107 protein-coding genes, 3 tRNA genes and 1 riboswitch (2 of these 111 only partly in view) are annotated in these 114921 nt (G+C 71.8%); of the genes, 55 read left to right on the top strand and 55 right to left on the bottom strand.

Going from position 1 to position 114921, the window contains the following annotated elements; all coding sequences use genetic code 11:
• Positions 1-37 carry the 5' end (the start) of a serine hydroxymethyltransferase gene (gene glyA / locus F0L68_RS13540; RefSeq protein WP_149849878.1) on the bottom strand. It extends 1226 nt beyond the left edge of the window, so 37 of the gene's 1263 nt are visible here — the first part of the coding sequence; the start codon lies at positions 35-37; the stop codon falls past the left edge of the window.
• Between the two features lie 33 nt (positions 38-70).
• A riboswitch (ZMP/ZTP riboswitch) is annotated at positions 71-157 on the bottom strand.
• Between the two features lie 93 nt (positions 158-250).
• On the opposite strand from glyA, the gene F0L68_RS13535 reads away from it, so the two are divergent.
• Together F0L68_RS13535 and F0L68_RS13530 are read left to right on the top strand one after the other, a co-directional pair.
• On the top strand, positions 251-700 hold the full coding sequence (locus F0L68_RS13535; RefSeq protein ID WP_188316554.1) for a DUF4442 domain-containing protein: 450 nt from the start codon (positions 251-253) through the stop codon (positions 698-700).
• A 60-nt stretch (positions 701-760) separates the two neighbouring features.
• Entirely contained in the window at positions 761-1525 is a 765-nt protein-coding gene (locus tag F0L68_RS13530; RefSeq protein WP_223198758.1) for an excalibur calcium-binding domain-containing protein, read from the top strand.
• Between the two features lie 22 nt (positions 1526-1547).
• Here the strand turns inward: F0L68_RS13530 and F0L68_RS13525 are convergent, their stop codons facing one another.
• Complete coding sequence (locus F0L68_RS13525; protein ID WP_149849877.1) at positions 1548-1832, bottom strand: hypothetical protein; 285 nt, start codon at positions 1830-1832, stop codon at positions 1548-1550.
• Between the two features lie 167 nt (positions 1833-1999).
• Between F0L68_RS13525 and F0L68_RS13520 the strand changes: the two genes are divergently transcribed.
• Both F0L68_RS13520 and F0L68_RS13515 read left to right on the top strand, forming a co-directional pair.
• Positions 2000-2701, top strand: a complete 702-nt coding sequence (locus F0L68_RS13520; protein ID WP_149849876.1) for a TetR/AcrR family transcriptional regulator — start codon at positions 2000-2002, stop codon at positions 2699-2701.
• Positions 2702-2717: 16 nt separating this feature from the next.
• Complete coding sequence (locus F0L68_RS13515) at positions 2718-3902, top strand: cytochrome P450 (RefSeq protein ID WP_149849875.1); 1185 nt, start codon at positions 2718-2720, stop codon at positions 3900-3902.
• 46 nt (positions 3903-3948) lie between these two features.
• Here F0L68_RS13515 and F0L68_RS13510 read toward each other — a convergent pair whose 3' ends face one another.
• Positions 3949-5118, bottom strand: a complete 1170-nt coding sequence (locus tag F0L68_RS13510; protein WP_188316553.1) for a serine hydrolase domain-containing protein — start codon at positions 5116-5118, stop codon at positions 3949-3951.
• 219 nt (positions 5119-5337) lie between these two features.
• A tRNA-Thr gene (locus F0L68_RS13505) sits at positions 5338-5411 on the bottom strand.
• Positions 5412-5531: 120 nt separating this feature from the next.
• Here F0L68_RS13505 and F0L68_RS13500 point away from each other — a divergent pair.
• A complete protein-coding gene (locus tag F0L68_RS13500; RefSeq protein WP_223198757.1) occupies positions 5532-7457 on the top strand; it encodes a prolipoprotein diacylglyceryl transferase in 1926 nt (641 codons plus the stop codon).
• A 56-nt stretch (positions 7458-7513) separates the two neighbouring features.
• Here F0L68_RS13500 and F0L68_RS13495 read toward each other — a convergent pair whose 3' ends face one another.
• Positions 7514-9091, bottom strand: a complete 1578-nt coding sequence (locus tag F0L68_RS13495) for an L-lactate permease (protein ID WP_223198756.1) — start codon at positions 9089-9091, stop codon at positions 7514-7516.
• 205 nt (positions 9092-9296) lie between these two features.
• Here F0L68_RS13495 and kduI point away from each other — a divergent pair, with 205 nt between their 5' ends.
• From kduI to F0L68_RS13480, 3 genes are read left to right on the top strand one after another with little or no spacing between them, the layout of a single operon-like run.
• The gene (gene kduI / locus F0L68_RS13490) at positions 9297-10124 is read left to right on the top strand and encodes a 5-dehydro-4-deoxy-D-glucuronate isomerase (protein WP_149849872.1); all 828 of its coding nucleotides are present in this window, start codon (positions 9297-9299) and stop codon (positions 10122-10124) included.
• Positions 10121-10894 (top strand): SDR family oxidoreductase, encoded by a 774-nt coding sequence (locus F0L68_RS13485; RefSeq protein WP_149849871.1) that lies wholly within the window; start codon positions 10121-10123, stop codon positions 10892-10894. The genes kduI and F0L68_RS13485 overlap by 4 nt, the downstream gene beginning before the upstream one ends.
• Positions 10891-11661, top strand: a complete 771-nt coding sequence (locus F0L68_RS13480) for an IclR family transcriptional regulator (protein WP_149849870.1) — start codon at positions 10891-10893, stop codon at positions 11659-11661. Before F0L68_RS13485 ends, F0L68_RS13480 begins: the two co-directional genes overlap by 4 nt.
• 22 nt (positions 11662-11683) lie before the next feature.
• On the opposite strand, the gene F0L68_RS13475 is transcribed toward F0L68_RS13480, so the two are convergent.
• The 8 genes from F0L68_RS13475 to F0L68_RS13440 form a co-directional block, all read right to left on the bottom strand.
• Positions 11684-12463, bottom strand: coding sequence for a hypothetical protein (locus F0L68_RS13475; RefSeq protein ID WP_149849869.1), 780 nt, complete (start codon positions 12461-12463; stop codon positions 11684-11686).
• Between the two features lie 60 nt (positions 12464-12523).
• Positions 12524-13753, bottom strand: coding sequence for a DNA polymerase III subunit delta' (locus tag F0L68_RS13470; protein WP_149849868.1), 1230 nt, complete (start codon positions 13751-13753; stop codon positions 12524-12526).
• Entirely contained in the window at positions 13750-15864 is a 2115-nt protein-coding gene (locus tag F0L68_RS13465; protein ID WP_438672281.1) for a bifunctional MFS transporter/dTMP kinase, read from the bottom strand. The genes F0L68_RS13470 and F0L68_RS13465 overlap by 4 nt, the downstream gene beginning before the upstream one ends.
• Before the next feature lie 253 nt (positions 15865-16117).
• The gene (locus F0L68_RS13460; RefSeq protein WP_149849867.1) at positions 16118-16708 is read right to left on the bottom strand and encodes a hypothetical protein; all 591 of its coding nucleotides are present in this window, start codon (positions 16706-16708) and stop codon (positions 16118-16120) included.
• 174 nt (positions 16709-16882) lie between these two features.
• The gene (gene topA, locus F0L68_RS13455; protein WP_149849866.1) at positions 16883-19651 is read right to left on the bottom strand and encodes a type I DNA topoisomerase; all 2769 of its coding nucleotides are present in this window, start codon (positions 19649-19651) and stop codon (positions 16883-16885) included.
• 126 nt (positions 19652-19777) lie between these two features.
• Complete coding sequence (locus F0L68_RS13450; RefSeq protein ID WP_149849865.1) at positions 19778-20359, bottom strand: hypothetical protein; 582 nt, start codon at positions 20357-20359, stop codon at positions 19778-19780.
• 152 nt (positions 20360-20511) lie between these two features.
• Positions 20512-21171 (bottom strand): hypothetical protein, encoded by a 660-nt coding sequence (locus tag F0L68_RS13445; protein WP_149849864.1) that lies wholly within the window; start codon positions 21169-21171, stop codon positions 20512-20514.
• Between the two features lie 190 nt (positions 21172-21361).
• Entirely contained in the window at positions 21362-23674 is a 2313-nt protein-coding gene (locus F0L68_RS13440) for a sodium-translocating pyrophosphatase (RefSeq protein ID WP_149849863.1), read from the bottom strand.
• Positions 23675-24090: 416 nt separating this feature from the next.
• Between F0L68_RS13440 and F0L68_RS13435 the strand changes: the two genes are divergently transcribed.
• Positions 24091-26487, top strand: a complete 2397-nt coding sequence (locus F0L68_RS13435) for a DEAD/DEAH box helicase (protein WP_149849862.1) — start codon at positions 24091-24093, stop codon at positions 26485-26487.
• Between the two features lie 78 nt (positions 26488-26565).
• Here the strand turns inward: F0L68_RS13435 and F0L68_RS13430 are convergent, their stop codons facing one another.
• From F0L68_RS13430 to ssd, 8 genes are all read right to left on the bottom strand, one after another.
• On the bottom strand, positions 26566-27198 hold the full coding sequence (locus tag F0L68_RS13430; RefSeq protein WP_149849861.1) for a bifunctional DNA primase/polymerase: 633 nt from the start codon (positions 27196-27198) through the stop codon (positions 26566-26568).
• Between the two features lie 238 nt (positions 27199-27436).
• A complete protein-coding gene (locus F0L68_RS13425) occupies positions 27437-27946 on the bottom strand; it encodes an Rv3654c family TadE-like protein (protein ID WP_149849860.1) in 510 nt (169 codons plus the stop codon).
• Positions 27943-28398 (bottom strand): TadE family type IV pilus minor pilin, encoded by a 456-nt coding sequence (locus tag F0L68_RS13420; protein WP_306463150.1) that lies wholly within the window; start codon positions 28396-28398, stop codon positions 27943-27945. The genes F0L68_RS13425 and F0L68_RS13420 overlap by 4 nt, the downstream gene beginning before the upstream one ends.
• A gap of 17 nt (positions 28399-28415) precedes the next feature.
• Entirely contained in the window at positions 28416-28607 is a 192-nt protein-coding gene (locus tag F0L68_RS13415; RefSeq protein ID WP_149849859.1) for a DUF4244 domain-containing protein, read from the bottom strand.
• A 51-nt stretch (positions 28608-28658) separates the two neighbouring features.
• Positions 28659-29411, bottom strand: coding sequence for a type II secretion system F family protein (locus F0L68_RS13410; protein WP_149849858.1), 753 nt, complete (start codon positions 29409-29411; stop codon positions 28659-28661).
• 196 nt (positions 29412-29607) lie between these two features.
• Positions 29608-30420 carry a type II secretion system F family protein gene (locus F0L68_RS13405; protein WP_149849857.1) on the bottom strand — a complete coding sequence of 271 codons (813 nt, stop codon included), beginning with the start codon at positions 30418-30420 and terminating at the stop codon, positions 29608-29610.
• Positions 30421-30730: 310 nt separating this feature from the next.
• Positions 30731-31912 carry a TadA family conjugal transfer-associated ATPase gene (locus F0L68_RS13400; RefSeq protein ID WP_149849856.1) on the bottom strand — a complete coding sequence of 394 codons (1182 nt, stop codon included), beginning with the start codon at positions 31910-31912 and terminating at the stop codon, positions 30731-30733.
• Positions 31909-32994 carry a septum site-determining protein Ssd gene (gene ssd, locus F0L68_RS13395; protein ID WP_149849855.1) on the bottom strand — a complete coding sequence of 362 codons (1086 nt, stop codon included), beginning with the start codon at positions 32992-32994 and terminating at the stop codon, positions 31909-31911. Before ssd ends, F0L68_RS13400 begins: the two co-directional genes overlap by 4 nt.
• Before the next feature lie 563 nt (positions 32995-33557).
• Here ssd and F0L68_RS13390 point away from each other — a divergent pair.
• From F0L68_RS13390 to F0L68_RS13360, 7 genes are all read left to right on the top strand, one after another.
• On the top strand, positions 33558-34385 hold the full coding sequence (locus F0L68_RS13390) for an HAD-IB family hydrolase (protein WP_188316552.1): 828 nt from the start codon (positions 33558-33560) through the stop codon (positions 34383-34385).
• A gap of 731 nt (positions 34386-35116) precedes the next feature.
• On the top strand, positions 35117-36856 hold the full coding sequence (locus F0L68_RS13385; protein WP_149850046.1) for a glycoside hydrolase family 3 protein: 1740 nt from the start codon (positions 35117-35119) through the stop codon (positions 36854-36856).
• Positions 36857-36858: 2 nt separating this feature from the next.
• Positions 36859-38139: an exo-beta-N-acetylmuramidase NamZ family protein gene (locus F0L68_RS13380; protein WP_149849853.1), complete on the top strand. Its 1281-nt coding sequence runs from the start codon at positions 36859-36861 to the stop codon at positions 38137-38139.
• A 49-nt stretch (positions 38140-38188) separates the two neighbouring features.
• Positions 38189-39904: a serine hydrolase domain-containing protein gene (locus F0L68_RS13375; RefSeq protein WP_223198755.1), complete on the top strand. Its 1716-nt coding sequence runs from the start codon at positions 38189-38191 to the stop codon at positions 39902-39904.
• A 220-nt stretch (positions 39905-40124) separates the two neighbouring features.
• Positions 40125-41057 (top strand): MurR/RpiR family transcriptional regulator, encoded by a 933-nt coding sequence (locus F0L68_RS13370; protein WP_223198754.1) that lies wholly within the window; start codon positions 40125-40127, stop codon positions 41055-41057.
• A complete protein-coding gene (gene murQ / locus F0L68_RS13365; RefSeq protein WP_149849851.1) occupies positions 41054-41980 on the top strand; it encodes an N-acetylmuramic acid 6-phosphate etherase in 927 nt (308 codons plus the stop codon). Before F0L68_RS13370 ends, murQ begins: the two co-directional genes overlap by 4 nt.
• 130 nt (positions 41981-42110) lie before the next feature.
• On the top strand, positions 42111-43544 hold the full coding sequence (locus F0L68_RS13360; RefSeq protein ID WP_149849850.1) for a beta-propeller fold lactonase family protein: 1434 nt from the start codon (positions 42111-42113) through the stop codon (positions 43542-43544).
• A gap of 5 nt (positions 43545-43549) precedes the next feature.
• Here F0L68_RS13360 and F0L68_RS13355 read toward each other — a convergent pair whose 3' ends face one another.
• On the bottom strand, positions 43550-44293 hold the full coding sequence (locus F0L68_RS13355) for a Fic family protein (RefSeq protein ID WP_149849849.1): 744 nt from the start codon (positions 44291-44293) through the stop codon (positions 43550-43552).
• A gap of 94 nt (positions 44294-44387) precedes the next feature.
• Between F0L68_RS13355 and F0L68_RS13350 the strand changes: the two genes are divergently transcribed.
• The 6 genes from F0L68_RS13350 to F0L68_RS13325 all read left to right on the top strand — a co-directional run bounded on the left by F0L68_RS13350 (position 44388) and on the right by F0L68_RS13325 (position 51256).
• Positions 44388-44984, top strand: coding sequence for a GNAT family N-acetyltransferase (locus F0L68_RS13350; protein WP_149849848.1), 597 nt, complete (start codon positions 44388-44390; stop codon positions 44982-44984).
• A gap of 110 nt (positions 44985-45094) precedes the next feature.
• The gene (gene acs, locus F0L68_RS13345) at positions 45095-47083 is read left to right on the top strand and encodes an acetate--CoA ligase (RefSeq protein ID WP_149849847.1); all 1989 of its coding nucleotides are present in this window, start codon (positions 45095-45097) and stop codon (positions 47081-47083) included.
• A gap of 190 nt (positions 47084-47273) precedes the next feature.
• Positions 47274-48041 carry a GAF and ANTAR domain-containing protein gene (locus tag F0L68_RS13340; RefSeq protein ID WP_223198753.1) on the top strand — a complete coding sequence of 256 codons (768 nt, stop codon included), beginning with the start codon at positions 47274-47276 and terminating at the stop codon, positions 48039-48041.
• Between the two features lie 412 nt (positions 48042-48453).
• On the top strand, positions 48454-49668 hold the full coding sequence (gene nhaA, locus F0L68_RS13335; RefSeq protein WP_149849846.1) for a Na+/H+ antiporter NhaA: 1215 nt from the start codon (positions 48454-48456) through the stop codon (positions 49666-49668).
• Between the two features lie 78 nt (positions 49669-49746).
• On the top strand, positions 49747-50250 hold the full coding sequence (locus F0L68_RS13330) for a phage holin family protein (protein WP_149849845.1): 504 nt from the start codon (positions 49747-49749) through the stop codon (positions 50248-50250).
• Between the two features lie 58 nt (positions 50251-50308).
• Positions 50309-51256 carry an alpha/beta fold hydrolase gene (locus F0L68_RS13325; RefSeq protein WP_149850043.1) on the top strand — a complete coding sequence of 316 codons (948 nt, stop codon included), beginning with the start codon at positions 50309-50311 and terminating at the stop codon, positions 51254-51256.
• Positions 51257-51271: 15 nt separating this feature from the next.
• On the opposite strand, the gene F0L68_RS13320 is transcribed toward F0L68_RS13325, so the two are convergent.
• The 4 genes from F0L68_RS13320 to nth are packed head-to-tail and all read right to left on the bottom strand — an operon-like array spanning position 51272 to position 54522.
• Entirely contained in the window at positions 51272-52468 is a 1197-nt protein-coding gene (locus F0L68_RS13320; protein WP_149849844.1) for a MarP family serine protease, read from the bottom strand.
• Positions 52469-52493: 25 nt separating this feature from the next.
• Positions 52494-53168, bottom strand: a complete 675-nt coding sequence (locus F0L68_RS13315) for an NUDIX hydrolase (protein ID WP_223198752.1) — start codon at positions 53166-53168, stop codon at positions 52494-52496.
• Between the two features lie 29 nt (positions 53169-53197).
• On the bottom strand, positions 53198-53818 hold the full coding sequence (locus tag F0L68_RS13310) for a TlpA family protein disulfide reductase (protein ID WP_149849842.1): 621 nt from the start codon (positions 53816-53818) through the stop codon (positions 53198-53200).
• Complete coding sequence (nth, locus tag F0L68_RS13305) at positions 53815-54522, bottom strand: endonuclease III (protein ID WP_149849841.1); 708 nt, start codon at positions 54520-54522, stop codon at positions 53815-53817. The genes F0L68_RS13310 and nth overlap by 4 nt, the downstream gene beginning before the upstream one ends.
• Positions 54523-54709: 187 nt before the next feature.
• On the opposite strand from nth, the gene F0L68_RS13300 reads away from it, so the two are divergent.
• The 5 genes from F0L68_RS13300 (at position 54710) to F0L68_RS13280 (ending at position 59812) form a co-directional block, all read left to right on the top strand.
• A complete protein-coding gene (locus tag F0L68_RS13300; protein WP_149849840.1) occupies positions 54710-54958 on the top strand; it encodes a hypothetical protein in 249 nt (82 codons plus the stop codon).
• Between the two features lie 270 nt (positions 54959-55228).
• Entirely contained in the window at positions 55229-55903 is a 675-nt protein-coding gene (locus F0L68_RS13295) for a Crp/Fnr family transcriptional regulator (RefSeq protein WP_149849839.1), read from the top strand.
• 448 nt (positions 55904-56351) lie between these two features.
• Complete coding sequence (locus tag F0L68_RS13290) at positions 56352-57605, top strand: MFS transporter (protein WP_438672279.1); 1254 nt, start codon at positions 56352-56354, stop codon at positions 57603-57605.
• 285 nt (positions 57606-57890) lie between these two features.
• A complete protein-coding gene (locus F0L68_RS13285) occupies positions 57891-59138 on the top strand; it encodes a sensor histidine kinase (RefSeq protein ID WP_149849838.1) in 1248 nt (415 codons plus the stop codon).
• Entirely contained in the window at positions 59135-59812 is a 678-nt protein-coding gene (locus F0L68_RS13280) for a response regulator (RefSeq protein WP_149849837.1), read from the top strand. The genes F0L68_RS13285 and F0L68_RS13280 overlap by 4 nt, the downstream gene beginning before the upstream one ends.
• A gap of 498 nt (positions 59813-60310) precedes the next feature.
• Here F0L68_RS13280 and F0L68_RS13275 read toward each other — a convergent pair whose 3' ends face one another.
• Positions 60311-61849: a CehA/McbA family metallohydrolase gene (locus F0L68_RS13275; protein WP_149849836.1), complete on the bottom strand. Its 1539-nt coding sequence runs from the start codon at positions 61847-61849 to the stop codon at positions 60311-60313.
• 261 nt (positions 61850-62110) lie between these two features.
• Between F0L68_RS13275 and dnaN the strand changes: the two genes are divergently transcribed.
• Positions 62111-63226 (top strand): DNA polymerase III subunit beta, encoded by a 1116-nt coding sequence (gene dnaN, locus F0L68_RS13270; protein WP_149849835.1) that lies wholly within the window; start codon positions 62111-62113, stop codon positions 63224-63226.
• Positions 63227-63309: 83 nt separating this feature from the next.
• On the opposite strand, the gene F0L68_RS13265 is transcribed toward dnaN, so the two are convergent.
• From F0L68_RS13265 to F0L68_RS13255, 3 genes are all read right to left on the bottom strand, one after another.
• Positions 63310-63381 (bottom strand) — tRNA-Gln (locus tag F0L68_RS13265).
• 565 nt (positions 63382-63946) lie between these two features.
• On the bottom strand, positions 63947-64765 hold the full coding sequence (locus tag F0L68_RS13260) for an MBL fold metallo-hydrolase (protein WP_149849834.1): 819 nt from the start codon (positions 64763-64765) through the stop codon (positions 63947-63949).
• Positions 64762-65595 carry an NUDIX hydrolase gene (locus F0L68_RS13255; protein WP_223198779.1) on the bottom strand — a complete coding sequence of 278 codons (834 nt, stop codon included), beginning with the start codon at positions 65593-65595 and terminating at the stop codon, positions 64762-64764. The genes F0L68_RS13260 and F0L68_RS13255 overlap by 4 nt, the downstream gene beginning before the upstream one ends.
• Positions 65596-65714: 119 nt before the next feature.
• Here F0L68_RS13255 and F0L68_RS13250 point away from each other — a divergent pair, with 119 nt between their 5' ends.
• Together F0L68_RS13250 and F0L68_RS13245 are read left to right on the top strand one after the other, a co-directional pair.
• Complete coding sequence (locus tag F0L68_RS13250) at positions 65715-66611, top strand: Gfo/Idh/MocA family protein (protein WP_149849832.1); 897 nt, start codon at positions 65715-65717, stop codon at positions 66609-66611.
• Positions 66608-68098, top strand: coding sequence for a hypothetical protein (locus F0L68_RS13245; protein WP_149849831.1), 1491 nt, complete (start codon positions 66608-66610; stop codon positions 68096-68098). The genes F0L68_RS13250 and F0L68_RS13245 overlap by 4 nt, the downstream gene beginning before the upstream one ends.
• A 9-nt stretch (positions 68099-68107) precedes the next feature.
• Here F0L68_RS13245 and F0L68_RS13240 read toward each other — a convergent pair whose 3' ends face one another.
• From F0L68_RS13240 to sp36, 4 genes are read right to left on the bottom strand one after another with little or no spacing between them, the layout of a single operon-like run.
• On the bottom strand, positions 68108-69409 hold the full coding sequence (locus tag F0L68_RS13240) for a hypothetical protein (protein ID WP_149849830.1): 1302 nt from the start codon (positions 69407-69409) through the stop codon (positions 68108-68110).
• Positions 69410-69448: 39 nt separating this feature from the next.
• Positions 69449-70081, bottom strand: a complete 633-nt coding sequence (locus F0L68_RS13235; protein WP_149849829.1) for a hypothetical protein — start codon at positions 70079-70081, stop codon at positions 69449-69451.
• Position 70082: 1 nt separating this feature from the next.
• Positions 70083-70544, bottom strand: coding sequence for a RidA family protein (locus F0L68_RS13230; protein ID WP_149849828.1), 462 nt, complete (start codon positions 70542-70544; stop codon positions 70083-70085).
• On the bottom strand, positions 70541-70696 hold the full coding sequence (gene sp36, locus F0L68_RS13225; protein WP_149849827.1) for a Sp36 family protein: 156 nt from the start codon (positions 70694-70696) through the stop codon (positions 70541-70543). Before sp36 ends, F0L68_RS13230 begins: the two co-directional genes overlap by 4 nt.
• A gap of 89 nt (positions 70697-70785) precedes the next feature.
• Between sp36 and F0L68_RS13220 the strand changes: the two genes are divergently transcribed.
• The 3 genes from F0L68_RS13220 to bagB are packed head-to-tail and all read left to right on the top strand — an operon-like array spanning position 70786 to position 73238.
• Positions 70786-71037, top strand: a complete 252-nt coding sequence (locus F0L68_RS13220) for a hypothetical protein (RefSeq protein ID WP_149849826.1) — start codon at positions 70786-70788, stop codon at positions 71035-71037.
• Positions 71038-71079: 42 nt separating this feature from the next.
• A complete protein-coding gene (gene bagA, locus F0L68_RS13215; RefSeq protein WP_149849825.1) occupies positions 71080-72084 on the top strand; it encodes an ATPase BagA in 1005 nt (334 codons plus the stop codon).
• Entirely contained in the window at positions 72081-73238 is a 1158-nt protein-coding gene (gene bagB / locus F0L68_RS13210) for an ATPase BagB (protein WP_149849824.1), read from the top strand. Before bagA ends, bagB begins: the two co-directional genes overlap by 4 nt.
• A gap of 7 nt (positions 73239-73245) precedes the next feature.
• On the opposite strand, the gene F0L68_RS13205 is transcribed toward bagB, so the two are convergent.
• Entirely contained in the window at positions 73246-73545 is a 300-nt protein-coding gene (locus F0L68_RS13205; protein WP_149849823.1) for a WhiB family transcriptional regulator, read from the bottom strand.
• Between the two features lie 251 nt (positions 73546-73796).
• Between F0L68_RS13205 and F0L68_RS13200 the strand changes: the two genes are divergently transcribed.
• Positions 73797-76139 (top strand): penicillin-binding protein, encoded by a 2343-nt coding sequence (locus tag F0L68_RS13200; RefSeq protein ID WP_149849822.1) that lies wholly within the window; start codon positions 73797-73799, stop codon positions 76137-76139.
• A 179-nt stretch (positions 76140-76318) separates the two neighbouring features.
• Here the strand turns inward: F0L68_RS13200 and F0L68_RS13195 are convergent, their stop codons facing one another.
• Positions 76319-76789: a GatB/YqeY domain-containing protein gene (locus tag F0L68_RS13195; RefSeq protein WP_149849821.1), complete on the bottom strand. Its 471-nt coding sequence runs from the start codon at positions 76787-76789 to the stop codon at positions 76319-76321.
• 113 nt (positions 76790-76902) lie between these two features.
• Between F0L68_RS13195 and F0L68_RS13190 the strand changes: the two genes are divergently transcribed.
• On the top strand, positions 76903-77865 hold the full coding sequence (locus tag F0L68_RS13190; protein WP_149849820.1) for a metallophosphoesterase: 963 nt from the start codon (positions 76903-76905) through the stop codon (positions 77863-77865).
• Positions 77866-77902: 37 nt separating this feature from the next.
• Positions 77903-77979: transfer RNA gene (locus F0L68_RS13185), tRNA-Pro, on the top strand.
• A 66-nt stretch (positions 77980-78045) separates the two neighbouring features.
• Here F0L68_RS13185 and F0L68_RS13180 read toward each other — a convergent pair.
• Positions 78046-78243, bottom strand: coding sequence for a LapA family protein (locus F0L68_RS13180; RefSeq protein ID WP_149849819.1), 198 nt, complete (start codon positions 78241-78243; stop codon positions 78046-78048).
• 372 nt (positions 78244-78615) lie between these two features.
• Between F0L68_RS13180 and F0L68_RS13175 the strand changes: the two genes are divergently transcribed.
• From F0L68_RS13175 to F0L68_RS13160, 4 genes are all read left to right on the top strand, one after another.
• Complete coding sequence (locus tag F0L68_RS13175; RefSeq protein WP_188316551.1) at positions 78616-79380, top strand: hypothetical protein; 765 nt, start codon at positions 78616-78618, stop codon at positions 79378-79380.
• Positions 79381-79524: 144 nt separating this feature from the next.
• Entirely contained in the window at positions 79525-79821 is a 297-nt protein-coding gene (locus tag F0L68_RS13170; protein ID WP_149849817.1) for a hypothetical protein, read from the top strand.
• Positions 79822-79845: 24 nt separating this feature from the next.
• Positions 79846-80553, top strand: a complete 708-nt coding sequence (locus F0L68_RS13165; protein ID WP_149849816.1) for a hypothetical protein — start codon at positions 79846-79848, stop codon at positions 80551-80553.
• A gap of 36 nt (positions 80554-80589) precedes the next feature.
• Positions 80590-82431: a S9 family peptidase gene (locus tag F0L68_RS13160; protein WP_149849815.1), complete on the top strand. Its 1842-nt coding sequence runs from the start codon at positions 80590-80592 to the stop codon at positions 82429-82431.
• 54 nt (positions 82432-82485) lie between these two features.
• On the opposite strand, the gene F0L68_RS13155 is transcribed toward F0L68_RS13160, so the two are convergent.
• Positions 82486-82962 (bottom strand): Dps family protein, encoded by a 477-nt coding sequence (locus F0L68_RS13155; protein WP_149849814.1) that lies wholly within the window; start codon positions 82960-82962, stop codon positions 82486-82488.
• A 110-nt stretch (positions 82963-83072) separates the two neighbouring features.
• Positions 83073-83633: an NADPH-dependent FMN reductase gene (locus tag F0L68_RS13150; protein WP_149849813.1), complete on the bottom strand. Its 561-nt coding sequence runs from the start codon at positions 83631-83633 to the stop codon at positions 83073-83075.
• 62 nt (positions 83634-83695) lie between these two features.
• On the opposite strand from F0L68_RS13150, the gene F0L68_RS13145 reads away from it, so the two are divergent.
• The 3 genes from F0L68_RS13145 (at position 83696) to F0L68_RS13135 (ending at position 86628) form a co-directional block, all read left to right on the top strand.
• Entirely contained in the window at positions 83696-84082 is a 387-nt protein-coding gene (locus F0L68_RS13145) for a thiol-disulfide oxidoreductase DCC family protein (RefSeq protein ID WP_149849812.1), read from the top strand.
• Positions 84083-84227: 145 nt separating this feature from the next.
• Positions 84228-85289 (top strand): alpha/beta hydrolase, encoded by a 1062-nt coding sequence (locus tag F0L68_RS13140; protein WP_149849811.1) that lies wholly within the window; start codon positions 84228-84230, stop codon positions 85287-85289.
• A 70-nt stretch (positions 85290-85359) separates the two neighbouring features.
• On the top strand, positions 85360-86628 hold the full coding sequence (locus F0L68_RS13135) for an MFS transporter (RefSeq protein WP_149849810.1): 1269 nt from the start codon (positions 85360-85362) through the stop codon (positions 86626-86628).
• Here F0L68_RS13135 and F0L68_RS13130 read toward each other — a convergent pair.
• Together F0L68_RS13130 and F0L68_RS13125 are read right to left on the bottom strand one after the other, a co-directional pair.
• Positions 86540-87316: an rRNA methyltransferase gene (locus F0L68_RS13130; RefSeq protein ID WP_149849809.1), complete on the bottom strand. Its 777-nt coding sequence runs from the start codon at positions 87314-87316 to the stop codon at positions 86540-86542. The genes F0L68_RS13135 and F0L68_RS13130 overlap by 89 nt on opposite strands.
• A gap of 60 nt (positions 87317-87376) precedes the next feature.
• The gene (locus F0L68_RS13125; protein WP_149849808.1) at positions 87377-88855 is read right to left on the bottom strand and encodes a gluconokinase; all 1479 of its coding nucleotides are present in this window, start codon (positions 88853-88855) and stop codon (positions 87377-87379) included.
• Positions 88856-88996: 141 nt separating this feature from the next.
• Here F0L68_RS13125 and F0L68_RS13120 point away from each other — a divergent pair, with 141 nt between their 5' ends.
• Positions 88997-89614: a hypothetical protein gene (locus tag F0L68_RS13120; RefSeq protein WP_149849807.1), complete on the top strand. Its 618-nt coding sequence runs from the start codon at positions 88997-88999 to the stop codon at positions 89612-89614.
• Positions 89615-89706: 92 nt separating this feature from the next.
• On the opposite strand, the gene F0L68_RS13115 is transcribed toward F0L68_RS13120, so the two are convergent.
• Positions 89707-90783, bottom strand: a complete 1077-nt coding sequence (locus tag F0L68_RS13115; RefSeq protein ID WP_149849806.1) for an aspartate-semialdehyde dehydrogenase — start codon at positions 90781-90783, stop codon at positions 89707-89709.
• Positions 90780-92045: an aspartate kinase gene (locus F0L68_RS13110; protein WP_149849805.1), complete on the bottom strand. Its 1266-nt coding sequence runs from the start codon at positions 92043-92045 to the stop codon at positions 90780-90782. Before F0L68_RS13110 ends, F0L68_RS13115 begins: the two co-directional genes overlap by 4 nt.
• Positions 92046-92199: 154 nt before the next feature.
• Between F0L68_RS13110 and F0L68_RS13105 the strand changes: the two genes are divergently transcribed.
• From F0L68_RS13105 to F0L68_RS13080, 6 genes are all read left to right on the top strand, one after another.
• Positions 92200-93453: a hypothetical protein gene (locus tag F0L68_RS13105; protein ID WP_223198751.1), complete on the top strand. Its 1254-nt coding sequence runs from the start codon at positions 92200-92202 to the stop codon at positions 93451-93453.
• A gap of 57 nt (positions 93454-93510) precedes the next feature.
• Positions 93511-94125 carry a nitroreductase family protein gene (locus F0L68_RS13100; RefSeq protein WP_223198750.1) on the top strand — a complete coding sequence of 205 codons (615 nt, stop codon included), beginning with the start codon at positions 93511-93513 and terminating at the stop codon, positions 94123-94125.
• A gap of 113 nt (positions 94126-94238) precedes the next feature.
• Positions 94239-94517: a hypothetical protein gene (locus F0L68_RS13095; protein WP_149849804.1), complete on the top strand. Its 279-nt coding sequence runs from the start codon at positions 94239-94241 to the stop codon at positions 94515-94517.
• Positions 94514-94918 carry a hypothetical protein gene (locus F0L68_RS13090; RefSeq protein ID WP_149849803.1) on the top strand — a complete coding sequence of 135 codons (405 nt, stop codon included), beginning with the start codon at positions 94514-94516 and terminating at the stop codon, positions 94916-94918. Before F0L68_RS13095 ends, F0L68_RS13090 begins: the two co-directional genes overlap by 4 nt.
• A gap of 57 nt (positions 94919-94975) precedes the next feature.
• Positions 94976-96202, top strand: coding sequence for a kynureninase (gene kynU, locus F0L68_RS13085; protein ID WP_149849802.1), 1227 nt, complete (start codon positions 94976-94978; stop codon positions 96200-96202).
• Between the two features lie 54 nt (positions 96203-96256).
• Positions 96257-96613: a hypothetical protein gene (locus F0L68_RS13080; protein WP_149849801.1), complete on the top strand. Its 357-nt coding sequence runs from the start codon at positions 96257-96259 to the stop codon at positions 96611-96613.
• Here the strand turns inward: F0L68_RS13080 and F0L68_RS13075 are convergent.
• Entirely contained in the window at positions 96573-96902 is a 330-nt protein-coding gene (locus F0L68_RS13075) for a hypothetical protein (RefSeq protein WP_149849800.1), read from the bottom strand. The genes F0L68_RS13080 and F0L68_RS13075 overlap by 41 nt on opposite strands.
• A gap of 88 nt (positions 96903-96990) precedes the next feature.
• Complete coding sequence (locus tag F0L68_RS13070) at positions 96991-97290, bottom strand: hypothetical protein (protein ID WP_149849799.1); 300 nt, start codon at positions 97288-97290, stop codon at positions 96991-96993.
• A 243-nt stretch (positions 97291-97533) separates the two neighbouring features.
• Between F0L68_RS13070 and leuA the strand changes: the two genes are divergently transcribed.
• Complete coding sequence (leuA, locus tag F0L68_RS13065; protein WP_149849798.1) at positions 97534-99327, top strand: 2-isopropylmalate synthase; 1794 nt, start codon at positions 97534-97536, stop codon at positions 99325-99327.
• A gap of 82 nt (positions 99328-99409) precedes the next feature.
• On the opposite strand, the gene F0L68_RS13060 is transcribed toward leuA, so the two are convergent.
• Positions 99410-100042 (bottom strand): DedA family protein, encoded by a 633-nt coding sequence (locus F0L68_RS13060; protein ID WP_149849797.1) that lies wholly within the window; start codon positions 100040-100042, stop codon positions 99410-99412.
• 130 nt (positions 100043-100172) lie between these two features.
• Positions 100173-100793 (bottom strand): TetR/AcrR family transcriptional regulator, encoded by a 621-nt coding sequence (locus F0L68_RS13055; protein ID WP_223198749.1) that lies wholly within the window; start codon positions 100791-100793, stop codon positions 100173-100175.
• 77 nt (positions 100794-100870) lie between these two features.
• Here F0L68_RS13055 and F0L68_RS13050 point away from each other — a divergent pair, with 77 nt between their 5' ends.
• Positions 100871-101455 (top strand): TIGR03086 family metal-binding protein, encoded by a 585-nt coding sequence (locus F0L68_RS13050; protein ID WP_149849796.1) that lies wholly within the window; start codon positions 100871-100873, stop codon positions 101453-101455.
• A gap of 59 nt (positions 101456-101514) precedes the next feature.
• Here the strand turns inward: F0L68_RS13050 and F0L68_RS13045 are convergent, their stop codons facing one another.
• Genes F0L68_RS13045 through F0L68_RS13025 form a run of 5 tightly spaced genes read right to left on the bottom strand, consistent with a single transcriptional unit; the run spans position 101515 to position 107315 of the window.
• Complete coding sequence (locus F0L68_RS13045; RefSeq protein ID WP_149849795.1) at positions 101515-102648, bottom strand: ABC transporter ATP-binding protein; 1134 nt, start codon at positions 102646-102648, stop codon at positions 101515-101517.
• Entirely contained in the window at positions 102645-103643 is a 999-nt protein-coding gene (locus tag F0L68_RS13040; protein ID WP_149849794.1) for an ABC transporter ATP-binding protein, read from the bottom strand. Before F0L68_RS13040 ends, F0L68_RS13045 begins: the two co-directional genes overlap by 4 nt.
• Positions 103644-103649: 6 nt before the next feature.
• A complete protein-coding gene (locus F0L68_RS13035) occupies positions 103650-104585 on the bottom strand; it encodes an ABC transporter permease (RefSeq protein ID WP_149849793.1) in 936 nt (311 codons plus the stop codon).
• Between the two features lie 13 nt (positions 104586-104598).
• The gene (locus F0L68_RS13030) at positions 104599-105606 is read right to left on the bottom strand and encodes an ABC transporter permease (protein WP_149849792.1); all 1008 of its coding nucleotides are present in this window, start codon (positions 105604-105606) and stop codon (positions 104599-104601) included.
• A 23-nt stretch (positions 105607-105629) separates the two neighbouring features.
• A complete protein-coding gene (locus F0L68_RS13025) occupies positions 105630-107315 on the bottom strand; it encodes an ABC transporter substrate-binding protein (protein ID WP_149849791.1) in 1686 nt (561 codons plus the stop codon).
• Between the two features lie 241 nt (positions 107316-107556).
• On the opposite strand from F0L68_RS13025, the gene F0L68_RS13020 reads away from it, so the two are divergent.
• Entirely contained in the window at positions 107557-110757 is a 3201-nt protein-coding gene (locus F0L68_RS13020; RefSeq protein ID WP_149849790.1) for an AfsR/SARP family transcriptional regulator, read from the top strand.
• Between the two features lie 20 nt (positions 110758-110777).
• Here the strand turns inward: F0L68_RS13020 and F0L68_RS13015 are convergent, their stop codons facing one another.
• The 3 genes from F0L68_RS13015 to F0L68_RS13005 all read right to left on the bottom strand — a co-directional run bounded on the left by F0L68_RS13015 (position 110778) and on the right by F0L68_RS13005 (position 112357).
• The gene (locus tag F0L68_RS13015) at positions 110778-111317 is read right to left on the bottom strand and encodes a uridine kinase family protein (RefSeq protein WP_188316549.1); all 540 of its coding nucleotides are present in this window, start codon (positions 111315-111317) and stop codon (positions 110778-110780) included.
• 74 nt (positions 111318-111391) lie between these two features.
• Positions 111392-112000 carry a recombination mediator RecR gene (gene recR, locus F0L68_RS13010; protein ID WP_149849789.1) on the bottom strand — a complete coding sequence of 203 codons (609 nt, stop codon included), beginning with the start codon at positions 111998-112000 and terminating at the stop codon, positions 111392-111394.
• A 15-nt stretch (positions 112001-112015) separates the two neighbouring features.
• Positions 112016-112357 (bottom strand): YbaB/EbfC family nucleoid-associated protein, encoded by a 342-nt coding sequence (locus tag F0L68_RS13005; RefSeq protein ID WP_223198778.1) that lies wholly within the window; start codon positions 112355-112357, stop codon positions 112016-112018.
• A gap of 80 nt (positions 112358-112437) precedes the next feature.
• On the opposite strand from F0L68_RS13005, the gene F0L68_RS13000 reads away from it, so the two are divergent.
• A complete protein-coding gene (locus F0L68_RS13000; RefSeq protein ID WP_223198748.1) occupies positions 112438-113337 on the top strand; it encodes an N-acetylmuramoyl-L-alanine amidase in 900 nt (299 codons plus the stop codon).
• Positions 113338-113345: 8 nt separating this feature from the next.
• Positions 113346-114921 carry the 5' portion of a S9 family peptidase gene (locus tag F0L68_RS12995; RefSeq protein ID WP_149849788.1) on the top strand. Its footprint extends 221 nt past the window's final position, so the window shows 1576 of its 1797 coding nt (coding positions 1-1576); the start codon lies at positions 113346-113348; the stop codon falls past the right edge of the window.

Raw genomic sequence — 114921 nt, 5'->3', positions numbered from 1 at the left:
CGGTGGCGGCGAGGTGCGGGACGGCTGGCTGGTGCATGAGCGGGCCTCCTGGGGACACGTGTCGTCCTGGCGGAGGCACCCAGGCGCACGGCACGGTTCCGGTCGGTCGCTCCCCGGTGGTTGTCTCCACCCGAACACGCCAGTCACGACAGGAGCCAGAGTCTAGAGCTCGCGGGCCGAGGCGCAGGAGCATCCACCATGGTTACCAATCAGTAGATCCGATGGGTTACCGGCGGGTAGCATCGGCGTCATGAGCGAGTATGGCTGGGTCAACGACGCCATGAAGCAGAGCGTGCCGTGGGTGCGCAGCAACGAGGTGGAACTGCTTGAGGTCGACGCGGAGCGCGTGGTCGCGTCCCTGCCGGACCACGAGCACCTGCGCAACCACGTCGGCGGCCCGCACGCCGCGATGACCTTCGGCCTCGGCGAGACCGCCTCCGGCGCGATCGTGATGGCCGCGTTCAGCTCGGTGCTCGACCGCGCCACCCCGCTGGTCGCGCGCTCCGAGATCGCCTACCGCAAGCTCGCGCTCGGCGCGGTGCGGGCCGAGGCCGTGCTCGGCAGGCCCGCCGACGAGGTCATCGCCGAGCTGGCCGAGGGCACCCGCCCCGAGTTCCCCGTGCAGGTCACCGTCAGCAACGCCGAGGGCGTCACCACGGCCGAGATGACCGTCGTCTGGACCCTGCGCCCGAACCGTTAGGCGCCGAACCCGGGAGTACGCCTACGCAAACCGGCGTCGGACCCGTAAGGTCCAGGATCCGTGACGAGCGACAGCACCGCATCGCCGGCCTTATGGTGGCGCCGCGCGCCCAGCTGGCTGCGCATCACGGCCGCAGCCATCGCGGCCTTCCTGCTGTTCTTCCTGCTTGGTTCGCTGATGAGTGGGTCGTCGGCGGTGCCGGGCCACCCCGTCGCGGTGAACTCCCCGACGAACGTCGCGCCGAGCACCGCCCCGACCGTCACCCTCACCGTGACCAGCGTCGCCGACGGCAGGACCATCGTGACCTCCGACGGCAAGCAGGTCCGCCTCTCCGGGCTGACCGACCCCGCGCCGTGCTGGGCGACCGTGGCGACCGGGTTCCTGCGCAACGCGGTGCAGGGCAAGACGGTCTGGGTGTCCGTCGAGGCGGAGGGCACCCCGAGGGTGGCCCGCGTGCAGCTGACCGACACCACCGACGTCAGCGTGCTGACCATCAGCAAGGGCTTCGGCCGCGTCGCGTCGTACGCGGCGGGCCGGGCCGAGCTGACCAAGGCGGAGACCACCGCCAAGCAGACGGCCGTCGGCCTGTGGGGCGACCCGTGTCGGGGCTCGGACACCACCCCGAAGCCGACCACGTCCAGCCCGCCCCCGACCTCCGAGCCGAACGACCCCGGCGAGCCGTCGACACCGGCCAAGCCGGGCGAGGTGTACTACAAGACCTGCGCGGACGCCAGGAGGGCAGGCGCGGCGCCGCTGTTCAAGGGCCAGCCGGGCTACCGCGAGGGACTGGACCGGCACCACACGGGCGTCGCCTGCTGGTTCTGAGGTCCCCGCCCCGGCCTTGCGTCTAGGGCCTGGCGAGACCGTGCCGGCCGCGCTGCTCGGGTAGCGCGTGCCGGCCGACCAGGCCGACCTGCCCAACCCTGCCGACCTGCCCGACCCTGTGCAGCTGACCGGCCCGCCGGACCGACGCGTGCCGACCGACCCGCTCGGCGGCCGCCGGATAGAACCAGCTCAGGTCGGTGCGCACCCTGGCGACGGTCCGGCGGCGAATCCACTCGCGCCGCACCGCCGGCAGCCCAAACACCGCCAGCAGCACGCCGAGGACCGCCGCAACGATCATCGTGGTCATGGGTCATCCCCTCCTTCGCCGGTGGGACGGGCCCGCGCGGCCGCCCTGACGCCGCCGCCGCGTCGACCACCCCTTCAGACCACCGCCCTTGCGCCGGGTCACGCTCGACGCTAGCGTGACCCGTGACCAGATTTCGTATCCGGTCACGAGTCAAACCGAGGATGTGGATGAACGAGTTCGAGGCGCGCGCCGCACGGATCCTGGACGCGGCGTCGGCGCTGCTGCTGCGCTGGGGCTACCGCAAGATCACGGTCGAGGACATCGCCAAGGCGGCCGGTGTCGGCAAGGGCACCGTCTACCTGCACTGGAAGACCAAGCAGCAGGTCTTCCACGGGCTGTTCCTGCGGGAAAGCCTCGACGTGCTGCGGGTGCTGCTCGATCGGATGCGCGAGGAACCGGACCTCGCCCTGCCCGGCCCCATGTCGGCCACGGTCTACGTCGAGGTGATGAACCGGCCGATCAGCAAGGCGTTGTTCCTGGGCGACGGCACGGTTCTCGGCGAACTCGTCGAGGGGTCGACATCGCTGCGGAACTACGTCAGCTCGTCGATCGGTTCCTACCACGACTACCTCGACCTGTTGCGGGACAACGGTTTCATCCGCAGCGACCTGGACACCGCCGCGCTGACCTACGTCATCGACGCGGTCAACAGGGGGTTCTATCTCGGCCAGGACGCAGCAGGCCTGCAACCCGACCGCTCGGCGCCCGAGACGGCGGCGCTGCTCGCCGACGCGATCAACAGGGTGGTCGAGCCGGCAGACAGACCGGATCCGCACGGCGTCGTCCGCCTCCAGCAGCAGATCGTCGCGCTGTTCGAACGCTGGAACGACGTCCTCACCGAAGCGATCGCCGCCACGCAGAACCGATGAACCTAAGGAGCTGGCGATGACAGAACAGACGATCCAGGCGCCGCCGTCGACCGCCGACGGCGGCCGGGCATTACTCGACTGGTGCCGCGACCACCGCGAGCACCAGCCCGTCGGACCGGACGCCCAGGGCATCTACCACGTCTTCCGCTACGACGACGTGCAGCGGGTGATGATGAACCCCGCGACCTTCTCCAACGACTTCACCCGGATCATGCCGCAGCTGGAGGACGCGTCGAAGGGGAGCCTGCTCTCGGTGGATCCCCCGCTGCACCGCAAGCTGCGCAGGCTGGTCAGCGAGGCGTTCACGCCGCGAATGGTCGCCTCGCTGGAGCCGAGGATCGCCCAGCTCACCGGGGAACTGCTGGACGAGATCGACGGCGCCGGCTTCGACCTCGTGCAGGGCCTGGCCTACCCGCTGCCGGTGATCGTGATCGCCGAGCTGCTCGGCGTGCCAGCCACCGACCGTGACCTGTTCCAGCGGTGGGCGGACGACATCTTCTCCAGTCAGATCACCGACCTGACCGACCAGGACCAGATCGCGGAGGCGACGAAGCGGACCACGGAGCTGAACGCCTACCTGCTCGACCACACGAGCAGGCGGCGCGCGCGGCCCGGCGACGACCTGATGAGCAGGCTCGTCGAGGCGCGCGTCGACGACGAGGCACTCGACGACGACGAGATCGTCAACTTCTCCCGGCTGCTGCTGTTGGCCGGGCACATCACCACCACCATGCTGCTGGGCAACGCGATGCTGTGCCTGCACGACAACCCCGACGCGGCCGCCGAACTCCGCGCCGACCCCGGCCTCGTCCCGCGCGCCATCGAGGAGATCCTGCGCGTGCGGCCGCCGTTCACCATGACCGCGCGGGTGGTCGCGGAGGACACCGAGATCGCCGGAGTCGCGGTACCGGCCGGCCGCATGATCATGGGCTGGCTGCTGTCCGCGAACCACGACGAACGCCAGTTCCCCGACCCCGACCGGTTCGACCTGCACCGCGACCCCAACCGCCAGGCCGCGTTCGGCCACGGCATCCACTTCTGCCTCGGCGCGCCGCTGGCTCGCCTGGAGGGCCGGATCGCGCTCGGCGCGCTGCTCGACCGGTTCCCCGACATCCAGCTCGCCGAGCCGGACAAGGTGACCTACCGCGAGAACCAGGGCTTCTACGGCGTCGCCGCGCTTCCGCTTATGGTCCGGCGCTGACGATCCGGCGCGGCTGATTCGCCGGCCGAAGGATCCGGAAACCCGGTCAGGGACAGAAGGATGCGAACAGCATCCGCGTCTCCGATCCCGACTGCGGGTTCTTGTTGGTGGTGACGGAGATCGTCGTCTGGCGGCGGCCGTCAGCGGTGGTGAAGGCGGTGGTCGCGTAGCCAGGGATTCCCCCGGTGTGCCCCCAGATGGCCGTCCCGCACGGGGTCGTGATGCGCAGGATGCCCAGGCCGAAGTCGACGCCCTCAGCCACTGGGCGGGTCCTGCGCATCTCGGCGAGCTGGGCAGGGGCGAGCAGCGCGCGGCCCTGGAGGGTCTTCGTGCCGCCGAGGAGGGCACCGAAGAAGCGGTTGACGTCCGCCGTGGTGGAGATCATCGAGCCAGCAGCGCCGGCCATGCTCGGGTTCAGCTCGGTGACATCGACCGCCGCGCCGTCGAGCTGGGCGTAACCACGGACGTTCGGCCAGGGCAGTGTCGGGTCGTCGCCGGGGACGGAGGTGCCATGCAGGCCAAGCGGCCGGATGATCCGGCCGGTCACCTCGGTCCCCCAGGCCCGACCGGTGACGGCCTTGATGAGCAGGCCGGCCACGATGTAGTTGGTGTCCGAATAGGACCACTGGCTGCCCGGCTCGAACAGCAACGGCTTGGCGGTGGCCATCCCGACGAGCTGTTCGGGGTCGAAGTGTCGAAACCGGACGCGCAGGAACTCCGGTTTGATCTGCGTCGCACCCTCCCCGATCGGGAGGTCGTCGGAGTAGCTGTACAGCCCGCTGGTGTGCTGAAGGATCATGCGCACCGTGGTCCGGTCCCCAGCCGGCAGCAGACCGGGCAGGTAGCGGTCCACCGGCGTGTCGAGCCCAACGCGACCCTCTGAAACCAACTGCAACACCACCGTGGCCACAAAGGTCTTGGTGACGCTGCCGATCCGGAACCGCCCATCAGTCGGAGGTCGTCGGTCGCCGCCCAGTTCCCGCACTCCGGCGCTGGCAGCCCAGTCCCCCTGGTCGTCGTGCACTCGCACCTGCACGCCCGCGACCCCGCCGGCGACCATGTCCGACATGGCCTGCCGCAGCGCCGCGTCGTTCCGCCCGCTGTCCGAACGCGCCGCCGACGCGTCGGGCGCAGCGGACGCCGTGGCGACCGCCGGCCCCGCCAACAGCGCGACGCCAAGGGTCGCCGTGATGATCCGTCGCGTGCTCAATCTCATGAGGAGCGCCTCTCCCCCTGAGTCCGGCCGGAATCCCCACTGGAAACCCATATTCGACGAGCCGGACCGCAGGGCCTGAAGCCATCGTCGGCAAGGCGATGATCATCGCGAATCCATCTGCGGGATGACCCCAGGTATGGACCCCAGGTATGACATGACACGGAGCCGCGCAATGAAAAAGCCGCAGGTCACGGGTGGTGACCTGCGGCTTTTTCACAGAGCCGCCTATCGGAATCGAACCGATGACCTGTTCATTACGAGTGAACCGCTCTGGCCGACTGAGCTAAGGCGGCGTTGTGCGTGACCAAGTATAGCGGTAGTCCCGGGCGTCACCGAGCAGGGGGACGGTCGTTAGGTTCACCGTGACCCTCATCTCACCGGGTCGCACACCGTGCCATGAGTAAGGAGCGCCGATGCGCAGACGCCTGCCGCTCGCACTGGCCCTGCCCGCCGCCGTCGCGTTGGTGGCGCTGACCTCGGCACCTGCGGCGTTCGGCGTGCCGACCACGACGCCGGTGCCCAGCCCGGTGAACCCCGGTCAGCCGCCGTTCTCCACGCCGAACGGGCCGCAGCCGCTCGGGCACGCGGTCGGGGACGCCGGCACCGGGCTGACCGTGGTGCGGTTGCTGCCGAACTCGGCGATCACCAACTCCCCAGCGCTGACGCCCGACCAGCAGAAGGAGCTGCCCAAGCAGGCGGGCGCCGAGGTGGGCATCGGGCTGGCCAGCGCGCAGGCCAACTCCGAGGCGTTCCAGTCCTTCGAGCGCTCGGTCGCGCAGTCCTCGCCGCTCGGCTTCGCCATCCAGGGCAAGTCGCCGCAGAGCCCCGGCACCCTGGTGCAGACCGCGCTGCCGGACAACCCGCAGCCGACCACCGGCGGCCTGAACCCGCCGGCCACCCCGCTGGACGCGCTGCTCAAGGTCGGCCTGCTCAACGGCAGCGTGCACGCCCGCTGGGACGACAGGACCGGCCCCTGCGTCGACACCATCGCCGACGCGAGCACCTCGCTGGCCAGCGTCTCGGTGCTCAACGCCATCCCGTCGCTGCCGAACATCCCCGACCTCAGCGGCCTGCTCACCAAGGACACCCCCAAGCTGGACGCGTCGGCGAAGCAGTCGCTGATCGACGGCCTCAAGGGGCTGTCCGCCCCGCTCAGCCAGCTCGGCGGCCTGCTCTCCGGCACGCCGGACACCGGGGCGAAGGGCTCGCTGCTGAGCCTGCCGAACACGCTCAGCGCGCGCTCCGTCGTGAAGCTGGTGGACATTCCCGGCTCGGTGAACAAGGCGGTGCAGTCCATCTCGACGCTCCAGGTCGCCAGCGTCCAACTGCTCGCCGGCACGCCGCTCGAACTGCGGATCGACGTCGTCAGCCAGCCGACGCTGGTGGTCACCTCCACCGGCGACGAGGCCACCTCCTCGATCAGCTACACCGCGCCGATCCTGCGGGTCTCCCAGGGCGGCAAGGAGATCGGCACGATCGACGCGGCCAACCCCAAGCTGGACGTGCCGATCGGCATCCCGCTGCCCGGTGAGCTGCCCGAACTGCCCAAGCTGCCCATCGTCGGCGACCTGCTGTCCTCCGGCCAGACCATCCCGGCCGCGCTGAAGAAGCTGGACATTGGCGTGCTGCGGCTCCAGATCGCCGAGCTGAACGAGAAGAAGGCGGCGCTGACCGACCCCTACAACGGGTTCATGCTCGGCGCGACCGCCCGCCTGCTCGACCTCCAGCTGCTGCCGACGGACGCGCTCGGGCTGCCCAACCTGCCCTCCGCGCTCGCCCAGGTCTCCATCGGCGAGCAGGTCGGCCGCGCCGCGGCCCCGAAGGGCGGCGTGGTGTGCGGGACCGGCACCTCCGTGGTGCCGCCGGGCGGCCAGCAGCCGCCGGCCGCGCAGGGCGCGACCCCGCCGCTGGCCTACACGAACGCGGCCTACCAGACGATTCCGATCTTCTGGACGGGCACCGCGATGCTGCTGTCGGGCGTCGTGCTGGTGGCCGCGCTGCCGTCCAGGCAACGTCGGCCGCTGCTCGCGGCGCCGACCGGGCACGACGTGCCGGATCCAAGGGAGCCGGCAGAGCCGGACGACGTGCCCGAGCCATCGACGGCAGTGGAGTCGATGGCAGCGGAGTCGGCGGCGGATCAGTCCACGGCAGCGGAGTCGACTGCGGACCAGTCCACGGCAGCGGAGTCGACGGCAGCGGAGTCAGTCGCGGACCAGTCCACGGCAGCCGAGTCGACCGCGGACCAGTCGACAGCCGGGGAGTCGGTGGCAGCGGAGTCGGCGGCCGGGGACGACTCTGGGCACGTCGAAGGGCCGAAGGCCGACCAGGACAAGGACTAGCGCCGGGACGGGTTCGACCGGGTGTCCCTCGCCCGGCCGAACCCGTCGCCGTCCGGTCAGGGCACCATCCAGGCGAGCACCGGGGTGGACTGGAGGTAGACGAGCGCGCACATCACCAACAACAGCCCGAGGCTCCACAGGAACACCCGGCGGAACAGCTCGCCCTCCTTGCCGACCAGCCCGACGGCCGCGGTGCCGATCGCGAGGTTCTGCGGCGAGATCATCTTCGCCATCACGCCGCCCGAGCTGTTCGCGGCGCCGAACAGCACCGGCGACGCGCCCAGCTGGTGCGCCGCCGTGGTCTGGAGGCCACCGAACAGGGCGTTGGAGCCCGCGTCCGTGCCGGTGATCGAAACGCCGAACCAGCCGACCACCGGGGCAAGGAACGCGAAGAACCCGCCAGCCCCCGCCAGCCACAGGCCGAGGGCGGTGATCTGGCCGGACAGGTTCATCACGTACGACAGCGCGAACACCGACAGGATCGCCAGGATCGCCCAGCCGAACTGCCGGATGGTCCTGCCGTAGGTCCGCAACGCCACCAGCGGCCCGATGCGCAACACCAGCAGCGACAGCAGACCGGCCACGAGCAGCAGCGTGCCGGTGGCCGAGCCGAGGTTGACCACGTACCCGGTATTGACCGGCTTTCCGTTGGGCGCCAGCAGGTGCAGCCCGGGCCACTGGAACGTCCAGGTCAGCTTCGCCAGCCACGCCTTGACGGCGTCGAACTGCGCGAGCGAGAAGATCGCCACGATGATCGCGTACGGCGCGAACGCGGCGAGGATCCTGGCCGCGCCGTCGCCTGCCGGCCGCGCCGCGCGCTCGCCGGTCGGCCGCCAGAAGCGCACCAGCACGAGCACCGCGCCTGCCGACACGAGCGCGGCGATGATGTCGCACAGCTTGTAGGACAGGAAGCTCGACACCAGGAACTGGGTGACGCCGAAGCTGAGCCCCGCGGTCAGCGCGGCCGGCCACGCCTCGCGCAGCCCCCGCCTGCCGTCCGCGACGATCACCAGCACGAACGGCACCAGCACGGCGAGGATGGACACCTGGCGGCCGGCCATCGCGCCGAGGTGGTCGGCCGGCAGGCCGGTGACGCCGGCCAGCACGGTGATCGGGTTGCCGAGGCCGCCGAACGCCACCGGGGCGGTGTCCGCGACCAGCGCCAGCGCGGCGGCCCTGAGCGGGTGCAGCCCGAGCGCGATCAGCATCACCGAGCAGATCGCCACCGGACCGCCGCCGCCGGCCAGCGCCTCGAGCAGCGCACCGAAGGAGAACGCGATGACGATGGCCTGCACCCGCGAGTCGTCGCTGACCGAGCTGAACGCCCTGCGCAGTACCTCAAAATGTCCACTGTGGACGGTGAGATTGTAGATCCAGATGGCGTTGAAGGTGATCCACAGGACCACCAGCACGCTCTGCGCCGCGCCGTAGGCCGCCGCGTCGAGGGCGAGGCCGACGGGCATCCGGTAGCCGACGACGGCGACGCAGGACGCGAGCGCGAGGGTGGCCAGGCCCGCCCAGTGCGCCTTCCACCTGAAACCGCCCAACAGCACGAGAAGCGCGACGAGCGAGACGAGGGCGAGCAGCGCGGACAGCGCCAACGACCCGGTCGGGTTGGGATCCTGCCGATACACGGCGACCGCCTTTCGGACGTGCGAAGCAGGCCCGGTCGCCGGCGGCGGGAGCGACAGGGCTGGTCGGTGGGACTCGCGACGCGATGGCGAGCCCCGGGGTTGTTCCGCTGCACGGAACGTAGTTCCATGTGGTCTGGCGCACATGCTGTCATCGGCCGGCGTCGACCGGAAGAGGTCGACACACACTCGCGAGGAGTCGCCGCGCATGGAGATCAGGCATTCCACCCATCCAAGCCAGCTCGCCGCCTTCGACACCCCGGCGCTGCGCGCGCACTACCTCGTCGAGGACCTGTTCGCGCCGGGCGAGGTGCGGACCGTGTACACGCACCACGACCGCGTGGTGCTCGGCGGCGCGGCCCCGACGCCGGACCGGCCCCTGACGCTGACCCCGGCACCCGAGCTGCGCGCGGAGTTCTTCTGCCAGCGCAGGGAACTCGCGGTGCTCGCGGTGCGCGGCGCGGGCGCGGTGCTGGTCGACGGCGTCGAACACCGGCTCGGACACGGGGACTGCCTGTACGTGGGCAGGGGCGCGGTGGACGTGCGGTTCCACGCCGGCGGCGAGGACACCCGGTTCTACCTGTTCTCCACCCCGGCACACGGCGACCACCGGACGGCCGTCGCCCGCTACGCGGAGGCGGCCGTCGACCGGCTCGGCGACCCGTCGACCGCGAACGTGCGGGAGATCCGCAAGTACGTGCACCTCAACGGAATCCGGTCCAGCCAGCTCGTGCTCGGCGTCACCACGCTGGCCGACGGCAGCGTCTGGAACACCATGCCGCCGCACACGCACGACCGGCGCACCGAGTGCTACCTGTACTTCGACCTGCCCGACGACCATCGGGTGATGCACCTGCTCGGCGAGCCGGACGCGACCAGGAACCTGGTGGTGCGCAACGAACAGGCCGTGATCTCGCCGAGCTGGTCGGTGCACAGCGGGGCCGGCACGCACGCCTACTCCTTCGTGTGGGCCATGGCGGGCGAGAACCAGGAGTACACCGACATGGACCCCGTCGACATCACGGAGCTGCGATGAACTCCGAACCGTCCACTGTGGACCTGTTCTCGCTGCGCGGGCGGACGGCGCTGGTCACCGGCGCCCGCACCGGCATCGGCAGGGGCGTCGCGCTCGGGCTCGCCGCCGCGGGCGCGAACCTCGTGCTGCTTGGGCGAAACGACGACCTCGACGAGGTCGCCGGGCAGGCCACCGCGCTCGGCGCCGAGGTCACCACCCTCGCCGTCGACCTCGCCGACCCGGCGGCGATCGAGCCTGCCCTCGCCCCGGTGCTCGCCGACCACCGCATCGACGTGCTGGTCAACAACGCCGGCGTGATCCACCGGGGCGACGCGGCCGAGGTCGACCTGGCCGACTGGCGGCGGGTGCTCGCGGTGAACCTCGACTCGGTTTTCGTGCTGTGCCAGCTCGTCGGCAGGCAGATGCTCGACAGGGGCGCGGGCAAGATCGTGACCATCGCGTCGGTGCTGAGCTTCCAGGGCGGCGTGCGGGTGTCCGGCTACACCGCGAGCAAGCACGCCGTCGCCGGGCTGACCAAGGCGCTGACCACCGAGTGGGCGCCGCACGGCATCCAGGTCAACGCGATCGCGCCCGGCTACATCGACACCAACAACACGGCCCCGCTCAAGGGAGATCCCGATCGGGAACCCGGGATCAGGGCGCGCATCCCGGCCGGCCGCTGGGGCGTGCCGGCCGACCTCGTCGGCGCGGCGGTGTTCCTGTGCTCGGCCGCATCGGACTACGTGAACGGGCACGTGCTCGTGGTCGACGGCGGCTGGCTGGCTCGATGACGGACACGGCGGTGGACAAGACCCTTGCGGTGCTTGGGGGTCTGGCCGAACACTCCAGGATCACCGACCTGGCCAGGGTGACCGGACTGCCCAAGTCCACCGTGCACCGGCTGCTGCGGGCCATGGTCGACCGGGGCTTCGCCACCGTCACCGAGGACGGCGACTACCTGGCCGGGCCGAAGGTGCTGCGGTTGGCCGGCAGCGGACTCCGGCCAACGGACACCGTGCGGCGGGCCCGGCCCGCGCTGCGCGCGCTGCACCACGACACCGGCAACACCGTGCACCTGGCGATGCTGGTCGGCGACGAGCTGGTGTACGTGGACAAGGTCGAGGCGGACCTGCCCTACCGGCTGGCGTCGCGGATCGGCATGAGCCTGCCGTGGCACTGCACGGCGATCGGCAAGGCCGTGCTGGCGGCGCTGCCGGCCGAGGAGCTCGCGACGCGGCTGGACCGGACGGAGCTGACCGCCCGCACGCCGGGCAGCATCACCGGACGGCGGCGGCTGCTCGCCCAGCTCGCCAGGATCGGCCGGTCCGGCTTCGCGCTGGACGACGAGGAGAACGAGGTCGGGGTGCGCTGCGTCGGCTCGGCCGTGCGCGACCACACCGGCTCGGTGGTCGGCGGCGTCAGCGTGTCCGCGCTGGCGCTGGAGCGCGGCATCGCGCAGCTGACCGCCGTCGGCCCGCGAGTGCTGCGCGCCGCGGTGGAGATCTCCGGTCAGCTCGGCGCGGCGGAGGCCGCGCTCGGCGGCCGAGGGCGCGCGTGAGCCGGGTCGGCGCCGGTTGAGCTCAGCGCCGGTTCACCATGGCCCGCACGAACATCACCAGTGAGAAGAGGGCGCCGAACCCCACGACCACCAACCCGATGGACAGCACCGTGATGCCCGTCCCGCCGATCCCCGGCACCGTCACCAACTCGGTGTAGTTGCTGTGGGCGATGCGCTGCTCGGTGTCCGGATGGCTGTTTATGTAGTCGACGATCCACAGGCCCGCGCCGACACAGACCGCGGCGATGGCAAGCCACCACCAGCGCAGTTCCTTCCTCGCCGGTCGTAGGCGCACCGGCAGGTCGACGTTGGCCAGGATGGCCTTGCCGAGCTGCACGTGCCGGTCGGTCAGGCCATTGAAGCTGATCCGTCCGCCGCCCTTGAACAGCACGGTGCACCAGTAGTGCACGCCGAGCCCCGAGCCGGTCGAGACAGCCTTGTCGTTGTGGCGGAGCCGTACGTCGGAGACCAGGTCCCAGGACCACAGGGAGATCTTCCTGGTGGCGTGCACCAGGCCGTGCTCGCGCACCTCGATGTACTCGTCGGAGCCCGCGCGCAGCGCACGGAACAGATACCAGCCGCCGATGACCAGGCCGCACAAGGCGAGCCCGGCCGCGAACCCGCTGGCGCGGCCGCTCCCCAAACGCGGGTGGTCGTCGCCGCCGCCGATGGCCACCACCGCGAGGATGCCGAGGACGAGGCCGATGGCGAACGCCCAACCGCCGATGGCCGCCTGCTTCTTGTTGTCGACCCGGTGCCGACTGATCAACTCGCCGAGCTCGGCCGACAGTTCGTCGCTCATCGTGCCCCTCACGCGCAACGGTTGATCAATATAACCATGAGCCGCAAGGGTTCTAGCCGATCAGCCGCGATGCAGCGCGGTGATCATCGCCTCGATGGCGATGCGGGGTTTCACGTTGATTTCCAACGCCTCCCGGCAGGCGAGCACGGCCTCCAGCCTGCGCAGCGCGGACTCGGCCGACCAGGACGCCGCCGCGGTCGCCACGTCCGCCGCCCGGTCCGGGTGGTTCAGGCTGACCTCGCGGGCGCCGGTGGCGGTGATCAGCACGTCCCGATAGAAGCCGGCGAGGTCGACGAGCGCGAGGTCGAGGGAGTCGCGCTGGGTCCTGGTGGAGCGCGATTTCTGCCGCCGCTCCAGGTCCTTCATCGCGCCCTTGGCTCCCCTGGTCGCCGAGGCGGTGCCCTTGCCGGTGCCGCCGGCGCCCATCGCCGTCTCCAGCGCCTGCCGCTCGGCCTCGTTGCGGGTGTCGTTGACCTCGCTTGCCTCGGCCTCCGCGGTCTTCACGAGCTCGTCCGCGCAGGTGAACACGTCGGCGGCGCGGCGAAGCCCAAGCGGGATGCGCAGCACGGCCTCGCGCCGCTGCTCGGCGGCCGGATCGGTGGCCAGCCTGCGGGCCCTGCCGACGTGCCCGCCGCACACCGACGCCGCCCAGGCCGCCTTCGCCTGCGCCACCCCGTCCCTGCGGACGAGCACGTCGGCGATGGCCGACGCCGGCGGCGTGCGCAGCGCGATGACCCGGCACCGCGAGCGGATGGTGACCGACACGTCGTCCGGGTGGTCCGATGGCGCGCACAGCAGGAACACCGTGCGCGGCGGCGGTTCCTCGACGGCCTTGAGCAGCGCGTTCGCCGCGCCCTCGGTGAGCCGGTCGGCGTCCTCGATGATGACGACCTGCCAGCGCCCCGAGGTCGGCCTGCGGGCGGCGGTCTGGACGAGCGCGCGCATCTCGGCGACCGAGATGGACAGCCCCTCCGGCACCACCACGCGCACGTCCGCGTGCGTACCGGCCAGCGCGGTCCGGCAGCCCGCGCACTCGCCGCAGCCCGGCCGGTCGTCGGTCACGGTGCACTGGAGCGCCGCGGCGAACGCCTTGGCGGCCACCGAGCGCCCCGATCCCGGCGGGCCGGTGAACAGCCAGGCGTGCGTCATCGCGCCTGGCGAGGCCTCGCCGCCCGCCACGACCGCGGCGGCGGCCTCAGCGGCCGCGCTGAGCACCTCGACGGCGCCGGGCTGGCCGACCACCACCGACCACACACCGGACGCGGTTGGTGCCACGGTCGCGGAGGTCACGAGGCCTCCACCGTGGCCCGGCCGCCACCGGCCAGCCGCAGGTCCACGTTCCTGGTCGCCAACACCGGCAGCACCGCGGCCGAAACCCGGTCGGCGACATCGTCCTCGGAGCCGTCCGCGTCGACCACCAGGTACCTGTCCGGGTCGGCGGCGGCCATCTCGGTGAGCAGGCGCTGCACACGCCAATGGTGCTCGACGCTGTTGATCCCCGGCCCACCGGGTGGGAGGTCCTCGGCGCACGGCCCGGTCGGCGGCGCGAGCGCCGCGTCGGGCGCGCGGTCCAGCAGCACGGTGAGGTCGGGGCGCAGCCGGCCGGTCGCCCAGTCCACCAGGCCCTCCAGCTCGCTGGCCGCGACGCTGCCCGTCGCGGAGTAGTGCGCGAGCGGGCTGTCCACGTACCGCTCCATCACCACGAGCGTGCCGGCGTCCAGGGCGGGCCGGACCACCCGCTCGACCAGGTCCGCGCGCACGGCGGCGGCCACCAGGGCCCGCGCCCGCGCGCCAGCCACGTCGGCGCCGTCCAGCAGCACGCGCAGCCGCCGCTCGTCCAGCGCGGGATCACTGGCCAGCAGCACGTCGCGGCCGCCGGCCCGCAGCGCGTCGACCAGCCTGCCGGCCTGCGCGCTGGTGTCGGCCTGCGTGTCGCCCTCGACGGTGATCAGCAGCCCGCTGATCCTGGTCGAGGTGCCCCGGATGGCCGCGACGAGCCCGGACAGGATGGGCGCGGTGCTGCGGTCCCCCATCTGCCGGTAGGCGACCACGCCGACGATCGCCGCGAGGATCCCGGCGCCGAGCAGCACCGGCCGGGTGCCGTCGATCATCAGGTGCCGCCCGAAGACGGTGACGGTCCTGATGTCCACCACGCCGACCAGCAGCGGCGCGGCCGTCGTCGCGCCGAACAGGATGATCTTCATCAACGACTGCTGGAGCGCGAGCACCCGCCCGCGCACCGCGTCCTCGACCTGCGAGCCGATGATGGTCATGCCGGTCAGGAAGGCGACCCCGGCACAGCCGCCGACCATGGCGACGGCGACCAGTGCGACGCCGAGGTGCGGGGCGAGCGCCACCAGCACGAGGCTGAGCCCGGCCACCACGATCGAGACGCCAAACAGCCTGCTGTGGGTCAGCCGCCTTGCCAGCTTCGGCGCGGTGGCCATGCCGGTCGCCAGGCCGACGAACACGGCGACGAAGAGCATGCCGAACGCGGCGTCCCCGCCGAGCAGGCTGTTGGCGTAGAGCTTGGCGGTGCCGACCACGGCCCCGGCCGCCGCGAACGCGCCGATCATGCCGATCATCAGCCCACGCACCAGCGGCGTGACGCTGGCGAAGCGGAGCCCGTCGCGGAACATGGCGAAGAAGCCGGGGCGGTCCTCGTCCGGCTTGTTGGTGTGCCCGGAGGAGGGGCGTCCGGACAGCTCCGGGATCCTGGTGGCGATCAGGATCGCCGAGCTGAGGTAGAGCAGCCCGTTGACGACCACGATGACGTTGGCGATGCCGAGCGCGCTGTTGGTGGACACGTGCAGCGCGGGTCCGACGGCCGAGATCACCGAGAACAGGCCGGCGCCGCTGACCACGGAGATGCCGTAGGTCATCACGAGCCCGAGCTGGTTGGCGGTCTCCACCTGGTCGGGCCTGCGCAGCAGGTTGGGCACCGACGAGTCCTTCGCCGGGATCCACAGCAGCGCGCAGCTGCCGACCAGGAAGTTCGCGATGAACAGCCACCACGCCGTGCCGACGATGGCGATGGACAGGAACAGCGTGCAGCGCAGCAGGTCGCAGACGACCATCACCTTGCGGCGGTCGAACCGGTCCGCGAGCACCCCGCCGATGGGCGCGAACAGGATGCCGGGCAGGAGCTGGGTGAGCACCACCAGCGCGAACGAGAAGCTCTGCCACTGGTAGCTGCTGGCGAGCAGCTTGGAGGCGAGGCCGGTCAGCGCGAGCAGGGACAGCCAGTCCCCGATGCTGCACAGGTAGGTGACGCCCCAGAGCCGGCGGAAGGGCCGGATGGCGAGCACGCTGCGGATCCGACGGGCCGTCGACGCGTCGGACACGACCGGTCCGCCCCTGCCGGCCTCGGATACCGCGTCACCGCCGTCGATGTCGTCCACCCCCGTCTGGCGCGCCGTGCCGCAGATGGTCAGGGTAACCGTCCTGACGCAGCGTGGCGGCCAGGTCCGCGAGGTCGGGTCCGGCGGCGGCCCGCGCCGCTCGCACCCAGTGTGACCGGCCACGATGAGCCGGGAGCCGCTCGGTCGGAATCGTTACAGCGCGCCGATCAACCGGTCACCGTACGTTGTCGACAAACCGGCAAATCGGCACACTTCGACCGATACTCCTGGCCGTGAGTGACTCAGCTCACGTTCAGCGGATCTGGTGGATCACCCATTCGATCAGCTGCCGGATCGGGCCGAACAGCGCGAGCCCGAGCACGATCAGCGCGATCAGGCAGCCGGGCAGGCCGGAGGACCGGCGGCGACCCGGCGTTACGGCCTGCGCGAAGGCCGACGGCGACTGCGACACCGGCCATTCCGTCGCCTGCGCGGCGGCCTTCGGCGCCCGCGCCGTCGGCCCCTGCATCGCGGGCGACTGGTGGGACTGCGCGAACGCGGCGGGCGACTGCGACACCGAACGCTGGGACAAGCCCCATTCCCTGGCCGGCGCGACCTCGGCGGGCGCGTACGGCGGATGGGGCGCGGCCGGCGCGGACCGGGCGGTCGGCCGACGGGTCGCGGCCCGCCGGGCGGGCGATCGCTGGGGCGGGCGGATCCCCGACGGGAGCGGGCCAGGCTGGGCCGTGACGGGCGCGCCGAGCGGCCCGGCCAACGCGGACCCGAGGTAGTGCTCCTCGGCTTGGTCGACCGAGGTGAGCATGCCGGCCGTCGGGTCGGGGAACACCGCCAGCGGCGGCAGCCCCTGGGTGCCGTCCGGACCGAACAGCCTGTCGTCTGCCATCGGGCCACCCCGCTTCACCAGCGTCGTGACCCCATCATGCGCCCAGGCCGACCCGGCACCTACCCCCGCGCCGCGATGAACACTGCAACGTCGCAACAACGACCGCGGCGCCGCGGTGATCGATGCGGGGCCCGCACTTTCTTGCGCGGCCCCGCATCGGTCATCGAGCCAGCGTCAGCTCTTCGCCTTCGCCTTGGCCGGGGCCTTCTTGCGGGGAGCCGGCTTCTTCTTCGGCGCCGGCCCCTTCGCCCGCTTCTCGGCCAACAGCTCGGCCGCCCGCTCGTCGGTCAGCGTCTCGACGCTGTCGCTCTTGCGCAGCGAGCCGTTGGTCTCCCCGTCGGTCACGTACGGCCCGAACCGGCCGTCTTTGACCACCATCGGCTTGCCCGACACCGGGTCGTTGCCCATCTCGCGCAGCGGCGGGGCGGCCGTCGCCGCGCGACCGCGCTTCTTGGGCTCCGCGTAGATCTTCAGCGCCTCGTCCAGGGTGACCGTGAACAGCTGGTCCTCCGAGACGAGCGAACGCGAGTCCGTGCCCTTCTTCAGGTACGGCCCGTAGCGGCCGTTCTGCGCGGTGATCTCGTCGCCGCTGGTCGGGTCGTTGCCGACCACCCTCGGCAGCGACAGCAGCTTGAGCGCGTCGTCGAGCGTGACGGTGTCCAGCGACATGCCCTTGAACAGCGAGCCGGTGCGGGGCTTGACGGCCTTCTTGGCCTTCTCCGCCTTCTCCCCATCGGCCTCGGGCAGCAGCTCCGTCACATACGGCCCGAAGCGGCCCTCCTTGGCCACGATCTGGTGCCCGGTCACCGGGTCGGTGCCGAGCGTGCGGCCCTCCTGCGGGGTCGCGAACAGCTTCTCCGCGATCTCCGGGGTCAGCTCGTCCGGCGGCACCTCGTCGGGCAGGTTCGCGCGCTGCGCGGTCTGCTCGCCGTCCTCGCCCTCGACCTCGCGCTCCAGGTACGGCCCGTAGCGCCCGACCCGCACCACAACCGTGCGGCCCTCGGAGTCGGTGAACAGCGGGATCGAGTTCACCTCGCGGGCGTCGATCTCCTCGACGCTGGAGCCGACCAGCTTCTTCAGCCCGCCGGACCGGCCGACCGAGCTCTCCGGGCCGACACTGCCGCCGAAGTAGAAGCCGGACAGCCAGATCGTGCGCTGCTGCCGGCCGGCCGCGATGCCGTCCAGCTCGTCCTCGAGCGCGGCGGTGAAGTCGTAGTCCACCAACCGGCCGAAGTGGTTTTCGAGCAGGCCGACCACCGCGAAGGCCACCCACGAGGGCACCAGCGCGGAGCCCTTCTTCCACACGTAGCCGCGGTCCTGGACGGTGCTGATGATCGACGAGTAGGTGGACGGGCGGCCGATGCCCAGCTCCTCCAGCGTCTTGATCAGGCTCGCCTCGGTGTAGCGGGGCGGCGCGCTGGTGGAGTGGCCGTCCGGCGACAGCTCGTTCGCCGTGAGCCCCTGGCCCTTGACCAGCTGCGGCAGCCGCGACTCCGCGTCGTCCGCCTCGCCGCCCGCCTCCGAGTCGACCGTCTCGACGTAGGCCTTGAGGAAGCCGGCGAAGGTGATCGTGCGGCCGGACGCGGCGAACACGCACTCCTCGCCGCTGGTCGCGGTGCCGGCGATCCGGACGCTGAGCGTGGTGCCCCTCGCGTCGGTCATCTGCGAGGCGATGGTGCGCTGCCAGATCAGCTCGTAGAGCTTGAACCCGTCGGCGTCCAGCTCGGGCGCGACCTGGCCGGGGGTGCGGAACACCTCGCCGGCCGGGCGGATCGCCTCGTGCGCCTCCTGGGCGTTCTTCACCTTCCGGTTGTACTGCCTCGGCTTGTCCGAGACGTACTGCGCGCCGTACAGCTCGGTGGCCTGCGACCTGGCCGCCGAGATCGCCGTCTCCGACAACGTCGTGGAGTCGGTACGCATGTAGGTGATGTAGCCGTTCTCGTACAGCCGCTGCGCGGTGCGCATGGTGCGGTCCGCCGAGAAGCGCAGCTTGCGGCCCGCCTCCTGTTGCAGCGTCGAGGTCATGAACGGCGCGTACGGCTTGCGGCTGTAGGGCTTCTCCTCGGCGCTGGCCACGGCGAGCTTCGCGCCGGCCAACGCCTCGGCGAGCCGGCGCGCCTCGGCCTCGTCCAGCCTGCGCACCTCGGAGCCCGGCTTCAGCTGGCCGTCCGGACCGAAGTCGCGGCCAGTGGCAAGGCGGGCGCTGTCCACCGACACCAGCCGCGCCCCGAAGGTCCTCGGGGTGGCGTCCGCGCCGGCGTCGAGCACCGCGGAGATGTCCCAGTAGGAGGCGGCGACGAAGCGCATCCGCTCGCGCTCGCGCTCCACCACGATCCTGGTCGCCACGGACTGCACCCGGCCCGCCGAGAGCTTCGGCATGACCTTCTTCCACAGGACCGGGCTGACCTCGTAGCCGTAGAGCCGGTCGAGGATGCGGCGGGTCTCCTGGGCGTCGACCAGGTCCTGGTCCAGGTCGCGGGGGTTGGCGGCGGCGGCGAGGATCGCGGGCTCGGTGATCTCGTGGAAGACCATCCTGCGGACCGGGACCTTGGGCTTGAGGGTCTCCATCAGGTGCCAGGCGATCGCCTCGCCCTCGCGGTCACCGTCCGTCGCGAGGTAGAGCTCGTCGACGTCTCGCAACGCCTCCTTGAGCTCGCTGACGGTGGCCTTCTTGTCCGGGGTGACCACGTAGAGGGGTTCGAAGTCGTGGTCGACGTCGACGCCGAGCCGCGCCCACGCCTGGCCCTTGTACTTGGCCGGGACGTCGGCCGCCCCGCGCGGCAGGTCCCGGATGTGCCCCCGGGATGACTCCACGACGAAGTTGCTGCCGAGGTAGGAGGCGATCTTTTTCGCCTTGGTCGGCGACTCCACGATCACCAGCCGGCGACTGGCGGAATCGCCGTCCCCTCCGCCGCTCTTCTTCGTCCGTGCCGTCCCAGCCACGCTGTCCCGCTCTCTTTCAACCTGTGTCCCGACCCGACAGTGTGCACTGTTCGCGGGGTCGGCCAGCTACCCCTGTTACGAAACAGCGTGACATAGGCGTCCCACGTCACCCGGTGGGAGGATGGCCTAGGCAGCCGGCCACATCTGCTGGACGACCCCCCGTGGCGGCCTGCCGACCAGCTCCGCGAGCCGGGCCAGCCGACGCCGACCGGTCACTCGCAGTGCCGGTTCACCACCCCTCGGGGCGAGCACGGTAGCCGGCAGACAGCAGCACGCCAAGGCCTCCCGCAGCGGCTCGTGCGTGTCCGGGGCGTCCGGATCGAGCCCGAGCAGGTAGCTGCCCTCGCTCCAGCGACCCGACGTCAGGGCCCACAGCCGCAGCTCGGCGCCGTGCGGCTCGAACCCGGCCGGCACCGACTTGACCGCCCCGCGCAGCCACTGGGCCGCCAGGGTGGTCAGGTCCGTGCGGAACGCGGTGCGAACCAGTGCGTGCCCCTCCTCGCTGGCGCCCAGCTGGGCCAGCACGCCCCGCTCGGCGCACGCCGACATGAGGGCCCCGGCCCGCCACGGCTCGTCCAGCACGACCGAGACCCTGGCCGCCGTTCCCCTGGCAAAGCTCACCGCCTGGCCGGGGCCGCAGAGCAGCCCGGCCAGGTCGCCGACGTCGGGCTGGCGTGCCTCGGCCGAGAAGAAGGACAGCTGTCCCACGGCGACCAGCGTAGAACACATGTTCGATCGTGTCAGTGGCCGAGGCGAATCAAGGTCCGGATCGAGATCACCCCGATCGTGTCAACGACGCCGGCCGCGTCGTCGCCGGAGGCCGGCGTGTCGGGCCGGCAGTCAGCTCGTCTGGCCGGCAGTCAGCTCGTCGGGGCGGCACTGGTGTCCAGCCCGCGCACCTTCTGGCAGTTGGGCGCCGCGGCCGCGGCCTGTTCGAGCGTCGGGTCGCCGGTGATGCCCTCGGTCGGGTTCTTCATCGAGCCGATCTTGCCGAGGCTCTCGCCGGCCGCCTGGAACGCCCGCTGGAAGCCCGACGGGTCGTTCGGGTCGGCCTGCTGGAGGCTCGCGAGGCCGTCGTCGAAGGACTTCTTCACGTCGCCGAGCGCGGCGGCCATCTTCGTGGCCAGCTCGGCCCCGGTCGGCGTCGGCGCGGCGCCGAGGTTGTGCAGGCCGTCGACGGCCGTGCCGAACAGCGCTGACGCCTTGGTCAGGAAGTCGGTAAGGCTGGCCTTCGCGGTCTGCGGGGTGGTCATGTCCGGGGTGAACGGCACCTTGGCGATGTCGGTCAGCGACAGCACCGTGCCGCAGAACTTGTCCGCCCACGCGACCGCGGCCGCGTTGACCCCCGGCGGGGCCGACGGCGAGGTGGCGGCCGCGCTGCCCGTGCCGGCCACGGTGCCCGCGCTCGATCCCGCACCGGCGACGGACGCGGTGCCGGACACCGCCCGAGCCCCGCAGCCGGCGAGGCCGACGGCCAGGCCGGCGGCGAGAACGGCTATGGCGATACGGCGACGGCCCATGAGAACTCCCGACAGCTCGATCACGCGACGAGGGGTGTGCCGGCCGTCCCCCACGCGACAGACCCGCCGAGTATGCGCCAGGCCGGGTCGCCTCCCCGATCGGGCGAACGGGTCGGCCCGGCGGGCGAGACGGCGCGGCCCGCCAAGGCGAACTGCCTTGACGGGCCGCGTCGTTCTTGCGGGAAACGCCTCAGCCGACGCCGTTGCTCACGGTCTCCGCAGGGGCCTCCGCGATGGCCGTGCCTCGGCGCTTGGACACCACCACGGCGGCGATGATGATCAGGGCGGCGACGCCCGCGATCGTCAGCCGGATGCCGGTCTGTGGGTTCGCGCCGACCGAGAAGGACACGATGGCCGGGGCGATCAGCACGGAGACCAGGTTCATCACCTTGATCAGCGGGTTGATGGCCGGGCCAGCGGTGTCCTTGAACGGGTCGCCGACGGTGTCGCCGATGACCGTGGCGGCGTGGGCGTCGGAGCCCTTGCCGCCGTGGTTGCCGTCCTCGACGAGCTTCTTGGCGTTGTCCCAGGCGCCACCGGAGTTGGCCAGGAAGATCGCCATCAGCGTGCCGGTCGCGATCGCGCCCGCCAGGTAGCCGGCCAGCGGGCCGACGCCGAGGCCGAAGCCGACCGCGATCGGGGCGAGCACCGCGAGCAGACCCGGCGTCGCCAGCTCACGCAGCGAGTCCTTGGTGCAGATGTCCACGACCCTGCCGTACTCCGGCTTGACCGAGCCGTCCATGATCCCGGGGTTGTCGCGGAACTGGCGACGCACCTCGAACACGATCGCGCCGGCCGCGCGGGTCACCGCGTTGACGGCGAGACCCGAGAACATGAACACCACGGCCGCGCCGATCGTGATGCCCACCAACACGTTCGGGCTGAACACGATGAACGAGAACGCGGTCGAGGCGGCCGCGCCGGTCGCGTCGGACGCCTTGGCCAGCGCCTGGCTGATCGCGTCGCTGTAGGAGCCGAACAGCGCGGTCGCCGCGAGCACCGCCGTGGCGATCGCGATGCCCTTGGTGATGGCCTTGGTGGTGTTGCCGACCGCGTCCAGCTCCGTGAGGATCTGCGCGGCGGGGCCCTCGACGTCGCCGGACATCTCCGCGATGCCCTGGGCGTTGTCGCTGACCGGCCCGAAGGTGTCCATGGCGACGATCACGCCGACCGTGGTCAGCAGGCCACAACCGGCAAGGGCGATCGCGAACAGCGAGACGATCACCGAGCCGGACAGCAGGAACGCGCCGTACACGGCCGCGCCGATCACCAGCGCGGTGTACACCGCCGACTCGAAGCCGATCGAGATGCCGGCGAGGATCACCGTGGCAGCACCGGTCAGCGAGGTCTGGCCGACCTCCTTGACCGGCTTGTACTCGGTGCCGGTGAAGTAGCCGGTCAGCCACAGGATGATGCCGGCGAGCGCGATGCCGATGATCACCGCGACGGACGCGATCAGCACAGGGTTGCCGGCGGTCTGCTTGATCTTGTCGGACACCCCGTCCAGCCCGGCGAAGGAGCTCGGCAGGAACGCGAAGGCCGCCACCGTGCACAGCACCGCCGAGATGATCGCGGAGATGTAGAACGACCGCTTGATCGCGGAAAGGCCGTTCTCGCCGGTGCGGGCGTTGGTGATGTACACGCCGATCACGGCCGTGAGCACGCCGATGGCGGGCACGATCAGCGGGAACATCAGGCCCTGCGCGCCGAACGCGACGGTGCCAAGGATCAGCGAGGCGACCAGCGTGACGGCGTAGGACTCGAACAGGTCGGCCGCCATGCCGGCGCAGTCGCCCACGTTGTCGCCCACGTTGTCGGCGATCGTCGCGGCGTTGCGCGGGTCATCCTCGGGGATGCCCTGCTCGACCTTGCCGACCAGGTCCGCGCCGACGTCGGCGGCCTTGGTGAAGATGCCGCCGCCGACGCGCATGAACATGGCGAGCAGGGCCGCGCCGAAACCGAAGCCCTCCAGCACCTTGGGCGCCTGGCCCGCGTAGACGAGCACGACCAGCGACGCGCCGAACAGCCCGAGGCCGACGGTGATCATGCCGACGACACCGCCGGTGCGGAACGCGATCCTGGTGGCCTTCTCGCGGCCACCCTCCTCGTTGGCCGCGGCGGCGACGCGCACGTTCGCGCGGGTCGACAACCACATGCCGAGGTAGCCGATGCTCGCCGAGAACAGCGCGCCGACGATGAAGAACAGCGATCGACCGATCCGCTCGCCGGTGTCGTCGGCTGGCAGCAGGAACAGCAGCACGAACACGATCACGACGAACACGCCGAGCGTGCGGAACTGCCGGTTGAGGTAGGCCGCTGCGCCCTCCTGAACCGCCTTGGCGATGTCCTGCATCTTCGAAGTGCCCTGGCCGGCGGCCAGGACCTCCTTGAGCAGCACGTACCCGACGGCGAGGGCAGCGAGGGCGACCACGGCGACAACGGCGACAACGCCGCGATCACCCCCGGAAAGCTCAAGGCCATCCGCGAGGAACTGCCGGGACATCCGTCCTCCTGGTGAGTTTTGCCTGTCTCAGCGCCAGGAGCCGGCGAACATCCGTCAGCCCCGACGCGACGTCAGCACCCCATGCCGGGTGCGATGCGGCGGGAGTCTATTGGTAAAGGACTTCGATGCAGAGCCCCGTCCCGATACGTGTACACACCGTTATGTTTGATCTGTCGTTCGGGATCGATCAAGCCGGCGCGGATTAGGACATTCGAGTGGATCGGGTCCGGACACCCAGGGTCGCCATCGACCTACCGGCGGCAGCGGATCATCGAGGTGGCCCAGCGCACTTCGGCCCTTCGGGGCCAAAACGACATGATCTTCACCACTCTGTGTCACAGAACACGTGTGGCGGTTCGGTCTCTCGGATCGGTGGCGGCGACTCCGCTGCGCACACCTGTGTCAAGCTGCCTGTCGTGGGCGCGCAGCAGGAAACCGGCGAGGGCAACCGGCTGTTGGCCCGGGTGCTGGCCGGGGTGCCGAGCGGCGAGTCCCCGTTGACGCACGTGAGCGAACTTCCCGAGCGGACGGCCAGGTTCGGCGGCTGGCCGGACTGGGTGCCCGAGGACGTGGTCGCCGCGCTGCGCGCGACCGGAGTGCCCCGGCCGTGGACGCATCAGGTGGAGGCCGCGTCGCTGGCCAGGTCCGGCCGGCACGTGGTGCTCGCGACCGGCACGGCCTCGGGCAAGTCGCTCGCCTACCAGCTGCCGGTGCTCAGCGCGCTGACCGCCGACCCCAAGGCCACCGCGTTGTATCTGGCCCCCACCAAGGCACTCGGCGCCGACCAGCTGCGATCGGTGCGCGCGCTCGACCTGCCCGGCGTGCGGGCGGCGGCGTTCGACGGCGACACCCCGACCGCCGAACGGGACTGGGTGCGCACGCACGGGCGCTGGGTGTTCAGCAATCCGGACATGCTGCACCGGGGTGTGCTGCCGGCGCACGCGCGGTGGTCGACGTTCTTCCGGCGGCTGACGTACGTGGTGGTCGACGAGTGCCACACCTACCGGGGCGTGTTCGGCTCGCACGTCGCGCTGCTGCTGCGCAGGCTGCGGCGGATCGCCCAGCGCTACGGCGCCGACCCGGTGTTCGTGCTCGCCTCGGCGACCGTGGCCGACCCGGCCGCGTCCGCGAGCCGGCTCGTCGGCGTCGACTGCGTCGCGGTGACCGAGGACGCCTCGCCGCGCGGCGCGCGGACCGTCGCGCTGTGGGAACCCCCGCTGCGGGCCGAGCTGTCCGGCGAACACGGCGCGCCGGTCCGGCGGTCGGCGGGCTCGGAGACCGCGCGGATCCTGGCCGACCTGGTGATCGAGGGCGCCAGGACGCTCGCGTTCGTGCGCTCGCGGCGGGGCGCGGAACTGACCGCGCTCGGCGCGCGCCGCATTCTGTCCGAAGTGGACGGTTTGCTGGCGAACCGGGTGGCCGCGTACCGGGCGGGATTCCTGCCGGAGGAGCGGCGCGCCCTTGAGCGATCGCTCGCCAGCGGCGAGCTGCTCGGCGTGGCCACCACCAACGCCCTCGAACTCGGCGTGGACATCGCCGGCCTCGACGCGGTGGTGGTGGCGGGCTATCCCGGCACGCTGGCGTCGTTCTGGCAACAGGCCGGGCGGGCGGGACGGGCCGGCGACAGCGCCCTGGTCGTGTTCGTGGCCAGGGACGATCCGCTGGACACCTATCTCGTGCACAACCCGGCCGCCGTGCTGGACCGGCCGGTCGAGGCGACCGTGCTCGACCCGGCCAACCCCTACGTGTTGGCGCCGCAACTCGCCTGCGCGGCGGCCGAACTGCCGCTCACCCCGGACTGCCTGGAAACCTTCGGCGGCGACGCCGCCCGCGCGGTGGTCGACCAGTTGGTCGCCGACCGGGTGCTGCGGCGGCGGCAGACCGGCTGGTACTGGACCTCGCACCAGCGCCCGCACGGCGACGTGGACATCCGGGGTTCCGGCGGCGACCAGGTCGTCGTGGTCGAGGCGGACTCCGGCCGGATGCTCGGCACGGTGGACCACGGCTCGGCTGGCTGGCAGGTGCACTCCGGGGCGGTGTACCTGCACCAGGGCGAGTCCTACGTCGTCGACGCGCTCGACCTGGACGACGGCCTCGCCATGGTGCACGCGGAGAACCCGGACTGGACCACCTCGCCACGGGACGTCGTGGACATCTCGGTGGTGCGGACCGTGCGGGAGGAGCGGCACGAGGGCGGCGTGACCGTGTGCCTCGGCGAGGTCGAGGTGACCTCGCAGGTCGTCGGCTACCTGCGGCGGCTGCCGTCCGGCGCGGTGCTCGACCAGGTGCCGCTCGACCTGCCCGCGCAGACGCTGCGCACCAGGGCGGTGTGGTACACGGTGAGCGAGGAGCTGTTGCGCGGCAGTGCGCCGGGGGGCGCCGGTCTGGATCCGGCGCGCGTCCCCGGCGCACTACACGCCGCCGAACACGCGGCGATCGGCCTGCTACCACTGTTCGCGACCTGTGACCGGTGGGACATCGGCGGAGTGTCGACCGCTCTGCACGCGGACACCGGGGAGGCGACGGTGTTCGTGCACGACGGTCATCCCGGGGGAGCCGGTTTCGCCGATCGCGGCTTCGCCGCGTTGGTCCCGTGGTTGGCCGCGACAAGGGAGGCGATCGCCTCTTGCGCGTGCCCGGCTGGGTGCCCGTCCTGTGTTCAGTCACCAAAGTGCGGGAATGGCAACGAACCGCTGGACAAGGCGGGTGGGTTGGCCGTGCTGGACGCCGTGCTCGGGGTTGTCGGCGGATACGGCGTCCAGCACGACCAGCTCGAGGGTCAGGCGATACAAGCCGGCCGCCCAACCGTGTGACTGCGTGACTGTGTGAACGGTGTGACCGGGTGATCGGAAATGCGTGACGGCGCGACCGGAGACCGCCGTTTCTGGTGCTCAGTAAGCGAAGTCGAGGCCCGCAGCCGCGCCAACCAGCTCGACGGCGTCCACCGGTTGGAGGATCGCCTCGGCGATCGCGTCCTGCACGATGCTCGCGTCCGGCAGGTCGAAGTCGCAGATCTGCGGCTTGACCCGCCAGTGCACGACACCGTGCGTCGCTGGCGTCGGCGGCAGCGGGATCCAGTCGCCGATGCCGTAGTGCCGGATGTCCTCGCGCTCGGCCAGCTCGGGACGCAGCCGCCGTCCCGACGCGATCAGGAACATCCAGCGACCGTCCGGAGTCGCGGCGATCGGCACCGGGATCCCGATTGCCCGCAGCGCACCGGCGACCCGGCGACCGAGATCGGCGCTCACCTCGATGGCGTCGACGACCAGGCCGGTGGCGACCAGGAGGCTGTAGGAGCGGCCGGTCCACCAGGCGGCCACCTGTTCCGGCTTGGTGCCAATGCGTTCCTGCCAGTCGCGGTGCACGGGAACGGGGCCGTCCTGCTCGACTCCGTTGCGCCCGGCCCAGCCCTCGCTGGTCGGATAGGTGCCTGGCAGCACTGGCCATCCGCGCCACGCGAGGCCGACAGCCTCCGCCCGTAGCTCAATGCGGAAGGCCCCGCGCCAACTATCCGACCAGTCCATCTGTGTCGCCTCCTTGCGCTTGAGGCACTGCGTCGTGCCCTCACCTAGACCTAACGGCACGGGGGCCGGGTGGGGTAACTCCCAGTCGACAACTGGTCGCTACGGCACGGCGAACGATGGCGGCACCATTGGGCGGCTTAATCACCGCCCGGGTGTCGGCCTGGTCATTAACAGCAGGTGAACCCCTAGTGAGCCCGCTCACCGTTGGTATACGACCGTTCGTCGCGTTTTGCCCCCGTCAGACTTCAGCCGGACCTGCACGGGCCTTCGCGTTTGTCGCACCGAACATCGCAAGCACCCCAGGAGGTCGAGCGGTGACCTCCACGGACACATCCCAGCCCTGAACTGTGCAACTGTGCATTTCCGCCCGCATCCGCTCGACCACCCACCGGGCCCGCTCGCATGCCGACGGCTCGCCGACGGGAAGCTGCGCCGCCGCGGCGAGCGCGGCCAGATCCGCCGCACCGGCCGCCCGATGCCGGGTGATGGCAACCGCGCCGAGGTCCGCCCCGACCGTGACGAACATGATCAACACGGCGAGTATCCCCACCGCCCAGACACTGGCCGAACCACGATCGCCGCCGTTCTCCCTGCGCGCCACCGGCCCGCGACCACTGCCGTTCTCCCTGCGCACCACAGGACCGCGACCGCTGCCACTCTCCTTTCGCACCACCGGACCACGATCGCCGTCGTTCTCCTTGCGCACCACCGGCCCACGACCACCGGGAACGCCCTTCGCCCGCCTCATCCGCCACCTCCCTCCTTCGCCACGGCGGGCTCCGCTGCGGCAGGCTCGATCACCGCGTACGCCTCCGCCCGCAGGTGGACTCCCGGCAACAACCCACCGACCGGCTCCGCCCGAACTTCCGCCCGCACCGTGTCGCCGTCCGTCGCCACGGTCAGCTCGGCGCCCTTCGGCCCGATCTGCGCGACGGCCGCCGCAGCCCGGGACTGCTCGCCCCTGGCGACGAGCCGCGCGGCCTCCCGCGCGGCGTCGGTGCAGCGCAACTCGCCGAGAATCGCCTGGAGCCCGAGCAGGCCGAGCACCAGCGCGAAGGCCAACGCACCCAGCGCCACCGCAGCCTCGACCGTGACCGCACCCCGGTCGCCGCCCCTCTCACCGTCCGGCGGATCGACACCGTCCGTCGGATCGAAGCTTCCCATCGCGCCCGCGCTGGCCATCGCGTCGGCAGTGGCCATCGCATCGACGCCAACCATCACGTCGGCAGCGACAGTGCTCGCTGCACCATCCCGGCCAGCGCCGAGGCGACCGCGTCACCGCGCAGCACCATGACCAATAGCAGAGCCAGACCCGCAGCGGCGATCATGCCGATCGCGTACTCGACGGTCGCCATTCCCTCGTCGGCGCGAACCAATCCGGCGAGCCGAACTCGAAAACCGTGCATCATGACTGTTCCTTTCACGCGCCTCTCGGCGTCGATTAAGTCCATTGTGGACATTCATGCGGTCAGCAGACCGCCGATCAACTCGATGACCACAGGCAGCACACCGAGACAAAGAAAGGCCGGCAGGAAGCAGAGGCCGAGCGGCCCGACGATCAGTACCGCCGCCCGCTGAGCGCGGGCCTCCGCGTGGTCGATGGCCGCCGCACGCACCTCGGCGGCGAGGTCAACCGCCGCCCCGGCCAGCGCCGCACCCGATCGAGCGGTGCGACGTGCGCTTCTCGCCAGCGCCGCGGTCTCGGCGTGCCGAAGGGCGGGCGCCCACGCCGCCACCGGATCGGCGCCGAGCATCAGCAATTCCCCCACGTGCCGAAGCACTCCCCCGATCGGGGCTGGCGCGCCATCGGCCACCGCGTGCACCGCTGTCGGCACCGGCAGTCCGGCCAGGAGGCACGCGGCCAACAGGTCCCACCGCGCCGCCACGGCAAGCGGATCGACCGGCCGCCGGCCCGCCCGCGACCGAGCCTGCGGACGCCGCGCCGTGAGCCAGCGGAACGCGGCGAACGAGCCAGCACCGAGCACCGTGCCCAGCACCGCACCGGTCACCCCACCGAGCAGCACCACGGCGACGATCGCGACGACAACCGCCGCCACCACCGAAAGCCACGGCCCCGCACCGCCGCGCGCCTGGGCGGATGCCGTGCCGTCCTGCCCGCAGATCGAGGCGACCCGACCGCTCGCAACAGGAGATCCCGGCACCAACCCGACGGCCACGGCCAGACACAGCGCGGCGAGCGCGGACTGACTCATGGCACGCACCCTCCGGGACACGGCCCAGCATCTGAGGGAACGCGACGGTCGGTGCCGCGGACAGGTGCTCGGGTCGCCGTTGGGCACCTCCTGTTGCGGGCAGTGGCGGATGGGTCGTTGTCGCCCGGTGGAGGCATCCGTGCCTCGGTGCGCACCGGTCGGGTCGGGCTCGGCCGGAGGTCGGTCGGGTCTGTGGTCATGTCGGCACCGCCTGGTTGGTGAGCCTGGCGCTCCAACCAAGGCCGGCGCAGATCAACAGCGCGCCGAGGACCAGGAGCGTCTGGCCGATCGTCGTGCTGCACAACAGATGCAGCGGCCGGGCTCCGGACAGTTCGCCGAGCAGCACGCCGAGCACGGGCAGCGCGGCGAGCACCGCGACGCTGGCCCTCGGGCCCGCGAGACGGGCGTGCACCTGCCTGGTGAAACGCACTCGCTGCACCAGGTCGCGGCGCACCGCGTCGAGCACCTCGGCGAGGGCGACGCCGTGCCGGTCGGCCAACCGCCACGCCGCGCCCACCTGGTCGAGAGCTCCGGCCAGCGCGGGATGATCGGCCGCGACACCCTGCAAGGCGAGCGCGACGTCGCCGCCGAGGGTGGCGGTGGCGGCGACGGCGGTCAGGGCCGCGGCGGCGAGCGCCCCGGCGTCCTCGGCCGCGCCTGCCGCGGCCGACGCGGGATGCGCACCGGCCCGCAACTCCACGACGAACCCGCCAAGTGCCGCGGTGATCGAGGCCGTCGCCGCGAGTCGAGTGCGAGCACCTCGGGACGCTCGCGAACGCCGCCACACCGTGCCGGCGAGCATCGTCGCGGCGATCGCGCCGCCGACTCCGGCCAGCGCGAAGCCGAGCACCGCCGCGGTCAGCAGCACCGCGGCCGTGCCGGGGCGCGGCCACGGTCCGGCCCGCCACCGACGGGCGTTCGGCCGCAGGATCGCCAGGCGTCGAGCGGCCGCTCGGCTGGGCAGCGCGAGGATCGCCAGGGCGAACACCAATGGCGCGAACCCGGTCATGGCGAATTCACCGCCGCACGAGCGGACGGCCTGCGGCGGCCGGGCTGGTCGCGTCGTCGCCAGAACCTGAGGACGAGCGAGATGAGCGGGACGCGATGGGACGGAAGGGTTGGTGGAGTGGGAAGTACAGAAAGGGCGGCTGGAATGCCCGGCGCTGTGGAGCTGGTTGGCCGGAGGCCCAGGCGTTTGAGCGTGTATCGCGGTGGCGCCAGTGCGGCGGAGCTGAGATTGGTCATGAGGGCGGACCTTTCGATGAGTCGGGTGGGACTGACGGGACGGCCTGGCGTTCAGGGCCTTGGGAGGCCTGGCGTCAGGGGCGGACGGCGTTCCGGGATGGTGTTGCGCGGTCGGTCAGCAGGGCGGTGAGGGCGGGGCGGGCTTCGCGCCAGCCCGTGGTGTGGTGCCAGGCGGATCGCACCCGGACGTGGTCGCCCTGTCGGTCCAGGACGCCGATCTCGGCCAGGTGGCGTCTGCCGTCGCGGTCGCGACGCATGTGCAGTACCAGGTGGACGGCCGCCGCCAGTTGGCTGTGCAGCGCCGAACGGCCGAGGCCGCCGGACGCGGCGAGGGCTTCCAGCCTGGCCGGCACCTCCTCGGGTGAGTTGGCGTGGACCGTGCCGGCGCCGCCCTCGTGACCGGTGTTCAGCGCGGCCAACAGCTCGATCACCTCCGCCCCGCGCACCTCGCCGAGCACGATGCGGTCCGGGCGCATGCGCAGCGCCTGGCGCACCAGCTCGCGCACGGTGACCTCGCCGGCTCCCTCCACGTTGGGCGGCCTGGCCACCAGGCGCACCAGCTGCGGGTGGTCGGGCTGGACCTCGCCGGTGTCCTCGACGCAGACCACGCGCTCCTCCGGCGGCACGCAGCCGAGCAGCGCGGCCAGCAGCGTTGTCTTGCCGGACCCCGTGCTGCCCGAGACCAGCAGCGCCAACCGCGCCGCGACCACGTCTCGCAGCACCGCGGCCAGCTCGTCGTCGAACGTGCCAAGCGCGCGCAGCGTGTCGAGGTCGTGCACCGCGGGCCGCAGCACCCGCAGCGAGATGCAGGTGCCGCCCTGCGCGATCGGCGGCAGCACCGCGTGCAGCCGCACCCGGCCCGCCGCGCCCGCGTGGCCGAGCCAGCCGTCCACGAACGGTCTCGCGTCGTCCAGCCGCCTGCCGACGGACACCGCGAGCCGCTGGGCGAGCCTGCGCACCGCGTCCTCGTCGGGGAACGAGACCGTGCTGCGCCGCAGCCCACCGCCGGTGTCGACCCAGACCTGGTCGGGGCCGGTCACCAGCACGTCGGTGGTCGCCTCGTCCCGCAACAGCGGTTCGAGCGGGCCGGCTCCGACGAACTCCTGTCGCAGCACCCGCAGCGCGGTGAGCAGGTCCGTGTCGCCGACGACCCCGCCGGCCTGCGCGCGGACCACCTCGGCGACCGCGGCCGGCGTGATCTCCGTGCCCTGGCCGGCGAGCCGCTGCCGCACCTGGTCGACGAACGGCGCGGTCACGACGCCTCCCGACGGCGGGACTCGGTGGACAGCTCAGCGAGCACGGTGGTCGCCGCCGAGGCGAGCGGGCCCCGGCCGCGGTCGGGGAACCTGCCGCGCTCCAACGCCCCGGCGAGCCCCGGCTCCGGCCGCATCGCCGCGATCAGCGACGCGCCGACCGCCTCGGCCACCTCCGGCGGGGTGAGGCCACCGGGGGCAGGCCCCCTGACGAGCAGCCGCAGCGCGACACCGCGACCCGCGACCCGCTCGACCACCCGTTTCGCCGCGGCACAGGCCCGAACCTCGGCCGGCACCACCAGGACCGCGAGATCCGCCCGGTCCAGCACCGCCTGCGCGGCGTCGGTGAGCTGCCTCGGCAGGTCGCAGACCACGGTCTCGCCGCCGCGCCTGCCCGCGTCGAGCACGGCGGCGACGGCCTGGGGCTCTGGCCCTGGTCCGGCCCGGTCGCAGGACAGCACGGTCAGGCCGCCTCGCCCGCGCGGCCTGCCGGGCAGCGCGGACCGGAGCGCGGCGGCGGCCACCCTGCCGCCGGTGAGCCGAAGCGCCGGCCAGCGCAGCCCCGACTGCCGCTCCGCGCCGAGGGTGAGGTCGAGCCCGCCGCCGAGCGGGTCGCAGTCGACGAGCAGCGCCCGCCCGCCGCGGCGCAGCACGGACTGGGCGACGGCGGTGGCGAACACCGAGGCTCCCGCGCCGCCCCGGCCGCCGAGCACGGCGAGCACCCGGCCGGCCGACTCGGCGGGACCGTCCAGCACGTCGGCGAGCGCGCCGACCAGCCACGACTCCCCCACGGGCAGTTCGATGACGCGTTCGGCCCCGATGGCGACCGCGTTCTCCCAGACGCTCGGCGGTGGTTCGCCGTGGCTCACCACGAGCACACGGCCGCGTCTTGGCAGGGTCGCTCGAGCGCATTCCTCGGCCATCAGGTCGTCGATCAGCACCAGCGGCGCGGCCGCCCAGCGCTGCCGCATGGCCTCGACGTCGGGCACCCGTTCCAGCTCGCAGCCCGCGACCGCAGCCAGCCTGAGCAGGTCGTCGAGCAGTGTGTCGTTCCCGATCAACGCGATCGGTCGCCGCAGGTCCATTGGTCTCCCCGTTTCGGTCCGTTGCCCGGCCCGACAGGTGGCCGGGCGGATCGAGACCAACGGTCCTTGGCGGTGAGTAACGCCACAACTGATCGTGATCAAGATGTGGACAGGTGGGGGTGTTGTGGACAAGTCAGCCCCGCCGAGCCGAGGACGCCGGGAATTGTCAGACCCGTGGGTCAGGATGAGCGGGGGCCTCCGTGCCCTGGCGACGACGAGGCGGCGCCGGGATGCGTTGCGGCGACGGCGAAGGGCGCGCGAGAGGCGACCGAACGCGAAGAGACGGCGAAGGCCGGGAAGGAGAGGCTGGTCAGCGGGCCGCGACCGGGTCCGGACATGGGACGACCCCCGCCAGGGGGGAGGGACGGGGGTCGTCAACGGTTCAGCCCCGGGGGGTCGGACTGAACCTGTCCGGCCGAACCGGACTCACATACTGTATCCCCCTGCGGCGCGCCGCCGCCTCCCCTTCGGGCGAAGGGACACGGGAAGATTTCGGCGACACGTCCCATCGGCGAACCCCGCAGGTCCGATCGGACCATTCAGCGGACGCCTAAGGTGGAGTGGTGACCGATTCCAGCAGCGGCGGGCAGCTCACGAACGGCGCCCGCGTCGCGGCGTTCTTCGACCTGGACAAGACGGTCATCGCGAAGTCCAGCACGCTGGCCTTCAGTCGCCCCTTCTTCCAGGAGGGGCTGATCAACCGGCGCGCGGTGCTCAAGAGCGCCTACGCGCAGTTCGTCTTCATGCTCGCCGGCGCGGACGCCGACCAGATGGATCGGATGCGGTCGCACATCACCGCGCTGTGCGAGGGCTGGGACGTCGAGCAGGTCAGGTCGATCGTCGACGAGACGCTGCACGACATCGTGGATCCCTTGGTCTACAAGGAAGCCACCCAGTTGATCACCGACCACAAGACCGAGGGGCACGACGTCATCGTGGTCTCGGCCTCCGGCGAGGAGATCGTCGCGCCGATCGCCAGCATGGTCGGCGCGACGCACAGCGTCGGCACGCGGATGGTGGTCTCCGGCGGCCGGTACTCGGGCGAGATCGGCTTCTACTGCTACGGCGAGAACAAGGCGATCGCCGCCAAGCAGTTCGCCGAGGAGCACGGCTACGACCTCGAGGCCTGCCACGCCTACTCGGACTCGATCACGGACCTGCCGCTGCTCGAGGTCGTCGGTCATCCGACGGTGGTCAACCCGGACCGGGCGCTGCGCAAGGTCGCCGCGCAGCGCGGCTGGCCCGTCCTGACGTTCTCCGACCCGGTGTCGCTGCGCGCCAGGATTCCGACGCCGTCGGGCACCGCCGTCGCGGCCGCCGCGGTCGGGCTCGGGGCGGTCGCCGCCGCGGGTGTCGCCTGGTACGGCCTGCGCCGCCGCCGCAACCGCTGAACCTCGCCGAATCGACTCCGGCCGGGTGACCGACACCGCCCGATCGGCGGTACCTGGCGTGGGCCGTTCGGCCGTATCTGCTGGTCGGCGACGCGGGCTTTCGCTACTGAACGTGGCTTGACCGGTGCACCCGTACGAGCCCTTGCTGTGACCGCCGACACGGATTACAAAGGAGGTGCGGACTTCTGGTCGGCTAGGGACGAAGCGGAAGAGAAGCGACGTCCACCCCGAAAGAACTCCGTGCGCGGACTTCGGGCACCCACGCGCAGCACGCCGCGGGAGGCTTGTCGTCTAGGACCTGCGTACTGGGACGCCGGACGCCGAGGTCAGGTTGGTACGACACGAGTTGCACGCTTGGTAACTCGACAGCCCGCGCTCGTGGCGGCGCCCGCAGGCCAACGGCCGGCGGGCGCCGCCGGCATATCCGGGCATTTCCCCCGAGCCGGGCTCCCGCCGTTCACCGGATCCGGGCGCTACCCGTTCACACGATGCGTGTTCCCGCCAGCTGCGGCACATTTCACCCAGCGCGGTCGGTTGACCCACCTCTGTGACGTGGGTAACTTGCCGATTTGAACCACGTTGTGGTGAATGACTTTCGACGCACACGAGCCCGCCAAGGCGCGGGGGGCTGGGAGACCGCTGTGCACCGGACCAATGCCGCCATCCGCAGTCCACTCACCATCCTGCTCGCCGGGGTCGTGGCCACCATCCTCGGGGGTGCTTCGCCCGCCATGGCCGCACGGACCAGCAGCGCGGGCCCCGCCGACCGGGGCGACGAGGCGATGCTGGCCAGTGTCGGCGCGGCGCTGCACGGCATGTCGCTCGAGGACAAGGTCGGCCAGCTCTTCGTCACCTACCTGCACGGCAAGTCGGCCGACGAGGTGAACGCCGACAACCAGAAGGACTTCGGCGTGGCCACCGCCGCCGACGTGGTGCGGCGCTACCACCCCGGCGGCGTCATCTACTTCCACAACGCCAGCCGCGACAACATCGCCGACCCCGCGCAGGTCGCCGCGCTGTCCAACGGGCTCCAGCGGGCCGCGACGTCCTCGGGCGTCCGGCTGCCGCTGACCATCGCCACCGACCAGGAACAGGGCATCGTCACCAGGATCGGGCCGCCGGCGACCCAGTTCCCCGGCAGCATGGCGCTCGGCGCGGGCCGCAGCGCGGCCGACGCGAAGCAGGCCGCCGCGATCACCGGGCGCGAGCTGCGCGCGATGGGCATCAACCAGGACTTCGCGCCGGACTCGGACGTGAACTCCAACCCGCAGAACCCGGTCATCGGCGTGCGGTCCTTCGCTGGCGACCCGGCGCTGGCCGGGCAGCTGGTCGCCGCGCAGGTCGACGGCTACCAGCGGTCGAGCTGGCCGACGGCGACGGTGTCGGCCACGGCGAAGCACTTCCCCGGCCACGGCGACGCCGGCACGGACAGCCACACCAGCCTGCCGATCGTCGACCACACCATCGACCAGTGGCGGCAGATCGAGAAGCCGCCGTTCGTCGCGGCCATCCGCGCCGGCATCGACTCGATCATGACCGCGCACATCGAGTTCCCGAAGATCGACCCGTCCGGGGAGCCCGCCACCCTGTCGCCGACGATCCTGACCGGCCTGCTGCGCCACGAACTCGGCTACGACGGCGTGGTGATCACCGACTCGCTGGAGATGGCGGGCGTCCGGCAGCTGCACAGCGACGCGGAGATCCCGGTGCTCGCGCTCAAGGCCGGCGCCGACCAGCTGCTGATGCCGCCGAACCTGGGGCTGGCCATCGACAGCGTGGTGGCGGCGGTGCGCAGCGGCGTACTCACCGAGCAGCGCATCGACCAGAGCGTGTTCCGGGTGCTGCGGATGAAGTTCCTGCGCGGCATCCTGGTCAAGCCGCTGGTCGACGAGAAGGCCGTCGGATCCGTGGTCGGCACCGCCGACAACCTGGCCGCCGCGCAGCGGATTACCGACCGCACGGTCACCGCGGTCCGCAACGACGCCGTGCTGCTTCCGGTGCGCGGCAAGCCGGGCCACGTGCTGGTGACGGGTTGGGGTGTCACCACCACGGCGACGCTGTCCGGGCGGATCGCGGCGCGCGGGCCTGCCGTGCAGACCATGGCGACCGGCTACGGGCCGAGCGACGACCAGATCGGCCAGGCGGTCACCGCGGCCGGCGGCGCGGACCTGGTGGTGGCGCTGACCAACGGGCTGCCGGACGATCCGCAGCAGCAGGCCCTGCTGACCAGGTTGCTGGCCACCGGCAAACCGGTGGTCGCGGTGGCCGTGCGCAACCCGTACGACACGGGGTACGTGGACGCGGCGCAGACCTGGCTGGCCACCTACTCCTACAGCGCGGTGTCGATGGAGTCGCTGACCAGGGTGCTGTTCGGCGAGATCTCGCCGAAGGGCAAGCTGCCGGTGAACGTCCCGGCGGGCGGCGACGCGAAGACCGTCCGGTATCCCTTCGGCCTCGGCCTGAGTTGGTAGCCGTGGGCGGCTTCTCCCGGCGGCGACTGCTCGCCGCCGGGGCTCTCGCGGTCCCAGCGCTGACCGCCGCAGGCTCGGCGGCGGCGGAAACCGAGCAGCCGGACGGGCGCACGGACGCGGACACCGCGCAGTCGGGGGTGCGCACGGGCGCGGAGGTGCTGGCCGCACAGGGCTGGCAGCGGTTGGCCGGCCGGCGGGTCGGGGTCGTCTCCAACCCGACCGGCGTGCTGCGGGACGAGACGCACATCGTGGACGCGATGGTCGCCGCGGGCCACGCGCCGGTGGCCGTGTTCGGGCCGGAGCACGGGTTTCGCGGCACCGCGCAGGCCGGCGGCTCCGAGGGCAGCGCCCCGGATCCACGCACCGGAATCATCGTCTACGACGCGTACGGCGCGAACCGGGACGCGCTGGCCGCGATGTTCCGCAAGGCCGGTGTGGAGCTGGTGGTCTTCGACATCGCCGACGTCGGCGCGCGCTTCTACACCTATGTCTGGACGATGTACACGGCGATGCAGGCGTGCGCCGCGACCGGCGCCGGGTTCCTCGTGCTGGACCGGCCAAACCCGATCGGCGGCAGGGCGTCCGGCCCGCAGCTCGACCCAGCCTACGCGTCCGGGGTCGGCCGCAAACCCGTTGTGCAGCAACACGGAATGACCGTCGGCGAGCTGGCCGGCCTGTTCCAGGGCGAGTTCCTGCCAAGCGACGGCGGCCGAGTGTCCACTGTGGACGTCGCGCGCGTGCGGGGCTGGCGGCGCGACGAGCTGCGCACCGACCTGCCGTGGGTGCCGCCGAGCCCGAACATGCCGACGCAGGACACCGCGCTGGCCTATGTCGGCACCTGCCTGTTCGAGGGCACGTCGCTGTCCGAGGGCAGGGGCACCACGCGGCCGTTCGAGACGATCGGCGCGCCCGGCATCGACTGGCGCTGGGCGGAACGGCTCAACGGCATGGCGCTGCCGGGGGTCCGCTTCCGGGAGGCCTACTTCGCGCCGACCTTCAGCAAGTTCCAGGGCGTCACCTGCGGTGGCGTCCAGCTGTACCGCACAGACGACGGCTCCTTCGACGCGATCCGCACGGCCGTCGCCATGATCGTGACCGCCCGCGCGGGCTACCCGGGTGTCTTCGGCTGGCGGTCGGACAACTGGATCGACCGGCTCACCGGTTCCGACCGACTGCGCCGGATGGTGGACGCCGGGGCGGGTGTCGACGAGATCGTCGGCGCCTGGCAGGCCGAGCTCGCCGCGTTTCGTCGACAGCGTGCGCCCTATCTGATCTACCGGTGAGGAAGTTATGCGACTTCAGGCAGCGGTGGCGGCCGCGATAATCACCGCCATGACCCTGACCGGGGCGACTGCGTTAGCCGAGCCGTCCGCCGACTTCGACTACGGCGGCACGGGCCGGTACGACCAGCCGTGGCACGGGTTCGCGCCGGCGTGGCTGACGTTGCGCGACGCGAACCCCGCCGATGTCGGGCTCGACCCGGCGCCGATCGCGGGCGCGCTCGACGCGGTGACGGGCTGGACCAAGCCGGGCCCCGCAGGCCACCCGATGTTCTCCGGAGCGGTGACGCTGATGGTGCACGACGGCGCGGTGGTCGCCGACCAGCCGGCCGGCTACGCGGTGCGCTACTCCGACGGCGCCGGCACCGAGCTGCCGCCGGACCAGCGCGTGCCGATGGCGCGGGACACGATCTTCGACATGGCCTCGGTGTCCAAGCTGTTCACGTCAATCGCGGTGATGCAGCAGGTCGAGGCAGGCCGGGTGGACATCAACGCGCCGGTGGCGAGGTACCTGCCCGAGTTCGCGGCCAACGGCAAGGGATCGATCACCGTCGTCCAGCTGCTGACGCACACCTCCGGCCTGCTACCGGACCCGGTTCCCTCGCTGTGGCAGGGATATCCGGACATTCCGTCGCGGGTCAGGGCGATCATGGAGACGACGCCGGCCAACCCGCCGGGCACCACCTACTCCTACTCCGACATCAACCTGATGACGCTCGGCCTGCTCGTCGCGAAGGTCAGCGGGTCCACTTTGGACGGTCTGGTGCGCGAGGGCATCACCGCCCCGCTCGACATGTCGGACACCGGGTACAACCCGCCGGCCAGCAAGCTCGACCGGATCGCCGCGACGGAGTTCCAGACGAGCCCGCCGCGCGGAATGGTGCGCGGCCAGGTGCACGACGAGAACGCGTGGTCGCTCGGCGGGGTCGCCGGGCACGCCGGGGTGTTCTCCACCGCGCACGACATGGCCGTGCTCGGCCAGACCATCCTCAACGGCGGCACGTACCGGGGACACCGCATCCTGCGCGAGGACACCGTGCGGCAGATGCTGACGAACTTCAACGCGAAGTTCCCCGGCGACTCGCACGGGCTCGGCTTCGAGCTGGACCAGCGCTGGTACATGGCGGGGTTGAACAGCGCGAACAGTGCGGGACACACCGGCTACACCGGCACGACGTTGGTGCTCGACCCCGAGTCGAGGTCGATCGCCATCCTGCTCACCAACCGGGTGCACCCCAGCCGCAACTGGGGCACGATCAATCCGGCCCGGCGCGCGGTGGCGGACGGCCTGGCCAGGTCGATGGCCGTGCGGCCGAGGCAGGGCAGCACGGAGTGGACCGCGACGGCCGCGGCCGACCAGGCGGTGACGCTGTCCACGAAGCAGCTTCCGGTGCGCGGGAAGACCATGCGGGTCTCCTTCGACGCCTTCGTCGACGTCGACGCCGAGGACGGCGACCAGCTCGCCCTCCAGTCCAGCGCCGACGGCGTCGCGTGGCAGCCGGTGCCGGTGCTGGCGGAGGGTGTCGGCGCGCCGCAGGGCCCGCAGCCCGCGCTCGCCGCCTACGGCCACCGACGCTGGTGGCGGGTCAGCGCCGAGCTACCGGCGACGGGCTTTCTTCGTTGGCAGTTCACCAAGGCCGGCATCTACTTCGGCCGGGGCGTCTACCTGGACGGGATCCGCGTGCAGGACAGCCGTGGCGTGCTGTTGGACGCCGAGCGCGACCCCGGCGCGCTGACCGCGCAGGGCTGGTCGGTGGTGAGTCGCTGAAGATTTTTTGCAGCCGCCCGATATCGGCACTTTAGGACAGGCCGAGACCTGCCCTTTGGGCAAGCTGCCAGACAAATGGGTAGTTTTTCGCCGCGACATGTCACATTACGTCACGCCGCGGCGATAGATCCTTGCCAGTCCGGTGACTCTGCGGCACAAACGGGGTGAGGTGGACCCACCCTCCGTTGACCCGACCGGTGACTGTTAGTAAGTTTCCCACGTGTCCAGCGACAATCAGGTCGTCGAGGCCAGTGAGACGAGTCCACTGGTCAAGATCCGTTCACTGCTGCCGGGTCTAGCCCGTGCCGAACAACGCGTGGCCAAGGTCGTGTTGGACAACCCCGCCGTCGTGGCGCACCGCAGCATCACCGAGGTGGCCGACGCGGCGGGGACCAGCGAGACGACGGTGACCCGGTTCTGCAAGGCGATCGGGGTCGGCGGCTACCCGGAGCTGCGCATCGCGCTGGCGGCCGACACCGCCCGCACCGCGGCCCGCGCCAACCGCGACCTCGGCGGCGACATCGGCCCGTCCGACGACCTGCGGCAGGTCGTCGGCAAGGTCGCCTTCGCCGACGCGCGGGCCGTCGAGGAGACCGCGGAACAGCTCAACGTCGAGACCCTCCAGGCGGTCGTGAACGCGGTGGCCGCCGCGCCGAGGGTCGACGTCTACGGCGTCGGCGCGAGCGCGTTCGTCGCCTTCGACATGCAGCAGAAGCTGCACCGCATCGGCAGGGTGTGCTTCGCCTGGAACGACGCGCACATCGCGCTCACCTCCGCCGCCGTGCTCGGCGCCGGCGATGTCGCGGTCGGCATCTCGCACACCGGCTCGACCGCCGAGACCGTCGAGGCGCTTCGGGTGGCCAGGGAACACGGCGCGACGACGGTGGCGCTCACGAACTTCCCGCGCTCGCCGATCACCGAGATCGCCGACCACGTGCTGACCACGGCCGCGCGCGAGACCACCTTCCGGTCCGGGGCGATGGCCAGCAGGATCGCCCAGCTCACCGTGGTCGACTGCCTGTTCATCGGCGTCGCCCAGCAGCACATGGACAGCGCGCAGGCCGCGCTGGAATCGACCTACCAGGCGGTGAGCGGCCACCGGCTCGGCGCGCGACCGGACGGTCGCCGCCGGCAACGGGAGACCGGAAAATGACCACCCGACCAGGCCTGTCCGTGCGGGTCGAGTCGCCGACCGAGGCGCGCAACCCGCGCACGGTCGACATCGACCGCATGTCGACTCTCGACGTGCTGCGATCCATCAACGCCGAGGACCACACCGTGCCCGACGCGGTCGCCGCGGTGCTGCCGGAACTGGCCGAGGCCGCCGACCTCGCGGTGCAGGCGCTGTCCAGCGGCGGCCGGGTGCACTACGTGGGCGCCGGCACCTCGGGACGGCTGGCCACCATGGACGCCGCCGAGCTGGTGCCGACCTTCAACGTCCCGCCCAACTGGTTCGTCGCGCACCACGCTGGCGGTTCGCAGGCGCTCGTCCGGGCCGTCGAGGACGCCGAGGACCAGGCCGAGGGCGGCGCGGCCGAGATCAGGAAGCACGTCGCGCGCGGCGACCTCGTGGTCGGCCTGACCGCGTCGGGACGCACGCCGTTCGTGGTCGGCGCGCTGAAGGCGGCCGGGGCGCTCGGCGCACACACCGCGCTGGTGTCCAACAACCCGAACACGCCGCCGCCGGTCGAGGTGGACGTGCTGATCGCGCTGGACACCGGGTCCGAGGTGATCGCCGGCTCGACCAGGATGAAGGCGGGCACCGCGCAGAAGCTCGTGCTCACCTCGTTCTCCACGGCGGTGATGATCCGGCTCGGCCGGACGTACTCGAACCTGATGGTGAGCATGCGGGCCACCAACGCGAAGCTGCGCGGCCGCACGCTGCGGATCCTGCGCGAGGCGACCGGCCTCGAGGACCAGGAGTGCGCGGACGCCCTCGCCGACGCGGACGACGACCTCAAGGTGGCGCTCGTGCACCTGCTGTCCGGGGTGCCGACGGCGCGCGCGGCCGAGGCGCTCGCCGGCGCGAAGGGGCACGTGCGCGGTGCGCTCACGACGCTCGGGGCGACCAGATAGGACTAGTGTCGCCTTGGCGCTCCGTGCGGTTTGGCCGTTCTGGCTGACTCAGCAGTACCGGCAGCGGAGTCACCACCGTTTCGTCCACGAAGAGGACACGACGCTTCGTCCACGAAGAGGACACAAGGCTATGGACCTGACTCGCTTACGGACCTCGCCACGGCTGGTCGCCGCAGCAGCGGTGGCCGCGACGCTCGCGCTGACCGTCGGCGCCCCGAGCGGGTCGGCCGCGCCATCGACGGCCACGCCCTCGACGGCAGCGCACGTCCGGGCCGCCGACGTCACCATCACGCCGCCGGGCGTGTACGCGTACGTGGCCGACAACGCCGCAGGGACGGTCTCGGTGCTCGACACCGCGACCAGCACCGTCACCGGCACCATCCACCTCGACGCCGGCACCACCGTGCGGCGGCTGATCGCCAGCCCCGACGGCCTCTACCTCTACGCCCTGACCGGGCTCGGCCGGATTCAGCTCCTCGACCCGATGACCAGCGAGGTCATCGGTCCGCTCGCCGGCACGGCCGAGCGGACCTATCTGCCGAGCTTCCAGACCATGGAGCTGAGCCCGGACGGCAAACACCTGTACGGGCTGGAAGCCAGCAACGGGGCGGGCTCCGCCGTGTCGGTGTACGACTATGACACCGCCACGTTCACGCTCAGCCACGTGATCTGGACCAAGGCCATCGAGCTGGCGGGGGTCGCGTTCAGCCCGGACAGCAGCCGCGCCTACCTCAGCGGCGGCAACTCCCTGATGGTCATCGACACCGCGTCCGGCACGGTGACGACCGACCACGGCCTTGGGCGCCCCGCCGGTCACGTCGCACTGTCGCCGGACGGGCTGCGTCTCGCGATGATCGACCCCTTCTCGAGCCAGGGCAACAGGTCGATCACCACGTTCGACACCGCGACGCTCGCCGTCACCGGCCAGATCTCGCTCGGCGCCACCAGCCCCACCGGTGCCGACCTCGTCTTCAACAGGGACGGCAGGCGGCTCTACGCGGCCGGCTACCTGCGCGACATCACCGTCGTCGACACCGCGAGCACCACGGTCACGACCACCATCCCGGTCGGTGCCAACCGGGGCGTCCCGGCGCTCACGCCCGACGGCAGTCGCCTCTACGCGGCCACCGGCGACGCGCTCCAGGTGATCGACACCGCCACCGACACAATCGCCGCGCGGATCCCCAGCCCCCAGGGCACCGAGGACGACGCCGTCGCCGTTGGCACCGTGTGGGCCGACAACCGGGCGGGCAGCGCCTTGGACGCGAGGACGGCCACCGTCGCGCTGGACGAGACCACCGGGGCGCACTCCGCAGTCCACAACCTCAACGCCACCCTGACCGGCGACGGTGCGCCGATCGCGGGCCAGACCGTCGCCTTCGTCATGACCGACCGCACCCTGCTGTGCACGGCGGTCACCGACTCCAACGGCTACGCCGCCTGCGACTCCTCGCTCTACCTTCCCCAGGCCCAGCGGTTGATCGCGGAGGGCTTCCTCGCCGAGTTCTGGGGCTCGGCGGACTACCTGCCCACCGCCGACCTCGGCAGCGCCACCCAGGAGTAGTCGAGTCAGCCGGCCGCGGCCGCGTCGGCGATGCTGGTCGCCTCGCGCGCGCCCGCGACGATCGCCTCGCAGCAGAACACCAGCCAGCCGCCGACGCCCTCCGGCGTGCCCTCGGCGAACGCGGCGGCCGCCGCCGGGTAGGCCGGGCCGCGGCGCAGGTAGGCGACCTCGGGCACGGCCAGCCCCTTGGGGTCCAGTCCGGTGGCGATCGAGGTCAGCCGGGACGCGGCCCTGGCGACCACGCCGCCGCCCTGCTCGAACGGGTTGAGCGCGAGCAGTTCTCCGTGCACCACGGCGGCGAGCAGCGGGCCGGGCACCGACGTGCCGCCCGCGACGAGGCCGGCGAGCAGGTCGAGGCGGGTCGCGACGCCGGGGGCCTGCCTCGGCCGGCCGAGCAGGTCCGACTGTCCCGCCGGCACCAGGTCGGCCGCGGCCAGCACGTGCAGCCTGGCCAGCGCCTGGAGCGGGGCCCGCTGCCAGGTGGTCAGGAGCAGGCCGAGCGACTCGGCGACCCGCAGCGCGCCGGCCAGCACCGGATCGGTGACCTCGCCGTCGGCTGGGATGTCGGTCGGTCCGCCGTCGAGCGCGGCCGAGGCTCTGGCGGCGCGCACGGACGCCTCGGCCGCCGTGGTCGGCCAACCCCTGCGGTTGGTCGGGTGCCGGTGCACCTCGCCGACGGCGTCCCTGGCGGCCTTGACGGCATCGGTCACACCGGGCAGGTCGAGCAGTTGCGCCAAGGGGTCGGTCACGACGACGGACAGTACCCGGGCGCAAAGTGGCTATCGCAAAATCCTTCGATGTGGACGTTCCAAGCAGGCCACTTGGCGATTAACGTGACTGACCGTGAGCGAGGACTGTTACGACCGCCCCACCCTGACCGGCCGACACGTCCGGCTCGAGGCGCTGGCCCCTGAGCACGCCGACGGGCTCTTCGAGGCCGGCAAGGACCCGGACATCTGGACCTGGCTGAGCGTGCGGCAGCCCGCCGACCTCGCCGGGATGCGCAGCCAGGTCGCCGACATGATCGCCGCGCCTGGCCGACTGGCCTGGGCGCAGCTCGACGCGGCCACCGGCGAGGTCGCCGGCACGACCTCGTTCTACGAGATCTCCCCCGCCCACCGCGGCCTCTACATCGGCTTCACCTGGATCGGCGCGCGCTGGCAGCGGACCAGGCTGAACACGGAGGCCAAGCTGCTCCTGCTCGGGCACGCGTTCGACACGCTCGGCGCGAACCGGGTCGGCTGGCACACCGACATCCGCAACGAGCGCTCGCAGCGGGCCATCGAGCGGCTCGGCGCGCAGCGCGAGGGCGTGCTCCGCGCGCACCGGGTCCGGCCGGACGGCACGGTTCGGGACACCGTCACCTACTCGATGACCTCGGCCGAGTGGCCCGCCGCGCGGGCCGCGCTGACCGCGAAGGTGGCGGACACCCGCCCCTGACGAACCGAATTGGTCTGAACCTATTGTGAGTGGCGACCTGTCGAAGCAGGGCCACGCGCACTACGGTCACACCAGCACGTGTTCAGTCAGGATTCAGGAGGTTCCGCGCCATGACCCAGCCGTCGGACCAGGGCGCCGCCCTGGACAACCTGCTCACCGAGAGCAGGTCGTTTCCGCCAAGCGAGGAGTTCGCCGCCGAGGCCAACGCGACCTCAGCGCTCTACGACGAGGCGACCGCCGACCGCGAGGCGTTCTGGGCCAAGCAGGCCGAGCGGCTGCACTGGGACACCAAGTGGACGCAGGTCCTTGACTGGTCGGACGCGCCGTTCGCGAAGTGGTTCGTCGGCGGCAGGCTGAACGTCGCGTACAACTGCGTCGACCGGCACGTCGAGTCCGGCCACGGCGACCAGGTCGCCATCCACTGGGAGGGCGAGCCGGGCGACCAGCGCGCCATCACCTACGCGGAGCTCCAGCGCGAGGTGTCCAAGGCCGCCAACGCCCTCGTCTCGCTCGGCCTGCGCACCGGCGACCGGGTCGCGATCTACCTGCCGATGATCCCCGAGGCCATCTTCTCGATGCTGGCCTGCGCCAGGCTCGGCCTGCCGCACAGCGTGGTCTTCGGCGGCTTCTCCGCCGAGGCGCTGCGCACCAGGATCGACGACGCCGAGGCGAAGCTCGTCATCACCAGCGACGGCCAGTTCCGCAGGGGCAGCGCGGTGCCGCTCAAGGCCGCGGTCGACGAGGCGGTCAGCAGGACCCCGTCGGTCGGCAACGTGCTGGTGGTGCGGCGGACCGGCATCGACGTCGAGTGGACCGAAGGCCGCGACCTGTGGTGGCACGACGTGGTCGACGCGCAGTCGGACGTGCACGCGCCGGAGTCCTTCGACGCCGAGCACCCGCTGTTCATCCTCTACACCTCGGGCACCACGGGTAAGCCCAAGGGCATCCTGCACACCTCGGGCGGCTACCTGACCCAGGCGGCCTACACCCACTTCAACGTCTTCGACCTGAAGCCGGACACCGACGTCTACTGGTGCACCGCCGACATCGGCTGGGTCACCGGGCACAGCTACATCGTCTACGGCCCGCTGGCCAACCGCGTGACGCAGGTCGTCTACGAGGGCACGCCGAACACCCCGCACGAGGGCAGGCACTGGGAGATCGTGCAGCGCTACGGCGTGTCGATCTACTACACCGCGCCGACGACGATCCGCACGTTCATGAAGTGGGGCAACGACATCCCCGCGAAGTTCGACCTGTCCACGCTGCGCGTGCTCGGCAGCGTCGGCGAGCCGATCAACCCCGAGGCGTGGATCTGGTACCGCGAGAACATCGGCGGCAACCGCGCGCCGATCGTGGACACGTGGTGGCAGACCGAGACCGGCGCGATCATGATCTCGCCGCTGCCCGGCGTGATCGCCGCCAAGCCCGGCTCCGCGCAGCGGCCGTTGCCCGGCATCGGGGCCAAGGTCGTCGACGACACCGGCGCCGAGGTGCCGGCCGGCGGCGGTGGCTACCTCGTGCTGGACGAGCCGTGGCCCGCGATGCTGCGCGGGATCTGGGGCGACGAGCAGCGCTACCGCGAGACGTACTGGTCGCGGTTCGCCGCGCAGGGCTTCTACTTCGCCGGCGACGGCGCCAAGTACGACGCCGACGGCGACATCTGGCTGCTCGGCCGCGTCGACGACGTGATGAACGTGTCCGGGCACCGGATCTCCACCACCGAGGTGGAGTCGGCGCTCGTGTCGCACCCGACCGTCGCCGAGGCCGCCGTGGTCGGCGCGACCGACCCGACCACCGGCCAGGGCATCGTCGCGTTCGTGATCCTGCGCGGCGGCGTCGCGCAGGACCAGGCCAAGGGCGCCGAGGCGATCAAGGCGCTGCGCGACCACGTGGCCAAGGAGATCGGCCCGATCGCCAAGCCGAGGCAGATCATGGTCGTGCCCGAGCTGCCCAAGACCCGCTCGGGCAAGATCATGCGGCGGCTGCTGCGCGACGTGGCGGAGAACCGGCAGGTCGGCGACGTCACCACGCTCGCGGACTCCTCGGTGATGGACCTCATCTCCAGCGGCCTGAACACGAGCGCCTCGGAGGACTGAGCGTTTCCGCGCGGGGGTGGGATTTCGCCTAGGGCTCGGCGAAATCCCACCCCCGCGCGATTATTCCGATTGCCCGGTCGCGTCGAATAGTGCGCCGAACAGAACATTTCCCTGCTCCATTTGTCGCTCGCCCCGGTTTTCTGGGCGGGACGATGTGTCACCGCATTGTCGCCGGCCGTATGTTGGAGCGGTGAACGACGGCGCTTTCGACAGCTTGACCAAGACATTCGTCGAGCTCGCCGACACACTGGTCGACGATTTCGATCAGGTTGGTTTTATCCGGCTGGTGGCGGCCCGCTGCGTCGAGCAGCTTGCGGTGCCGGCGGCCGGACTGCTGCTCGTCGATCACGCCGGAGCGCTGCACACCGCCGGGGTGTCCCGCGACGGTTCCGACGTGCGCGGGCTGATGGCCGCGCAGCAGCGACGGAGCCCGAGCCTGGAGTGCCACCGGACCGGCGAGCGCCTGACGGTGCGCGACCTGCCCGCCTCGCTCGGGCGCTGGCCCCGGTTCGCCTCCGCCGCGCTGGCGCACGGCTTCAGCTCCGTCGACGTGCTGCCGCTGCGGCGGCGTGACCAGGGCATCGGCGCGCTCACGCTGTTCGGGACGGGGCAGGGCCAGCCCGACGGGGAGACGATCCGGATCGCGACCGCCCTCTCCGACGTCGTCACCATCAGCCTGCTCCAGCGGCGCGCCGTGCACCGGCAGGCGACGATCGGCCGGCAGTTGCAGCGGGCGCTGGACAGTCGAGTGCTGATCGAACAGGCGAAGGGAATCCTGACCGAACGTTTCGGTATTGACATGGATGTGGCGTTCACCGCGCTACGCGGATACTGTCGAAGAAACAACCGCCGACTGACCGAAGTCGCGGCCGAGATCGTGCGCGATCTCGACGCGGCAGACGAACTCGGACCGAGCCGAAATCCATTCGAGCGGCGTATTCGACCCCGCACTGACTGAGCTGAGCGGTTCGACCACCCGAACAGCTCTGCCCCGGCCACACTCGGCGGAGGACGATGGATGCGGCCGATGCTCCGGACCCCGGCGTCAACCAGTGGCATTGCGTCCGTCGAGCCGTAAGCGGCAGCCGACCTGTCGCGGGTTCCCTTTCCCCTGCTGGGCTCGCGGTGCGAGCGGACCAGGGGGAGCTGGGGTCTGGGGGCGTCTCCCGCCGCGACTTCCCACGGATGGCGGTGTCCGCCGGAAGCCGCGGCGGGAAGGCCGTCCGACGGGCGACCGCGACCGCCGCTGAGACCATTCGCACAGCTAAGGAATGGACGTCCCCCGTTCGAGCTATTAAGATCGCGTCAAGGTGAGCCGGGAAGTCTGGTCGGCATGAGGATCGTCATGTACCCGACCCCGGGAGTTGGTCTTGACCCGTCGCCGCCCAGCCGTCGCAGTCGCCGAGTTCGCCAGGTACCTGCGCACCGAGACCGTCGGCGGCATGGTGTTGCTCGCCGCCACCGCGATCGCCCTGATCTGGGCCAACTCGCCGATCAGCGGTTCCTACCAGGCACTGCGTGACCTCCGCGTCGGCCCCGGTTCGCTGCACCTCGACCTCTCGCTCGAGACGTGGGCCAAGGACGGCCTGCTCGCGCTGTTCTTCTTCGTCGCTGGGCTCGAACTCAAACGCGAGCTGGTCGTCGGCGAGCTGTCCAAGCTCAGGGCCGCGACCCTGCCAGCCATCGCGGCGCTCGGCGGCATGGTCGTGCCTGCGCTGGTCGCCGTCGTCGTCGGCGGGGGCGCGCCCGGCATGGACAAGGCGTGGGCCATCCCGGTAGCCACCGACATCGCCTTCGCGCTCGGCGTGCTCGCGCTGACCGCCTCCGGCATGCCAAGCGGCGCGCGGGTGTTCCTGCTCAGCCTCGCCGTGGTGGACGACCTCGGCGCGATCGTCGTCATCGCGGTCCTGTTCACCGCGAAGTTCAACCTTGTCGCCGCCGGCATCGCCGTGCTGCTGCTGGCGCTGTACTGGTACCTGCAACACAAGCGGATCACCTCGCCGCTGCTGTACGTGCCGATCGCGATCGGCACCTGGCTCGCCGTGCACGAGGCCGGCGTGCACGCCACCATCGCCGGCGTCGCGCTCGGGCTGCTCACCAGGGTCCGGCGCGACCCGTACGAGCACGAGGCGCCCGCCGTCCGGCTCGAACACCGGTTGCAGCCGTGGTCCTCTGGCTTCGCGGTGCCGGTGTTCGCACTGCTGGCCGCCGGAATCCCGGTCAGCGCCAAGGCACTTGGGGCCACCTTCGACAACCCCGTCGCGATCGCCGTGCTCGTCGGGCTCGTCGTCGGCAAGCTCGTCGGCATCGTCGGCGCGTCCACCCTCGCGATCAAGCTCGGGCTCGCCGTCCGGCCCAAGGACCTCGGGCTGCGGGACATCTTCGCCGTGGCGATGCTCGGCGGCGTCGGGTTCACCGTCAGTCTGCTCATCGCCGACCTCGCGCTGACCGGCACCATGGCGGAACAGGCCAAGACGGCGGTGCTGCTCGCGTCGATGATCGCCTCGCTGCTCGCCGCCGCGCTGCTGGTGCGCCGCAGCAAGGTGCACCAGCGCCGCAGGACCGAGGTCGAGGAGTCGGCGTAGGAGTGCGGTGGCGCGGCACACGCACCGGTTGTGGCCGGTCGGCCAGCCTCGGATCTGGCCACATGGCACGATGACCCGGTGACGAGCGCCCAGCAGAACGCCAACGGCAGCCGTGGGGGTGCCGGGCTGCCACCAGTCCCGTCGATTCCGCTGACCGAGGACGGTGCCGCGCGCGTCGCGGGCGAGTCCTCCATCGGCGGCCTGGTCCGCGACGCGACCACGCACGTGTCGACGCTGATCAGGGCCGAGGTGGAACTCGCCAAGCAGGAAGTCACCGGCGAGATCAAGAAGGGCATCAAGGGCAGCCTGTACTTCATCGTCGCGCTGACGATCGGCCTGTTCAGCCTGTTCTTCTTCTTCTTCATGCTGGCGCAGGGCATCCACGCGCTCGGGCTGAACGAGTTCTTCTCGTTCCTCATCGTGTGGGGCCTGATGCTCGCCATGGTGGTGCTGTTCGTGTTCCTAGGCGTGCGCAAGCTGAAGAAGATCCGCGCGCCTCAGCGAACCATCAGCACACTCCAGGACACCGCTGCCGCGCTCCGACACCGCGACCAGCGCGCCGACGAGCACCCCGCCTACTAGGTCGGGCGGGCGCATCAGTACCGCAGTGCGGCGGCGGGAACGAAACTCCGAGAAGGTGGTGACGCCACCGCCGGATCCCTCGACCGTGCGCGTCAGCGGTCCGTGGACGCACCGCGACGTCTCGGCCAACGGCATCCGGCTGCACGTCGCCGAGCTCGGCGACGGCCCGTTGGTGTTGCTGCTGCACGGTTTTCCCGAGTTCTGGTGGTCCTGGCGGCACCAGCTGACCGGGCTGGCGCAGGCGGGATACCGGGCGGTCGCCGTCGACCTGCGCGGGTACGGCGACTCCGACAAGCCACCGCGCGGCTACGACGGCTGGACGCTGGCCGGGGACGTGGCCGGGCTGGTGAAGGCGCTCGGCGAACGGCGGGCCGACCTGGTCGGGCACGCCTGGGGCGGGCTGCTCGCGTGGACGGTCGGCGCCATGCACCCCAGGGTCGTCCGGTCGGTGTCGGCGATCTCCGCGCCGCACCCGCTCGCGCTGCGCAGGGCGATCCGCCGGCACCCGCGCGGCCAGGGCCGCGCCGCGGGGCACGTGTTCCGGTTCCAGCTTCCGCTTGCCCCGGAACGCTGGCTCACCAGGGACGGCGCGGCGAACGTCGAGCGGCTGCTGCGAACCTGGTCAGGTCCTAAGTGGACGGTCGTGCCCGGCTTCGACGAGGCGGTCCGGCGCAACCGCGCGGCCATGCTCGTGCCAGGTGTCGCGCACAGCGCGCTCGAGTACTACCGCTGGGCGGCGCGGTCCCAGCTGCGCGGCGACGGCAGGCGCTTCGCCGAGGCGGTCGACCGGCGGCTCGACGTCCCGGTGCTGCAACTGCACGGCGCCGACGACCCGGTGATGCTGCTGTCCACCGCGCAGGCCTCGGCGAACTGGCTCGGCCCGCGCTCCGAACACCGCTACCTGGACGGCGTCGGGCACTTCCCGCACCAGGAAGCCCCGCACACCACCACGCGCACGCTCATCGAGTTCCTCGCGCACGGCGAGCCGGACCACCGGCCGTACTAGAACGCGCGTCCCGGATCAGCCGGTGCAGACGCCCGTCGTCACCTTGTGGTCGTAGCCGCTCGCCCTCGCGACGTAGTCCCTGACCTGGCTGCCCGTCAACGCGAAACCCGTCTCCGGGTCGTCGACCGCCGCGCCGAACACCACCCCGAGCACCTGGCCCTTCGGGTCGCTGGTCGGGTCGACCAGCGGGCCGCCGGAGTTGCCGCTGCGCACCGTCGCCCGCACGGTGTAGACGTCGCGGCGCACCTTCTTCGAGTCGTAGATGTCCGGCCCGGACAGCTGGAACCGCTCGCGGACCCGCGCGGGGGACACCGTGTACGGACCGTCCAGCGGATAGCCGAGCACGATGCCGTCCTGGCCGGGGCTCGCGTCCTGCTGGCGGAACGCCAGCACCGGCGCGCTCAGGTCGGGCACCGCGAGGATCGCGATGTCGACGTCCGGGTTGTAGTAGACGACCGTCGCGTCGAGCTGTCCGCGCCCGACCTCGACCGCGACCTCGCTGGTGCCGGCCACCACGTGCGCGTTGGTCAGCACCCGCTCCGGCGCGACCACGAACCCGGAGCCCTCCAGCGCCCGCGAGCAGGACGGCGCCCTGCCCCGGATCTTCAGCACGCTCGCCTGCAACTGCTGCGCCACCGGGCTGTTGAGCAGCGCCGGGTCGGGTGGCTCCGCGCTGCGGATCGGCGTCTTGCTGAACGGGTCGACGGCGGCGGGGAAGCCGGACACGTCCAGCAGGTTCTTCAGTTCCTCCGAGAGGTTGCGCGCCGACTGCGGCATGACGTCGTTGACCGCGCCGAGCACGGTCGAGCCGCGGATCGCCGAGGCGAGCCCAGGCAGGCCCGCGACGGTGGTCAGCGGCAGCGCGATCAGCCAGGCGACGGCGAACACGACGGCGCCCTGCACCACCGCGCCGAGCGCGTTGTCCACGCCGCGCAGCCGGGTCGCGTCGACGCGCTGCTTGATCGACCTGCCCACGTACACGCCGAGCGTCTCGCCGAGCGCGACGAGCAGCACGACGATGGCCACCGCGAAGGCGACCTTGGTCGTCTGGTTGCTGAACTGCTCGACCACCAGCGGCGCCAACCGGATGCCGAGCACCGCGCCGAGCAGCACACCGGCGAACGCCGGCAGCGCGGTGACCATGCCCTGGCGGGCCCCGGAGACCGCCGCGAGCACCGCAAGGGCCACCACCAGCAGGTCTACCCAGTTCACCCCTGCTACCTCCGCGTTCGGCGGCTCACGTGGCCCGCAACGCTACGTCAAGATCGCGCACATCGGTGGCATCCCACGGCCGTTCCCAACCGCCGAGGGCGAGCAGCCCCGTGAGCAGGCCGGCGGTGAACCCCCACACCAGCATGCCCGGCACGCCGAACGCCGGCCCGAGGAAGCCGGAGGGATGCCGCACCTTGAAGCGGTTGGCCGGGTCGGCGAGGTAGCTGATCGGCACCCTGGCCACCGCGGCGGTCTCCGCCTGGTCGACCGGCCGCACCGGGCACGGCTCGACCCACTGGCCGAGGACCGGGGTGACCAGGAAGCCCGACGGCGGCACGTACAGCTCGGGCAGCAGGGCCACCGGCCGCACCCCGGTCGGCAGCACCCCGGTCTCCTCTTCGGCCTCGCGTAACGCCGTCGCGATCGGGCCGTCGTCGGCCGGGTCGGCCGCCCCGCCGGGGAAGGCCACCTGCCCTGGGTGCGAGCCGAGCGTGTCGGCCCTGCGCAGCAGCAGGATGTCCGGCCCGTCCGCGCCGTCGGACTCGCCGAGCAGCATCAGCACGGCGGCGGCCCTGCTGCTCCCGTCCGGCGGCGGCGAGAGCCTGGTGAACGCGGCGGCGTCCAGCCCAGCGGTGGCCTCGACCAGCCCGCGCAGCCAGTCCGGCGTGTCCGCCGGGTCGACCAGCGGCCCTGCGGACACCGTCTCGGGTCGCCATCCTTGGTGAACGCTCATCCTGCCCCCAGGTACTTGCTGACGGTCTGCCGCACCAGCTCGGCGGAGGTGAACAGCAACGGGTCGGTGATCCGCTGGACGGTCCCGTCGGCGTGCACGAGGAAGCTGGCCGGCAGCGACGGCGGGGCGTGCAGCGCCCTGCCGACGCTGCCGTCGGCGTCGAACACCGAGGGCAGCCGGACGCCGAGCCTGGTCAGCAGGCCGAGGGCGTCGTCGGCCCTGCTCTGCTGCGCGACGCCGAGCACCGCGATCGCTCCGGGCTGGCTCGCGTAGGCCTCCAGCACCGGCAGCTCGTCCTTGCACGGCAAGCACCAGGTGGCCCACAGGTTGACCAGCGTCGGTCGGCCGGCGAGCGCCGCGCCGACGTCGAGCTGGCCGCCGTCGCCGAGGCAGCTGGTCCGCAGCCCGGCGACCCCGGTCGGGGCGGTCGCAGCAGGCTGGGGCTGCGGGCACGGCCGCAGCGCCGCCGTGCTCCTGATCGCGGCGAGGTCGGGGGCCGGGGTGGTCGCGGCGGGCCGCGACGCGGCGGGCGAGTCCCCGCCGCGCGGCCACAGCGCCACCGCGGCGGCCACGGCCAGCACGAGGACGACCAACGCCCATCGGACCCGGCCGCTCACCGTGTCGCGCCCCCGCCGGCCCGCACCTGCTCGGCGAAGGCCAGCAGGTGGTCGGTCTCCTCGCCCTTGACCAGCTTCGCGGCCTCCTGCGGGTCGACCGGGCCGGTGCCGAAGGACGGGCACTCCTTGGCCAGGAAGCACGCCCCGCAGGCCGGCTTCCTGGCGTGGCAGACGCGCCGGCCGTGGAAGATCACCCGGTGCGAGAGCAGGGTCCACTCCTTGCGCGGGATCAGCTCGCCGATGGCGTGCTCGACCTTGACCGGGTCCTCCTCGGCGGTCCAGCCCCAGCGGCGCACCAGGCGGCCGAAGTGCGTGTCCACGGTGATGCCCGGCACACCGAAGGCGTCGCCGAGCACGACGTTGGCGGTCTTGCGGCCGATCCCCGGCAGGGTCACCAGGTCTTCCAGCCTGCCGGGGACCTCGCCGTCGAACCGCTCGACCAGCGCGGCGCCGAGGCCGAGCAGCGAGGTGGCCTTGTTCCGGTAGAACCCGGTCGGCCGGATCAGCTCCTCCAGCTCGGTGCGGTCAGCGCCCGCGTAGTCCTTGGCCGTCCGGTACTTCGCAAACAGCGCGGGGGTGACCTCGTTGACCCGCTTGTCGGTGCACTGGGCGGACAGCACGGTCGCGACGACGAGTTCGAGTGGCGTGCTGAAGTCGAGTTCGCAGTGCGCGCCGGGAAATCCCTCGGCGAGCGCGCGTGTCATCCTGCGTGCGCGGCGGACCAGTCCTAGCCTGGTCTCCTTCGTGAGAGACGCCCGCAGACGCGCGGCCGGGTCAGGAGCGGGGCGACGCGTCGCTGGAGGCACGAAGTCAAGACTACGGGCGTGCGGAACGTGTTCACCTACCCCCGCGCGTGCGGGCGAAACGCGCGTGCGCAAAGATCGGAACATCATGACTGCCTGGCTCGTCATCGTCGTACCGATCGTGATCATGTTCTTCGCGCTCTTCATGGAGCGCGTCGAAGCTCGTCTCCGGCATGTGGCGGTGCAGGAGGACGAGGTTGAGGAGTTCCTGGAGCAGGCGCGCCCCGACGAGGTCAGGGCGCTGTACGGGCACGGCATCGGCCGGGCGTTGGAGCTGTTCCGGCTCCGTCGTCGCGGCGGGCGGGCCCGGCCTCGACAGAAGCGTCCCCGCCCCTGACGCGCGCCGGTCCGGCGCGCGAGCGATCGGGGTGGCCCCCGCCAGGGGGTCAGCTTTGGCACCGCCCACGGAGGAAGTCTCTGCGTGGGCATTTCAGGCTGCCCGGGGTCCGGTTCGGACTTCGGGCTCGCGGGTGTTCGGCGAGCCGAAAGGCGATCCGGGACATTCGGCTTAGACTGCACACAGTGATCGGCGGCACGGCGCTGGAGCTCGCACGACGTGGGAGCCCAGCGCCTCAGATTGCCGCCGCGTCTCGACAGGAGGGACGAGGTGGACGAGACTCTAGCCCGCGCGGGCATCTTCCAAGGGGTCGAACCGGCTGCGGCGGAGGCACTGGCCCAGACGCTGGAGTCCGTTGAGTTTCCGCGTGGTCATGTGATCTTCGCGGAAGGCGAGCCCGGCGATCGGCTCTACATCATCCAGGCCGGCAAGGTGAAGGTCGGCCGGAAGTCGCCGGACGGCAGGGAGAACCTGCTCGGCATCTTCGGCCCTTCGGACATGTTCGGCGAGCTGTCCATCTTCGACCCTGGCCCGAGGACGTCCACGGCCACCACGGTCACCGAGGTGCGCGCGCTGAGCATGGACCGACCGGCGCTGCGGCAGTGGATCAGCACTCGGCCCGAGATCGCCGAGCAGCTGCTTCGGGTGATCGCCCGGAGGCTGCGCAGGACGAACGCGAACCTGGCCGACCTGATCTTCACGGACGTGCCCGGCCGCGTCGCCAAGGCGCTGCTCCAGCTCGCCCAGCGGTTCGGCAGCCAGGAAGCCGGCCTGCTGCGGGTCACCCATGACCTGACGCAGGAGGAGATCGCGCAGTACGTCGGCGCCTCGCGGGAGACCGTGAACAAGGCGCTGGCCGACTTCGCCCACCGCGGCTGGCTGCGGCTTGAGGGCAAGAGCGTGCTGATTCTCGACCCCGAGCGGCTGGCCCGCCGGGCGCGCTGACGGGACTCAGCGCTACACAACGCTGGAAATACGAGGGACCGGGCGCCGCCCCCGACGCGGCGCACCGGTCCCTCGTGCTGCGCGGTCCATCCCCCGACGAACCGCGCTTCCATACCTCCGGCTCCAAGGCCCCGACCTGTTCCGCCGGAGGGAGGTTCGAGTTTCGGTCGATCTGGCTTGTTCAGTCGATTTGTCGACCATCAGGGCTGGTCAGTGCCTGGTTACCCGCTCGGGGGCCAGCTGACTCAACCATCGCATGCGCCCTCCCCCGAAACTCAAGCCCTGTCACCCGCAAGGACTCGAAATTCAGGTGTTTCCTCGCGCGGGTTCACCCATACATCGCATCGGCGTGACCAAATTGTGATCCTTTGCCGGCTACGGCCGGGGTGACGGACTCCACCGGGATCAGTACTGGTACGGGCGTACCACAGCAGGCATACTGGTACGCGTGTCCCACTCTGCTCGTCTCGCCGACTACCGCGCCGCCCTGACCACCCCCGCGATGCGCGGCCCGGTGATCGCCTCGCTGCTCGCCCGCCTGCCCATCGCCATGGTCGGGCTCTCGCTGCTGCTCTACGTGCAGCGGCAGACCGGGTCGTACGCCACCGCCAGCCTGGTCTCGGCCAGCGCGCTGGTGGGTGTCGCGGCGGGCTCCGTCGTGCAGGGACGACTGATGGACCGGCTCGGCCCGACCAAGCCGCTACTGGTCACCATCGGGGTGTTCGCCGCCTTCGTGACCGCGTCCGTGCTGGCCACCGAGTCGCACGCCGCCATCCCCGTGCTGGTCGCGCTGGCCTTCGGTGTCGGCTCCACCGAACCGATGGTCGGCTCGGCCTCGCGGGCGTTGTGGACGCGGACCGTGCCGCCTGGCTCGACCAGGATGGCCGGCTACGCCTACGAGGCCATCAGCATGGAGGTCTTCTTCATCCTCGGCCCCGGCCTGTCCGGCGTGCTGATCGCCGCGCCGTGGGCCGGCACCGGCGTCGTCGTCGGCGCGGCCTGCATGGTCGCCGGCGGCCTCTGGTTCGCGCTGACCCCGACCGTGCGGTCGCTGCGGCCGACCGGGCACGAGACGCGCGGCTCCGCCATTCTCGGCGCGCTGGCCAGCCCCGGCATGCGCACGGTCGCGCTAGCCGCGCTCGGCTTCGGCGTCACGATCGGCTTCGTCGAGGTCGCCGTGCCGGCCGCGGCCACCAACGCGGGCCACACCGGCATGGGAGGCCTGCTGCTCAGCCTGTGGTCGATCAGCTCGGTGATCTTCGGTGTGCTCTACGGCATGCGCCCCTGGCCCCGCCAGATGCACCTGCGCCTTCCCGTCCTGCTCGCCGGCTTCTCGCTGCTGATCCTGCTGCTCGCCGTGCCGTCGACGCTGCTCGGCCTAGGCGCCGCGCTGCTGGTGGTCGGCACGCTGATCACCCCGCAGTCCACCTCCCACTCGGCCGCGATCGAGCAGGTCGCACCCGCCGGCACCGCGACCGAGGCGTTCGGTTGGGTGATCACCGCCGTCACCGTCGGGCTCGCCATCGGCCAGTCGATCAGCGGCCAGCTGGTCGACCACGTCGGCACGTCGGCCGCATTCGTCGCCTCGGCCGTGGCCGGGCTGATCATCGCCAGCCTGGTGTGGGTGTCCCGCCGCACCATCAAGGCCGGGATCCCCGCAACCACGCCGGCCAAGAGCGACGTCGAACTGGTCGGCCGCTGACGGGCTGCCCCGCCCGATCGCCGACCCGCCCGATCGCCGACCCATCCAATCGCTGACCTACCCAATCGCTGACCGCTCGATCGCTGACGGCCGGAACTCACGCCAACGGGTCCACCCCGGGGACATCTCATCCCCAGGGTGGACCCGTTTTTCCACCCCATCTCCACCCCCAGGAGGTTCATTCCCACCCACCCCGTCGCCTACCGTCGCCCCATGACCTTGTGACACCTCCGCGACAACGGGTCCCGGCAGGCAAGTCCCGACAGCAAGGGGTGGGGAGGGTAGATGAACGAAGGGCTGCGCTTCGGCGATCGTCTGCCGTCCGGCCGGCTGGTCGTGCACGTGCTCGGCACCGTGGTGCTGGCTTCCGCCCTGGTCACCGCTCGGCCCGACGGGCAGGTCGTGCTGGTGTGGCTGGCCATGGGCGCCAGCTTCGGCGCGTGGCTGGCCTCCGTCGTGCTGACGACCCGCCGTCCGGACCTGGCCGTCCTGGCGACCGCCGCCGCCTCGCTGTTGGCCGCGCCCGTGTCCGGCTCGGAGGCGGCAGGCGGGATGGTGCTGGTCTGCGTCTCGCTGGGGGTCTTCGCCGCGAACCCGCTGCCCCGGGTGCCGGCGATCCTCGCGCTGGCCGTCGCCGACGCCGTGCTCGTCCTGGGAAGTTCGCTGCTGTGGCACCGGACCCTGCTCGCCACGCTGATCAACCTCGGTGCGCTGCCGTTGGCCATGCTGTTGGCGCTGAACCGACGGCAGCACGTCGTGCAGGCACGGCAGACCGAGCTGCTGCTGGCGCAGACCCAGCTGGCCCAGCACGAGCAGGCCCGCGCAGCCGCGCTCGACGAGCGGGCCAGGATCGCCAGGGAGATGCACGACGTGCTCGCGCACTCGCTCGGCGCGCTCGGTGTGCAGCTGGAGGTCGCCGAGGCGTTGCTGAGCGAGAAGGGCGACGTCGCCGGCGCGCTGGCCAGGGTGCGCCGGTCGCGCAGGCTGGCCGTCGACGGGTTGAGCGAGGCGCGCAGCGCGGTGGCGGCGCTGCGCAGCGACGTGCCGCCGCTGGCCGAGGCCGTTGCCGTGCTCGCCGACCACCACGGGCGCGATCACGAGGTGCGGGTGGACTTCCGCACCGACGGCGAACCAAGGCCGGTGTCCTCGGCCGCCACGGTGTCGCTGCTCGGGGCCGCGCGCGAGGCGCTGACCAACGCCGCAAAGCACGCGCCGGGCGCGCCGGTCACCATCGCGCTCGCCTACGAAGCGGACGCGGTCCGCCTCGACGTGCGCAACGGCCCGCCACCACCCGACACCCCAACGCCCGACGTCCCGACATCCGACGCGCCAACGCCCGACGCCCCAGCCACGGCACTCCCAACGCCCTCGACCGCCCCCTCGACCGAGCGGTCGGTCGAGGGATCGATCGCCCCTGTCGACGGGTACGGGCTGACCGGCATGCGGGAACGCCTCGCGCTGGTCGGCGGCACGCTGTCGGCCGGACCGGGGCACGGCACGAGTTGGCGGGTGCACGCGGAGGTGCCGGCATGACGATCAGCGTGATCGTCGTGGACGACCAGCAGATCATGCGCGAGGGCCTGGTCGCGCTGCTGGAACTCCTCGACGACGTCACGGTGCTCGGCGACGCGGGCGACGGCGAACAGGCGTTGCGGCTGGTCGAGCAGGCGGCCCCCGACCTCGTGCTGATGGACCTGCGGATGCCGGTGATGGACGGCGTCGAGGCCACCAGGCGGATCAAGGCCGCGCATCCTCGGGTCGGCGTGGTCGTGCTGACGACCTACGCCGACGACGAGTCGATCACCGCCGCGCTGCTCGCGGGCGCGCGCGGCTACCTGACCAAGGACGCGGGCCGCGTGGAGATCGCCGCCGCGCTGCGAGCCGCCGCAGCCGGGCAGTCCACGTTCGACGCCACGGTGTCCCGACGACTGGTCGCCGCCCTGACCCGCCGAGACGAGCCCCCACAGCGACGCCCCGAGACCCCGAGACGCCCGGAGTCCCCTAACGGCCTGACCGCCCGCGAGGTCGAGGTGCTGCGACTGATCGCAAAAGGCCTGAGCAACCAGGAGATCGCCGGCACGCTGTTCATCGGCGAGAGCACCGTGAAGACGCACATCAACAACGCCTTCGCCAAGATCGGCGCCAGCAACAGGGCCGAAGCGGTGGGGTACGCGCACAGACACGGCCTCGCCGACACCCCACCGTAAGACTCGGCCGCGGAGGCCGAACCCAGCCGCCGCCGTCGGCTCAGCCGTGTGAGGCCGGGTCAGTCATCAGCGGCGGCGAGCCAAACCCAACAGCCGTCATCAGACCGAGCCGAGCCAGGCCGAGCCAGTCGCCGGCGGCGACGGGGCCCGGGGCCCGGGGCCCGGGGCCCGGGCAGGGCCGAACCCAACAACCGCCGTCGGGTCAAGCCGGGTTAGGCCGGATCAGTCGTCGGCGACAGGGAGCCAAACCCAACAACCGACATCAAGTCGGGCCGAGCCAGACCGGACCAGCCATCCACGGCGGCGAGGGCAGTGGCGAGGACAGGGCTGAACCCAGCGGCCGCCCCCGGGCCAGACCAGGCCAGGTCGGTCGTCGGTGGCGGGGCCAATTCCAGCCGCCGCCATCAGGCCGAGCCAAGCCAGACCAGCCGTCGGCGGCGGTGGGGCCGAGGGCAGAGCCGAACCCAGCGGCTGCCCCTGCGGCAGACTCAGGCCTGGTCAGTCGTTGGCGGCGTCCTTGGCGTGGTGTGCTCGGCCCAGGAAGATCGGGTTGGTCAGCGCCACCATGGTGTCCGGCGTGGTGTCGGTGGCCACCGGCCGCCGGACCTCGGCGCGCACCCAGGGGGTGTCCTTCGCGGTCGTGCTCCAGCGGACGGTCGCGGAGCCCGACGCCGGCACCTGCTCGGTGTGTGCCACGCCCGCCGGGGTGAGCAGCCGCACCGCGCAGCCGGGCACGCCACCAACCGTGATCACCACGTCGACCGGGGTGCCGGGGCCGCCGTGCAGCCGCTGTCCGATCGACGCGAGCCGGCCGCCGCGACCCTCGGCGCGCAGGTCCAGCTGCACCGCGGCCGACTCGGCCAACCAGGTCCGCCCCGACTTGAGGCCGTGCAGGATGTCCTCGACGGCCAGGTCCTCGGCATGCACCACGTTGTGCGGCAAGCCAACCACATGCGCCGGGTTGTGCGCGTCGCTGTCACCGACCGCCGGCACCCACCGGCCGTCCCGCAGCAGCTTGTCCCACGCCTGCACGGACAGCTCGTCGTCCAGTGTCCACGGGCCGTTCCACACCTCGATCGCGTCGACCAGGGAGTAGCGGAACTCCCAGGAGCACCCGAGGCACGGCGCGTTCGGGTGCGCCGCGACGACCAGGCCGCCGACCGAGTGGACCTCGTCGACGAACCTGCGGAACTCGCCGGGCTCGTTCGCCCGGTACCGCCAGTCGATCCACCGGCCGACGGGCAACCCCCACGCCGGCCAGTGACCCGAGCGCGTGGTGACCTCCTCGCCGTTGACGATCAGCAAATCGTCCCCGGCGTGCTCGCCCCACTGGTGCGAGGCGGCCGGCGTGTTGTGCTCGGTGGAGATGATCCAGTCCAGCCCGGCGGCGCGGGCGGCGGCGGCCAGCTCGGTCGGCGTGCGGTGACCGTCCGAATAGACGGTGTGCAGGTGGCCATCGCCCCGGTACCAGGCTCGGCCGCGCCCCTTGGCCCGCGTCGGCGCGGGGTTGGACACGAACTTCGGCCCGGGCTCGCCGAACCGCAGCGTGATGTCGACGCGGTAGTTCATCCCTTGCGGCGCAACGGTGTACGGCCCGAGGATGACGTGCCAGGTGCCGCGCTCGATCGGCCCGGCGAGGTAGCCGGGCGTCGCCGAGGACGCGCTGATCGTGAACCTGTCCCGGAAACCGCCGGACCAGCCACGGAAGCCCCGGTGGTTGCCGAGTTCGTGGCCCTCGGGGCCGAACACGCCGAAGTCCAGCGCGTTTCCCTTGGCGCCAGGCGGAACCTGGGGCCGGTCGTAGCTGTAGACGACCTCGATCTCGCGGACCCCGGACGGCACCTCGACGGGCAGGTAGTACCAGTCGGGCGCACCGGGCTCGAACCGTCCGGTGACGGTCCTGGTCTGGTCGGCCGTGCCGTCCGTGCTCTCCGCGAAGGCGACCGACGGCAGGAACGCCTCGATCGCGCCGACGGCCGCGATCGCGCCTCCGGCAAGGAACAACGCCCGTCTACCCAGCCTGCCCTGCTCGCACATGCGGCCTCCGCGTCAGCTCGTCCGGCGAAACCGACGTTACGGCCGGGGATCTGGCGGGAAAACCACCAACGGGTGAACGCTGGACGGAAACTGGCGGGGCGCGGGGTGCGAGCGCGGGTGCGGAGCGCGGGTGCGGGTGCGGGGTGCGAGCGCGGGTGCGGAGCGCAGGTGCGGAGCGCGGGGGTGCGGGAGTCGGGCACGGCGGCGCACTGCGCGAGAGGCGCGCGGGAACTGTCGGTGTCAGCGAATAGCGTGCGACCCATGGACGTCACCGCAACCACCTCGACCCTTGCCTCGGCCGCCGCCGAGGTCGCCAGGCTGCTGCCGGGCCGCGTGCTCGACCCCGTGTTGGCCGGGTTGGTGTTGCGGGCCGACGACGATGGCGTCGTGCTCGCCGGCAGCGACCGTGAGCACTCGGTTCGCCTTGCCCGCCAAGCGATCGTGCACTCCTCGGGCGCGGTGCTGGTGCCGGCCAAGCCGTTCGCGGAGACGCTGCGCGCCCTGGACGCCCCCGAGGTGCGGTTGGTCGTCGAGGGGTCGCGGCTGGCCATTCGGACACCGGGCGCCCGGTTCGCCTTGCCGCTGCTGGATGTCGACTCGCATCCAGGGGTGTCGCTGCCGCCGGCGCTCGCCGGGCACGTGCGGGCGGACGCGCTGGTCGCGGCCACCGCGCCGGTCGCGGGGGCGGCCTCCCGCGACGACGCGTTGCCCATCTTCACCGGCATCCGGCTCCGCGCCGAGGGCGACCGGCTGATGATGCTCGCCACCGACCGGTACCGGATGGCAGTCGCCTCCGTCCCGTGGCAGGCCGCACCGGGCGGCGAGCCGCTGGACGTGCTCGCGCCGGCCTCGGTGCTCGCCGAGGTGGCCAAGCAGGCCGCGCGGGCCGGCCTGGTCGCCCTGCACGCCGACGCGGACCGGATCGGGTTGAGCTGGGGCGACGACTCGGTCAGCTCCGCCCTGCTGGCCAGCCCGTTCCCGGACGAGCGGGTGCGCAAGCTGTTGGACACCAACACCGACTGCGCGGTGGACGTCGACGCGGACTCGCTGGCCGGCGCGGTGCGCAGGGCGGCGACCTACGCCGGCGCGCACGGCACGGTGACTGTTCAGGTGGACGACGGCGAGCTGCGGGTGCGCGGCAGCGACCCGCAGGCCGGCGAGTCGGACGAGGCCGTGAAGGCCACTGTGAACGGCGACCGCGCCACCAAGACGTTCCAGGTCCGGTACCTGGCCGACGCGTTGCGCGCCTTCGCCGGGCGCGAGGTGCGGCTGCTCATGCAGGAGGGCCTGCGTTCCACGGTGTTGACGGCGGAGCCGGGCGATGACGGGGTCGAGCTGACCTACCTGGTGGTGCCCATGCGCCCGCCGACCCGCTGAGGGACACGATCTGGTCGGCCCCGCTGAGGGACACGATGTGGTCGGCATGCGTTGGCGTACAAGAGAGGTGGCGTACAAGAGAGTCGTCCCACCGGGAGTCGAACCCGGGCCCGCCGCCGGTCAGGGCGGCCGCTCTACCACTGAGCTATCGGACGTGCGGCCGGCGGCGCGGGCCGGCCGTCGGTGGGAGAGGGATGGGGTGCATTGGCCCCCATCCCTCAACCAGCACCGGACAGGATGTAGCAACAAACGCCCTCGCCATGCCGAGGTTGTGCGGCGGTTGCCCGCAGCACCGTCGGATACCCCCGAGTCGAACGGGGTGTGTCCTGGTCCCAAACCAGGTGGGTTGCCGTCTCCCTCGTATCCGTTGATCGTGATCACCACAAAAGCCTTCGACAATTCGGCGTCGACCCCTCGACGACACCGAACCGCCGAATTCCCCGACAAAAAGAAAGCCGCCCTGGTCGGTTTCCCGACGGGCGGTTCCCTGTGGTGACCACTGACGTGTCACAACGGGGAGCTACCCGCGTCGAGCTGCGGTTCCCGCAGGTTGGGCAAGCCAGAATGCGGACCGGCGAGCATGGCGGCGACACTCGGTCGCGGTGCCCGGCTCGACTGCCACCTGCTGTTCACGGCTTTCCTCCTGGTGCGGTGTTGAGACAACTATGCGGCACGGAAAGGGCTCGGTCAACGCATTATCGGCGCGCCAAGAACAATGCGTCAGGACTGTTCGCGGAGGTACTCCAGCTGCGCGCGAACCGACCATTCGGCGGCCGGCCACAGCACCCGGTCGACGTCGGCGTAGACGAGTTCGACGACCTGCCGAGGGGTCGGCGCGCCGCCGAGCGAGGCCACGGCGGCGCGCACCTGGGCGAGCCGCTGTTCCCGGTGCGCCAGGTAGCCCCTGGCCGCCTCGCCCGCGTCGGCCAGCTCCGGGCCGTGGCCGGGCAGCACGGCCGTGCCGGGCGCCAGGTCCGCGAGGACGCGCAGGGACTCCAGGTAGTCGGCGAGCTGGCCGTCCGGGTGCGCCACGACCGTGCTGCCGCGCCCGAGCACGGTGTCGCCGGTCAGCACCGACGGCGGCCCGTCGTGGTCGATCAGGAAGCACAGCGAGTCGGCGGTGTGCCCCGGCGTGGCCAGCACCCTGATCGCCAGGCCCGCCTCGGCGACCACGTCCCCGCCTGCCAACCCCTCGGAGCCCAGCCGCAGCGCGGGGTCCAGCGCCCGCACCGGCGCGCCGACGAGTTCGCCGAACCGCCGGGCGCCCTCTGCGTGGTCGGGGTGCCCGTGGGTCAGCAGCACCGCGGCGACCGGACCGCACGCGGCGACCCTGGCCAGGTGCGCTTCGTCCAGCGGTCCCGGGTCGACCACCACGCACGCCTCGGTGTCCGGCGCGCGCAGCACCCAGGTGTTGGTGCCGTCCAGGGTCATCGGCGACGGGTTGTCCGCGAGCAGCACCGCCGCCGTCGGGGTGACCTGCCGCAACACCCCGTACGCCGGGTGCGCCGCCCGCTCACCGACCAGTGGTGACCCACTCATGACCGCTCCAGTTCGTCCTCGGGGCGCGCGTCGAGGTGCGCGGACGCGGTGCCGTATTCCGGATCGCCCGGCAGCACCACGCGCAGCGCGCCGCCGCGCCGGATCACCTTCGGGATGATCTTCCGGACGGTGCGGTCCTGCGCCATCGCGTCGGCGACCGAGCCGCACTCGGCCAGCTCAGCCAGCGTCATCCAGGTCGGCGGCAGCAGGCCCCGCCGTCCCGCTTTCCAGTCGCCGATGGCGTCCGACGGCCGCTGCCAGGCGACGTCCTCGGCCTCGGTGGTCAGGCCGTCGGCGAGCTGCCCCTCCGGCACCCTCGCCACGAAGAACCTGGTGTCGTAGCGGCGCGGTTCCTCGGCCGGGGTCACCCAGTTCGCCCACGGTCGCAGCAGGTCGGCGCGCAGCACCAGCCCGGCGCCTGCCAGGAACTGGGCGAGCGACACGTCCCGGTCGACCAGCGCGGCCCTGGCGTCCGAGTACGGCGCGGTGTCGCCGACGACGCTGGTCGCGTCAGGGCCGGCCAGCAGCACGCCGGACTCCTCGAAAGTTTCCCGGATCGCCGCGCAGACCAGCGCCCTGGCCAGCGCGGGGTCGCAGCCGAAGCAGCGCGCCCACCAGGCGGGCTCCGGGCCGCTCCAGGCCACCGAGGTGTCCGAGTCGCGCCGGTCGACGCCGCCGCCGGGGAACACGGTCATCCCGCCGGCGAAGGCCATCGCGGCGACCCTGCGCAGCAGGAACGCCTCGAGTCCGGTCGCGCCGTCGCGCACCAGCACGACGGTCGCCGCGTCCTTGGGCGTCACCGGGGTGGCCGGTGGCGTGGTCGGCACCATGTCCTCGGGCAGGATCAGGTCCTCCGGCAGTTCGGGCATCCCCCGAGCCTACGAGTTGGACACCCCCGGCAGGCAAGTGATCGGCACCTCCCGCCCCGCCGCCGGGGCAGTATGGACGCGTGAACGAACAGCTGCGCGTTGGTCTTGTCGGGGCGGGTCCGTGGGCACAGCAGGTGCACGCGCCGGGCATCGCCGATCACCCTGGCACCCGGCTGGTGTCGGTGTGGGCGCGCCGCCGGGACGCGGCGGCGGAGATCACCGACCGGTTCGGCGGCGACATCGTGGCCGACCCAGACGAACTACTGTCCACAGTGGACGCCGTCGCGTTCGCCGTTCCCCCTGCGGTGCAAGCGGAACTGGCCACGAAGGCGGCGAAGGCCGGCAAACACCTGATCCTGGAGAAGCCCATCGCGTCCACAGTGGACGATGCGGAGCGACTCGTCGACGCCGTCACCGAGGCGAAGGTCGCCTCCCTGGTCATGCTGACCCGCCGGTTCGCGCCGGAGACCAGGGAGCTGCTCGCCGAGGTCGACCGGCTCGGCGGCTGGGCGGGCGGCAACGCGACCTGGCTGACCGGCGCGCTGCTCGGTGGCCAGTACGCCGGCTCACAGTGGCGACACGACCAGGGCGCGCTGGACGACATCGGCCCGCACGCCTTCGACCTGCTCGACGCGGCGCTCGGCGAGATCACCGAGGTGCTGGCGGCGCACCGGTCCGAGCCCGACCTGTGGCACCTGATGCTCGCGCACCGCGGCGGCGCGACCAGCACGGCGACCCTGACGTTGCGGCTGCCGATCCGGCCGACGGTGACGGAGTACTCGCTGTACGGCGAGCACGGCCGCCGCACGCTGGCCGGCTGGGCCAGCACGACCCAGGACTGCTACACGACGCTGCTGGACGAGTTCGTCGCGCTGGTGCAGAGCGGCACGACCGAGCACCCGTGCGACGTCCGGCGCGGCCTGCACCTGCAACGGATCCTGGCCGCGGCGCGCGCCAAGGCAGAGGGAGTCGCGTGAGCGGGAACTTAACGAGCTGGGCCGACACGCCGTTCGAGCACCACCTCGACCCAGAGACGCTGCGGGAGGTGCCGCACCGGCCCGAGGAGCTGGCCTCCTGGCTGGACGCGCGGCTGGCCGCGCCTGCGCCGGCGGACGCCGAGGCGGAACTTGTGTGGCGCACCGAGGTCGGCGTGGCGGCCCGGCTGCTCGGCAGGCTGGACCTGGCCGAACGGGAGCTGACCGTCGCGCTGACGCTGGCCGAGCGGTCCGCGACCGCGGATCCGTTGGCGGCCAGGGTTCGGCTGGCGCTCGTGCACCAGTGGCAGGGCCGGTTCGAGCTGGCCCGCAGCGAGCTCGTGGACTGCCTGGTCCGGGTGGCGCGGCGCCCGAAGCCAGGCCCGGTCGACCCGTTCATCGAGCAGCATGCCGGGACGTGCGCCTACGACGCCGGTGACTGGCCGTTGGCGCGCCACCACTTCGGCCGCGCGGTGCGGCTGCGAGCGGACGAGGGTGGCCGGGCGGCGGCTGCGGCCGCGCTGCTCGCCGTCGACGCGGCGGACGCCTGCGCGACGGCGGCCGACCTGGCGGCCGAGGTGGACCGACTGGTGATCGGCGTGCACCGCGCGACTGCGGGGTCCGGGGTGTTCCGCGAGGTCGAGCGGCCCCCGCACGCCGGGGTGCTGATCGACGTCGCCGAGCTGCTGCTGGCCGGGCCGGTGTCGGTGACCGTGCTGCGGGGCGTGCACCGGTACGCGGACGGCCTGGACGCGACGCTCGCCGAGCTGGTCGACGGCGGCTGGCTCGAACCGATCGGCGACGCGGTGGCCACGACCGCGCGTTGCGTGCCGGCGCTCGAGGCGATCGTGGCAGGACAGCACGCCGCCGCGGCGGGACTGTGGCCGGATCCCGAGGCCGCGCTGAACGCCGTGCGGCGGGTGGTCGCCGGGGCGACGGGCGGCCCGGTGTTCGCCGCCTTCGCCGGCCACAGCGGCGAAGGCGGACAGGGCGGAGAGGGCGGAGAGGGCAGGCACGGCACAGAAGGCAGCCGCCTGGCCGAAGGCGGGCACACGGGCGCAGCCGGCCACCACGACACCGACGGCCATGCGGGTCAGGACAGCCGCCTGGCCGAAGGCGGGCACACGAACGCAGCCAGCCACCACGACACCGACCGCCACACAGGCCAGAACAGCCGCCTGACCGAAGGTCAGCACACCAGCGCAGCCGGCCACCACAACACCGGCGACCACGCAGGCCAGGACAGCCACGCGGGCAGGCTGTTCGGCCTGCTGGTCGCGCTGCGGCAGCACCGGGCCGAGGCGCACGCGGCCGCGTGGGCGGGCGAGGGACTCACGGCCGCCGGGGTGCGGGCGCTCGCCGAGGAAGATCCGGTCCGCAGGCGCGTCAAGGCGACCACCGGCCGACTCGCCAGCCGCCCGTACCGGCCGCTGCCCGCCCCGGCCAGGTGGCAGCTGCTCGGCACGCTCCGTGCCCTGGCGAGCGACTAGGCCAACGCCTTAGGCCTTCGGGTAGGGCGGGCCGCCGTGCGGCGCGGCGGAACCGTTGACCAGCTCGGGGTTCTCCATCCAGCTGCCCGAACCGCCGAAGGTGTGCTGCTGGTCGCCGGAGCGGTCGACCTGCCAGCGGGTGGGTTCCGCCGCGTCGTCCTGTTCCCGCTGCGCCAGCTCCTCGTGCAGCTGCTGGAGCAGCGCGCGCTCCCGGTCGTTGATCTTGCCGTCCACCGACGGCGGCAGCGGCAACGGCTGCGAGGTGGCCGAGTCCGGCTTCGGCGGGGCCGACTCGGCGAGCGCGGCCTGGAGGGACGCCAGCTCGTCGGCGCTCAGTTCGGTGGTGTGTGCCTCGCCGTGCGCGGCCCTGGGAAACTGGGCGACCACCGCCTCCGGCCGGGCGTACTCGACAGGGGCAGGCTGCTCATCGGCGCGGAACTCGGGCTGATGAAACTCGGCCTGTTGGAACTCGGGCTGCTGCGGCTCGGCCGCGCGGTGCTCGCGGGCCGCCGCCCGCCTGGTCGGCTTGGGTGGGAAGGGCTGCACTGAGTCGAAGTCCCTGCCGCGCCTCGGCTCGGCCGCGACCGGTTCCGGCACGCTCGGCTCGTGCGTCGGCCGGTAGGCCGAGGACAGTTCGAGCGACGGCTCGGGCTCCGTGCCGTCGAACCACGCCTGACCGCCCGAGTGGGTCGGGCCAGGGGTGGTGATGGCGATCGGCACGGACGCGGCCATGGCCGCCGCGTGGTACTCGCCGAGCTCGATCCCGGTCCGCAGCACCTCGATGACGGCCCGCACGCCGGCGCGCCGCAGCACGTTGTCGATCCGGTAGGCGGTGGCCGGGGCGAAGCCCTGCGGCCCGATGTCGACCAGCACCATCAGCTGCGGCAGCGGGCCTGGCGCGGCGCCCGCCGGGGTCACCCGCCAGACGCAGCGCACCGAGCGCACGTCCGGCAGCACGTCGATGGCCTGGCCGAGGGCGGCGGCGAGGCCAGCGGCCGGATCGGACTCCGAGGTGAAGCGGTGCCGAGGCACCGGAGGGGAGTCGACGACCGCGAGCCGGTCGGCCATGGCGCGGTCGGACCGCACCTCGTCGAGCAGCCAGGCGACCTGCTGCCGCTCGTTCTCGTCGATCCTGATGCGACCGGCCAGCAGGCAGCCGACGAGCAGTTCGACGGCGCGGTCCAGTTCCGCGACCGCCAGCAGCTCGCGGGCCTGGGACAACGCGTCATCGTCCAGCCGCCCGGCCAACCCGACCAGGAGGTCGTGTAACCGGACGGGAAGCCCAATCGTGTCGACAGCGTCGGCAGCCACGCCATGTCTCCTTCCGGCCCGTCAGCCCTGCGACGAGCGTCAGCCGGGGACCAGGTGCCCCTCGGTGTCGGCCGCACCGGTGCACACGAGCTCCGACGCGGCCAGCGCCGCCCGGTGGTAGGGCGGCAGGTCGATACCCGGCGGCACCACCTCGACACAGGGTTCGTGCTCGCCGAGCGCCCGCAGCACCCGCTGAAGCTCCCCGGCCAGCCGGGACGGCTCCTCGGCGGCGCCGACCAGGACGATCCGCCTGGCCTCGCGCACCCCGGACCCGCCGAGCCGCCAGCAGGAACGGACCTCGCCGACCCCCTGCCGACCGCGCAGCGTGGCACCGAGCACCACGGTCGCGGAGTCCCCCATCGGCACCCGATCGGGTGACTCCGGTGTGAAGGTGTAGTCGGGATCGGCCAGTTCGTCCAGCCCTGGGACGGAACTCACCTGGCCGAGATCCCCGCCGTGCGGCAGGAACGCGTCCGCCAGCAGCCGGTGTTCCGCGGCGGTCACGGCGATGCGGTCGTGCAGCAACGCCCTCGGCACCGCGCGCGCCAGCACCACGAGCGCGCCGCCGGCCAGCCAGTCCCGGAACCGCCACAGCTGCGCGTCCGGCAGCCGACCGGCCAGCCGGAGCAGCAGCTCGTGCGCGGCCGCCTCGCTCGAGGGTCCCCTGGCCATCTCAGGCGACCTCGACGACCAGTTCGACCTCGACCGGCGCGCCGAGCGGCAGCTCGGCGACCCCGACGGCCGCCCTGGCGTGCTGGCCTGCCTCGCCGAAGACCTCGCCGAGCAGCTCCGATGCGCCGTTGATCACGGCGGGCTGGCCGGTGAAGCCCTCGGCCGACGCGACGTAGCCGACGACCTTGACCACGCGGACCACCGAGTCGATGCCGACCAGGGCGTGCACCGCGGCCAGCGCGTTGAGCGCGCAGAGCCTGGCGTGCCCCTTGGCCTCCTCGGGCCCGACCTCGCCGCCGACCTTGCCGGTCGCGGCGAGCGCACCATCGACGAAGGGCAGCTGGCCGGAGGTGAACACCAGCGAGCCGCTGCGCGCGGCCGGCACGTAGGCCGCGAGCGGGGCGGCCACCGTCGGCAGCTCGATGCCCAGCTCGGCGAGCCGCGCGGTCACCGTGCCGGTCATGCCTTCGGCCGCTTCAGGTAGGCCACGTGCTGCTCGCCGGTCGGGTTGTTCAGCACCGTGACCAGCTCCCAGCCGTCCTCGCCCCACTGGTCGAGGATCTGCTTGGTGGCGTGGATCAGCAGCGGGACGGTCGCGTATTCCCACTTCGTCATGGGCTGGAGCGTAACCGGCTACCAGGAGTGTCCGAGCCGGCCTCGCCGGGAGCCCTCCCGGCGGTCCCGGCGCGGCTACCGTGGAGCGCATGCAGACCTGGCGCGTCGTCGCGACCGCCCTGTTCGGCGCGGCCGGGCTGATCTTGGTGCTGGTCGCCATGGCGCAGGCGCGGGACCGGCGGGGCGCCACGCACGGGCACGTGGTGCGGGTCGGGCTGATCGCGTTGCTGGTGGTCGTGCTGGTCGGCGCGCTGATCCTCACCGTGCTGCCGTCGACGGTCGCGTGGGCGCTGGTCGCCGCGTGCGGCATCGCCGTGGTGACCCTCACGCTCGCGAACTGACGGTTCCGCACGCGGCGCGCCCCGGCCCCTTACGCTGATCCGGTGACCACCCCCGCCGTCGGTTGGACCGAGGAACTGGCCAGAGCCCGCCTACACGTGGTCACCGGCAAGGGCGGCACCGGCAAGACGACGGTCGCCGCGGCGCTGGCGCTCGCGCTCGCCACCGGCGGTCGCCGCGTGCTGCTGGTCGAGGTGGAGGGCCGGCAGGGCATCGCCCAGCTGTTCGACGCCGCGCCGCTGCCCTACTCCGAGGAGCGCATCGCGTCCGCGCCGGGCGGCGGGGAGGTCCGCGCGCTGGCCGTGGACGCCGAGGCCGCGCTGCTGGAGTACCTGTCGATGTTCTACAACCTGGGCTTCGCTGGCCGGACGCTGCGCAAGATGGGCGCGATCGAGTTCGCCACCACCCTCGCGCCCGGCCTGCGGGACGTGCTGCTGACGGGCAAGGTCAAGGAGTGCGTGCGGCGCACCGGTCCTGGCGGCCGGCACGCCTACGACGCGGTCGTGCTGGACGCCCCGCCGACCGGCCGGGTGGTGCAGTTCCTCGACGTCACCAAGGCGATGGCCGATCTCGCCAAGGTGGGGCCGATCAAGGGGCAGAGCGAGGGCGTGGTGAAGCTGCTGCACTCCGGGGACGCCGCCGTGCACCTTGTCGCGCTGCTCGAGGAGATGCCGGTGCGGGAGACGCTGGACGCGGTCGCCGAGCTGGACGCGGCCGACCTGCGGCCGGGCGCCGTGGTGGTCAACCGGGCGCGGCCGCCCCGGCTGCCAGCCAGGTCGGTGCCGGCGGCCGCGGACGGCAGGGTGGACGACTCCAGGGTGCGGGCCGGGCTGACCGCCGCCGGGCTCGACCTGTCCGAGGAGGACCTGGAGGGGCTGGTGGAGGAGACCGTCGAGCACGCCATCCGGGTGCGGCTCGAACAGCAGGCGAGGGCGCACCTCGCCGAGGCCGACCTGCCTGCGCTGGAACTGCCCGAGCTGGCCGACGGGATCGACCCGGCCGGGCTCTACGAGCTGGCCGAGCGACTGGTCGCGCAGGGGGTCCGGTGACCGAGCCCGCCCAGCCGGAGCCGGCCGCCAGGCCGTCCCGGCTCGACATCGACGCCCTGATCGACAACCCCGACACCCAGGTGCTGGTGTGCTGCGGGTCCGGCGGCGTCGGCAAGACGACCGTGGCGGCCGCGCTCGCGGTGCGCGCCGCGCAGCGCGGCAGGCGCACGGTGGTGCTGACCATCGACCCGGCCCGCAGGCTGGCGCAGTCGCTCGGGCTGCGGGAGCTGGACAACCAGCCCCGGCCGGTGCGGTTCGCCGGGTTCGAGCCCAAGGGCGAGCTGCACGCGATGATGCTGGACATGCGGCGCACCTTCGACGACATGGTGCTCGCGCACGCCGGCAAGGAGCGGGCCGCGCAGATCCTGGCGAACCCCTTCTACCAGACGATCTCCACGTCGTTCTCCGGCACGCAGGAGTACATGGCGATGGAGAAGCTGGGCCAGCTGGCCGCCAGCGGGCAGTGGGACCTGATCGTGGTCGACACCCCGCCGAGCCGGTCGGCGCTGGACTTCCTCGACGCGCCGCAGCGGCTGTCCACGGTGTTGGACGGCAAGCTGATCCGGCTGCTGTCGGCGCCGGCGCGGGCGGGCGGCATCGGCATCCGCAAGCTGGTCGGCGCGGGGTTCGGGCTGTTCACCAAGGCCATCTCGACCATCGTCGGCGGGCAGCTGCTCACCGACGCCTCGTCGTTCGTGCAGGCGTTCGACAGCATGTTCGGCGGCTTCCGCGAGCGGGCGCGCAAGACCTACCAGCTGTTGCGCTCGCCGGGCACCGGCTTCCTGGTGGTGGCCGCGCCGGAGCCGGACGCGTTGCGCGAGGCCAGCTACTTCGCCGAGCGGCTGTCGGCCGAGCAGATGCCGCTCGCCGGCCTCGTCGCCAACCGCACCCACCCGGTGCTCGCCGAGCTGAGTGAGGCGCGCGCGGTCGCGGCAGCGGACGGCCTCGATCGTGCCGGGGACGCCCCGCTGGCCGCGGCCGTGCTTCGGCTGCACGCCGACCGGGTCGCGATGGCCGACCGGGAACGTCGGCTGCTGACGCGGTTCACCCGCGCGCACCCGACCGTCCCGGTCATCGGCGTGCCTGCGTTGCCGACCGACGTGCACGACCTGGCCGGCCTGCACGAGATCGGGTACCGCCTTGCCGGCGAGTAGGCCCTGGTCAGCTGACCCTGGCGTCCTCGTGGATGTGCCCGTGTGTGCGTCGGGCGTCGTCGAGCAGCTCGCGCCAGGACGTCACGTCCGGCCGACGCCGCAGCAACGCTCGCCGCTCTCGCTCGGTCATGCCTCCCCAGACACCGAACTCGATACGGTTGTCCAGCGCTTCGGCCAGGCATTCCGTGCGCACGGGGCACCCCAGGCACACCAGCTTGGCCTTGCGCTGCTCAGCTCCCCGCACGAAGAGCTCATCGGGCTCCTCGTCGCGGCAGGAAGCGTTGATTCGCCAATCCCCCAGCTCCATATCCCCCAGCTCCTAGCTCGCCCAAAACTTGAATCCGCAACACCCCAGCCGCGGATGCCGTAGGCTGGCCTTTGTAGAGGCACTGCCGCACGGCCGCTGTCATTGGACGTTGACGGACTCTAGAGCCTTCTGGTTCCACCTCCAACACTGGGTTGCCCACCTGTTACCTGTCTTGAGTACTGTTACCCGTCCTGGGTAATTAGTGCTGCGGATCACTCTGACCCGGGTCGGTGCCGCGTACCCTGCATCGGGTGCGAGTCAGGAACGGCCTGCTGAAGCTGCTCGGCCTGTGCATGCTGGCCGGCGTGTTGGTCGCCGGCATGCTCTTCCCGGTGATCGGCTCGCTCGGGATGGTGTCCAACAGAGCCAGCGACACCGTCGACAGCATCTCCTCTGACCTCGTCAGCACCGACCCGCCGCTGGTCACGACGGTGACGGACAAGGACGGGGCCCCCATAGCCTACGTCTATGACCAGTACCGCGTGCTGACTCCGCCGGACAAGATCTCGCCGACCATGAAGGCGGCGTTGATCTCCGTCGAGGACCGGCGCTTCTACGAGCACCAGGGCGTGGACTGGAAGGGCACCTTCCGGGCGATGCTGACCAACCAGTTCAAGGGCACCGTCTCGCAGGGCGCGTCAACACTCACACAGCAATATGTGAAGAACTACCTCGTGCACGTGGTCGCCCGCAACGACCGGGTGGAGCAGCAGAAGGCCCAGGAGCAGACCGTCGCGCGCAAGCTGCGCGAGGCCAGGATCGCCCTCCAGCTGGAGCGCAAGCTCAGCAAGGACGAGATCCTCGCCCGCTACCTCAACGTGGTGCCCTTCGGCTCGACCATCTACGGCATCGCCGCCGCGTCGCAGGCGTACTTCAACACCACGCCGGACAAGCTGACCGTGCCGCAGGCCGCGATGCTCGCCGGCATGGTCAACAGCCCGTCCGCGCTGGACCCCGAGCGCTTCCCGGACAAGGCGCTGGAGCGGCGCAACCAGGTGATCGACCGGATGACGGCCAACGACAAGCTGTCAAGGGACGCCGCCGAGACCGCGAAGAAGGCGCCGCTCGGCCTCGCCAACCCGGTGCGCACCCCGCCAAACGGCTGCGTCGGCGCGGGCCCGGAGAACGGCTTCTTCTGCTCCTACGTGCTCAGCTACCTCGAGCGCAACGGTTTCAGCGAGGAGCAGCTGCGCACCGGCGGGTACACGATCAGGACGACGCTCGACCGAAGCGTCACGCAGCAGGCCAAGCAGGCCGCCGAGGCGCAGGTCGCCAAGGACACCGAGGGCATCGCCAACACGATGGCTATCGTCTCGCCGGGCAAGGACAGGCACCAGGTGCTCGCGCTGGTCGCCAACCGCGACTACGGGCTGGACGCGACCCAGAACCAGACGACCTACGACCTGCCTGGCGGCGTGGAGAACAAGTTCGGCGCCGGGTCGACGTTCAAGATCTTCACCTCGGCCGCCGCCCTGGAGAAGGGCATGGGGATCGACAACGTCATCCAGACGCCGGGCAGCTACACGTCGAAGGTCTTCAAGAACAACGGCGGGCCCTACGTCGTGAAGAACGCGAGCAGCGGGTACAGCCCCCAGATGACGCTGCAACAGGCGCTGGCGACCTCGCCGAACACCGGCTTCGTGATCCTCGAGGAACACATCGGCATGGACCCGATCGTCGACATGGCCAGCAGGCTCGGGCTGCGCGAGACGATGGCGACCAACGTCGGCGGGACCAGGCCGGACTCGCGCGCCGACAACCAGGACCTGCGGGTCTCGCAGACCGAGTACTTCAAGTCGGGCGGCGGCAACGGCACGTTCACCCTCGGGCCGGCGTCGGTGAGCACGCTGGAGATGGCGAACGTCGCCGCGACGCTGATGAGCGGCGGCAAGTGGTGCCCGCCGACGCCGCTGCAACAGGTGCTCGACCGCAACGGGAACCCCGTGCCGGTCAACGAGGCCCCGTGCGAGCAGGTCGTCGCGGAACCGCTGGCGAACACCCTGGTCACCGGGCTCAGCAAGGACGACACCGGCAGCGGCACCTCGGCCGTGGCCGCCAAGCAGGTCAACTGGACCCGGCCGATGCTCGGCAAGACCGGCACCACGCAGGACTACAAGTCGGCCGCGTTCGTCGGCGCGACCCCGCAGCTGGCCGGCGCGGTGCAGACCTTCGCCGACGGCACCAACCCGTCGCCGATCTGCGTCAGCGGCCGCCCGAGGCTGTGCCGCGACGGCGACATCTACGGCGGCACCGTGCCGGCCCGCACCTGGTTCGCCACGATGAGCAAGGTGCTCGAGGGCCAGCCAGCGCTCGGCCTGCCGCCGACCGACGACCGCTACGTCAAGGGCGCCGCGCAGACCAGGATTCCCGACGTGGTCGGCAAAAACGTCACCGACGCCACCGGCACCCTGGAGAAGGCCGGCTACTCGGTCAGCTCGTCGAGCCGCAACTCCGAGCAACCCAAGGGCACCGTGGTCAGCCAGAGCCCGAGGGGCAACGCGCTGCCCGGCTCGACCATCACGCTGTTCGTCAGCACCGGCTACGTCCCGCCGCCGCAACCGGCCGACGGCGCGTCCCAAGGCCCCGGCGGCTAGCAGCGCCTGTCGGGGCTGGCGGCTTGTCGGGGCCTGCGCTCCGGCGGCTGGCAGTGCCCGTCGAGGCCGGCGTCCCGGCGGCCAGCGCCTCGGCTGGCGGGCAACAGTTCGTCAGCCGATGGGAGGACCGAGGCAGGCGGGTTTCGGCCCGCCTCGGCCACGTGACGCGATGTCCCGGTTCAGCCGGCCAGCCGGCTCTTCACCGCCGCGGCCACCCTGCCGCCCTCGGCGCGGCCGGCGACCTTCGCGTTGACGGCCTTCATGACCTGGCCCATCTGGCGCTGCCCCGGCTGCTCGCCGAGCTGCGCGGCGACCTCGGCGACGGCCGAGGCCACCAGCTCGCCGAGCTCGTCGTCGCCGAGCTGGGCCGGCAGGTACGCCTCGAGGACCTTGGACTCGGCGCGCTCCTGCTCGGCCGACTCGGCGCGGCCGGCGTTGGCGAACGCCTCGGCGGCCTCCTTGCGCTTCTTCACCTCGCGGGTCAGCACGCGCTGGATCTCGTCGTCGGAGAGTTCGCGGGCGGCCTTGCCGGAGACCTCCTCGTTGGTCACTGCGGTCAGCGCCATCCGCAGTGTGCCCGTGACCAGGGTGTCCCGGCTCTTGATCGCAGTGGTCAGGTCTTCCTGCAACCGCGCCTTCAGCTCCGCCATGGTCACAAACGGTAACCCAACGCGATGAGGCGGGGCGCGCCGATATCGGGCGGCGGCCTCCGCGAGCCGTGGGCAACCGACCGAGGGGTGGCGGACCGCCGTACGCTCGAAGGGTGAACACGCTAGGCCGGACACTGCTTGCCACCACCGCGCTCGGCACGGCCACGGTCGCCTATGCCGCCGGGATCGAACGTCGTCGCTGGACACTGCGGCAGGCCACACTGCCGGTGTTGGCCGAGGGCGCCAGGCCGGTGCGCGTGCTGCACATCTCGGACCTGCACATGATGCCCGACCAGAAGTCCAAGCAGCGGTGGGTCGCCGCGCTGGACGAGCTGGACCCCGACCTGGTGGTCAACACCGGGGACAACCTGGCGCACAAGCAGGCCGTGCCGTCCGTGCTGCGCGCGCTCGGGCCGCTGCTGAACCGGCCAGGGGTGTTCGTCTTCGGCAGCAACGACTACTACGCGCCGAAGCCGAAGAACCCGGTCAGGTACCTGCTGCCCTCGGCGAAGAAGAAGCGCGTGCACGGAATTCCCCTGCCGTGGCGGGACCTGCGCGCGGCGATGGTCGAGCGGGGCTGGCTGGACCTCACGCACGTGCGCAGGACGTTCGAGGTGGCCGGCCAGACGGTGTTCGCCGCCGGGCTGGACGACCCGCATCTGCGCAGGGACCGCTACGACGACATCGCCGGCCGCCCCGACCCGAACGCGACGCTGCGGCTCGGCGTGACGCACTCCCCCGAGCCCAGGGTGCTCGACCCGTTCGCCGAGGACGGCTATGACCTGGTGCTCGCCGGCCACACGCACGGCGGCCAGCTCCGGGTGCCGGGTTACGGCGCGCTGGTGACCAACTGCGACCTGGACCGCACGCGAGCCAGGGGCGCGTCCCGCTGGGGCGCGCACATGTGGCTGCACGTCTCGGCCGGCCTCGGCACCTCGCCGTACGCCCCGGTCCGCTTCGCCTGCCCGCCGGAGGCAAGCCTGCTCACCCTGGTGCCGCGCCCCATCGACGCAGCTCAGCAGGGTTCCGCCGCCGCAGGACCCACCCGATTCGGAGCTGGGGCGGACGTCCGCTAGACTTCTCCTCGTTCCACGCGGGAGTTTCCACGCGGGACGGGGTGTGGCGCAGTTTGGTAGCGTGCTTCGTTCGGGACGAAGAGGTCGCAGGTTCAAATCCTGTCACCCCGACCAGTTCCTTTGGGCCGCCTGTACTCGCGGAAAGCGCGAGTGCGGGCGGCCCTGGGTGTTTTCTGGGGGCTACCGTTCCACGCTCGGCACGGTGCGGTTCGTCAGCGCCCACTCCAGTTCGCGCTCCAGTCGGTCGATCCGCCGTTGGTGTTCGGCGCGCTGCGCGTCGTGCCCGTCGCGCTGTCTCCTGTGGTAGCGCCACGAGAGCATGCATCCAGTCTGCAGACCGAGCAGAAATGACAGGGCGAACAGATAGCTGAGGTTCATGGTGTCGAGCGTAGGAATGGACGACCCGATCGTCAGCTCGCGACGGCCTTTTCTCCACGAAGTTGCCACCCGCACCAAATCTGCCAAGTTCCGACCATCAGACGACCAGTGGACGACTGGTTACGCACCGTCGGGACCGGCCGAGGGAAGCTGGCGGGAAGTTGGCGAGAAAATGGTAAATACGCTGGTCAGCTCTGTTCGATCCGGGCACTGGACGCCATCGGTAAATCTCGTGCCCATGCGATTGACCGGCAGTAAAGCCGTCCCCTAGAGTCCTTCCACTGCCGTGCGAACAGGGGAGGGTGCATGGCTCACGCCTATCCAGGAAAGAAGACCCTGGAGTGTCTGCAATCCCTGCACAAAGGAGTCGGTGTGCGTCGGCCGGACCTACGTGAGCGCCTGACGGAGGATCTGCGAAAGCAGTGGCACATAGGCGATGCGGACAGCACCGAGCTGATCATGGCGAAGGTGCTGACCCAACTCGAGAGGGTCATCGCGCGGTACCCCGACGAGCGGATCGGGGAGGTCGCGCGGATTCACTACAACATGTCCGCCGATCCCGCCTTTCAACAGGCGGCCTACGGTGATCGCGTCGCCGAATTGCACAAAAGACTCGGGGATGGATATTCGGCGCAATCGGTCCGACGGGGACTCAGCGGCCTCCTGCGCGACGTGGAGGTCAGCCTGACCGAGCCTTCCCCGAGGATCCCGCTCGGCGAACTGCACGCGGTGATGGAGCGCGAGCGCGACCCGGCTGCGGACTTCCGCCGAGCCGTCCGCGACCTGCACAGGCCCGAGGCGCCCGCCCGTCGAGCCGTCGACGCCTTCCTGTCCGCCCTGGTGCATGTGCCGCACGACGCGGCCGACGCGCCGACCGTCGTCCACACGGCCAGCCTTGGGCCCTGGGTTCTCGCCTTCACGCAGCGGGCGTGGCTGGACGACTACCACCGACGGGCCGGCTCGCCGCCGTTCCGCGCCAGCCACCGCATGCCCGGTCTCGAGTTGCTGCGCCTGCTGACGGAGCGCCACCCGGACGTCGGGGTGTTGGTCGACCCCAGCGCGGACCGAGATCCCGATCCGACCGAGACGACGTCGCTCCCACCCCGGGTCATTCGCGAGATCATCGAGGCCAACTGACGGTTCTCCGCCGGATTTTCCGGGCAATTCCGTCAGATACTGCGTCACTGAGGCACCGTTTTCGGCTCGCGCGTCATCGGGGTGGCGGCCGGTAAACCAGATCACCTAGAATTCCTGATCCGCGCCTACGTTGAGGATTCACCCATGGGCAACTTCTCCGTCTTACCCGCCGAATTGCACCAGGCAGCGGAAACCGTGCGGGAACTGGCTGACGACGGCCCCCGACAACCCGCCTTCAAGTACGGACTTGACGTCAGTCAGGTCGGCCACGACGGTCTGGCAAATGCACTGTACGAATTGCAGTGCGGCGCCAAGTCGGTCGCGGGTCTGATGTGGGCGGACATCTCCGATGCGGCGGGTCAGCTGCGCGATTCGGCGAGGGTGTATGAGGAGTCCGATGCCGCCGTGCATCAGGCGATGACCGCACTCCAGCGGCACTAGCCGGGCCGAAAAACGGGACGTCCGATGAGCGAGAGCGACAACGGGAGCGACAACGGGAGCGACAACGGGAGCGACAACGGGAGCGACAACGCGCTCGAACCGTTGACCGGAAACGCGGCCGGCATCGCGGAGGAATGCCGGCGGCTGCGGGCGCTCGGGGATCACTACGAGTCCACGGCGCGGGCCTTCGCCGGCGTGCGCCTCGTGGACTGGCACGGCACCGCCCACGATCTTTTCGAAGAGGCGCAGTACGCACTGGCCAGGAACGCGCGGCTGGCCGCCGACCTGTACTTCGTCGGCGCCGACGCGTTGGCGGAATACCAGCACTCGCTGGAAACCCTGCAACCCGTCGTCGCCTCGCTGATCGCGGAGGTGCGGGAGAGCCCCGACCTCCTCCGCGCCGAGGCGGCCCGCACGTCCATCTCGTGGCTGCGGCAACAGCACCTGGCGGCAGGCGACAAGGCCGCGCGGACCATCGAGCAGGTACACACGGACCTGGCCGCGATCCGGCGCGTCATCCCGGAGCCGACGCCACCGGTCGGGCAGGCCCGGCCCGGCGCCGCCGCGCTGGCCCGGCCGACTCCGGTCGGCGGGCCGCCGGCGCGACCGCCGGACCCGCCCGAGCGCGCGCAGCCCAGCCCCTATCTGGCGCTGCTCGATCCCACGCTGCACGCGCGGTTGCTGCGCGAGCTCAACGCCGAGGTGTACGACGCCCTGTCGCGGTCGACCTGATCGCATTCCGGTCGTCGAATCAGGCAGGATCGTGGTGTGACGACGCATCCTGCCGCTGAGGTGCCCGAGCCGCTGTTCACCGACCCCGAGGCCGACGAGCGGTGGCGGGCCAGGTTCACCGCGCCCCGCGTCACCCTGCCGGACTGGGCCGAGGACGCACCGGATCGCTGCCTGTACCTGTCCAACTCCACCGGGGTGTGGGAGGTCTACGCCTGGGACCGGTCCACCGACACCCATCGCAAGGTCACCGATCGGCCGAACGGGACCTCGCACGCGACGCTCAGCCCGGACGGTGAGCAGATCTGGTGGTTCGACGACACCGACGGCGACGAGTTCGGCGTGTGGGTGCGCGAGCCGTTCGCCGGTCATCCCTACGGCGCCGAGGCGACGCCTGCCGTCGATGGCGCCGCGCCCGGCTATCCGGCCGGCCTCCAGCTCGGCACGGCCGTCGCCGCGATCGGCGCGTCGACCGACGACGGCACGACGATCTGGTTGTCCCGCAACGAGAGTCCCGCCGAGGTCGTGTACGCCGACGCGCACGACGGCGGTGTCGCCGCGCTGTCCAAGGACGAGCGGCTGCTGGCCATCTCGCACTCCGAGCACGGCGACAACCGGCACCCGGCGCTGCGGGTGCTCGCGGTCGAGGACGGCTCGACCGTCGCGGAACTGTGGGACGGGGAGGGCAAGGGCCTCGACGCCATCGGGTTCAGCCCGGTGCGCGGCGACTCGCGGCTGCTGGTGCTGCACGAGCGCAACGGCAAGGAGGAGCTGCTGATCTGGGACGTCAAGGCGAACACCGAGGCGGAGATCGCGCTCGACCTGCCGGGCGAGCTCGCCGCCGACTGGTACCCGGACGGCTCCGCGCTGCTCGTGGTGCACACCCACGAGGCCCGCAACAGCCTGTACCGCTTCGACATCACCACCAACGAACTGTCCTCTTTGGATATTCCGGCCGGCACGGTCGGCTCGGCCGGCGTGCGCCCGGACAACACGGTCGAGTACTCCTGGTCCTCCTCGGCCCACCCGCCGGTGGTGCGCGCCCTGTACTCCGACGGCACGGGCCGCATCCTGCTGGAACCCAAGGGGCACAAGGCTCCGCCGTCCACCGAGCTGACGGACGTGTTCGTGCCAGGCCCCGGCGGCGGCGTGCACACCCTGGTCGCGCGGCCCGCCGACGCGCCCGACGGACCGCTGCCGACGGTGTTCAGCCTGCACGGCGGGCCGCACGCGATGGACGAGGACCGCTTCTCCGCCTACCGGTCGGTGTGGCTGGACGCCGGCTTCGCCGTGGTGCACGTCAACTACCGGGGCTCGACGGGCTACGGCTCGGCGTGGCGGGACGCCATCGAGGGCAAGCCGGGGCTGACGGAGCTGGCCGACGTCGCCGCCGTGCACGAGTGGGCGGTGCGCACCGGCCTCGCCGACCCGGCCAGGTGCGTGGTCAACGGCGCCTCCTGGGGCGGCTACCTGGCGCTGCTCGCGATGGGCACCCAGCCGGAGCTGTGGGCGGCCGGGGTCGCCGGGGTGCCGGTGGCGGACTACTTCGCCGCCTACGAGGACGAGATGGAGCCGCTGCGGGCGTTCGACCGCGCGCTGTTCGGCGGCTCGCCGCAGGAGCTGCCCGACCTGTACCGGGAGTGCTCGCCGCTGACCTACGTGGACGACGTGCGCGCCCCGGTGCTGGTGCTGGCCGGCGAGAACGACCCGCGCTGCCCGATCCGACAGGTGGACAACTACCTCGACCGGCTGGCCGAGCGCGGCGCGAGCTACGAGGTGTACCGGTTCGACGCCGGGCACGGCTCGCTGGTGGTCGCGGAGACCATCCGGCAGACCGCCGCCGAGGTCTCCTTCACGCGGCGGACGCTCGGCATGGAGTGAGCGGACGCGGGGGTGGGCGCGCCGGCGCTCACCCCCGCGGGCCGGGACGGGCCGTCAGGCCTGTTGGGCCTGCCACATCCAGTGCGCCTCTTCGAGCTGCCTGGTGATCTCGATCAGCAGGTCCTGGGTGACCACGTCGGTCTTGTCGGTCTCCTGGATGCGCTCGCGCAGCCGTTGGATCAGCGTGGCGAGGGTCTGCACGATCGAGCCGACGATCTCCGGTTCCCTGAGCCAGTCCTCGGGGAAGTCGGGCAGGCCGGACGTCGCGGCGACCGTTCCCGCCTTGCCGTTCGGCGAGATGCCGAGGGCGGAGGCCCGCTCGGCCACCTGGTCGACGTAGGTCCGCGCGGTCGTCACCAGCTCGTCGAGCTGGAGGTGCACGCTGCGGAAGTTCTTGCCGACGACGTTCCAGTGCGCCTGCTTGGCGATCAGCGACAGGTCGATCAGGTCGATCAGGGTGCTCTGGAGGACCGCGCCGGTCGCCTCCCGCTCGGCGTCGCCGAGTGGGCTGGTGATCGGGGACTTGCTCATGACGTCGTGCCTCCTCTGCTTCGGGACGGCCTCTGCTTCGGATAACGCTCCTGCTACCTGAGCCTCCTACCACCGCAGGCCGCGCGCACAACGAGAGCGGGCTGTTCGGCTCAGGAGGCGCGGTCGATGGCGAACTCGGCGACCTGCCGCCCGATGGTGCGCAGGGTGTCCGCGACCTGCTTGTCCGTGCACTCGTCGTCGCCGTGGAACTCGGCCTGGGTCGAGTTGATCGCCGCGCCGAGCGGGGTCGGCCACCCGCGCAGGGCGTGCACGATCGAGCGAAGGGCGGTCAGCGTCGTCACGGACGCCTGCCAGCCCTGGGCGGTGGCGACGCAGCCGACGGCCCTGCCGTCCAGGTAGGGCCGCTCGTCGCCGCGCAGGTCCTCGACGTAGTCGAGGGCGTTCTTCACCAGCCCGGACACGGTGCCGTGGTAGCCGGGCGAGACGAGCACCACGCCGTCGGCCTGGCGCAGCAGCTCGACCAGCCGTTTCGCCGCCTCGGGGCGGTCGGACTCCGCCGGGTCGTAGAACGGCAGCACCAGGTCGGGCCCGCTGAAGGCGGTGGTTCGCGCGCCCGCCTCGGCGGCGCCGGCCAGCACGATGCGCAGCGCCCGCTCGGACTGCGAGTCCGTGCGGAGCGAGCCTCCGATGCCAACCACGTTGACCGTCATGTCGGTCGATCCTTCCACTGCCCTCGGTCGAACTCCGCATCGCGCGGGCGCATGCTGGAGGGGTGAACGGCACGCTGATCTTCGACGGCGGGTGCGGCTTCTGCACCCGCAGCAGGAATCTCCTCACGCGGTTGGACCGGCACGGCCGGGTCGGCACGGTGCCGTTCCAGGAGGACGGCGTCGAGGAGCGCACCGGCCTGCGCCCCGACCAGCTGGCGGCGTCGGTGTGGTGGCTGGACGCCGACGGCGGGCGGTGCGGCGGCGCCGAGGCGGTCAACTCGGCGCTGTCCGCCGCGCTGGGTACCCGGCTGCCGCTGCTGGTGTACCGGCTGCCCGGGATGGGCCGGCTCCAGGAGGCGGTCTACCGCTGGGTCGCGGCGAACCGCTACCGGTTCCCCGGCGTCACGCCGTGGTGTCAGCAGCATCCCGCCGGGTGCCGGCCCGCCTGAGAGAGTCACGCGGGGAACGCTATTACCTCCAGTTAACCGGAGGTCCAGTCGACGGGAGCCGGATCACATCGCCCCTTCCGCCGAGAGCTACCGATAAGTAACCTTACTGTCGGTACATAACCGGTGCACGGCCGCTGGAGGCGACATGTCGAAGCTGGGCGACGCGGTGCCGACGAAGGTGCTCGCCACGATGCTGCGGGCCGTCTACGCGCTCCCGGCCCCGGTGCGCAGGCTCGTCGCCGGCCCACCGATCCGGCTGGACGGCCAGCGCCTCGCCCCGGACGCGCAGCTGCTGCTGCGGCTGTCCGCGCTGGTCAGCGAGAGCCTCGGGGCCCCGACGGTGGCCGGGGCGCGCGCCAACCTGGCCAAGAGCGCCGCGCTCATCGGCGGGCCGCCCGCCGACCGGGTGCGGACGCGGCAGCTGGGCATCCCCGGCGCCGACGACACCGTGCCGGCCAGGCTGTACGAGCCGGACGAGCTGCCGGCCGGCTCGCCGCTGTTGATCTTCTACCACGGCGGCGGCTGGGCGATCGGCGACCTCGACACGCACGACACCCTGTGCCGGTTCCTGGCCGTCGAGGCCGGCGTCCGGGTGCTGTCGGTCGACTACCGGCTCGCCCCGGAACACCCGTTCCCCGCCGCGACCGAGGACGCCTTCGCCGCGTTCGAGTACGCGGTGCGGGAGGCCGAGGCGCTCGGCGTCGACCCCGCGCGGATCGCGCTCGGCGGCGACAGCGCCGGCGGCAACCTCGCCGCGGTCACCGCGCACCAGGCCGCCTCCAACGGCGGGCCGCTGCCGGCGTTCCTGCTGCTGTTCTACCCGGGCGTGGACGCCTCGGTCCGGCGCCCCTCGCGGGAGCTGTTCGGCGCGGGCTTCTACCTGACCGACTCGGACATGGACTGGTTCCTGGACCAGTACGCGCCGGACCCCGACACGCACACCGACCCGAGGCTGTCCGTGCTGCTGGCCGACGACCTGACCGGGCTGCCGCCGACCTACGTGGCCACGGCGGGGTTCGACCCGCTGCGGGACGAGGGCGAGGCGTTCGCCGCGCGGCTGGCCGAGGCCGGCGTGCCGGTCGCGCTGCGCAGGCACCGCGGGATGTTCCACGGCTTCGCCAACGTGCTAGGCCTGTCCGGGGCGTTCCGGGAGCCCGTCGCCGAGGCGGTCGGCGCGCTGCGCGTCGGCCTGGCGCTGCGGAGGTAGCGCGCTCCCCGGCGGCCCGCCCGCCGGAATCCGGTTGCACCGGCGGGCACGGATGCGGTGCCATCCAGCAGTGCCCCTGACCCCGTACCTGCGCGTGCTCGCGCTGCCCAGGATCCGCCCGCTGATGGTGCTCATGCTGCTGGCCAGGATCCCGCCGACCGCGACCGGGGTCACGCTCACGCTGCACGTGGTGCTCACTCTGCACCGCGGCTACGGCGCCGCAGGCCTGACCGGCGCCGCGGTCACCCTCGGCATCGCGCTCGGCGCGCCGCTGCTCGGCAGGCTGATCGACCGGCGCGGGCTGCGCACGATGGTGCTCGTCACCACGATCGCCGAGGCCGCGTTCTGGTTCACCGCGCCGTGGCTGCCGCTGCCGGCCCTGATGGTCACCGCGTTCCTCGGCGGCCTGCTCGCCATCCCCACCATGTCCATCGGCCGGCAGGTGCTCGCCGCGCTCGTGCCGGCCGAGCACCGCCGCACGGCCTACTCGATGGACTCGATGTCCGTCGAGCTGTCCTTCATGGCTGGCCCGGCGCTGGCCGTGCTGATCGCCACCAGGGTGTCCACCACGGCGGCCATGCTCGCCGTCGGCGGCGCCATGGTGCTGTCGGGCGTGACGCTGTACCTGGTCAACCCGCCGACCCGTAGCGCGGACGAGCTGGCGGCCGCGCAGGCCACGCGACCGCCGAGACGGAGCTGGCTGACCGGGCCGCTGCTCGGCGTGCTGCTCGTCGCCAGCGGCGTGACGATCGCGCTGGCCGGCACCGAGGTGTCCCTGGTCGCGGTCATGCAGCGCAGCGGCCAGACGAACTGGACCGGCGTGCTGATCATCGTGATGTGCCTGGCCTCGATGGTCGGCGGGTTCGTCTACGGCGCGATGCGCAGGCCGCCGTCCCAGATCGTGCTGATGGGACTGCTCGGGCTGCTGGTCGCGCCCATCGGGCTGGCCGGCGACACCTGGTGGGTGCTCGCCATCGCCCTGGTGCCATCGAACCTGATGTGCGCCCCGGCGATCGCCTCGACCGGCGAGGCCATCAGCAGGCTGGTGCCGGCCGCCGTGCGCGGCGAGGCGATGGGCCTCCAGGGCTCGGCGCTGACGCTGGGCGCGGCGATCGGCAGCCCGTTGGTCGGCTACGTCGTCGACCTGTCGACCCCGGCCGTCGGGTTCGTGGTCTGCGGGCTGACCGCGGTGGCCATCGCGCTCGTCGCCATGGCCATCGGCCGGCGCAGGACGCTGGCGACCGACCTCGTTACGGTCGAGGCCGCTGCTCTAGCCAAAAATCCACTGCCCGTAGATCCCCTGCCCGAAGCAGCGCGACCGCACGAGTCCCGACCCTGAGCGAGCCGATCCTCGGCAGGCCGCCGAGCGGCACCCTGCGGGCCCGGCAGGCGACCGCGAGGACCGCGTCGGCCGGCAGGACCGACGCGACCGAGGTCAGCATGGCCGGCAGCGGCTCGACCCCGGCCGGGGCCCCGGACCACTCCGTCTGGTCCCCATAGGGCACGTCGGTGATCACCAGGTCGGGCGACCGGCCGGCCAGCGCCTCGGCGAGCCGGTCCGGCCGGAACACGTCGGCGGTCGCGGTGACCACCTCGGGGTCCTCGCCCGCCGCCTCGACCTCGTCGGCCAGCCGGCCTGCGGCGGCGACCGCCGCGAGGTGCGATGGGCGGCCGTGCGCGTCGGCCAGCGCGGCCAGCTCCCGCTGCCGCGCCCGCAGCCCACCCGCCAGCAGCAGCCCGAGGTTCGCCCCGGCCAGCGGCAGCGCGGCCTCGGCCGCGTCCGAGCCGAGCACCGCGCCGATCCGGTCCCGGTGCAGCAGCCCAAGGACGGTGAGCAGGTAGCCGCTGCCGCAGCACGGATCCCACACCGTGAGGCGGCCGGCCGACCCTCGCAGCGCGGCGGCCCGCTGGAACACCTCGCTGGCCAGCCGCACCGGGAAGGCGGGGAAGCCGGGAGCGGACCGCAGCACCGACCCGCTGGCCAGGTCGGTGCGGTCCACGCGGTCCACGGCGTACCGGTAGGTCATCCCGTCACCCTCCGCCCGGCGCGCGTCGGGCGCGCGTCGGCGCGGCGGCGGGTCGTCGGCTCAGCCACCGAGTTCGGCCGAGAGTTCGCGCAGCGCGTGGTAGGCGCGCTCCACCAGCGGCCGGGTGCGCGCCAGCGTCGTGACGGCGGCAGGGTCGGGGACGATCACCCTGGTCGGCGTCACCAGCTCGGCGACCTCGGCCAGCGAGTCGAGCACGCCCAACGCCCGCCAGCCGAGCAGCGCAGCGCCGACGCCAGAACCCTCCGAGTCCTCCGCCAGCTCGAGCTCGCGCCCGAGCGCGGCGGCCAGCACGTCCGCCCACAGCGCGCTGCGGAACGCGCCACCGGTCACCCGGACCGTGTGCACCTCGACGCCGGCGTCGAGCACCGCGTCCAGCACCATCGCGAGCTGCTGGCCAACCCCCTCGACCATGGCGCGGGCGATCTCGGCGCGGCCGTGCTCCCGCCGCAGCCCGATCAGCGACGCGCGCGGGTCCGGGTCCCACCACGGCGCGCGCTCGCCGAGCAGGTAGGGCAGCGCGAGCAGCCCGCCAGCGCCGGTCGGCACCTCCTCGGCCTCGGCGAGCAGGTCGGCGACCTCGACGCCGAAGGTGTCCGCGGCCCACTGGGCCACCACGCCGCCGTTGCTGACCGCGCCGCCGAGCACCCACAGGCCGTCGGCGATCGCGTAGCAGAACACCCTGCCCCGGTCGTCGATGCCGGGCCGGTCCCTGGTCACCCGCAGCGCGCCGCTGGTGCCGAGCGACAGCGCCGCCGTGCCCGGCGTCACCGCGCCGACCCCGAGGTTGGCCAGCGGGCCGTCGCCGCCGCCCGCCACGACAGGCAGCCCGGCCGGCAGCCCGACCCGCTCGGCCACCTCGGCGGACAGGTCGAGCACGGCGGTCGGTTCGAGCAGCTCGGGCAGCTGCTCGGCGCGGATCCGCGCGACCTCGAGCGCGTCCGGGTGCCAGGCCAGCCGGTGCAGGTCAAGCAGCCCGGTGCCCGACGCGTTGGAGTGCTCGGTGGCCAGCCTGCCGGTGAGCCGGTACAGCACGAAGTCCTTGAGGCCACACCAGTGCGCGGCCCGCGCCGCCGTGTCGGGCTCGCGCTCGGCGAACCAGGCGAGCTTGACCAGCGGGGCGAACGGGTGCACCGGCGTGCCGGTCGCCCGGTGCAGCGCCGTGCCGAGCGCGGTGCCGCGCAGCCTGGCGGCCTGCTCGGTGGCGCGGTTGTCCGCCCAGCTCAGCGAGTCGGTGATCGGCGTGCCGTCCGGCCCGAGCGCGAGCAGCGTGTGCATCGCGCCGGTCAGCGCGAGCCCGACGACCTGGTGGCCGTGCTCGCGACACTCGCGCACCACCTCGGCCAGCGCGTCCAGCGCGGCCTCGCACACCTCGGCCGGCACGTGCACGGCCTCGCCCCCGTGCCCGGTGCGCATGCGGTAGCCGCGCTCGGCAAGGCCGAGGACCTCGCCGCTCTGGTCGACCGCCACCACCTTCGTCGCCGTGGTTCCCAGGTCAACTCCGAGCACGACCTCAGCCATGTGATCGACGCTAGTCGATCGGCATGGGTCCTCGGACTGAGACCCGAGACGATCTGCTCAGACCAAAGGCTTATCCGGTCGAGACCAACGGCCGAGGCGAAACCCGTGACCGGGCGGGCATGCTGGGCGATGATCGCCGCAGTGAGGCCGTCGAAGGGGCCGGACATGGGGATGCAGGGCACGCTGATCGGGGTCGGACTCGTCGCCGCGCTGGCGGTCGGGGCCGTCACCACCGAGGTGGTCTGCTCGCGGAACCTGCACGACCGGTCCCAGTCGCAGGCGGCGGAACTCCTGCCAGGCACCAGGATCAACACGGTGCGGGTGACCGGTTTCCCGCACATCACCCAGGCGATCGGCAAGCACCTCAAGAAGGTCGACGTGCAGGCGACCACGGCGGACGGCACCCAGCTGTACGTGATCATGCGGGACGTCGACCTCGGCGAGCGGCGGGCGGGCGCCACGACGGTGATCGTCACCATGCCAAGGCTCGCCAAGGACCAGCATCCGGTGCGCGACAGCAGGGGCGCCTACACCAACCGCTTCACCAGTGGCGGCAAGGAATATCAGGCCAGTGCGAGCCTGTCGGGCACCACGCTCACCGTCAGCGCGACCGGGCCGACCCAGCTGGACCCGGTGCGCGTGACGCTGCCGTTCCTGCCCGACGGCAGCACCGTCGGCCGGCAGTCCTACGTCACCGACGAGAACCTGCGGGTCGGCCTCAACATCGACCGGCTGGAGTCCAGGCCACCCAGCTCCTGACGCGCCGCAACGGCCGACGGGCGCCGCCCGAACATGTCGGGGGCGCCCGTCGGGCCGCGAGCACGAACCGGGAGACTAGAACCGGGAGACGATCAGCCGCGCACGGCCAGTTCCTCCGCGATCTCGTAGGTGTTCAGCGCCGCGCCCTTGCGCAGGTTGTCCCCGCACACGAAGAAGTCCAGCGCGGTGGGGAAGTCCAGCGCCTGGCGGACCCTGCCGACGTAGGTCGGGTCGCCGCCGACGACGTCGCTCGGGGTCGGGAAGCTGCCCTTCGCAGGGTCGTCGACCAGCACGATCGACGGCTGCGCCGCGAAGATCTCGTGCGCCCGCTCGACGGTCACCTCGCTGCCGAACACGGCGTGCACGGCCAGCGAGTGCGTGGTGACCACCGGCACCCGCACGCAGGTCGCCGACACCTTCAGGTCCGGGATGCCGAGGATCTTCCTCGACTCGTTGCGGACCTTCAGCTCCTCGCTCGACCAGCCGCCGTCGCGCAGCGAACCGGCCCACGGCACCACGTTCATGGCCAGCGGCGCGGTGAACGGGGTGTCCTCGACGGACAGGCCTGCCGCCTCCAGCGCCTCCCTGACGTCGCCAGCGCGCGCACCGAGCTGCTTGCCAGCCACCGCTTCGATCTCCGCGTGCAGCCGGTCGATGCCCTCCTGGCCCGCGCCGGAGGCGGCCTGGTAGGACGCGACGACCAGCTCGCGCAGCCCGAACTCGCGGTGCAGCGCGCCGAGCGCGGCCATCATCGACAGCGTGGTGCAGTTCGGGTTGGCGATGATCCCCTTTGGCCGCACGGCGATCGCGTCGGCGTTCACCTCGGGCACCACCAGCGGGACCTCGGGGTCCATCCGGAACGCGCCGGAGTTGTCCACCGCGATCGCGCCCCTGGCCGCCGCGATCGGCGCCCACTCGGCGGAGACGGCGTCCGGCACGTCGAACATGGCGACGTCCACGCCGTCGAAGACCTCGGGCGCGAGCGCCAGCACGGTCAGCTCCGCGCCGCGCACGGTGAGCTTCTTGCCCGCGGACCTCGGCGAGGCGATCAGCCTGATCTCGCCCCACGGCACGGACTCCCGGCCGTTGATGATGTCGATCATCACGCCGCCGACCGCGCCGGTCGCGCCGACCAGCGCGAGCACGGGGCCGTTGCCGGGGGCGCTCATCGACCGCTCCCCGCGTACACCACGGCCTCTTCGTCGCCGCCCAGCTCGAACGCGTCGTGCAGCGCGCGCACGGCGTCGTCGAGCTGGGTGTCGCGGCAGATCACCGAGATGCGGATCTCCGAGGTGGAGATGATGTCGATGTTGACGCCGACCGACGCCAGCGCGGCGCAGAAGGTCGCCGTGACGCCGGGGTGCGAGCGCATGCCGGCGCCGACCAGCGAGACCTTGCCGATGTGGTCGTCGTAGAGCACCTTCGCGAAGCCGATCTCCGGCTTGGCCCGCTCCAGCGCGGCGACCGCCTTCGGGCCGTCGTCCTTGGGCAGGGTGAAGGTGATGTCGGTGCGACCGCTCGCGAGCTGCGAGATGTTCTGCACCACCATGTCGATGTCCAGCTCGGCGTCGGCCACGACGCGGAAGATCTTGGCCGCGATGCCCGGGTGGTCGGGCACCTCGGTCACGGTGACCTTGGCCTCGGACCGGTCGTGCGCGACGCCGGTGATCATCGCCTGTTCCACGGGAAGGTCCTCCACTGACCCGGACACGATGGTCCCAGGTCGGTTTGTAAACGACGAACGGACGTGCACGGGGACGCCGTAGCGGCGGGCGTACTCGACGCAGCGGAGCATCAGCACCTTCGCGCCGCAGGCCGCCATCTCGAGCATCTCCTCGTAGGTGATGCTCTCCAGCCGCTTCGCGTTCGGCACGATCCTCGGGTCTGCGGTGTACACGCCGTCGACGTCGGTGTAGATCTCGCAGACGTCGGCCTTGAGCGCGGCGGCCAGCGCCACCGCGGTCGTGTCGGTGCCGCCCCGGCCGAGGGTGGTGATCTCCTTGCTGTCCTGGCTCACGCCCTGGAAGCCGGCGACGATCGCGATCGCCCCGTCGTCGAGCGCGTCCTGGATGCGGCTCGGGGTGACGTCGATGATCCGCGCCTTGCCGTGCACCGAGGTGGTGATCACGCCGGCCTGCGAGCCGGTGTAGGAACGGGCCTGCGCGCCGAGCGAGTGGATCGCCATCGCCAACAGCGACATGGAGATCCGCTCACCCGAGGTGAGCAGCATGTCCAGTTCGCGGGCCGGCGGCACGGGAGCCACCTGCCTGGCCAGGTCGAGCAGCTCGTCGGTGCTGTCCCCCATCGCGGAGACCGCGACAACGACGTCGTTGCCGGCCTTGCGGGTCGCCACGACACGCTCGGCCACCCGTTTGATCCGCTCGGCACTCTCGACCGATGAACCGCCGTACTTCTGGACGACGAGCGCCACTGATCAGACCTCCTCACGACAGGTACCGCATGTCCTAGGACCGCGTTGTCCCACGTCCAGGGCAGCCTACCCGGGGTGAGTATTGGTCACGTCCCGCCGTGACGGGCACTACTCTCGTGAGCAATCAACGGCCGGCGGTTGTGGAGGACAGAGGGTGTCGGCAACCGAAGTGGCGCGGGATCTCGGGGCGGCTGGCGATCGGGACGAGGCCGCCCCGCGCGGCGCACAGGCCCCGCAACGGCTAGGGACGGCGCGCTGGACCCAGCAGTGGACCCAGTGGACGCGGCACCGGGCGACGCTGGCGCTCGCGCCTGCCGTGCTGTACCTGGCCGCCCGCGAGTTCGGCCTGCTGGTGCTCAACTGGATGGCCGCGCAGAACGGCAAGGCCGTCACCCCGGCGCTGACCTCGTGGGATGGGCAGTGGTTCCTCGGCATCGCGCAGGGCGGCTACGCCAACGTGCCGCAGAGCCTGGCCGACGCGTTCGGGCGGCGCACCGCCGAGACGCCGCTGGCGTTCTTCCCCGGCTACCCGACCCTGGTCCGCTGGGTGGCCGCACTGCCCGGCGTGCAACTGGTCGGCGCGGCGTTCGCGGTGAGCCTGGTCAGCGGGGTGTTCTGCGCCTACGGGCTGCACCGGCTCGGCAGCAGGATCAACGGCGGGTCGCCCAGGGTCGGGCTGGTGCTCGTCGCGCTGTTCGCCGCGTCGCCGATGGCGATCGTGCTGTCCATGACCTACTCCGAGGCGACCTTCTGCGCGTTCGCCGCCTGGGCGCTGGTCGGCGTCGTGGAGCGGCGATGGGTGCTCGCCGGGATGTGCTGCGCGGCGGCCGGCCTGGTGCGGCCGACGGCGGCGGCGCTGGTGCTGGCCGTCGGGCTGGCCGCGCTGGTCGCGGTGGTGCGCGGACGGGACGGCTGGCGGCCGTGGGTCGGCGGCCTGCTCGCCCCGCTCGGGCTGCTTGGCTACCTGGGTTGGGTCGCGCAGCGCACCGGCTCGCTGGACGGCTGGTTCGCGGTCCAGCAGCGCGGCTGGGACTCGCGGTTCGACGGCGGCGCGGCCACCTGGAAGTTCGGTCTGGAGATCCTCGGCTCGGTGCGCTCGGTGCTGGAACTCGGCACGGTGTGGCTGATCCTCGGCGCGCTGGTGCTGCTGGTGATCGGTTTCCGGCGGCGGGTGGAGTGGCCGCTGCTGGTGTACGCGATCGGGGTGCTGGCCATGGACCTCGGCTCCAACGGGCTGATGAACTCCAAGGCGCGGCTGCTGTTGCCCGCGTTCACGCTGCTCGTGCCGGCCGCGTTGGGCCTGGCCAAACGGCGGACCTCGACGGTCGTGGTCGCGCTGCTGGCCCTCTCGGTGCTCAGCGCGTGGTTCGGCGCATACTCCATCACCGCATGGCCGTACGCGATCTGAGCTGGGAGCGCAGTGCCCGACGAAGCAGGGCCAGACAAAGCAGGGCCAGAGGAAGCAGTGCCAGAGGAACCTGACTGGCTGGCGGGGAAACGGGCGGAGACCAGCGTGCCGGTGCACCCGCTGATCGCCGACCGCTGGAGCCCGAGGGCGCTCGACCCCGGCGCCGAGGTGCCGCTCGAACACCTGCGCGCGCTGTTCGAGGCGGCGCGCTGGGCGGCGTCGCACGGCAACACGCAGCCGGGGCGGTACCTGGTCGGCAGGCGCGGCGACGACACGTTCCAGCGGATCTTCTCCACGCTGCGGCCGGGCAACCAGAGCTGGGCCGGCAGCGCGGGCGCGCTGCTGCTCGGCATGGTGCGCACGGTGGACAAGCGGGGGCCGATCCCCAACGCGGAGTACGGGCTCGGGCTGGCCGTGCAGAACCTGGTGCTCCAGGCGGTGTCGCTCGGGCTGGTCACGCACCAGATGGGCGGCTTCGACCGGGAGGCGGTGCACGCGGCGTTCGACCTGCCGCCCGATGTGCGGCCGGTGGTGGTGGTCGCGATCGGGACGGTCGGCGACGTCGAGGACCTGCCGGAGGACCTGCGCGGGCGCGAGGTGGCCGGCAGGCTGCGGCGACCGTTGGGCGAGCTGGTCTTCACCGGCGAGTGGGGCACGCCGGCGTTCGAGTGACCCTCAGCGCTCCTGGGCTGGCGCCTGCCACGACCGCTCGAAGTGCCGCAGCAGCGCGGCAATCGACGTGATTCACCTCGCCGCCGCCGGTATGCAGCTTGTATGCTGCCGCCATGGCTGACACCACGATCCGCATCGACACCGAGACACGTGACCGCTTGGCCCTGCTGGCCGAGGAACAGGGCACCAACGTCAAGGCCATCGTGCGCGAGTGGGCGTTCCTCCAGCTCACCCGCACCGAAGTGAGCGAGCGTCGCGCCAAGGCGCTGGCCTACATCCAGGAGAACCTCAACCCCGACTTCCGGGGCGACGCCACCGACGAGGCCGAAGGCGACAGGCTGTGGGCGCAGATCCACGACCTCCAGTACGGCCCGAGGCAGGCGACTGCGTGAATCACGACATCCCCGCGGTCATTCTGGATGCCCCTGCCCTCGCCGCCCTCGGCGCGGGCAACGTGTGGCTGTCGCGGCTGATCATGTCCCAGCCGGCCACCGTGAGCCCACGACTGATCTACGCGCCAGCACTGTGCATCGCCGCCGCCGAGGCCGGCCGCGCACGCGGCGGGCAGCACGTCGCCGGACCGATCGACCAGATCCACACCGAGAGTCTTGGACTCGACGGCGCCCTGGCCGTCGGCACGCTTGTCCGCGAGAGCGGCATCGACTTCGGCACCGCCCATGCGATCCACGCCGCCCGACCGTCGGCCGAATGGATCGTCGGACGTCCCGTCGTCACCCCCGATCCCGCGCGATACGCCGGACACGACATAGCCGTGATCAAGGTGAGCGGATAACCCGGCGACCCGAGTTCGCTTTGGTTGTCTGAGCAACCACAGTGCGAGGATGCCGGTATGACGAGCAGGGAGCGGGCCGCCGAGCTGGACGCCGTCGACGAGCTGGCCGGGCTGCGCGAGCGGTTCGCCCTCCCGGCCGACGTGATCTACCTCGACGGCAACAGCCTCGGCGCGCTGCCGGCCAGCACGCCTGCCCGGCTGGCCAGGGTCATCGAGCACGAGTGGGGCGAGCGGCTCATCCGCTCCTGGAACGAGGCCGACTGGTTCACCACGCCCGCGCGGGTGGCCGGCAGGCTCGCGCCGCTGATCGGCGCGGACGCCGACGAGGTCGCGGTGGCCGACTCGACCAGCGTCAACCTGTTCAAGCTGCTGGTCGCGGCCTGCCGGCTGCGGCCCGGCCGCCGCACCCTGGTGCTCGAACGCGGCTCGTTCCCCACCGACGTCTACATCGCCGGCAGCGTGGCCGAGCTGCTCGGCGGCGAGCTGCGCCTGGTGGACGGCCCCGACGACCTGCCAGACGCGCTGGACGAGACGGTCGCGGTGCTGAGCCTGACCCACGTGGACTTCCGCACCGGCGCGCTGTGGCCGGCACGGGAGGTCACCGCGCAGGCGCACCGCGTCGGCGCGCTCGCCATGTGGGACCTGTGCCACTCGGCCGGCGCGCTGGACGTCGACCTGCACGGCTGGGGCGCGGACCTCGCCGTCGGCTGCGGCTACAAGTACCTCAACGGCGGCCCCGGCGCGCCCGCGTTCTGCTTCGTGGCAAGGCGCCACCAGGACGGGCTGGCCACGCCGCTGCCCGGCTGGCACGGCCACGCCGAGCCGTTCGCGATGGGGCTGGACTACGCGCCCGCGCCAGGGATCGGCCAGCTCGCGGTCGGCACCCCGCCGATGCTCTCGCTGATCGGCCTCGACGAGGCACTGTCCACTATGGACGGCGTCAGCGCGAAGTCGCTGCGCGCCAAGGGGCAGCGGTTGACCTCGCTGTTCATCGAGCTGCTCGACCAGTGGTGTCCCGACCTCGTCCTCGCCTCGCCGCGCGACCCACGATCGCGGGGCAGTCAGGTCTCCTACCGGCACGCGGACGCCTACCCGCTGGTGCAGGCGCTGATCGAGCGGGGCGTGATCGGCGACTTCCGGGAGCCCGACATCGCCAGGTTCGGCTTCGCGCCGGCATATCTGCGGTTCGTGGACGTGTGGGACGCGGCGAGACACGTCCGCGACGCCCTCGCGGCCGGCGAGCACCGGGACCCCAGGTTCGCGGCGCGCGGCGCGGTGACCTGACCACCACCCGAAAATCCGTATCGCCCGATCCGCATCAGGGCCACACTGGCCTGCATGGCCGAGAAAACCCGGCAAAGTCGCGTCACCGACGATCTCGTCGGGCTGATCGGGGTGGTGGTCACGGCGGTCGGCCTTGCCGGCATCGTGTTACTGCTCAGCCTCAGCCCCGGCAGCAGTATCGGGCGTCCCGGCGACCAGCTGGCCGTGACGTGTTCCCCGGTGCTGAGCTGGTTCGACACTGTGGCCGAGTCCTATCCGGAGGCCTGCGGCCGGGCCAGGGCGGCGACGCTCGGCTACGCGCTGCTGGTCGCCATCCCCACGGTGGTCGCCGCTGGCGCGCTCACCTCGCGGGCGGTCGCGCGGGTCGTGCTCACCCGAGCCGGCGGACCAACCGCACCACGATCGACCTGACGGCCAGCCAGAACAGCGCGGCCACGCCGTAGTCGACGAGCACCCGCAGCTTCGCGTCCGATGGCGTGAACAGGTCGCGGAAGCCGAGCGCCAGGGTGTCCGCCCAGCTCGACACGAACCGGGTGATGCCGTTGTCGGGGTTCGCGCCGCCCATGGTCAACACCACGTGGGCCACCAGGATCACCGCGAAGACCAGGCCGACCCAGCTCAACACCCCGGCGACGACGCCGACGATCCGCCCGCGAACCGCCGCGCCGCCGCCCGCTGTGCGTGCCTCGTGCTCAGCCATGGTCGGAGTCTGGCACGCGTCGCCCGGTTTGGCTACGCGCCAGTAACAAGTTCGTAGCCTGCCGGCTCACCGCTCGTCGCCGGCCAGGTCACCGCGCCAGAATGCGCGCGATGGCGCCCGTCACGACCAGCCAGAACACCGCGGCCAGGCCGTAGTTGAGGATGACGCCGAGGTCGTAGCTCGACGGGTTGAACAGGCCGGGGAAGAACAGCGCCAGCGGCTCCGCCAGCGTCTGGACGAACTTGAAGAAGCCGTTGGCCTGGTCGGCGCCCAACACGATGAGCAGGATGTACACCACTTCGATGACGGCGAAGATGGCACCGACCGCGCTGACAATCCGCGCGGCGGTGCCAAGGCCGCTTGTGCCGTGCCATCTGCGAGTTGTCATGCTCAGGCAGTGCCCGCGCCCCGAGCGGACCAAACCCGCCGAGTGGCCCAACTGGGAACACCCGTCCACCATCTGAGACTGCGGAGTGGCCTGTTCGGCCGGCGTCTGGTTACCCTGGGCGACGTGGCGCGTGTCCTCCTGCTTCGCCGCCGTGACGGGGTCTGACCAGACCGGCTCCCCGTCGCGGGGTTCAGCGATGCCGCCGGTCGTCTCGTTCCGGCCGCACCAGGAGCTGACCAGAGCATGACCACCAGCAAGGACGCCTACACCTCCGGCACCAGCCGCATCCGCCCGCCTGCCCGCCCGGCCCCCGCCGACCAGCCTGCCTGGAACACCCAGCGCGGCAGTTCGATGCCGGTACACCGGTACCGACCCTACGGCGAGGTGGTCGAGCCGGTGTCGCTGCCCGACCGCACCTGGCCGGAGCAGCGCATCACCAAGGCCCCGCTGTGGTGCGCGGTCGACCTGCGCGACGGCAACCAGGCGCTGATCGACCCGATGTCGCCGGCCCGCAAGCGCAAGATGTTCGACCTGTTGGTGCGCATGGGTTACAAGGAGATCGAGGTCGGTTTCCCCGCGGCGAGCCAGACCGACTTCGACTTCGTCAGGGAGATCATCGAGGACGGCGCGATCCCCGAGGACGTCACGATCCAGGTGCTCAGCCAGTGCCGTGCGGAGCTGATCGAGCGGACCTTCGAGTCGCTGCGCGGCGCGGCGCGGGCGATCGTGCACATCTACAACTCGACGTCCATCCTCCAGCGCAGGGTCGTGTTCAAGCAGGATCGGGACGGCATCAAGAAGATCGCCACCGACGCGGCGCGGCTGACCGTCGAGCTGGCCGCGCGGCACCCCGAGACCGACTTCCGCTTCGAGTACTCCCCCGAGTCCTACACCGGCACCGAGCTGTCCTACGCCGTCGAGGTGTGCAACGCGGTCACCGAGATCTGGCAGCCGACGCCGGAACGGCCGGCGATCATCAACCTGCCGGCGACCGTGGAGATGGCCACCCCCAACATCTACGCCGACTCCATCGAGTGGATGAGCCGGAACCTGGCGCGGCGCGACTCGGTGATCCTGAGCCTGCACCCGCACAACGACCGGGGCACCGGCGTCGCCGCGGCCGAGCTCGGCTACCAGGCTGGCGCGGACCGGATCGAGGGCTGCCTGTTCGGCAACGGCGAGCGCACCGGCAACGTCTGCCTCGTCACGCTGGGCATGAACATGGTCAGCCAGGGCATCGACCCGCAGATCGACTTCTCCGACATCGACGAGATCCGCCGCACGGTCGAGTACTGCAACCAGCTGCCCGTGCCCGAGCGGCACCCCTACGGCGGCGACCTGGTGTTCACCGCGTTCTCCGGCAGCCACCAGGACGCCATCAAGAAGGGCTTCGAGGCGCTGGAGGACGCGGCGAAGGCCGCGGGCCAGCACGTGGACGACTACCCGTGGGAGGTCCCGTACCTGCCCATCGACCCGAAGGACGTCGGCCGCAACTACGAGGCCGTGATCCGGGTGAACTCGCAGTCGGGCAAGGGCGGCGTCGCGTACCTGATGAAGACCGAGCACCACCTGAACCTGCCCAGGCGGCTCCAGGTGGAGTTCTCCAGGGCGATCCAGGACCTGGCAGACGCGCACGGCGGCGAGATCGGGCCGAAGGACCTCTGGGACGCCTTCTCGACCGAGTACCTCGAGCCGGTCAGCCCGCTGAAGCTGGTGCGGCACAAGGTGTCCGGCGACGGCAGCGGGCACGAGGAGATCACCGCGACCGTGCGCGTCGACGGCGAGGAGCACGAGATCACCGGCTCCGGCAACGGACCGATCGCCGCGTTCGTGGACGCGCTGGCGAGCGTCGGCTACGACGTGCGGGTGCTGGACTACACCGAGCACGCGCTGTCGGCCGGCGACGACGCGCGGGCCGCCGCGTACCTGGAGTGCACCGTCGGCGACCGGGTGCTGTGGGGTGTCGGCATCGACAGCTCGACCGTCACCGCGTCGCTGCGGGCCGTGGTCTCCGCGACCAACCGAGGCTCCCGCTAGGCACGAAGACGTGCGGAGGCCCGTGGTTCGCGGTGAACCACGGGCCTCCGCAGGTGCTCAGCCGCTGATGGCGGCGGCGTGCTCAGCCGCTGACGTCGGCGGTCTCGGCCGGCTGGTGCTTTCCGGCGCGGCGCTTCATGATCAGCGCCGAGGTGATGCCGACGACGACGGCCGCGACCAGGCCGATCCAGGAGAACTTGCCGAGCCACTTCTCCGCGACCATGCCGAGGTAGTAGACGACCGCGGTAGTGCCGCCCGCCCAGGCGATGCCGCCGAGCGCGTTGGCGATGAGGAACTTCCAGTACGGCATCTTCAGCGCGCCGGCCAGCGGCCCGGCGAAGATCCGCAGCAGCGCGATGAAGCGGCCGACGAACACCGCCCACATGCCCCACCTGTCGAACGCCCGCTTGGCGGTGTCGACGTGGTTGGGGCCGAAGTGCTTGGGGAACTTCCTGCCGAGCTTGTCGAACAGCGGCTCGCCGAAGCGGTGCCCGATGGCGTAGCCGATGGAGTCGCCGACGATGGCGCCCGCGCTCGCGCACGCGCCGACCAACAGCGGGCTGACCCCGGTGTGCTTGGCCGCCAACAGGGCCGCGCCGATGAGCACGATCTCGCCGGGCAGCGGGATGCCGAGGCTCTCGATGCCGATGACGCCAGCCACCAGCAGGTAGACCGCCAGCGGCGGGATCGTCTCTAGCCAACCGTTGATGTCCACGCAAGTCCCCGGGGTCGATGAGTGCTGCTGTCATCGTGCCAGCACACGAGGGCCGATACCCCCGATCGGGCGAATTCCAGCCCGAAGTATCAGACGGGCGCGACGAAAGGCGACCGGGCGGACGACGGCGTCATCCCGGGGTAGGAAACCGGAGTCGGGCTCGGATCGCGACGCGGGCCCGCTCGTAGGCGAGCGGGTCGTCGTGCAGCAGCGAGAACAGGTTCGCCGCGTCGAGGAAGGCCGTCAGCTCGAAGCAGAGCTGCGCGGGATCGGTGTCGGCGGCGAGTTCGCCAAGCTGGGCCGCTTCGCGCACGCACGACTCGACCAGGCGGGTCCACTGGCTGCCGGACTCGGTGATGGCGTCGCGCACCGGGCCGGGCCGCGCGTCGAACTCCGCCTGCGCGGCGAAGAAGAAGCAGCCGCCGGGGAACACCCGGTCCTGCGAGTAGCGCAGCCAGCGGTCCAGCAGCGTGCGGAGTCGGTCGAGGCCGGGCGCAACCTCGAGCGCGGGCCGCACCACGTGGTCGTCGACGATCGCGCGCGCGGCCCTGATCGTGGCGAGTTGCAGCTCCTGCTTGGCGCCGAAGTGCGCGAACACCCCGCTCTTGCTGACCTGGAGGTCGGTGGCGAGCCGGCCGATGGACAGGCCGTCGAGGCCCTCGACGGAGGCGATGTCGACGGCGCGGCGCAGGATCGCTCGCCGGGTCGCGTCGCCCCGCTGGATCCGCCCGTCCGTGCTCGCCTCGATCACCGATCCACCGTATCCCTGTTGACGGCCACGCTCCGCAAAAGTAATAGTACGATCGTTCGTACAACTTGAGGAGTGCCGTGGACTACCGAGAGCTGGACCGTCGCGCCGTGGAAGCCTCGCGGGCGGTCGTCGCCACCGTGACCGTCGACCAGCTGGAGCTGCCGACCCCGTGTGCGGCCTGGAACCTGCGCGAGCTGCTCGTGCACCTGATCGACCAGCACCGGGGCTTCGCCGCGGCCGCGCGCGGCAACGGCGCGGACCTGTCGGCGTGGCGGGGCGCCGAACTGGGCGACGATCCGGTCGCGGCCTACGACCGGGCCGCCGACGAGGTGCTCGCGGCCTTCGCCGAGGTCGACGACCTCGACCGGATGTTCGAGCTGCCCGAGTTCGGCCAGCCGTTCCCGGCCAAGTACGCGATCGGGTTCCACTTCATCGACTACGTCGTGCACGCCTGGGACGTCGCGCGGACGGTCGGTATCCCGCACGGCATCGACGAGGACCTGGCCGTCGCGGCGTGGCCGATCGCCGACCGGGTGCCGACGGAACTGAGGCCCGGCCAGGAGAAGCGCGCGTTCGAGCGCGCCCTGCCGGCCGTCGCGGACGCGGCGCCAATGGATCGACTGCTCGCCCGCCTCGGCCGCAACCCGGCCTGGGCTCCCTGACCCGTTCGTGCGTGGAAACCCGGCGACCAGGCCGGTTTCCACGCACGAACGGCGGGGAACTAGACGATCTCGGTGACCGACGCCGGCGTGCTGATCTCGATGTCCGAGGACAGGTCGGTCGCGATCACCTCGGCCCGCACCTCGTGCGGCAGGATCCGGCCTTCGCGGATCTCCTCCGCGTAGTGGCAGGCCGCCTTGTGCCCCGGCAGGATCTCCCGCAGCACCGGGCGTTCCGTGTCGCAGCGCTCGGCCTGCCGCCACGGGCACCTGGTGTGGAACCGGCAGCCGGTCGGCGGGTTCGCCGGCGAGGGCAGGTCGCCGGCGAGCAGGATCCGCTCGCGGCGGTCCTCGATCTCCGGGTCCGGCACCGGGATCGCCGACAACAGCGCCCGCGTGTACGGGTGCAGCGGCTCGGCGTAGAGGTCGTCCGAGTCGGCCTCCTCGACCATGCCGCCCAGGTACATCACGCCGATCCGGTCGGAGATGTGCCGCACCACCGCCAGGTCGTGCGCGATGACCAGGTAGGTCAGGCCGAACTCCTGTTGCAGGTCCTCCAACAGGTTCACCACCTGCGCCTGCACCGACACGTCCAGCGCGGACACCGGCTCGTCGGCCACGATGAGGTCCGGCTTCACCGCGAGCGCCCTGGCGATGCCGATGCGCTGGCGCTGGCCGCCGGAGAACTCGTGCGGGTACTTGCGCAGCGAGGTCGAGGCGAGGCCGACGGCCGACAGCAGCTCGCGCAGCCGCTTGCCGGTCGACTCCGTGCCCTCGTCAAGGCCGTGCGCCCGCATCCCCTCGACCAGGATCGACTCCACCGACTGGCGCGGGTCGAGCGAGGACATCGGGTCCTGGAAGACCATCTGCATCCTGCGCCGCATCAGCCGCAGCGACTCGCCCCTGAGCGTGGACAGGTCGGTGCCGTCGAACACCGCGCGGCCCGAGGTCGGCTCGACCAGCCGCAGCAGCGCCCTGCCGAACGTGGTCTTGCCGCAGCCCGACTCGCCGACCAGGCCGTAGGTCTCGCCGCGCCTGATCGACAGGTCGACGCCGTCGACCGCGTAGACGTAGCCGACGGTGCGGTCCAGGATCACGCCCCGTTTGATCGGGAAGTGCACCTTGAGGTCGTGCACGGAGACCAGCGATTCGTCCACAGTGGACGGATCGGCGGCCTGCTCGGTCGCCGACGTCATACCGAAGCCTCCTCGGTCTCGGCGGCAGCGGGCTGCACCGGGTTGTGGCAGCGCAGCAGCCTGCTGCCCCGCCACTCCTGCTCCGGCGTCACCTCGCGGCACACGTCCAACGCGTTCGGGCAGCGCGGCGCGAACGCGCAGGCGCTGTCCCACGGGATGTTGTCCGACACCGAGCCGGTGATCGGCATCAGCCGCTCCCCGCGCGGCGCGTCCAGCCGGGGAATCGAGGCGAGCAGCCCGTGCGTGTAGGGGTGTCTCGGCTCGGCGAACAGCTCGTGCCGCTCGGCGCGCTCGACCACCCTGCCGCCGTAGAGCACGTTCACCTCGTCGCACAGCCCGGCGACCACGCCGAGATCGTGCGTGATCATGATCAGCGCGGTGCCGGTGTCCTGCACGAGTCCCTTGAGCAGGCTCAGGATCTGGGCCTGGATGGTGACGTCGAGCGCGGTGGTCGGCTCGTCGGCGATCAGCAGCCTCGGCTTGCACGCCAGCGCCATCGCGATCAGCGCGCGCTGCCGCATGCCGCCCGACAGCTGATGCGGGTACTCCGAGATGCGCCGGTTCGGGTCGGGGATGCCGACCTTGTCCAGCAGCCCGGCCGCCTCGGTCAGCGCCTTCTTGCGGGACATGCCCTGGTGGCGTTCCAGCACCTCGGCCACCTGCACGCCGATGGTGATCACCGGGTTCAGCGAGGACAGCGGATCCTGGAACACCATGCCGAGGTCGCGGCCGCGCCGGTCGCGCATCTGGTTGCCGGACAACCGGAGCAGGTCGGTGTCCTCGAACTTCACCGAGCCCGTCACGGTCGCGCCGCGCTTGGGCAGCAGGCCCATGATCGCCAGCGAGGTCACCGACTTGCCGCAGCCGGACTCGCCGACCAACCCGACCGTCTGGCCCGGTTCGACGTCGAAGCTCACCCCGTCGACGGCGGTGAACGGTTGTTCGCCCCTGCGCTGGAAAACGACGGTGAGGTCACGAACTTCGAGCAATGCCATCGCGGATCACCGCCTGTTCTTCGGGTCGAGGGCGTCCCGCAGCGACTCGCCCATCAGCGTGAAGCCGAGCGCGACGATGATGATGCAGGCGGCAGGCCAGAACGACAGCGCCGGGTGGCTGTCCAGCACCTCCTGCGAGGTGCCGAGCATCTGACCCCACTCGGGAATCGCGTCGTTCGGGTTGCCGAGCCCGAGGAAGGACAACGCGGCCGCGTCGATGATCGAGGTCGCCAGCACCAGCGTGGACTGCACGATCACCGGGCCGAGCGAGTTGGGCACCATGTGCCGGAACACGATCTGGCCCGGCTTCACGCCGAGCGAGCGCGCCGCCAACACGTGGTCGCTGCCGCGCTGGGCGAGCATCGACCCGCGCAGCAGCCGCGCGAAGATCGGGATCTGCACGGTCGCCACCGCGATGATCACGGTGAACTGGTTGGGGTGCGCGAACAACGCGCCGATGGAGAACGCCAGCAGCAAGCTGGGGATGGACAGCATGACGTCCACGATCCGCATCACCAGCGAATCGACCCAGCCGCCGATCGCGCCGGCCAGCGTGCCGAGCACCAGGCCGCCGGTCAGGCCGAACAGGGTCGCCAGCACGCCGACCATCAGCGTCTGCTGCGAACCGACCAGCAGCCGGGAGAAGAAGTCCCTGCCCTGGAGGTCGCCGCCGAGCGGGTGGCCCGGCTGGGCGGGCGGGATCTCGTTGCGCGCCTTGACGACCTGGTCGATGAGGTCGCGCGCGGACGGGTCGTGCGGCGCGATGAGCGGCGAGATCGCCGCGACGAGCACGAACAGCAGCGTGATGCCGAGCCCGACGAGGAAGACCGGGTTTCGCCGCAGTCTCCGCCAGGCGCTGGCCGCCAGGCTGACGCCCGAGTCGTCCACGGAGGACTTGGCCAGGGCGTCGATGCGGTCCTTCTTGGTGGCTCCGAGTGCCATGTTCGCCCCCTCCTCAGCGGGTCCGGATGCGCGGGTCGATCAGCGCGTAGGACAGGTCGACGAGCAGGTTGACCACGACGTACACCATCGCCGCCATCATGATCAGCAGTTGCAGGACGGGATAGTCGCGCCGCTCGAAGCCGAGCGCGAGCGCCTGCCCGACGCCGGGGAAGGCGAACACGTTCTCGGTGAGCACCGCGCCGGCAAGCAACGCGCCGGTCTGGAGGCCGATCGTGGTGACCACCGGCAGCATCGCGTTGCGCAGCACGTGTCTGCGCCGGATCAGCTGCGCGGTCAGGCCCTTGGACTCGGCGGTGCGCACGTAGTCCTCGTCGAGCACGTCGAGCACGGCGGCCCTGGTGATCCGGAAGACCACCGCGAACGGGATGGTGCCAAGCGCGATCGCCGGCAGGATCAGGTGTCGGAAGGCGTCCCAGGCGGCGTCCCACTCCTGGGTGATGATGCCGTCCAGCACGAAGAACCCGGTGACCCGCGTGGCGTCGGTGACGCTCTGCCGGCTGTCCGAGGGAAGCACCCCGAGCTTCACCGCGAAGATGTACTTCAGCAGGAAGGCCAGGAAGAAGACCGGCACGGCGATGCCGACCAGCGAGCCGATCACGGTGGCGTTGTCGAACCAGCCGCCCCGGCGCTTCGCCGCCATGTAGCCGAGCGGAATGCCGAAGACCACCGCGATGATGATCGCGAAGACGCTGAGCTCGATGGTCGCCGGGAACCGGGTCAGGAACAGGTCCATCGCCGTGGTGCCGGGCTGCACTCCGTTGGAGGTGCCGAAGTTCCCGGTCAGCGCACGGCCGAGGAACTTCAGGTACTGAACGAAGATCGGCTGGTCGAGGCCGAGCTGAACGATGAGGTCGTGCCGCGACTCGGGCGTCGCGCGCTCTCCCAGGAGGGCCGAGACCGGGCCTCCCGGGAGAGCGCGCAACCACGCGAACACCAGCAGCGACAGCACCAACAGCACGACGACCATCTGGAGCAGTCGTCGAACGGTGTAGCGGAGCACGTCGTTACCCCGTTGGTTGTCGGTCAGCCCTTGCTGACCGAGCCGAATCGCTCATCGGTCAACGGGCTGGGCACGAGACCCTTGATGTCGGACTTGAGCACCAGGGCGGGCGGCGAGTGCGAGACCGGCACGGCCGGCAGGTACTCGCCCATGACCTTCTTGTTGATGTCCTGGTACAGCTGGGTGCGCTTGTCCTTGTTCGGCTCGGCGTCGGCCGCCTTGATGCTGTCGGCGAGCGACTGGCCCCACGGGGAGGCGCCGGTGGTGAGCCGGTTGTCCGGCGCGCCGAAGAACTGCGCGAGGAAGTTGTCCGGCGTGTTGAAGTCACCGGTCCAGCCGAACAGGAACAGGTCGGCCTGCGCCTGGTCGATGCCGTCGATGTAGCCGCCGTTCCACGGCTTGGTGACCGCGTTGGTCTTGATGCCGATCTTGGCGAGGTCGGCCGACAACGCGCCGAAGATGTCCTTCGGGCTCGGCATGTACGGCCTGGTCACCTCGCTTGGCCACCAGAAGTTGAGCGTGAGGTCGGTGGCGCCGGCCTCCTTGAGCAGGCTCTTGGCCTTCTCCGGGTCGTAGTTGTACTTCTGCACGTCCGGGGTGTAGCCGGTGACCGTGTCGGGGATGAACTCGTCGGCGACCTTGGCGCCCTCGGGCAGCTGCGACTTCACCAGCTGCTCGCGGTTGATCCCGTACGCGATGGCCTGGCGCACCTTGAGGTCGCGCAGCTGCGGCACGTTCTTCTGGTTGATGCCCAGGTACAGGATGTTGAACGCGGGCCGGATGGCCACGTTGAAGCCGGCCTTCTTGAGCTGGTCCCAGTCGGCCGCGTTCGGGAAGTCGTAGCCGTCGATGTCGCCGGCCTGCAACGCCTGCTTCCGCGCGGTCTCGTTCGGGATGATCTTGAAGACCAGCTTGTCCAGCTTGACCTTGTCACCCGCGTAGTCGTCGTTCTTGACCAGCTCGACGGTGTTGTTGGCCTTGTCGTACTTGCCGAACTTGAACGGCCCGGTGCCGGTCGGGTGCTCAAGGGCGTAGGACGGGTACGTGAAGCTGTCGCCCTGCGCCGTCACGTTGTCCGCGTCGTACTTCTTCATCGCGGTCGGGCTCTGCATGACGAACGACGGCAGACCGAGCACGTCGGGGAACTTCGAGGTGACCGCGGTCAGCTCGATGACGGCCGTCTTGGCGTCCTTGGCCGTGCAGGACTTGTAGAGCGAGGGCTTGGCGCCGTCGGAGAAGCCGCCGAAGTTGTCGACCCAGTACTGGGAGACCGCGTCGCTCTGGGCTGCGCCCTTCTGGCCGTACCAGCGGTTGAAGTTGGCGCAGACCGCGTCGGCGTTGAAGTCGGTGCCGTCGTGGAACTTGACGCCCGTCTTCAGCGCGAACGTCCAGGTCTTGCCGTCGGGGCTGGAGTCCCACTTCTCGGCGAGGTCGGGCTGCGCCTGCGCGGTGCCCGGCTTGAAGCCGACCAGGCCCTGGAACATCTGGCGCGCGACCCGGAAGGTCTCGCCGTCGGTCGCGTAGAACGGGTCAAACAGCTTGGGCGCACCCGCCGCCCCGAAGGTCAGCGTGCCGCCGACCTTGCCGGACCCGTTTGAGGTGTCCGCGCTGCGCTGGGACTGCGCGCAGGCGGAAAGGGAGAGAGCCACTACGCCTGCCAGGCCGACCAAGGCCAGGCGGCGGCGCTGGGCCGTTCGGTTTTGGAGCATCTGGCACCCCTCGGACGTTCGACTTCTCACGGTGTGGTCGCCGACACTAACCGGTTCACGTACGCGTTCCTAAGGTAGCGAAGGTCACGATCCGGCCACGCGAAGTGCCTTCTCAGTACTTTTCGGGCATGGCCTGCGGACCGTGCGTGACGACTTCCACACCGAGTGCCAACCCACCGCCACGGAGGCGGACACTGGGGTCACGCAGCGCAACTCGGGCCTGACCGTGAGAGGGGAGCCGATGGACTCGGAAGTGGAGTTCCGGGTGCTCGGCGAACTCGCCGTTCTGGTCGGCGGCCACCCGGTCGTGGTGCGCGCGGGACGGCAGCGTGCGTTGCTCGCGGCCCTGCTGTTGCGCGCCGGCGTCGTGGTGTCCGTCGACGAGCTCGCCGAGCGGCTGTGGGGCGACGAGCCGCCCGCGCGGACCAGGGCGACCCTCCAGACCTATGTCATGCGACTGCGCCGGACCCTCGGGACTACGAAGGCGATCCGCACGGTTCCGGACGGTTACGTGATTGAAGTCTCTCCGAGGTCGCTGGACCTGCTGCGCTTCGACCGACTGCTCGCCTCCGGCGAACGCGAGCTGGCCGCAGGCGCGCTAACCGCAGCCGCCACCTCGTTCGCCGGGGCGCTGGCGCAGTGGCGCGGACCCGCGCTGGCCGACGTGCCGTCGGAGTCGCTGCACCGCGACGAGGTGCCGAGGCTGACCGAGCGCAGGCTGCACGCCCTTGAACGCCGCGTCGAGGCCGACCTCGCGCTCGGCCGGCACGCCGAACTCGTGCCGGAACTGCGCGAGCTGACCGGCGAACACCCGCTGCGGGAACGGTTCTGGGCGCACCTGATGCTCGCGCTGTACCGCTGCGGCAGGCCAGCCGACGCGCTGACGGCCTACCACCGGGTCGACGAGCTGCTGGGCGAGCTCGGCATCGACCCCGGCGAGCGGCTGCGCGAGCTGTACCAGCGAATCCGCGCGGGCGACGGGAAACTGGCCGCCGCGCGCGACCGGGACGACTGGGTGGTGCCCTCGCAGCTGCCCGCCGACATCGCGGACTTCGTCGGCAGGGCCGAGACGGTCGCGGGGCTCGGCGGGCTGCTGCGCGCTGGCGACACACCCGTGGTGGCCGTCACCGGGCCGCCCGGCGTCGGCAAGACCGCGCTCGCCGTGCACGCCGCGCACCGCCTGCGCGCCAGCTATCCCGACGGCCAGCTCTACGTGAACCTCCGCGGCTACGCGCCGGGACCGCCGCTGAGCGCGGTCGACGCGCTGTCCCGGTTCCTGCGCGCGCTGGGCATCGCGCCGGAGGCCGTGCCGCTCGACCAGCGCGGGCAGGAGGAGCTGTACCGCTCGACCCTGCGCGGCCGCCGCGTGCTCGTGGTGCTGGACAACGCCGCGACCGCAGAACAACTCCGCCCGCTGCTGCCCGGCCGCTCCGGCTGCGCGGTGCTGGTGACTAGCAGGGACACGCTGCGGGACCTCGGCGCCGGGCAGGTCCGCCTCGCCATGCTGACCGGCGAGGAGTCGCGGGAGCTGCTCGCCGGCATGCTCGGCGACGCCCAGGTCGGCGCGGAGCCCTCGGCGACCGACGAGCTGGCCGGGCTGTGCGCGCACCTGCCGCTGGCGTTGCGGATCGCGGCGGCGAACCTCGCCAGCAGGCCCGGCACGTCCGTGGCCAGGTACGTGCGGGAGCTGCGGGTCGGCAACCGGCTGGCCGCGCTCACCGTGGACGGCGACGCGCTCGCCGCGGTGCGGGCCGCGTTCGACCTCTCCTACGCGGCCCTGCCCGCCGCGCCCGCGCGGCTGTTCCGGCTGCTCAGCCTGGTGCCCGGCCCCGAGGTGACCGCCGAGGCCGCCGCGGCCCTCGGCGCGCTGCCGACCGCCGAGGCCGCGCGGCTGCTCGACCGGCTCGCCGCCGCGAACCTGGTGGACCACCACGCCGACGGCCGCTACCAGCTGCACGACCTGCTGCGCGAGTACGCGGCGGAACGGTCCGCCGCCGAGGAGCCGGGCGCTGGCCAGGAGCTGGCCCTCACCCGCCTGCTGGAATGGTACCTGCGCAGCGTGGACAACGCGGTCGGGGCGATGAGCAGCTCGCTGCTGCGGCTGCCCAGAGGGCCGGAGCGGGCCGAGGTCACGCCGATGACGCAGGCCACCGGCGTCGCGGCGGTGGCCTGGCTGGACGCCGAGCGCGCGAACCTGGTCGCCGCCGTCCTGCACGCGGCCGAGCGCGGGCCACGGCGCTACGCCTGGCACCTGGCCGACGCGCTGCGCGGCTACTTCTACGCGCAGGGGCTCCAGGTGGAGTGGCTGGCCGCGGCCGAGGCTGGGCTGCACGCGGCGCGGCAGGCCGGCAGCGGGCAGGGCGAGGGGGCGATGTGGAGCGCGCTTGGCACCCTGTACTGGGTGCTCGGCAGGCGGCGGTCGGCGATCGCGCACTACCAGCGGGCCGTGCCGTTGCAGCGCGAGGCGGGCGACGAGGAGGCGGTGGCGGCGTCGCTGTCCAACATCGGCAGCGTGCACATCGACCTCGGCGAGCTGGAGCAGGCGGTGGAACGGCTGGAGCTGTCGCTGGAGATCACCAGGCGGATCGACGCGCCGGAGCGGGCCGCGATCGCGCTGTTCAACCTCGGCGGGGTGTACCTCCAGCTCGGCCAGCTCGGCAGGGCGGTGCGGTGTTTCACCGACTCGCTCGCGGCCGGCACGCGGCTGGGTTCCGCGCTGAGCCAGGCCAACTGCGAGCGGGCGCTCGGCGAGGCCTACGCCGAGCTCGGCGAGCTGACCAGGGCCGAGCAGCACCACCGAAGGGCGCTCGCGCTGTACCGGTTGGCCGGCGCGCGCACGTTCGAGCACACCGTGCACGAGGGGCTGGCGATCGTGCACGCGGCGTTCGGGCGGTACGAGGAGGCGATCGCGGAGGCGGACGAGGCGCTGCGGCTGACGCTCGCCGTGGACGACCCCAAGGCGGAGTGCGACGCGCGCAACGAGCTCGGCGCGGCGCTGTGCGCGGCGGGGCGGCCGGCCGATGCGGCGGGCCACCACGAGACCGCGCTGCGGATCGCGGAGCGGACGAGCTATCCGTGGGGCGTGTGCGTGTCGCTGCGCGGCCTCGCCGCGGTGTGGCGGGCGCAGGGCCGGGTGGCCGAGGCGGTGCGGACGGCGGAGCGGGCGCTGGCCGAGGTGCGCGGGTCGGGACTGCGGCTGGCGGAGGCCGGGGCGCTGGTGACGCTCGGGCAGGCGCAGCTGGACGCGGGGAACCTGGCGGAGGCGGCGCGCTGCGGGGACGAGGGCGTGCGGCTGGCGGAAGCCACCGGGCAGCGGGTGACCAGGGCGCTGGCGCTGCGGCTGGCCGGGGCGGCCAGGGTGGCGGCGGGTGACGACGCCCCGGGTCGGGCACGGTTGGCCGCGGCGGCGGAATGCCTTGCCGGGCTTGGGGTCTCGGGCTGACGGCGGCTGTTCTGATCCAACTAGGGGCTTGCCACCCGCAGTCCCGCCGCCGCGCGCGTGCCGTCCACCGCGAACCAACCCCGCTCGAACGCCTGCCACCGACGCAACTGCTCCCGGCTGGACTCGCCGTCCCTGGCCACCGCGCGCTCGAGCCGCATTTCCTCGGCCAGCTCCACCCACACCGCGAGGCTCAGTGACGGCCGCGCCGAACGCCGCGCCGAGGACACGCCCTCGACCACCAGCACGTCCGGCACGGGCACCTCGCGCCACTCGCCGAGCCGGGGCACGCTACCGTCCCAGGTCGTCCGCCGGTACCGGCCGGGCGAGCCGCGCCGCAGCGGATCGAGCACGCCGTCCACCAGCCTCGGCCACCATGACACCGGGTCGTCCCAGGTGGCGAAGTCGTCGGTGGGCACCGATTCGACCGCGACACCCCGCTCGCGCAGGGCCGCCCCGACCGCGCGGGCCACGGTCGACTTGCCCGCCCCGGACGGCCCGTCCACCGCCAACACCCGCACCCCGCCAAGCCGGGCAGGCGCGGCCAAAACCGCCGCCGCCACAGACACAGCGGAAAGAACTGAGACGGCAGGACGGCGCCCGCCGGCTCGCGGGACGCCGCCCTGACCGGCCTCGGTCACATCGCGCGGCGGCCGGACAGCGCCCGGCCGAGGGTGAGCTCGTCGGCGAACTCCAGGTCGCCGCCCATCGGCAGGCCGGAGGCCAGCCGGGTCACGGTCAGCCCTGGGAAGTCGCGCAGCATCCGCACCAGGTACGTCGCGGTGGCCTCGCCCTCGGTGTTCGGGTCGGTGGCGATGATGATCTCGGAGATCTCCGCCCCGCCGTCGGCCGCGCCGAGCCTGGCCAGCAGTTGCCGGATCCGCAGCTGGTCGGGACCGACCCCGGACAACGGGTCGAGCGCCCCGCCGAGCACGTGGTAGCGGCCCTTGAACTCCCTGGTCCGCTCGACGGCGACCACGTCCTTGGGCTCCTCGACCACGCACACCACGGTCGAGTCGCGCCGCGCGTCGCGGCAGATCCGGCACTGCGTCTCCTCGGAGACGTTGCCGCACACCTCACAGAAGACGACGCCCTCCTTCACCCGTTGCAGCGCGTCCTGCAACCGGGCGATGTCGGCGGGCTCCGCCGCGAGCAGGTGGAACGCGATGCGCTGGGCGCTCTTCGGCCCGACCCCAGGCAGCCGCCCCAGCTCGTCGATCAGGTCCTGTACCGGGCCCTCGTACACCCCGTCCGTCCGTTACTAGAAGCCGGGCAGACCGAGGCTGCCCAGGTCGCCGAGCCCGCTCATGCCGCTGCTGAGCGGTCCCATCTTCTCGGCGGCGAGTTCCTGCGCGGCCCGGTTGGCGTCGCGAACGGCCGCCACCACCAGGTCGGCAAGAGTCTCGGTGTCCTCGGGGTCGACCGCCTTGGGGTCGATCTCCAGGCCCTTGAGCTCGCCGCTGCCGGTGACGGTGGCGGTCACCAGGCCGCCGCCGGCGGTTCCGGTCACCTCCGCGTCGGCGAGTTCCTGCTGCGCGGCGACGAGCTGCTGCTGCATCTGCTGCGCCTGCTGGAGGATTTGCTGCATCTGACCGGGTTGCACCACGGTTCCTCTCGTCGGTCCTGCCACCAACTCTGGCGTACTGCCAGGGTAACCGTGCCGACTCTGGCACCGTAGGCGACGTGCAGCGATCCCCTCTGGTCGCGGTGGCCACCCTCGCCACCGCCTGCCTGCTCCTGTCCGGTTGCAGCCGACCGACGGCGGCAGGCCAGCCGCAGCCGGCCAGCGCGGGCGCGACCTCGTCCTCGGCCCCGTCGTCGGCGACCAGCCCGGCCCCGAGCAGCCCCGCCGCCGGCAGCCCGGCGCCGAGCAACCCAGCGCCGAGCAGCCCGGCCGCCCCCGGCACGTCGGCACCGAAGCAGCTGGCCGCCAAGCCGGGGCAGGTGGTCGTGCTCGATCCTGGCCACAACGGCGGCAACGCCGCGAACCCCACCGCGATCAACCGGCAGGTGCCGGCCGGGCGCGGGCAGACCAAGGAGTGCGACACCACCGGGACCGCGACCAACGCCGGCTACTCGGAGCACGCCTTCACCTGGGACGTCAGCCTCCGGGTCCGCACCGCGCTGACGGCCAAGGGCTACCAGGTGGTGCTGACCCGACAGGACGACACCAGCGTCGGACCGTGCGTCGACGAGCGGGCCGGGATCGGCAACCGGGCCAACGCGGCGGCCGTGGTGTCCATCCACGCGGACGGCTCGCTCACCTCGGGCGCGCACGGCTTCCACGTCGCCTACCCGAATCCGCCGGTCAACGCGGCGCAGGGCGCGCCGACGACGAGGCTGGCGAACACCCTGCGCGACGCCATGGTGGCCGCCGGGTTCCCCACCGCGAACTACATCGGCTCGAACGGCCTCGACGGGCGCGCGGACCTCGCCGGGCTGAACCTGTCCGAGCAGCCGAAGGTGTTGGTGGAGTGCGGAAACATGCGCGACTCCGCCGAGGCCAGCACCCTCAGCAGCGCCGAGGGGCGCCAGCGCTACGCGGACGCGATCGCCTCGGCGATCGCGTCCTACCTGGGATAATGATCAGCATGGGGACGGATATCGAACAACTGATGGAACGGCGCACCTGGCGCGCCTTCGACGTGGACGACGCGGGGCGGGTGCTGGCCGGCTGGGACGAGACGGGCTCGGTCCAGCTCGTCGAGCTCGGCCAGGACGGCACGGTGACCAGGCTGACTGACCTGCCCGGCAAGTGCTCCGGCCACTACCTGCCCGGCGAGCGGGCCGTGCTGGTGGCGCACGACGACGGCGGCAACGAGCGAACGCAGCTCTCGCTGCTGCGGCTCGACCCGCTGCCCGAGCGCCCCGCGACGCTGGCCGATCTCGAACCGCTGGTGCACGACCCGAACTTCATCCACAGCCCGATCCAGGTGCTGCCGGACCGCGTGGTGTACCTGACGAACCGCCGCAACCGCGTCGACTTCGACGTCGTGGTCCGCGAGGTGTCCACTGGTGTCGAGCGGGTGCTCTTCGCGCGCGGCGGCATGGTGATGGACGGCACGCTGTCCCAGGACGGCGAACGGCTCGCGATCCGGATGCCGGCCGTGCCGCCGCACTCCGACCAGGTGCTGGTGGTCGCGGACGGGGACGTCCGCGAGCTGACCGACGAGAACCAGCACGCCAAGAACACGCACCCGAACTGGCTGCCCGACGGCTCGCTGGTGGTCACCAGCAACCGGGGACGGGACCTGACCGGCATCGCCAGGCACCACGAGGGCGAGTGGTCCTGGCTGGTCACCGACGACGAGTTCGACCTGATCGGCTACCCGTCGCCGGACGGCAGGCTGCTGTTGGTGCTGGCCAACGACGACGGGGCCGCGCGGCTCGCGCTGCACGACGCGACGACGGGCGCGCGGCTGCGGTCGGTGCCGCTGCCGGAGGACGGCTGGGTGCGCTATCCGCTGCCGGAACCGGTGTGGTCGCCGGACTCCCGGTTCGCGGTGCTGACGTTCAGCGGGCCGACCACCCCCGGCGACGTGCTGCTGGTCGAGGCCGACACGGGCGCGACGCGCGCGCTGACCGACTCGTCCGCCGCGTTCGCCGACGCGCTGGTCACCCCGAGCCACCACCGGGTGCCGACCCCGGATGGCGAACTGGTGCCCTGCCTCGTCTACCGGCCAACGTCCACAGTGGACGGTGTCGCTGGCTCGGCCGTGCTGGTGTTGCACGGCGGCCCGGAAAGCCAGTCCACGCTGATGTTCAACGCGATCGTGCAGGGGTTGGTGGCGGCCGGGCACGCCGTGCTGGTGCCCAACGTGCGCGGCTCGACGGGCTACGGCAAGCGCTGGTACTCGGCCGACGACGTGCGCCGCAGGCTGGACGCGGTCGCCGACCTCGCCGCGCTGCACGACTGGCTGCCCTCGCTCGGCCTCGACCCGAGCAGGGCCGCGCTGTGGGGCGGGTCCTACGGCGGCTACCTCGTGCTCGCCGGGCTCGCGTTCCAGCCGGAGCGCTGGGCGGCCGGGGTGGACATCGTGGGGATCTCCTCGCTGGTCAGCTTCCTGGAGAACACCTCGCCGTACCGGCGCGCGATCCGCGAGCGCGAGTACGGCTCGCTGGAGCGCGACCGCGAGTTCCTGCACAGCGCCTCGCCGCTGAACCGGG

Source organism: Solihabitans fulvus (assembly GCF_008386585.1).
GTDB lineage: Bacteria > Actinomycetota > Actinomycetes > Mycobacteriales > Pseudonocardiaceae > Solihabitans > Solihabitans fulvus.
This window is presented reverse-complemented; position numbering and strand designations above follow the sequence as displayed.

Bases quoted from the DNA above. Each gene is read 5' to 3' on its own strand.
- F0L68_RS13360 (WP_149849850.1), top strand. From the start codon at position 42,111: ATGGACCTGACTCGCTTACGGACCTCGCCACGGCTGGTCGCCGCAGCA.
- F0L68_RS13045 (WP_149849795.1), bottom strand. From the start codon at position 102,648: ATGACGTCGGCGACCGAGCAGGCCGCCGATCCGTCCACTGTGGACGAA.
- F0L68_RS13260 (WP_149849834.1), bottom strand. From the start codon at position 64,765: ATGAGTGGGTCACCACTGGTCGGTGAGCGGGCGGCGCACCCGGCGTAC.
- F0L68_RS13480 (WP_149849870.1), top strand. From the start codon at position 10,891: ATGACGGACACGGCGGTGGACAAGACCCTTGCGGTGCTTGGGGGTCTG.
- F0L68_RS13080 (WP_149849801.1), top strand. From the start codon at position 96,257: ATGGCCGAGAAAACCCGGCAAAGTCGCGTCACCGACGATCTCGTCGGG.
- F0L68_RS13525 (WP_149849877.1), bottom strand. From the start codon at position 1,832: ATGACCACGATGATCGTTGCGGCGGTCCTCGGCGTGCTGCTGGCGGTG.
- F0L68_RS13035 (WP_149849793.1), bottom strand. From the start codon at position 104,585: ATGGCACTCGGAGCCACCAAGAAGGACCGCATCGACGCCCTGGCCAAG.
- F0L68_RS13520 (WP_149849876.1), top strand. From the start codon at position 2,000: ATGAACGAGTTCGAGGCGCGCGCCGCACGGATCCTGGACGCGGCGTCG.
- F0L68_RS13155 (WP_149849814.1), bottom strand. From the start codon at position 82,962: ATGAGCAAGTCCCCGATCACCAGCCCACTCGGCGACGCCGAGCGGGAG.
- F0L68_RS13165 (WP_149849816.1), top strand. From the start codon at position 79,846: ATGAGCGAGAGCGACAACGGGAGCGACAACGGGAGCGACAACGGGAGC.
- F0L68_RS13485 (WP_149849871.1), top strand. From the start codon at position 10,121: ATGAACTCCGAACCGTCCACTGTGGACCTGTTCTCGCTGCGCGGGCGG.
- F0L68_RS13285 (WP_149849838.1), top strand. From the start codon at position 57,891: ATGAACGAAGGGCTGCGCTTCGGCGATCGTCTGCCGTCCGGCCGGCTG.
- F0L68_RS13475 (WP_149849869.1), bottom strand. From the start codon at position 12,463: ATGAGCGACGAACTGTCGGCCGAGCTCGGCGAGTTGATCAGTCGGCAC.
- F0L68_RS13130 (WP_149849809.1), bottom strand. From the start codon at position 87,316: ATGACCTACCGGTACGCCGTGGACCGCGTGGACCGCACCGACCTGGCC.
- F0L68_RS13255 (WP_223198779.1), bottom strand. From the start codon at position 65,595: ATGGTGCCGACCACGCCACCGGCCACCCCGGTGACGCCCAAGGACGCG.
- F0L68_RS13220 (WP_149849826.1), top strand. From the start codon at position 70,786: ATGCAGACCTGGCGCGTCGTCGCGACCGCCCTGTTCGGCGCGGCCGGG.
- nth (WP_149849841.1), bottom strand. From the start codon at position 54,522: ATGACACGCGCGCTCGCCGAGGGATTTCCCGGCGCGCACTGCGAACTC.
- F0L68_RS13420 (WP_306463150.1), bottom strand. From the start codon at position 28,398: ATGGCCACTGCCGACGCGATGGCCAGCGCGGGCGCGATGGGAAGCTTC.
- F0L68_RS13025 (WP_149849791.1), bottom strand. From the start codon at position 107,315: ATGCTCCAAAACCGAACGGCCCAGCGCCGCCGCCTGGCCTTGGTCGGC.
- F0L68_RS13150 (WP_149849813.1), bottom strand. From the start codon at position 83,633: ATGACGGTCAACGTGGTTGGCATCGGAGGCTCGCTCCGCACGGACTCG.
- F0L68_RS13230 (WP_149849828.1), bottom strand. From the start codon at position 70,544: ATGACCGGCACGGTGACCGCGCGGCTCGCCGAGCTGGGCATCGAGCTG.
- F0L68_RS13275 (WP_149849836.1), bottom strand. From the start codon at position 61,849: ATGTGCGAGCAGGGCAGGCTGGGTAGACGGGCGTTGTTCCTTGCCGGA.
- F0L68_RS13385 (WP_149850046.1), top strand. From the start codon at position 35,117: ATGGCCGCACGGACCAGCAGCGCGGGCCCCGCCGACCGGGGCGACGAG.
- F0L68_RS13195 (WP_149849821.1), bottom strand. From the start codon at position 76,789: ATGGCGGAGCTGAAGGCGCGGTTGCAGGAAGACCTGACCACTGCGATC.
- F0L68_RS13235 (WP_149849829.1), bottom strand. From the start codon at position 70,081: ATGGCCAGGGGACCCTCGAGCGAGGCGGCCGCGCACGAGCTGCTGCTC.
- F0L68_RS13300 (WP_149849840.1), top strand. From the start codon at position 54,710: ATGACTGCCTGGCTCGTCATCGTCGTACCGATCGTGATCATGTTCTTC.
- F0L68_RS13500 (WP_223198757.1), top strand. From the start codon at position 5,532: ATGCGCAGACGCCTGCCGCTCGCACTGGCCCTGCCCGCCGCCGTCGCG.
- dnaN (WP_149849835.1), top strand. From the start codon at position 62,111: ATGGACGTCACCGCAACCACCTCGACCCTTGCCTCGGCCGCCGCCGAG.
- F0L68_RS13425 (WP_149849860.1), bottom strand. From the start codon at position 27,946: ATGAGGCGGGCGAAGGGCGTTCCCGGTGGTCGTGGGCCGGTGGTGCGC.
- F0L68_RS13095 (WP_149849804.1), top strand. From the start codon at position 94,239: ATGGCTGACACCACGATCCGCATCGACACCGAGACACGTGACCGCTTG.
- F0L68_RS13515 (WP_149849875.1), top strand. From the start codon at position 2,718: ATGACAGAACAGACGATCCAGGCGCCGCCGTCGACCGCCGACGGCGGC.
- F0L68_RS13460 (WP_149849867.1), bottom strand. From the start codon at position 16,708: ATGGCAGACGACAGGCTGTTCGGTCCGGACGGCACCCAGGGGCTGCCG.
- F0L68_RS13075 (WP_149849800.1), bottom strand. From the start codon at position 96,902: ATGGCTGAGCACGAGGCACGCACAGCGGGCGGCGGCGCGGCGGTTCGC.
- F0L68_RS13440 (WP_149849863.1), bottom strand. From the start codon at position 23,674: ATGTCCCGGCAGTTCCTCGCGGATGGCCTTGAGCTTTCCGGGGGTGAT.
- F0L68_RS13125 (WP_149849808.1), bottom strand. From the start codon at position 88,855: ATGGCTGAGGTCGTGCTCGGAGTTGACCTGGGAACCACGGCGACGAAG.
- F0L68_RS13070 (WP_149849799.1), bottom strand. From the start codon at position 97,290: ATGACAACTCGCAGATGGCACGGCACAAGCGGCCTTGGCACCGCCGCG.
- F0L68_RS13040 (WP_149849794.1), bottom strand. From the start codon at position 103,643: ATGGCATTGCTCGAAGTTCGTGACCTCACCGTCGTTTTCCAGCGCAGG.
- F0L68_RS13140 (WP_149849811.1), top strand. From the start codon at position 84,228: ATGTCGAAGCTGGGCGACGCGGTGCCGACGAAGGTGCTCGCCACGATG.
- F0L68_RS13020 (WP_149849790.1), top strand. From the start codon at position 107,557: ATGGACTCGGAAGTGGAGTTCCGGGTGCTCGGCGAACTCGCCGTTCTG.
- kduI (WP_149849872.1), top strand. From the start codon at position 9,297: ATGGAGATCAGGCATTCCACCCATCCAAGCCAGCTCGCCGCCTTCGAC.
- ssd (WP_149849855.1), bottom strand. From the start codon at position 32,994: ATGGACCTGCGGCGACCGATCGCGTTGATCGGGAACGACACACTGCTC.
- murQ (WP_149849851.1), top strand. From the start codon at position 41,054: ATGACCACCCGACCAGGCCTGTCCGTGCGGGTCGAGTCGCCGACCGAG.
- F0L68_RS13280 (WP_149849837.1), top strand. From the start codon at position 59,135: ATGACGATCAGCGTGATCGTCGTGGACGACCAGCAGATCATGCGCGAG.
- F0L68_RS13445 (WP_149849864.1), bottom strand. From the start codon at position 21,171: ATGGGCCGTCGCCGTATCGCCATAGCCGTTCTCGCCGCCGGCCTGGCC.
- F0L68_RS13180 (WP_149849819.1), bottom strand. From the start codon at position 78,243: ATGAACCTCAGCTATCTGTTCGCCCTGTCATTTCTGCTCGGTCTGCAG.
- F0L68_RS13375 (WP_223198755.1), top strand. From the start codon at position 38,189: ATGACCCTGACCGGGGCGACTGCGTTAGCCGAGCCGTCCGCCGACTTC.
- F0L68_RS13510 (WP_188316553.1), bottom strand. From the start codon at position 5,118: ATGAGATTGAGCACGCGACGGATCATCACGGCGACCCTTGGCGTCGCG.
- kynU (WP_149849802.1), top strand. From the start codon at position 94,976: ATGACGAGCAGGGAGCGGGCCGCCGAGCTGGACGCCGTCGACGAGCTG.
- leuA (WP_149849798.1), top strand. From the start codon at position 97,534: ATGACCACCAGCAAGGACGCCTACACCTCCGGCACCAGCCGCATCCGC.
- F0L68_RS13115 (WP_149849806.1), bottom strand. From the start codon at position 90,783: ATGAGCGCCCCCGGCAACGGCCCCGTGCTCGCGCTGGTCGGCGCGACC.
- F0L68_RS13205 (WP_149849823.1), bottom strand. From the start codon at position 73,545: ATGGAGCTGGGGGATTGGCGAATCAACGCTTCCTGCCGCGACGAGGAG.
- F0L68_RS13415 (WP_149849859.1), bottom strand. From the start codon at position 28,607: ATGATGCACGGTTTTCGAGTTCGGCTCGCCGGATTGGTTCGCGCCGAC.
- F0L68_RS13410 (WP_149849858.1), bottom strand. From the start codon at position 29,411: ATGAGTCAGTCCGCGCTCGCCGCGCTGTGTCTGGCCGTGGCCGTCGGG.
- acs (WP_149849847.1), top strand. From the start codon at position 45,095: ATGACCCAGCCGTCGGACCAGGGCGCCGCCCTGGACAACCTGCTCACC.
- sp36 (WP_149849827.1), bottom strand. From the start codon at position 70,696: ATGACGAAGTGGGAATACGCGACCGTCCCGCTGCTGATCCACGCCACC.
- F0L68_RS13430 (WP_149849861.1), bottom strand. From the start codon at position 27,198: ATGGACTGGTCGGATAGTTGGCGCGGGGCCTTCCGCATTGAGCTACGG.
- F0L68_RS13535 (WP_188316554.1), top strand. From the start codon at position 251: ATGAGCGAGTATGGCTGGGTCAACGACGCCATGAAGCAGAGCGTGCCG.
- F0L68_RS13170 (WP_149849817.1), top strand. From the start codon at position 79,525: ATGGGCAACTTCTCCGTCTTACCCGCCGAATTGCACCAGGCAGCGGAA.
- F0L68_RS13405 (WP_149849857.1), bottom strand. From the start codon at position 30,420: ATGACCGGGTTCGCGCCATTGGTGTTCGCCCTGGCGATCCTCGCGCTG.